This is a genomic window from Paraburkholderia sediminicola (assembly GCF_046030555.1).
In the GTDB taxonomy this organism is placed as follows: domain Bacteria; phylum Pseudomonadota; class Gammaproteobacteria; order Burkholderiales; family Burkholderiaceae; genus Paraburkholderia; species Paraburkholderia sediminicola_E.
Genome location: NZ_JAQQCH010000002.1, coordinates 229,537 through 344,879, shown reverse-complemented (window position 1 = coordinate 344,879; position 115,343 = coordinate 229,537). Strand labels below are relative to the sequence as shown.

At 61.5% G+C, this 115,343-nt stretch carries 100 protein-coding genes and 3 pseudogenes (2 of these 103 only partly in view); 38 read left to right on the top strand and 65 right to left on the bottom strand.

Annotated elements, in window-relative coordinates:
• The 4 genes from PQQ52_RS04760 to PQQ52_RS04745 form a co-directional block, all read right to left on the bottom strand.
• A protein-coding gene (locus tag PQQ52_RS04760; RefSeq protein ID WP_408207333.1) for a flavin reductase family protein crosses the window boundary here: on the bottom strand, positions 1–189 show its start. Its footprint begins 330 nt before the window's first position; the window shows 189 of its 519 coding nt (coding positions 1–189); its start codon is at positions 187–189; its stop codon lies off the left edge, out of view.
• Positions 186–1,961 carry an FAD-dependent oxidoreductase gene (locus PQQ52_RS04755; RefSeq protein WP_408207331.1) on the bottom strand — a complete coding sequence of 592 codons (1,776 nt, stop codon included), beginning with the start codon at positions 1,959–1,961 and terminating at the stop codon, positions 186–188. Before PQQ52_RS04755 ends, PQQ52_RS04760 begins: the two co-directional genes overlap by 4 nt.
• An 11-nt stretch (positions 1,962–1,972) precedes the next feature.
• Positions 1,973–3,166 (bottom strand): flavin-dependent monooxygenase, encoded by a 1,194-nt coding sequence (locus tag PQQ52_RS04750; protein WP_408207329.1) that lies wholly within the window; start codon positions 3,164–3,166, stop codon positions 1,973–1,975.
• Between the two features lie 133 nt (positions 3,167–3,299).
• Positions 3,300–4,454, bottom strand: coding sequence for an LLM class flavin-dependent oxidoreductase (locus PQQ52_RS04745; RefSeq protein ID WP_408207327.1), 1,155 nt, complete (start codon positions 4,452–4,454; stop codon positions 3,300–3,302).
• 318 nt (positions 4,455–4,772) lie between these two features.
• Here PQQ52_RS04745 and PQQ52_RS04740 point away from each other — a divergent pair, with 318 nt between their 5' ends.
• Positions 4,773–5,123 (top strand): VOC family protein, encoded by a 351-nt coding sequence (locus PQQ52_RS04740; protein WP_408207325.1) that lies wholly within the window; start codon positions 4,773–4,775, stop codon positions 5,121–5,123.
• An 81-nt stretch (positions 5,124–5,204) separates the two neighbouring features.
• Here the strand turns inward: PQQ52_RS04740 and PQQ52_RS04735 are convergent, their stop codons facing one another.
• Entirely contained in the window at positions 5,205–6,386 is a 1,182-nt protein-coding gene (locus PQQ52_RS04735) for a helix-turn-helix transcriptional regulator (protein WP_408207323.1), read from the bottom strand.
• Between the two features lie 287 nt (positions 6,387–6,673).
• Between PQQ52_RS04735 and PQQ52_RS04730 the strand changes: the two genes are divergently transcribed.
• The 4 genes and pseudogenes from PQQ52_RS04730 to PQQ52_RS04715 all read left to right on the top strand — a co-directional run bounded on the left by PQQ52_RS04730 (position 6,674) and on the right by PQQ52_RS04715 (position 10,610).
• Positions 6,674–7,624 carry an alpha/beta hydrolase gene (locus tag PQQ52_RS04730; RefSeq protein ID WP_408207321.1) on the top strand — a complete coding sequence of 317 codons (951 nt, stop codon included), beginning with the start codon at positions 6,674–6,676 and terminating at the stop codon, positions 7,622–7,624.
• Between the two features lie 20 nt (positions 7,625–7,644).
• Positions 7,645–8,448, top strand: coding sequence for an enoyl-CoA hydratase/isomerase family protein (locus PQQ52_RS04725; RefSeq protein ID WP_408207319.1), 804 nt, complete (start codon positions 7,645–7,647; stop codon positions 8,446–8,448).
• A gap of 55 nt (positions 8,449–8,503) precedes the next feature.
• A pseudogene (gene ribBA / locus PQQ52_RS04720) lies at positions 8,504–9,595 on the top strand (bifunctional 3,4-dihydroxy-2-butanone-4-phosphate synthase/GTP cyclohydrolase II); the annotation flags it as partial.
• A gap of 139 nt (positions 9,596–9,734) precedes the next feature.
• Positions 9,735–10,610, top strand: a complete 876-nt coding sequence (locus PQQ52_RS04715; protein ID WP_408207317.1) for an SDR family NAD(P)-dependent oxidoreductase — start codon at positions 9,735–9,737, stop codon at positions 10,608–10,610.
• A 39-nt stretch (positions 10,611–10,649) separates the two neighbouring features.
• Here the strand turns inward: PQQ52_RS04715 and PQQ52_RS04710 are convergent, their stop codons facing one another.
• The 4 genes from PQQ52_RS04710 to PQQ52_RS04695 all read right to left on the bottom strand — a co-directional run bounded on the left by PQQ52_RS04710 (position 10,650) and on the right by PQQ52_RS04695 (position 15,870).
• Positions 10,650–10,940 (bottom strand): hypothetical protein, encoded by a 291-nt coding sequence (locus PQQ52_RS04710; protein ID WP_408207315.1) that lies wholly within the window; start codon positions 10,938–10,940, stop codon positions 10,650–10,652.
• A gap of 328 nt (positions 10,941–11,268) precedes the next feature.
• Positions 11,269–12,684, bottom strand: a complete 1,416-nt coding sequence (locus PQQ52_RS04705) for an amidase (RefSeq protein WP_408207313.1) — start codon at positions 12,682–12,684, stop codon at positions 11,269–11,271.
• Positions 12,685–12,793: 109 nt separating this feature from the next.
• Positions 12,794–14,449: a GMC family oxidoreductase gene (locus tag PQQ52_RS04700; RefSeq protein WP_408207311.1), complete on the bottom strand. Its 1,656-nt coding sequence runs from the start codon at positions 14,447–14,449 to the stop codon at positions 12,794–12,796.
• Between the two features lie 32 nt (positions 14,450–14,481).
• Positions 14,482–15,870, bottom strand: a complete 1,389-nt coding sequence (locus PQQ52_RS04695) for a purine-cytosine permease family protein (protein WP_408207309.1) — start codon at positions 15,868–15,870, stop codon at positions 14,482–14,484.
• A gap of 271 nt (positions 15,871–16,141) precedes the next feature.
• Here PQQ52_RS04695 and PQQ52_RS04690 point away from each other — a divergent pair, with 271 nt between their 5' ends.
• On the top strand, positions 16,142–17,191 hold the full coding sequence (locus tag PQQ52_RS04690) for a histone deacetylase family protein (protein ID WP_408207307.1): 1,050 nt from the start codon (positions 16,142–16,144) through the stop codon (positions 17,189–17,191).
• Positions 17,192–17,336: 145 nt separating this feature from the next.
• Here the strand turns inward: PQQ52_RS04690 and PQQ52_RS04685 are convergent, their stop codons facing one another.
• The 10 genes from PQQ52_RS04685 to PQQ52_RS04640 form a co-directional block, all read right to left on the bottom strand.
• Entirely contained in the window at positions 17,337–18,098 is a 762-nt protein-coding gene (locus PQQ52_RS04685; RefSeq protein ID WP_408207305.1) for an ABC transporter permease, read from the bottom strand.
• On the bottom strand, positions 18,095–19,021 hold the full coding sequence (locus PQQ52_RS04680; RefSeq protein ID WP_408207736.1) for an ABC transporter ATP-binding protein: 927 nt from the start codon (positions 19,019–19,021) through the stop codon (positions 18,095–18,097). The genes PQQ52_RS04685 and PQQ52_RS04680 overlap by 4 nt, the downstream gene beginning before the upstream one ends.
• 288 nt (positions 19,022–19,309) lie before the next feature.
• On the bottom strand, positions 19,310–21,226 hold the full coding sequence (locus PQQ52_RS04675; RefSeq protein ID WP_408207303.1) for a hybrid sensor histidine kinase/response regulator: 1,917 nt from the start codon (positions 21,224–21,226) through the stop codon (positions 19,310–19,312).
• A complete protein-coding gene (locus tag PQQ52_RS04670) occupies positions 21,223–22,599 on the bottom strand; it encodes a sensor histidine kinase (protein ID WP_408207301.1) in 1,377 nt (458 codons plus the stop codon). Before PQQ52_RS04670 ends, PQQ52_RS04675 begins: the two co-directional genes overlap by 4 nt.
• Positions 22,599–23,672, bottom strand: coding sequence for an ATP-binding protein (locus PQQ52_RS04665; RefSeq protein WP_408207299.1), 1,074 nt, complete (start codon positions 23,670–23,672; stop codon positions 22,599–22,601). The genes PQQ52_RS04670 and PQQ52_RS04665 overlap by 1 nt, the downstream gene beginning before the upstream one ends.
• Entirely contained in the window at positions 23,657–24,115 is a 459-nt protein-coding gene (locus tag PQQ52_RS04660; protein ID WP_408207734.1) for an anti-sigma regulatory factor, read from the bottom strand. Before PQQ52_RS04660 ends, PQQ52_RS04665 begins: the two co-directional genes overlap by 16 nt.
• Before the next feature lie 41 nt (positions 24,116–24,156).
• The gene (locus tag PQQ52_RS04655; RefSeq protein WP_408207298.1) at positions 24,157–24,516 is read right to left on the bottom strand and encodes an STAS domain-containing protein; all 360 of its coding nucleotides are present in this window, start codon (positions 24,514–24,516) and stop codon (positions 24,157–24,159) included.
• A gap of 34 nt (positions 24,517–24,550) precedes the next feature.
• A complete protein-coding gene (locus tag PQQ52_RS04650; RefSeq protein ID WP_408207296.1) occupies positions 24,551–25,477 on the bottom strand; it encodes an STAS domain-containing protein in 927 nt (308 codons plus the stop codon).
• 445 nt (positions 25,478–25,922) lie between these two features.
• Positions 25,923–27,515, bottom strand: coding sequence for a tannase/feruloyl esterase family alpha/beta hydrolase (locus tag PQQ52_RS04645; RefSeq protein ID WP_408207295.1), 1,593 nt, complete (start codon positions 27,513–27,515; stop codon positions 25,923–25,925).
• 86 nt (positions 27,516–27,601) lie between these two features.
• Positions 27,602–28,708 (bottom strand): OpgC domain-containing protein, encoded by a 1,107-nt coding sequence (locus tag PQQ52_RS04640; RefSeq protein WP_408207294.1) that lies wholly within the window; start codon positions 28,706–28,708, stop codon positions 27,602–27,604.
• Positions 28,709–29,294: 586 nt separating this feature from the next.
• Here PQQ52_RS04640 and PQQ52_RS04635 point away from each other — a divergent pair.
• Positions 29,295–30,479 (top strand): acyltransferase family protein, encoded by a 1,185-nt coding sequence (locus tag PQQ52_RS04635; RefSeq protein WP_408207732.1) that lies wholly within the window; start codon positions 29,295–29,297, stop codon positions 30,477–30,479.
• Positions 30,480–30,669: 190 nt separating this feature from the next.
• On the top strand, positions 30,670–31,464 hold the full coding sequence (locus PQQ52_RS04630; protein WP_408207292.1) for a sulfite exporter TauE/SafE family protein: 795 nt from the start codon (positions 30,670–30,672) through the stop codon (positions 31,462–31,464).
• 83 nt (positions 31,465–31,547) lie between these two features.
• On the opposite strand, the gene PQQ52_RS04625 is transcribed toward PQQ52_RS04630, so the two are convergent.
• A complete protein-coding gene (locus PQQ52_RS04625) occupies positions 31,548–33,452 on the bottom strand; it encodes an AAA family ATPase (RefSeq protein WP_408207290.1) in 1,905 nt (634 codons plus the stop codon).
• 716 nt (positions 33,453–34,168) lie between these two features.
• On the bottom strand, positions 34,169–34,450 hold the full coding sequence (locus tag PQQ52_RS04620) for a hypothetical protein (protein WP_408207288.1): 282 nt from the start codon (positions 34,448–34,450) through the stop codon (positions 34,169–34,171).
• Between the two features lie 293 nt (positions 34,451–34,743).
• Here PQQ52_RS04620 and PQQ52_RS04615 point away from each other — a divergent pair, with 293 nt between their 5' ends.
• The gene (locus PQQ52_RS04615; protein WP_408207286.1) at positions 34,744–35,859 is read left to right on the top strand and encodes an AraC family transcriptional regulator; all 1,116 of its coding nucleotides are present in this window, start codon (positions 34,744–34,746) and stop codon (positions 35,857–35,859) included.
• Here the strand turns inward: PQQ52_RS04615 and PQQ52_RS04610 are convergent.
• Positions 35,783–37,093 (bottom strand): MFS transporter, encoded by a 1,311-nt coding sequence (locus PQQ52_RS04610; protein ID WP_408207284.1) that lies wholly within the window; start codon positions 37,091–37,093, stop codon positions 35,783–35,785. The two genes, PQQ52_RS04615 and PQQ52_RS04610, sit on opposite strands and share 77 nt — an antisense overlap.
• Positions 37,094–37,387: 294 nt before the next feature.
• Between PQQ52_RS04610 and PQQ52_RS04605 the strand changes: the two genes are divergently transcribed.
• The gene (locus PQQ52_RS04605; RefSeq protein WP_408207282.1) at positions 37,388–38,011 is read left to right on the top strand and encodes an ABC transporter ATP-binding protein; all 624 of its coding nucleotides are present in this window, start codon (positions 37,388–37,390) and stop codon (positions 38,009–38,011) included.
• 44 nt (positions 38,012–38,055) lie between these two features.
• Here PQQ52_RS04605 and PQQ52_RS04600 read toward each other — a convergent pair whose 3' ends face one another.
• The 4 genes from PQQ52_RS04600 to PQQ52_RS04585 all read right to left on the bottom strand — a co-directional run bounded on the left by PQQ52_RS04600 (position 38,056) and on the right by PQQ52_RS04585 (position 43,134).
• The gene (locus tag PQQ52_RS04600; RefSeq protein ID WP_408207280.1) at positions 38,056–39,096 is read right to left on the bottom strand and encodes a fimbrial protein; all 1,041 of its coding nucleotides are present in this window, start codon (positions 39,094–39,096) and stop codon (positions 38,056–38,058) included.
• Entirely contained in the window at positions 39,093–41,648 is a 2,556-nt protein-coding gene (locus tag PQQ52_RS04595) for a fimbria/pilus outer membrane usher protein (protein WP_408207278.1), read from the bottom strand. The genes PQQ52_RS04600 and PQQ52_RS04595 overlap by 4 nt, the downstream gene beginning before the upstream one ends.
• Positions 41,649–41,722: 74 nt before the next feature.
• The gene (locus tag PQQ52_RS04590; RefSeq protein ID WP_408207276.1) at positions 41,723–42,457 is read right to left on the bottom strand and encodes a fimbrial biogenesis chaperone; all 735 of its coding nucleotides are present in this window, start codon (positions 42,455–42,457) and stop codon (positions 41,723–41,725) included.
• Positions 42,458–42,588: 131 nt separating this feature from the next.
• The gene (locus tag PQQ52_RS04585) at positions 42,589–43,134 is read right to left on the bottom strand and encodes a fimbrial protein (protein ID WP_408207274.1); all 546 of its coding nucleotides are present in this window, start codon (positions 43,132–43,134) and stop codon (positions 42,589–42,591) included.
• Between the two features lie 467 nt (positions 43,135–43,601).
• Between PQQ52_RS04585 and PQQ52_RS04580 the strand changes: the two genes are divergently transcribed.
• Both PQQ52_RS04580 and PQQ52_RS04575 read left to right on the top strand, forming a co-directional pair.
• Positions 43,602–45,977, top strand: a complete 2,376-nt coding sequence (locus PQQ52_RS04580) for a hypothetical protein (RefSeq protein ID WP_408207272.1) — start codon at positions 43,602–43,604, stop codon at positions 45,975–45,977.
• A gap of 359 nt (positions 45,978–46,336) precedes the next feature.
• Positions 46,337–48,310, top strand: a complete 1,974-nt coding sequence (locus PQQ52_RS04575) for an APC family permease (protein WP_408207270.1) — start codon at positions 46,337–46,339, stop codon at positions 48,308–48,310.
• 7 nt (positions 48,311–48,317) lie between these two features.
• Here PQQ52_RS04575 and PQQ52_RS04570 read toward each other — a convergent pair whose 3' ends face one another.
• The 13 genes from PQQ52_RS04570 to PQQ52_RS04510 all read right to left on the bottom strand — a co-directional run bounded on the left by PQQ52_RS04570 (position 48,318) and on the right by PQQ52_RS04510 (position 59,460).
• Positions 48,318–48,734 carry a universal stress protein gene (locus tag PQQ52_RS04570; RefSeq protein WP_408207268.1) on the bottom strand — a complete coding sequence of 139 codons (417 nt, stop codon included), beginning with the start codon at positions 48,732–48,734 and terminating at the stop codon, positions 48,318–48,320.
• Between the two features lie 126 nt (positions 48,735–48,860).
• Positions 48,861–49,208 carry a hypothetical protein gene (locus tag PQQ52_RS04565; protein WP_408207266.1) on the bottom strand — a complete coding sequence of 116 codons (348 nt, stop codon included), beginning with the start codon at positions 49,206–49,208 and terminating at the stop codon, positions 48,861–48,863.
• A 6-nt stretch (positions 49,209–49,214) separates the two neighbouring features.
• A complete protein-coding gene (locus PQQ52_RS04560) occupies positions 49,215–49,430 on the bottom strand; it encodes a hypothetical protein (RefSeq protein WP_408207264.1) in 216 nt (71 codons plus the stop codon).
• Positions 49,431–49,548: 118 nt separating this feature from the next.
• On the bottom strand, positions 49,549–50,247 hold the full coding sequence (locus PQQ52_RS04555) for a response regulator (protein WP_408207262.1): 699 nt from the start codon (positions 50,245–50,247) through the stop codon (positions 49,549–49,551).
• 125 nt (positions 50,248–50,372) lie between these two features.
• Positions 50,373–50,954 (bottom strand): potassium-transporting ATPase subunit KdpC, encoded by a 582-nt coding sequence (gene kdpC / locus PQQ52_RS04550; RefSeq protein ID WP_408207260.1) that lies wholly within the window; start codon positions 50,952–50,954, stop codon positions 50,373–50,375.
• An 18-nt stretch (positions 50,955–50,972) separates the two neighbouring features.
• Positions 50,973–53,036, bottom strand: a complete 2,064-nt coding sequence (gene kdpB / locus PQQ52_RS04545; RefSeq protein WP_408207730.1) for a potassium-transporting ATPase subunit KdpB — start codon at positions 53,034–53,036, stop codon at positions 50,973–50,975.
• An 85-nt stretch (positions 53,037–53,121) separates the two neighbouring features.
• Complete coding sequence (gene kdpA, locus PQQ52_RS04540; RefSeq protein ID WP_408207258.1) at positions 53,122–54,930, bottom strand: potassium-transporting ATPase subunit KdpA; 1,809 nt, start codon at positions 54,928–54,930, stop codon at positions 53,122–53,124.
• Positions 54,927–55,022 carry a K(+)-transporting ATPase subunit F gene (kdpF, locus tag PQQ52_RS04535; protein WP_028193906.1) on the bottom strand — a complete coding sequence of 32 codons (96 nt, stop codon included), beginning with the start codon at positions 55,020–55,022 and terminating at the stop codon, positions 54,927–54,929. The genes kdpA and kdpF overlap by 4 nt, the downstream gene beginning before the upstream one ends.
• On the bottom strand, positions 55,019–55,138 hold the full coding sequence (locus tag PQQ52_RS04530) for a potassium ABC transporter ATPase (RefSeq protein ID WP_201073569.1): 120 nt from the start codon (positions 55,136–55,138) through the stop codon (positions 55,019–55,021). Before PQQ52_RS04530 ends, kdpF begins: the two co-directional genes overlap by 4 nt.
• Positions 55,139–55,323: 185 nt before the next feature.
• Positions 55,324–56,292: an O-fucosyltransferase family protein gene (locus tag PQQ52_RS04525; RefSeq protein WP_408207256.1), complete on the bottom strand. Its 969-nt coding sequence runs from the start codon at positions 56,290–56,292 to the stop codon at positions 55,324–55,326.
• A gap of 180 nt (positions 56,293–56,472) precedes the next feature.
• Entirely contained in the window at positions 56,473–57,765 is a 1,293-nt protein-coding gene (locus tag PQQ52_RS04520) for a multicopper oxidase domain-containing protein (RefSeq protein WP_408207254.1), read from the bottom strand.
• A gap of 1 nt (position 57,766) precedes the next feature.
• A complete protein-coding gene (locus PQQ52_RS04515; protein ID WP_408207252.1) occupies positions 57,767–59,209 on the bottom strand; it encodes a TolC family protein in 1,443 nt (480 codons plus the stop codon).
• On the bottom strand, positions 59,206–59,460 hold the full coding sequence (locus PQQ52_RS04510) for a hypothetical protein (protein WP_408207250.1): 255 nt from the start codon (positions 59,458–59,460) through the stop codon (positions 59,206–59,208). The genes PQQ52_RS04515 and PQQ52_RS04510 overlap by 4 nt, the downstream gene beginning before the upstream one ends.
• Positions 59,461–60,184: 724 nt before the next feature.
• On the opposite strand from PQQ52_RS04510, the gene PQQ52_RS04505 reads away from it, so the two are divergent.
• The 4 genes from PQQ52_RS04505 (at position 60,185) to PQQ52_RS04490 (ending at position 62,838) form a co-directional block, all read left to right on the top strand.
• Positions 60,185–60,382, top strand: coding sequence for a heavy-metal-associated domain-containing protein (locus PQQ52_RS04505; protein ID WP_408207249.1), 198 nt, complete (start codon positions 60,185–60,187; stop codon positions 60,380–60,382).
• A gap of 100 nt (positions 60,383–60,482) precedes the next feature.
• Entirely contained in the window at positions 60,483–60,881 is a 399-nt protein-coding gene (gene copM, locus PQQ52_RS04500; RefSeq protein ID WP_408207247.1) for a CopM family metallochaperone, read from the top strand.
• A 118-nt stretch (positions 60,882–60,999) separates the two neighbouring features.
• The gene (locus PQQ52_RS04495) at positions 61,000–62,019 is read left to right on the top strand and encodes a MerR family transcriptional regulator (protein WP_408207245.1); all 1,020 of its coding nucleotides are present in this window, start codon (positions 61,000–61,002) and stop codon (positions 62,017–62,019) included.
• 126 nt (positions 62,020–62,145) lie between these two features.
• The gene (locus PQQ52_RS04490; protein WP_408207243.1) at positions 62,146–62,838 is read left to right on the top strand and encodes a cytochrome b/b6 domain-containing protein; all 693 of its coding nucleotides are present in this window, start codon (positions 62,146–62,148) and stop codon (positions 62,836–62,838) included.
• A gap of 44 nt (positions 62,839–62,882) precedes the next feature.
• Here PQQ52_RS04490 and PQQ52_RS04485 read toward each other — a convergent pair whose 3' ends face one another.
• From PQQ52_RS04485 to PQQ52_RS04475, 3 genes are all read right to left on the bottom strand, one after another.
• The gene (locus PQQ52_RS04485) at positions 62,883–63,344 is read right to left on the bottom strand and encodes a CHRD domain-containing protein (RefSeq protein WP_408207241.1); all 462 of its coding nucleotides are present in this window, start codon (positions 63,342–63,344) and stop codon (positions 62,883–62,885) included.
• Between the two features lie 188 nt (positions 63,345–63,532).
• On the bottom strand, positions 63,533–63,877 hold the full coding sequence (locus PQQ52_RS04480; RefSeq protein WP_408207239.1) for a GFA family protein: 345 nt from the start codon (positions 63,875–63,877) through the stop codon (positions 63,533–63,535).
• Positions 63,878–63,956: 79 nt separating this feature from the next.
• The gene (locus PQQ52_RS04475; protein WP_408207237.1) at positions 63,957–65,750 is read right to left on the bottom strand and encodes an ABC transporter transmembrane domain-containing protein; all 1,794 of its coding nucleotides are present in this window, start codon (positions 65,748–65,750) and stop codon (positions 63,957–63,959) included.
• 239 nt (positions 65,751–65,989) lie between these two features.
• Between PQQ52_RS04475 and PQQ52_RS04470 the strand changes: the two genes are divergently transcribed.
• Positions 65,990–66,181, top strand: a complete 192-nt coding sequence (locus PQQ52_RS04470; RefSeq protein ID WP_149667994.1) for a hypothetical protein — start codon at positions 65,990–65,992, stop codon at positions 66,179–66,181.
• A 57-nt stretch (positions 66,182–66,238) separates the two neighbouring features.
• Here PQQ52_RS04470 and PQQ52_RS04465 read toward each other — a convergent pair whose 3' ends face one another.
• The 9 genes from PQQ52_RS04465 to PQQ52_RS04425 form a co-directional block, all read right to left on the bottom strand.
• Positions 66,239–66,958: an ABC transporter substrate-binding protein gene (locus PQQ52_RS04465; RefSeq protein WP_408207235.1), complete on the bottom strand. Its 720-nt coding sequence runs from the start codon at positions 66,956–66,958 to the stop codon at positions 66,239–66,241.
• A gap of 200 nt (positions 66,959–67,158) precedes the next feature.
• Positions 67,159–68,523 (bottom strand): MFS transporter, encoded by a 1,365-nt coding sequence (locus PQQ52_RS04460; RefSeq protein WP_408207233.1) that lies wholly within the window; start codon positions 68,521–68,523, stop codon positions 67,159–67,161.
• Between the two features lie 51 nt (positions 68,524–68,574).
• On the bottom strand, positions 68,575–69,825 hold the full coding sequence (locus PQQ52_RS04455) for a metal-dependent hydrolase family protein (RefSeq protein ID WP_408207231.1): 1,251 nt from the start codon (positions 69,823–69,825) through the stop codon (positions 68,575–68,577).
• 201 nt (positions 69,826–70,026) lie between these two features.
• On the bottom strand, positions 70,027–71,376 hold the full coding sequence (locus PQQ52_RS04450; RefSeq protein ID WP_408207229.1) for a BatD family protein: 1,350 nt from the start codon (positions 71,374–71,376) through the stop codon (positions 70,027–70,029).
• A complete protein-coding gene (locus PQQ52_RS04445; RefSeq protein ID WP_408207227.1) occupies positions 71,373–72,965 on the bottom strand; it encodes a vWA domain-containing protein in 1,593 nt (530 codons plus the stop codon). The genes PQQ52_RS04450 and PQQ52_RS04445 overlap by 4 nt, the downstream gene beginning before the upstream one ends.
• Positions 72,955–73,992 (bottom strand): vWA domain-containing protein, encoded by a 1,038-nt coding sequence (locus PQQ52_RS04440; RefSeq protein ID WP_408207225.1) that lies wholly within the window; start codon positions 73,990–73,992, stop codon positions 72,955–72,957. Before PQQ52_RS04440 ends, PQQ52_RS04445 begins: the two co-directional genes overlap by 11 nt.
• Positions 73,979–74,509, bottom strand: a complete 531-nt coding sequence (locus PQQ52_RS04435; protein WP_408207223.1) for a DUF4381 domain-containing protein — start codon at positions 74,507–74,509, stop codon at positions 73,979–73,981. Before PQQ52_RS04435 ends, PQQ52_RS04440 begins: the two co-directional genes overlap by 14 nt.
• Positions 74,506–75,468 carry a DUF58 domain-containing protein gene (locus PQQ52_RS04430; RefSeq protein ID WP_408207728.1) on the bottom strand — a complete coding sequence of 321 codons (963 nt, stop codon included), beginning with the start codon at positions 75,466–75,468 and terminating at the stop codon, positions 74,506–74,508. The genes PQQ52_RS04435 and PQQ52_RS04430 overlap by 4 nt, the downstream gene beginning before the upstream one ends.
• 53 nt (positions 75,469–75,521) lie before the next feature.
• Complete coding sequence (locus PQQ52_RS04425; protein ID WP_408207221.1) at positions 75,522–76,481, bottom strand: AAA family ATPase; 960 nt, start codon at positions 76,479–76,481, stop codon at positions 75,522–75,524.
• A 285-nt stretch (positions 76,482–76,766) separates the two neighbouring features.
• Between PQQ52_RS04425 and PQQ52_RS04420 the strand changes: the two genes are divergently transcribed.
• The 6 genes from PQQ52_RS04420 (at position 76,767) to PQQ52_RS04395 (ending at position 85,542) form a co-directional block, all read left to right on the top strand.
• Positions 76,767–78,008 (top strand): formylglycine-generating enzyme family protein, encoded by a 1,242-nt coding sequence (locus PQQ52_RS04420; protein ID WP_408207219.1) that lies wholly within the window; start codon positions 76,767–76,769, stop codon positions 78,006–78,008.
• Positions 78,009–78,095: 87 nt separating this feature from the next.
• On the top strand, positions 78,096–79,187 hold the full coding sequence (locus PQQ52_RS04415) for an HAD family hydrolase (protein WP_408207217.1): 1,092 nt from the start codon (positions 78,096–78,098) through the stop codon (positions 79,185–79,187).
• A gap of 111 nt (positions 79,188–79,298) precedes the next feature.
• Positions 79,299–80,987: an arylsulfatase gene (locus PQQ52_RS04410; protein WP_408207215.1), complete on the top strand. Its 1,689-nt coding sequence runs from the start codon at positions 79,299–79,301 to the stop codon at positions 80,985–80,987.
• 116 nt (positions 80,988–81,103) lie between these two features.
• Positions 81,104–83,710: a fused MFS/spermidine synthase gene (locus PQQ52_RS04405; RefSeq protein WP_408207213.1), complete on the top strand. Its 2,607-nt coding sequence runs from the start codon at positions 81,104–81,106 to the stop codon at positions 83,708–83,710.
• Between the two features lie 151 nt (positions 83,711–83,861).
• Positions 83,862–84,491 (top strand): TetR/AcrR family transcriptional regulator, encoded by a 630-nt coding sequence (locus tag PQQ52_RS04400; RefSeq protein WP_408207211.1) that lies wholly within the window; start codon positions 83,862–83,864, stop codon positions 84,489–84,491.
• Between the two features lie 31 nt (positions 84,492–84,522).
• The gene (locus tag PQQ52_RS04395) at positions 84,523–85,542 is read left to right on the top strand and encodes a DMT family transporter (protein ID WP_408207209.1); all 1,020 of its coding nucleotides are present in this window, start codon (positions 84,523–84,525) and stop codon (positions 85,540–85,542) included.
• Between the two features lie 93 nt (positions 85,543–85,635).
• Here the strand turns inward: PQQ52_RS04395 and yfcF are convergent, their stop codons facing one another.
• A complete protein-coding gene (gene yfcF / locus PQQ52_RS04390) occupies positions 85,636–86,268 on the bottom strand; it encodes a glutathione transferase (protein WP_408207726.1) in 633 nt (210 codons plus the stop codon).
• Positions 86,269–86,563: 295 nt separating this feature from the next.
• Here yfcF and PQQ52_RS04385 point away from each other — a divergent pair, with 295 nt between their 5' ends.
• From PQQ52_RS04385 to PQQ52_RS04365, 5 genes are all read left to right on the top strand, one after another.
• Entirely contained in the window at positions 86,564–86,833 is a 270-nt protein-coding gene (locus tag PQQ52_RS04385; protein WP_408207724.1) for a YtcA family lipoprotein, read from the top strand.
• Entirely contained in the window at positions 86,830–87,879 is a 1,050-nt protein-coding gene (mdtN, locus tag PQQ52_RS04380) for a multidrug transporter subunit MdtN (RefSeq protein ID WP_408207207.1), read from the top strand. Before PQQ52_RS04385 ends, mdtN begins: the two co-directional genes overlap by 4 nt.
• Positions 87,860–90,073, top strand: coding sequence for an FUSC family protein (locus PQQ52_RS04375; protein WP_408207205.1), 2,214 nt, complete (start codon positions 87,860–87,862; stop codon positions 90,071–90,073). Before mdtN ends, PQQ52_RS04375 begins: the two co-directional genes overlap by 20 nt.
• A complete protein-coding gene (locus PQQ52_RS04370) occupies positions 90,060–91,646 on the top strand; it encodes a TolC family protein (RefSeq protein ID WP_408207203.1) in 1,587 nt (528 codons plus the stop codon). The genes PQQ52_RS04375 and PQQ52_RS04370 overlap by 14 nt, the downstream gene beginning before the upstream one ends.
• A 161-nt stretch (positions 91,647–91,807) precedes the next feature.
• Positions 91,808–92,956 carry an acyltransferase family protein gene (locus PQQ52_RS04365; RefSeq protein ID WP_408207201.1) on the top strand — a complete coding sequence of 383 codons (1,149 nt, stop codon included), beginning with the start codon at positions 91,808–91,810 and terminating at the stop codon, positions 92,954–92,956.
• Between the two features lie 59 nt (positions 92,957–93,015).
• Here PQQ52_RS04365 and PQQ52_RS04360 read toward each other — a convergent pair.
• Positions 93,016–93,402 (bottom strand): annotated as a pseudogene (locus PQQ52_RS04360) (LysR substrate-binding domain-containing protein); the annotation flags it as partial.
• Here PQQ52_RS04360 and PQQ52_RS04355 point away from each other — a divergent pair.
• Together PQQ52_RS04355 and PQQ52_RS04350 are read left to right on the top strand one after the other, a co-directional pair.
• Positions 93,398–94,189, top strand: a complete 792-nt coding sequence (locus tag PQQ52_RS04355; RefSeq protein WP_408207722.1) for a phosphopyruvate hydratase family protein — start codon at positions 93,398–93,400, stop codon at positions 94,187–94,189. The pseudogene PQQ52_RS04360 and the gene PQQ52_RS04355 overlap by 5 nt on opposite strands.
• 288 nt (positions 94,190–94,477) lie before the next feature.
• Positions 94,478–94,999, top strand: a complete 522-nt coding sequence (locus PQQ52_RS04350) for a PH domain-containing protein (RefSeq protein ID WP_408207199.1) — start codon at positions 94,478–94,480, stop codon at positions 94,997–94,999.
• A gap of 65 nt (positions 95,000–95,064) precedes the next feature.
• Here the strand turns inward: PQQ52_RS04350 and PQQ52_RS04345 are convergent, their stop codons facing one another.
• Positions 95,065–95,679: a TetR/AcrR family transcriptional regulator gene (locus PQQ52_RS04345; protein ID WP_408207197.1), complete on the bottom strand. Its 615-nt coding sequence runs from the start codon at positions 95,677–95,679 to the stop codon at positions 95,065–95,067.
• An 83-nt stretch (positions 95,680–95,762) separates the two neighbouring features.
• Between PQQ52_RS04345 and PQQ52_RS04340 the strand changes: the two genes are divergently transcribed.
• Entirely contained in the window at positions 95,763–96,899 is a 1,137-nt protein-coding gene (locus PQQ52_RS04340) for an MBL fold metallo-hydrolase (protein ID WP_408207195.1), read from the top strand.
• A 163-nt stretch (positions 96,900–97,062) separates the two neighbouring features.
• Here PQQ52_RS04340 and PQQ52_RS04335 read toward each other — a convergent pair.
• From PQQ52_RS04335 to PQQ52_RS04325, 3 genes and pseudogenes are all read right to left on the bottom strand, one after another.
• Positions 97,063–97,605 (bottom strand): annotated as a pseudogene (locus PQQ52_RS04335) (GNAT family N-acetyltransferase); the annotation flags it as partial.
• Between the two features lie 114 nt (positions 97,606–97,719).
• Positions 97,720–98,721 carry an ROK family protein gene (locus PQQ52_RS04330; protein WP_408207193.1) on the bottom strand — a complete coding sequence of 334 codons (1,002 nt, stop codon included), beginning with the start codon at positions 98,719–98,721 and terminating at the stop codon, positions 97,720–97,722.
• Positions 98,711–100,183: an APC family permease gene (locus tag PQQ52_RS04325; protein WP_408207191.1), complete on the bottom strand. Its 1,473-nt coding sequence runs from the start codon at positions 100,181–100,183 to the stop codon at positions 98,711–98,713. The genes PQQ52_RS04330 and PQQ52_RS04325 overlap by 11 nt, the downstream gene beginning before the upstream one ends.
• A 193-nt stretch (positions 100,184–100,376) precedes the next feature.
• Between PQQ52_RS04325 and PQQ52_RS04320 the strand changes: the two genes are divergently transcribed.
• A complete protein-coding gene (locus PQQ52_RS04320) occupies positions 100,377–101,588 on the top strand; it encodes an ROK family transcriptional regulator (RefSeq protein ID WP_408207189.1) in 1,212 nt (403 codons plus the stop codon).
• Here the strand turns inward: PQQ52_RS04320 and PQQ52_RS04315 are convergent.
• A complete protein-coding gene (locus tag PQQ52_RS04315) occupies positions 101,551–102,093 on the bottom strand; it encodes a DUF8737 domain-containing protein (RefSeq protein WP_408207187.1) in 543 nt (180 codons plus the stop codon). The genes PQQ52_RS04320 and PQQ52_RS04315 overlap by 38 nt on opposite strands.
• Positions 102,094–102,205: 112 nt before the next feature.
• On the opposite strand from PQQ52_RS04315, the gene PQQ52_RS04310 reads away from it, so the two are divergent.
• On the top strand, positions 102,206–103,144 hold the full coding sequence (locus PQQ52_RS04310; protein WP_408207185.1) for a LysR family transcriptional regulator: 939 nt from the start codon (positions 102,206–102,208) through the stop codon (positions 103,142–103,144).
• Between the two features lie 33 nt (positions 103,145–103,177).
• On the opposite strand, the gene PQQ52_RS04305 is transcribed toward PQQ52_RS04310, so the two are convergent.
• Complete coding sequence (locus tag PQQ52_RS04305) at positions 103,178–104,491, bottom strand: MFS transporter (RefSeq protein ID WP_408207183.1); 1,314 nt, start codon at positions 104,489–104,491, stop codon at positions 103,178–103,180.
• Positions 104,492–104,640: 149 nt separating this feature from the next.
• On the opposite strand from PQQ52_RS04305, the gene PQQ52_RS04300 reads away from it, so the two are divergent.
• A complete protein-coding gene (locus tag PQQ52_RS04300) occupies positions 104,641–105,549 on the top strand; it encodes a LysR family transcriptional regulator (RefSeq protein WP_408207181.1) in 909 nt (302 codons plus the stop codon).
• On the opposite strand, the gene PQQ52_RS04295 is transcribed toward PQQ52_RS04300, so the two are convergent.
• From PQQ52_RS04295 to PQQ52_RS04280, 4 genes are all read right to left on the bottom strand, one after another.
• Complete coding sequence (locus PQQ52_RS04295; protein ID WP_408207179.1) at positions 105,546–107,297, bottom strand: IlvD/Edd family dehydratase; 1,752 nt, start codon at positions 107,295–107,297, stop codon at positions 105,546–105,548. The genes PQQ52_RS04300 and PQQ52_RS04295 overlap by 4 nt on opposite strands.
• 302 nt (positions 107,298–107,599) lie before the next feature.
• The gene (locus tag PQQ52_RS04290; protein WP_408207177.1) at positions 107,600–108,070 is read right to left on the bottom strand and encodes a GNAT family N-acetyltransferase; all 471 of its coding nucleotides are present in this window, start codon (positions 108,068–108,070) and stop codon (positions 107,600–107,602) included.
• Between the two features lie 118 nt (positions 108,071–108,188).
• Entirely contained in the window at positions 108,189–109,130 is a 942-nt protein-coding gene (locus PQQ52_RS04285) for an MHYT domain-containing protein (protein WP_408207175.1), read from the bottom strand.
• Positions 109,081–109,515, bottom strand: a complete 435-nt coding sequence (locus PQQ52_RS04280) for a hypothetical protein (protein ID WP_408207173.1) — start codon at positions 109,513–109,515, stop codon at positions 109,081–109,083. Before PQQ52_RS04280 ends, PQQ52_RS04285 begins: the two co-directional genes overlap by 50 nt.
• A gap of 403 nt (positions 109,516–109,918) precedes the next feature.
• Here PQQ52_RS04280 and PQQ52_RS04275 point away from each other — a divergent pair, with 403 nt between their 5' ends.
• Positions 109,919–110,326 carry a PPC domain-containing DNA-binding protein gene (locus PQQ52_RS04275; RefSeq protein WP_408207171.1) on the top strand — a complete coding sequence of 136 codons (408 nt, stop codon included), beginning with the start codon at positions 109,919–109,921 and terminating at the stop codon, positions 110,324–110,326.
• Between the two features lie 137 nt (positions 110,327–110,463).
• On the top strand, positions 110,464–111,654 hold the full coding sequence (locus PQQ52_RS04270; protein WP_408207169.1) for an SGNH/GDSL hydrolase family protein: 1,191 nt from the start codon (positions 110,464–110,466) through the stop codon (positions 111,652–111,654).
• A gap of 165 nt (positions 111,655–111,819) precedes the next feature.
• On the opposite strand, the gene PQQ52_RS04265 is transcribed toward PQQ52_RS04270, so the two are convergent.
• Positions 111,820–112,704, bottom strand: coding sequence for a LysR family transcriptional regulator (locus PQQ52_RS04265; protein WP_408207167.1), 885 nt, complete (start codon positions 112,702–112,704; stop codon positions 111,820–111,822).
• Between the two features lie 128 nt (positions 112,705–112,832).
• On the opposite strand from PQQ52_RS04265, the gene argC reads away from it, so the two are divergent.
• Both argC and PQQ52_RS04255 read left to right on the top strand, forming a co-directional pair.
• Positions 112,833–113,762: an N-acetyl-gamma-glutamyl-phosphate reductase gene (gene argC / locus PQQ52_RS04260; protein WP_408207720.1), complete on the top strand. Its 930-nt coding sequence runs from the start codon at positions 112,833–112,835 to the stop codon at positions 113,760–113,762.
• Positions 113,763–114,166: 404 nt separating this feature from the next.
• The gene (locus PQQ52_RS04255) at positions 114,167–114,868 is read left to right on the top strand and encodes a phosphatase PAP2 family protein (RefSeq protein WP_408207166.1); all 702 of its coding nucleotides are present in this window, start codon (positions 114,167–114,169) and stop codon (positions 114,866–114,868) included.
• Between the two features lie 296 nt (positions 114,869–115,164).
• Here PQQ52_RS04255 and PQQ52_RS04250 read toward each other — a convergent pair whose 3' ends face one another.
• Positions 115,165–115,343, bottom strand: the final stretch of a protein-coding gene (locus tag PQQ52_RS04250) for a VOC family protein (protein ID WP_408207164.1). 220 nt of this gene lie beyond the right edge of the window; 179 of the gene's 399 nt are visible here — the last part of the coding sequence; its start codon lies beyond the right edge, outside the window; it ends in the stop codon at positions 115,165–115,167.

Genomic DNA, 115,343 nt, shown 5'->3' with positions numbered 1-115,343 from the left:
AATCGACGACGTGCGGTTGATGCAGATCAGCAGCGATGGCGGTTCGGTCGAGAGCGAATCGACCGCGGTGGCCGACATCGAATAGCGCCGTTCGCCGTCGCTGCAACTGATAACGGCAACCGAGCGTGCAAGGCGGCGCATTGCCAGCAGCATATCGGCGCGCAACGGATGTGAAGTGAGTTCGGTCATGACGTGACTCCGCGAAGTTCGCTGCTTGCAGCGCGTGCTGTTCCTGAAGTGCTGACCTCGCCGTTGAGATCGTCGTCGGCGTCGGCGAGATGATTCGCGGCGATGTAACCGAAGGTCATGGCAGGGCCGAGCGTCGAACCCGCGCCGGGATAGCTCGCCCCCATCATCGACGCGCTGGTGTTGCCGATCGCGTAGAGACCGGCAATCGGTGTACCGTCCGTGCGCAAAACCCGGGCGCGGGCATCGGTGAGGAGACCGCCTTTGGTGCCGATGTCGCCGGCGTCGATACGCACGGCGTAGAACGGCCCGGTCCCGATCGGCGCGAGGCACGGATTCGGCTTGACGCCGGGGTCGCCGTAGTAGGTATCGAAGGCATTGCCGCCTTTGGCGAATTCTTCGTCGATGCCGGTCGCGGCGTAGCGATTCATCTTCACCACAGTGTCGCGCAAGCCTTGTGCATCGATGCCAATTTGCGCGGCCAGCGCGTCGAGCGAATCGGCCTTGTAGAGCAACGAACGAAACGCCGCGGGGATACGGGTGTCCGGCATCATCGCGCCGGGCATGATCGGCCCACACGGATATTTGTGGCGGAACTGCGCGTCGAACACCATCCATGCCGGCACGCAGGCACCGGTATTCGCATGGTCGCGATACATCGCCGGCACGAACTCGGAATATGGCGCCGCCTCGTTGACGAAACGCTTGCCAAGTCCGTTGACCACCACGCAACCTGGCAGATTGCGTTCGACGAACAGCGCACGCTGCTTTTCCTCATGATCGACGTGCACGGTCGGCGCACCCCACACGTGTTCCATCAACGCGGTCTGTGCGCCCAGTTCCAGACCGACGGCAATCGCATCACCTGTATTGTTCGGTGGCGTTGCGCTCCACTGCGCTTGCGTTGGACGCGGCAGATAGCGCTCGCGCATCGCCTGATTGCGTTCGAAGCCGCCGGCCGCGAGAATCACGCCGCGTTTTGCGAGCACCCGCACGTTTTCTCCACCGCGCTCCACCACGACGCCCGTTACGCGTGCGTCTGCTTCGAGCAACTCGGTCATCGGCGCGTTGAGCCACAGTGGAATGTCGCGATCGAGCAACGCACGACGCAGGCCACCTGCCAACGCGTTGCCGAGCGTCAGGCGGCGATCGCGCCGCGAGCGGCTGCGCGCGCGTATATCGAACCAGTAGCGGCCGAATTGCTTCAACGCGAGTCCGATATAACCGGGCGCTTTCGACAGCAGCATGTGCGCCTCTTTCGACGTCACCGCCACTCGGCCACCAATCAGCGTTCCTGGTGAAGGCAGGCGCAACCGCGCGAATTCTTCACCGAGCGAGGCGCCGTCCACCGGCAAGGGATCGAGCGCGCGGTAACCCGGCATCGATCCCGGCAGGTTCTGAAAATAGTCCGCGTACTTCGGCAATGCTTCATAACGCACGGGCGTATTCGCTTCGACATAGCGCAACATCTCGGGTGCGATGTCGAGATACGCGTCGATCCGGTCGCTAGCGGTGGCGCCTTTCGTGCAGGCATCAATGTAGGTTCGTGCGGCCTCAGGTGTATCCGTGGCGCCCATTTCGGCGATATGGTGGTTGCACGGAATCCAGATACCACCACCCGACACCGCCGAGGTCCCGCCGTACACGTCGCTCTTTTCGAGCACGATGACGGACAGGCCGCGGTCGGCCGCGCGACAGGCGGCCAGCATGCCGCCCGCGCCGGAGCCGACCACCACCACGTCGAACACATGCGTCTGCGTTTGCTGTTCGCTCATGGCTGCATCCATCAAACGAAGAAATCGGTGTTCGGACGCCCGAGCATCACGGCGCCGAGATTCTGGCCGAAGCGATCCAGATTATTTGCGTAGTGCGCACGCGCTGCATGCAGATCGAGAAAGCGCCGTACCAGCGGATTGCGGTTATAAATGCCGTTGCCGCCCGCGTAACGCAGCAGCGCATTGGCGGCCTGCGCGCAGCGTTCAGCCACCTGCGCGGATTGATAGCGGAAATGCACGCGCCGCTCGATCGAGACAGCCGGGCCACCGTTAGCGGCCGCAAGCAGTTCGGCGAAATTGCGCTTGAGCAGCAGCTTCATTTCGTCGAGTGCAACCGCCGCGTTGGCGCAGGCGGTTTGTGCGCCGGTGTCGTCGGTGGTTTTCGCGCCGCTGTTGGCGCTCACGCGCGTGGCGGCATACGACGTGAAGTCGTCCAGCGCGCCTTGCAACGCGCCGATACATGCGGTGCACACCGCACGCACGAAGATCTGCGCAAACGGCAAGTGGAATAGCGGTGCGTCGTTGACGGCGAGACCAGGGCTCGTGCCCATCATGCCGTCGATGGCCTTGTGCGTACGATAGTCCGGCACGAACGCATCGTTCACCACGATGTCGTGACTGCCGGTCGCGCGTAAGCCGAGTACGTCCCAATCCTGTTCGATCGTGTAATCGCTTTTCGGCAGCAGGAAGGTGCGGTATTCCGGCGGTTCGCCTTCTTTCGCCGGCGGCACCAGCGCGCCGAGAAAGATCCATTCGCACAGTTCGCTGCCGCTGGAAAACTTCCAGTGCCCGGACAGCCGGAAGCCGCCTTCAACCGGCGTCACCCGGCCTACCGGCATATAGGTCGATGCAATCAGCGTGCCAGGATCCTTGCCCCACACGTCCTGCTGCGCGCGTTCGTCGAACAGCGCCAACTGCCAGTTGTGCACGCCGACCACGCCGTACACCCATGCGGTCGACATGCAGCCGCGCGCCATGGCCATCTGAATCTCGAAGAAGGTCTGCGGATCGAGTTCGTAGCCGCCATAACGCTTCGGCTGAAGGACCTTGAAAAAACCGGCGGCCTGGAAATCGGCCAGTGTCTCAGCGGGAATCCGGCCATTCGCCTCGGCCTGAGCGGCACGCCCGGCGAGTACCGGTGCGAGCGCTTCAGCGCGGGCGATGAGTTCAGTTGCAAGGGCGTTCGAATCGTTGTCGCGATGCACGGCTGTCTCCATGATGGCGCGCGAGATGGGTGTCGCGCTTATTCTGTTGGGTTCATCTTCGAGCTCCGGCTGCGGCGTCGCATCGTCTGAAGAGACTAGCGACGCCCGCCTCACCCGCTGTTATGCAGCGACCTTATGCGGCAACCTGCGCCTTCTCCTTGTCGGCCTTCAGGCGACTGAAATACGGAATCACGTGCTCGCCGATGTTGCGGATCGTTTCGAGCTGCGCTTCCTGGGACACCGTGCCCATCTGGCAGAGGAACAGCACTTCGTCCACACCTGCTTCCATCAGCCGGCCCACATAGCCGATGCAATCGTCAACGGTGCCGTACGCGTGATTCGGGTTCATCATCGAAAGCGCAGGATCGCTGAAATCGACCACCACTTCTTCCGACGCGAAGCGCGAACGGATCACCATTTCGCCGGTATTGCCCTTCACGAGGTCATCGCCCCAGTTATCCGGGTTCGGGCGTTCGCCGCCGGTGTACCAGTAAGCCAGTGACTCCATGAAATAGCGCTGTCCGCGAATGCCGATCTTGCGGGCCTGCTGGCCATCGGTCAGTACCACGGTCGGGCACAGGGCGGCCAGATGCTGCGTCGGACGGAAACCGACCTGGTCTTCCGCTTTGCGGGTCGCCCATGCTTCGCGATACAGCGCGTTTTTCTTGGCGACTTCGTCGGGACCGCCGAAACCGAGCACCAGTGCGCCCAAACCACGCTGACCAGCCCGCAGCAGGCCGTCGTTGTTGGTACACGCCATGTACATTGGCGGATGCGGGTCCTGGAACGGCTTCGGGTGAATCGGCCGTTTAGGAATCTTGATGTATTTGCCGTCGTGCTCGATCTCGTCCTGCACGAACATCTTCGGCACGAGGTACATCGATTCGTCGATCATCGGTTGCAGCTCGGCGAGGTCGTAGCCGAACGCGCCTGCTTCCTGCTGGCTGCCGCCTTTGCCGACGCCGAAATGCACACGGCCGCCGGACAGAATGTCGAGCATGGCCACGCGTTCGGCCACCTTGATCGGATGATTCATCGCGGGCGGCAGGCAGATCACGCCATGGCCGAGGCCAATGCGGGTCGTGCGGCCGGCCAGATACGCGAGGAAGGTTTCCGGGGCGCTCATATGCGCGTAGTTCGTTAGCGACGTGTGTTCGACGCACCAGACGGTATCGAAACCCATCTGTTCGGCGAGCAACGCCTGCTCGACGGTCTCCTTGAATACCCGGTGATCGCCTTCCCGCGAAGCGTCCGTGGTCTGGGCTTCGTAAATCAGAGAAAACTTCATTGCGTGCGTCTCCATGAATTTTGGACTGTGCTGAAACGGGCGGTCCGCTCCCGACCCACCGATTCCTACGATGATCGTGACGGTCCACGGAATGAAGTTTCAGTTCGCGCGTGCGGGCCGGCATCGTCTATTTGGATTAACGGTGTGCGATCTGGCGTAGAAGCTTTGATCGAAGGTGTTTTCTTCGTTTTCGTTCGCCTGGCGTTTCGCCGTGCTTTTCACGCTTGGCTAGTCCGATTGGACCTCGTGCGGCGCTCGCCCGTGGCGCTACGATCGAGTCGCTACATAACGCGACTCTATTGATGGGAGTGAAATGCAATGAAGGCTTCGATGATGCTGTACCCGGTCGACACGATCGATGCGGCGCTGCCGTTCTTTGTCGACGGGCTGGGTTTGACGGTGAAATTCCGCGACGGTGAACGCTATTGCGCGCTCGACGGCGGCGCGCTGGGCATCGCACTGGTGGCCGCCGAAGAACGGATCGTCGAGCGCGCGGCGCTGGTGTTTCGGGTGGACGAAAACGACGACCTGTACGCAGCAATGGCGCGTGTGGTGGCAGCGGGTGCGTCAGTGCGGGTGCCGGTTCAGCAAGGGCCGCACGAATTGCGCGCGGTGCTGGAGGACAAGAATGGCGCGTTGCTGGTGTTGTCGCAAAAGCGAGCGATTTAAACCGTTGGATGGCGTGCCGCACTTGATATAAGCACGGCACACGTAGTCGCTTCGTTCAAATCAGGTGACTTTCGCCCTGGTTCAGCCGAGCGGCACCACACTAGCCAGCAGAATGCGCACGAGCGTGGCCTGACGCGTTACGCCGGTCTTCGAGAAGATCGCCCTCAGGTGGGCCCGCGCGGTGTTCTTGCTGATGCCCAATTCGTCGGCCGCTTCTTCCAGCGTCAGGCCATTAGTCAACAGCAACGCGAGCGAGGTTTCCGCAGGCGTGAGGTCGAATAGCTTGCGTACGATCTCCTGCGCTCCCTGCGATTTGCGATCCGGATCGCGCAGAAACAGCACGGTGGCCGGGCGGCGCTTGTTGTCCTCGGACCAGTCCGATAGCGGAATCGTGCGCACCAGCACGCCGAGTTTCGGCTTGTCGCAACCGCGCGTGATCGGCATGGCTTCGACAATCGGCGCGGCGGTGCCAAAGTGTCCCATCAGTGCATGACGCACCAGACGTTGCAGATTGCGGTTCTCCTGCGCATCGGTGGCCTCAACGTTGCCGTGCACGATACGCAGACCGTTGCCCTGCGCGAGAATTTCGTCGGCCACGCTGTTAGTGCGCATGATCGCGCCGCTCTCGTCGAGCGTCACGGTGCCCACCAGCATGCGGTCAATCGCGCTCGCATACAGCGTGCGCTCCGACTCGACGATATCGAGCCGCGAATGCAGTTCGACTGCCCGCCGCAAATGCGGCAGCAACAGCGCGCAAAACGCCTTGTCGCGTGCGGAAAAATGCTTCGAAGCGTGACTGCGGCACACGCGAAACCGGCATTCGACGCCGGACTCCGTGCGCAGATCGGCGCCCATAATGTAGCGGATATCCGCCGGCTTCAGGAATTGCTTGTAAAGCTCGCTCGTGAGCCAACCCGTGTCGCCGAATACTTCGTCGACTGTGACCACACGATCCGCCGGCAAACCGACGAACGGATCGAGCGAATAGTAGTAGTTGTTGTACGACGCTTCGCCCGGCACGCCCGACCCCATTTCGGAAGCGTGCACCATCAGGCCGCGCCGGTCGCTCGAAGGCGAGCGCAGAATCAGGGTTGCGTAGCTCGCGCCGAGCGAGGTGCGGATCAGTTCGAGCGCGCTAGCCCACGGCGTACTTTCCAGCGCCCCCTGATAAATCCGCGCGGCCAGTTCGCTGAACTGCGCAACGCTCATCTCGGCCAGTTCACTCATGGCCTGGCCCTCTTCAGGGGCCCATTTTGTCTCCATCAACACTCTCCGTCCTCCATGCGACTTTGCATCGCGCCGCCAAGCTTAAGGGCCGATCTGTTTGCTGGCATCGGGGGAAGTACTTAGCTGAGGGAAGTTTCGCTGAGCGTGCGAACGAACTCTCGTCCAATCGGACGATGCTCCCTTAAAGCCGCCGCGCTTCAATGCATTCAGTGTTGCGGCCTGCGCGCTGAATGGCCTGATTTACGGCTCGACTCGCATCATGTGCGGCCGCATCGCTTATACCCCGTATAGCCGCTTTCATGACAGTTTTCTCAGGAGACCCGATGGCGCTCGATCCCCAGGCGCAGGCCGTGCTCGCTGCTTTCGCCGGCATGCCTCCACTCGATTTCGCGCAACTCACCGCGCCCGCTTACCGCGCGATGCTCGCCGCGGGCGGTGCTTTTGCGCCTGGCGACACCATTGCGGCGGAAGAGGATCTGATGATTCCGACCGCAAGCGGCCCGATTGCTGCGCGCCTTTACCGGCCCGTGATTGAAGGCGGCGCTGACAACGGCCTGCTGCCCCTTACCGTCTTTTTTCATGGCGGAGGCTTCGTTTCCTGCGGGCTCGATACGCACGCCAACCTGTGCCGCTGTCTGGCGCAACGCGCGCGAACGGTCGTGCTATCGGTCGATTACCGGCTCGCGCCGGAAGCGCGTTTTCCGGCCGCCGCGCTCGATGCATGCGACGCCGTGCGTTGGGCCGCCGCCAACTCAGCCGATTTACGCGTGCGGCCTGGCGCGCTAGCCGTTGCCGGTGACAGCGCAGGCGGCAATCTGGCCGCGGTGGCCGCGCAGCAGTTGCGTCATAGCGGCGTGAATATCGCGCATCAGTTGCTGTTCTATCCGGTGGTGGATTGCGCGACCGAGCATCCTTCATACGAATCGACGGGTAGCGGCTATTTCCTGACGGCGGAGATGATGCGCTGGTTCAAAGATCGGTATTTCGCGGAGGGCGCCGATCGTGCCGATCCGCTCGCCAGTCCGCTCGCCGCTACCGATCTCACGGGTGTGGCCAGCGCCACCATCATCAGCGCCGAATACGACCCATTGCGCGACGAGGCCGAACGCTATGCGGCACGTCTCGCGCAAGCGGGCGTGCTCACGACCCATCTGCGCTGGCCGGGGCAAATGCACGGCTTCGCCAGTCTGCTCGGCGCGCTCGATGCGGCCGACCATGCACTCACAACGGCAGCGCGAACCTTACGCCATGCGCTGCACGTCCAGAACACCTGACTTAGCTGACCAGACACGACATGACTGCATTGATCCGCCTCGCGGCCGAAGACGGCATCGCGACGCTCACGTTCGACCGCCCCGAGGCACTGAACGCCCTCAACGAAGCGATGGCAAACGAACTGAACGCGAAGCTCGCACGCCTCGCTAATCACGACGAGATCCGCGCGATCGTGCTGACCGGTGCGGGAAACGCTTTCATGGCGGGCGGCGATTTGCAGACCATGCGCGCCGCGCTCGACGCCAAACCCGTGGTGCGGGACCGCGCGATCGGCAAGCTCGTGCGACTTGCGCAAACCGTGGTCGAGACCGTCACGGGTTCGCGCAAACCGGTGATCGCCAGCGTCAACGGCGCAGTGGCAGGCTTCGGCTTGAGCCTCGTCGCGGCCTGCGATCTGGCTATCGCAGCAAAGAGCGCGACATTCACATCGGCGTATGGCCGAATCGGCACATCCCCCGACGGCGGCGCAACCTACACGTTACCGCGCGCGCTCGGCACCAAGCAGGCCGCGCAATGGATGTATCTCGACGAGCGGCATACGGCCGACGAGGCCCTGCGAGCGGGTATCGTCAACTGGGTCGTACCGGACGACGAACTCGCCGCGCAAACGCGCTCGTTGTTAAAGCGGATGGGCGCCCTCTCGCCGGACGCATTCGCGCAAACCAAGAATCTGATGCTGCACGCACCCGAGCGCAGCTTCGCCGAGCATTTATATGCGGAACAGCGCAGCTTTCTGCACTGTGCGGCGGGCGACGATTTCCGCGAAGGCATCGACGCATTCTTCGACAAACGCGCGCCCGTGTTCGGTTCTAGCGCACGTTAAGCGCTTTTCTTATTTGCGGCGACAGCAACAACAGCAGTAGCACACGGATGAACCCATGAAACTCGCCACTACCGACGAAATCGTCGCCGAGCTGAAAGCCGGCCGCATGATCATTCTGGTCGACGAGGAAGATCGTGAAAACGAAGGCGATCTGTTGATCGCCGCTGAGCACGTCACCCCCGAAGCGATCAACTTCATGGCGCGCTTTGGCCGCGGCCTCGTCTGCCTGACGTTGAGCGCCGAGCACTGTGCACACCTCAAGCTGCCGCCGATGGCGGAACAGAACGGCACGCCGTACGGCACCGCGTTCACGGTCAGCATCGAGGCAGCGCAAGGCGTCACCACCGGCATCTCCGCGGCCGACCGGGCGCATACGATCCGCACTGCGATTCACGCGGATGTGCGCGCCGAGCATCTGGTGCAACCGGGCCACGTGTTCCCTATCGCAGCACGGAAAGGCGGCGTACTGGTGCGTGCCGGACACACCGAGGCCGGCTGCGATCTCACCGCCCTTGCAGGGCTGACGCCCGCCGCGGTGATCTGCGAAATCATGAACGACGACGGCACCATGTCGCGCCTGCCGCAACTGATCGAATTCGCCGAGCGCCATGGCTTGAAGATCGGCACGATTGCCGATCTGATCCACTATCGGAGCACTCACGAGTCGCTCGTCGAACGTGTCGGCGAGAGACCGCTGCACACGCCGTGGGGACCATTTCGCGCGATTCAGTATCGCGACACGGTGCGCCAATCCGCCCATCTGGCGCTGGTGCGCGGCAATCCAACGCCCGACGTACCGGTGCTCACGCGCGTGCACGAATGCTTTTCGCTGCTCGATCTGCTCGATGCCGAACCGTCCGCGCATTCGTGGCCGTTGCACGCAGCGTTGCAAAAAATCGATGCGGCCGGATGCGGCGTAGCGGTCCTGCTCGATTGCGACATGCGTGCCGATGCGATGAACAGCAGCAACGGCGTGCCGGCACGCAAGGACGGCAGACTCTCCGGTATTGGCTCGCAGATTCTGCGCGAACTCGGCCTGCGTAGACTGAATGTATTGTCGAGCCCATTCAGGCTGCCGGCGCTGTCCGGGCACGAACTGGAGATCATGGCGTTCATTCCGCTTGGCGAAGCGGATCTGGACAATCCGTATGCCTTCGAACGCGCGCCCGCTGCGCAGAGGGTTGGCGCGCCACGAATGTCCACGCCTCTTCGGTCCACCGCAGCAGTGCATGTCAACGCTCAGTCCGCGTCATACGAACTCGAAGCCTCCTCATGGTGAATCCTGGATGACCAAGCACAACAAGCCCAATCAACCTTACGTAGCCCTCGTCACGGGCGCTTCACGCGGTGCCGGCAAAGGTATCGCACTCGCCCTCGCCGCGACGGGCGCAACGGTCTACGTGACTGGACGCACACAACGCGAAGGCGACGCGCCACTGCCAGGCACCGTGCACGCGACGGCGATCGAAATCGATAAGCTCGGCGGCAAAGGCATCGCCCTCACATGCGATCACGCCGACGACCGGCAGGTAGCAGAAGTATTCGACTCCATCCGGCGCAACAGCGGGCGGCTCGACATCCTCGTCAATAACGCCACCGCGTTGCACGATGAACTGATTCGCCCGGCACCGTTCTGGGAAAAGCCGCTGGATCTCGTGGATATTCTCAATGTCGGTCTGCGCTCCGCATATGTTGCGAGCTGGCATGCCGCGCCACTGATGGCCGCGCAAGGCGATGGACTGATCGCGTTCACCTCCTCGTTCGGTGCGAGCTGTTATATGCATGGCGCAGCGTATGGCGCGCAGAAAGTGGGCGTCGACAAGTTCGCCAAGGACATGGCCGTCGATTTGAAACCGTACGGCGTCGCGACGGCTTCTATCTGGATGGGCATGCTGCAAACCGAACGCACCGCGCGCGTGATCGCCGAGCATCCCGAACAGTATGCGGGCTTCAGCGAGCTCGCTGAGACGCCGCAATTCACGGGACGCCTGATCGATGCAATGTATCGCGACCCGCAACGTCAGCAGAAATCCGGTTTGGTGCTGGTCGGTGCCGAGCTCGCGCGCGAGTACGGTATCACCGAGCTCGACGGTCGTCAGCCGCCGTCACATCGCGAGGCGTTGGGCGGCCCGGTGCAGGCGCATCCTGCAATCGTCGCCTGAGACGCGGCTCGGCGGCTCGGCGGCTCGGCGGCTCGGCGGCTAGAAGCCTGTCACCACCATCGCAAACACCAACGCCGCACCGCCCACCGCGCCGAGGAACGTGAAGCACTGTTCGTCCGCGCCGGAGCGGCGTGCCCAGATTCGTCCCGCCAACGCAGCCAACCCGGTGATGCCCAGAAACAAGGACAGCGACGAACCGGCCGTACACACCATGCCGGGAAACTCATCGCTCCAGGCGCACGCATAGAGCTGCCGCACGGATACACCCACCACGCCGATCGCCACCAGTACGCCGGCAATCAGTCCGTCCCGCTGAACGCTGGATTTCATTTGCAGCCCTCCCCCATCACGCCCGTCCTCATCACGCTCGCCCCCATTCCCATGCGCTGCCCCAACGCCTGCCGCGCGGCTTTTCGCCTCGATACGGTGGACGGAAGGCCATGTCGCACGGTTCTCGGTTCATACCGCCATTGACGGCGATTCGACGCGTGCGGGCATCGTCCGGATGGACTAAGGGGATTGCCTGACGGGTTGTCGGGGGGATTGCGGGGGAAATTGCAGGTGGATTGCGAAGGAAACCACCATCGAAGAAAACAGTGGACGTGACGGCACTCGCCGTCACGTCGAAGCAATCAAGTGGTCACCGCGTCAGCGCGCGTCAAGCCGTTTGCGGCTTACCGACAAACCACGTCCCGATGACCTCTTCGATCGCGCGCGCAGCGGACAACAACGCAGCTTCGCCACGCGGCTTACCGACGATCTGAATACCGACCGGCAAGCCGCTCGCGCTCATCCCGCACGGAATTGCGATGACCGGCATGCCGGTGAGCGTCAAAGCGTAGGTAATGGCGAGCCAATCGATATACGTATCGAAGTGCCGGCCGACAGCATCGCGGATATCGCGGGCTTCCACCGGGAACGGCAGCACGATAGAAGCCGGACAGATCAGCACGTCATAGCGCTGCAACAGCGCGTTCATCTTGTGGAACAACAAGCCGCGCGTACGGTGTGCAGCGAGCATTGCGCGGTTATCCACCTGCAGGCCAAACTCGATGTTCCAGATCACGTTCGGGTTCAGCACATCACGATGGTGAGCCAGTACCTCTTCATAGTTCGCCGCGTACGAGATACCTCGCAACGCATGGAACGCCTGGGTTGCCCCGCTCAGATCGAGATCGCTTTCATCCACGCCGATGCCTGAACCTGCCAGGCGGTCCATCGTTTTACGGCAGATTGCGAGGATCTCCGGCTCGACCGTCGCAATACCCAGCCCTTCGCTGAATGCGACACGCGCCGGACGCTGCGGCCTGCGTGCATGCTCCAGAAACGACGTTGCCGGTTCGCTCAGCGACATCGGCGCGCATTCGACTTCGCCGCACATTGCGTCTAGCAGCAGCGCAGCATCGGTTACGTTGCGCGCCATCGGTCCATGAATGCCCAGCGTGTCGTACGGATTGGCGGCCGGGCCATACGACACCCGCCCCGCCGTGGGACGCATGCCCACCACGCCGCAAAACGCCGAAGGCGTGCGCAACGACCCCGCCAGATCGGAGCCCTGCGCGACCCATGCCGTGCCCGATGCCAACGCGGCAGCCGCGCCGCCCGAGGAACCGCCCGCCGAGCGCGACAGGTCCCACGGATTGCGCGTGATGCCGAACACGCTGTTATACGTATGACCGCCGGAACCGAACTCCGGCGTGTTGGATTTCGCATAGACCACGCCACCGCGCGCTTCGAGCAGTGTCACGCCGGCATCGGATGTCTCAGGAATGCGATCGCGGTAGACGAGCGAACCACGTGTGGTGCGCACGCCGGCTACATCGGTCAAATCCTTGATCGGCACCGGCAACCCGCACAACAGGCCGCGCTCACCGGCCGGCTTCTTCAGCAGCGCATCGGCATGAGCATGCGCGCGCTCGAAACACAACGTGGGCAACGCGTTGACCCGCGGTTCGACGCGCTCCACCTGAGCAGCAAGCGTGTCGAGCAGATCATGCGGACTGACTGACTCCTCGCGCAACAAATCGACAATTTCGCACGCGCTTCGCTCAATGAGACTCAAATCGACGGACATAGTGGCTATCGGCTTCGTGGTAGGGATGCCCGTCAGTTTCGCATGTAGCGTGCATTTGCGTCGTCAAACGGGTACTTTTTTAGCGATCGAGGTTCTTTCATCCGAGCGCTTATGCGGCGGACATTGCGGACTCGTATGTAGCTTTGCCGCGGCGAGCGTCGGTCAGCATCATATCGGCCGCCTTCTCGCCGATCATGATGGAGGGCGCATTGGTGTTGCCGCTCACCAGTGTCGGCATGATCGACGCATCGGCCACTCGCAGGCCTTCGAGGCCAATCACTTTCAATTGCGGATCGACCACGCTGTCGGCATCAATGCCCATCTTGCAGGTCCCCGCTGGATGGAACACCGTGGCCGCGTGCGCACGAATGTAATCGAGCAGCGCAACATCCGACTGCACATAAGCGCCCGGCAGCATCTCTTTGCCGCGGATTGGATCGAAGACCGGCGAGGCGAGGATCGAACGCGCGAGCTTGATGCCTTCGATCAGCACACGTGCGTCTTCTTCGCGAGCGAGAAAGTTGTAGTCGATCAGCGGCGCGCGCTTGTCCTCGCGCGACAGCGTAAGCATGCCGATGCTTTTCGGCCGCAGCACGCAGGTATGAATAGCGAATCCGTGACCGTATTCAAAAAGACGCCCGCGATGGCTGCGATAGCCGGGCACAAAATGGAACTGCACATCGGGGTCGCCTCCAGCGGCGTAACGGGTTCTCGCGAAGCCGCCGGCTTCGACGTAATTGGTGGTGAGCCAACCCTTCTTACGCAGCAGATACTTGAAGGGCGATGCAGCCACCTTCGGCAGCGAACGCAGCGAAAAGCCGAGCGTTTTCGCGCTCGACGAACGCACGGTCACCAGGCCGTCGAGATGATCCTGCAGATTGCGCCCCACACCCGCGAGATGATGCTTGACGTCGATACCACTCTCCCGCAAATGCGCAGCATCGCCGATACCGGACATCAGCATCAGATGCGGCGAACCGATCGCGCCCGCGGCGAGAACGACTTCCCCCTTCGCATTCAGCAGCAGGGTGGCGCCGTCCTTCTCGACGTACACGCCATGCACACGGTTGCCTTCGAGACGCAAGGACAACGCACGGCAATCGCTCAGCAGCGTAAGATTCCTGCGCTGCAGAACCGGATGTACGAACGCCCTGTAACTCGACAAACGACGCGCCGCTTTCTGCGTCACGTCGTACAAGCCGACGCCGAATGGGTCGTCCGCATTGAAATCGCAGTTGTGCGGCAAGCCGATACCGCGTGCGGCGTCGATGAACATCTGCGAGAGCGGATTCGGATCGCGCGGACGGTCGACTGACAACTCGCCGCCCGTCCCGTGATAAGTCTCGTCCTGTCCGAGCCGGTTGCCTTCCGAGCGCTTGAAGAACGGCAGCAGATCGTCGTAGGCCCAGCCTTTGCAACCCGCCGCGGACCAGCCGTCATAGTCCGAGCGCATGCCGCGAATGTAGATCATGCTGTTCATCGAACTCGATCCGCCGAGCACCTTGCCACGTGGGCAATGCAAGCTACGTCCGTTCAAACGCGTTTGCGGCGCGGATTCGAAGTTGTAGCTGTACTGCGGGCTCTTGTAGAGCGTGATGGTACCGGCTGGCACCTGCACGCGCGGTGTGCTGTCAGAACCGCCCGCTTCGACGAGACACACCGTATAGCGGCCATCCGCGCTCAACCGGTTCGCCAGCACACAGCCGGCCGAACCAGCCCCGATGATCACGAAGTCGAAGTCCATTGTTTGTGCTGTTTGACTCATTTTGTGCGGGCTCCAGCGGCGGGGAGGAATGATCAGGCAGGCGCGCGAGCAACTGTGCGGGAAAACCGTTTGCAGCCCACGTAGTAAACCAGCGAGGTCAACACCAGACCGACGACCCATGAAATATCCGCACCGTCGAGCTTCTTCGCGATCGGCCCGGTGTACAGGTCGGTTGCGACGAATGGCAGTTGCACGACAATGCCGAACAGGTACGAGAAGATCGCAATGCCGTTAAAACGCCCATAAATACCGCCGTCCTGCCGGAAAAACGAGTCGACATCGTATTGGCCGTGGCGCACGAGGTAGTAGTCGATCAGGTTGACCGCCGTCCAGGGCACCAGCACGTACAACAGCAACAGAATGAAGTTCGTGTAGGCCGCGAGGAAGTTGTTTTGACCAAACAACGCAATCGTCAGAGAAATGGCAAACAGCGCCAGAGCGGTGACAGCACGCGCTCGTGCCTTGCCGGACCATGAGGGAAACAACGTTTGCAGAATCGTGATGGTCGAAAGCGCTCCGCAATACAGATTCATTGCGTTAGTCGCCGCAATGCCGATAGACAGTACGATCACGACCAGCGTGCTGATGCCGTGCGTAAGCGTCGTGAGGCCGTTGACCACGTCTCCGTCCGCCACCATGAGGCCGATTACGGCGCCCAGCACCATGGGAAAGATCGAACCAAGCGAGCAGCCCCAATAGCTTGCCCAGAATGCGACACGCGAGCCGGTCTCAGCCGGCATGTAGCGCGAATAGTCGGACACGTAGGGCGCATAGGCGATCTGCCAGAGTGCCGCGACTGAAATCGTGCCGAGAAAGCCCGTCAGATTCGCGCTGTTCTTCGCGAAGAAATCAGCCGGCAGTCCATGCACGAAAATGATCCACACGAAGGCGAGCACCAGCACCGCACCGGAGCACCACGTCATCAACCGCGTATAGGCATGGATCAGGTTGTAGCCGAAGATCGTCGCCACGAGGCTCAGTATGCCCACGACGATCACGCCGTCGTTCACGCTGACGGCAGGGGTCAGGCTGCGCAGCGCCTGGCCGCCGAGGACGAGGTTCGACGCAAAGAACCCGAGGTACATGATCACTACGAGCCCCACCACCAGCAGCGAGCCGATCGAGCCGAACTGGCCACGCGTTTGCACCATTTGCGGGACACCCAACTGCGGCCCTTGCGCCGAGTGCAGGGCCATGAAAACCGCACCCACCAGCGTGCCGATCACGATTCCCAGCACGCCCCACCAGAACGGTTGCTTGAACACCGTGACGGCCAGCGCGCCGGTGACGATGGTCAGCAACATGATGTTCGAGCCGAACCAGATCGTGAACAGATCGCTCGCCTTGCCGTGCCGTTCGGCGGCAGGAATGGGCTGGATCGTGCTTTGTTCCAGACGGCCAATCGTATCTTCCTGATTCATCGGCTTGTTCCTTGAGGTTCGTCAAATTGGATTCACAGCCCGACTGTTCAACAACAAAAAAACCACCGAAAGAACTAATTAGCTTTCCATTGAATTGGTTTTCCCTATGTTTTTCTCGACACGCATAGGGCGTGCCGAAGCAACCGTTGCATAGACGGTGCCTCTTCATTGGATCGGTTTAATCTTCTTGGAAAGAAAATACGACTGCGGCGATAGTCGATATGCGGCGGATCGTGCTTACGCCGAGCAGCATTTCTTTTCGGAGACACGTTTGATCACTATCTACGGCGAGCGCCATCGCCTTCATCATGGCCGCAGCGAACTGATCGACGGCGAATTGAAGCCGTGCTTCGAGATGCCACGGCGCGTCGAGATCGTCCACGATCGCTTGCGCCAGGTCGGGCTCGGCGAGGTAATCGCTCCGACTCGCTTCGGCATCGACGCGTTGAGCCGCGTGCACAGTGATGCCTACCTGGATTTTCTGCAAACCGCGTGGCGGGACTGGAGCGCGCTCGGCCGCACGCACGATGCGCTGCCGACCATCTGGCCGGCGCGTGGCCTGCGGCGCGACCGCGCGCCGCTTAGCATCGACGGCAAGCTGGGTTTCTATGCAATGGATGCAGGTGCGCCGATTACCTCGGGCACCTGGTACGCGATCGAAGAATCCGCGCATGTTGCCCTGACTGGCGCGCAGTGCGTGAGCAACGGCGAGCGCGCGGCCTTCGCGTTGTGCCGGCCGCCTGGGCATCACGCGGGACGCGACGTGATGGGCGGCTACTGCTACCTGAATAACGCCGCCATCGCGGCCGAACACTGGCTCGCGCACGGTGCCAGGCGTGTAGCCATACTCGATGTCGACTATCACCACGGTAACGGCACGCAATCGATCTTCTACGAACGCGACGACGTGCTGTTCGCGTCGCTGCATGCGGACCCGTCGATCGATTACCCGTATCTGCTGGGCTATGCGGAAGAAACCGGCCGCGACGCCGGCGAAGGCTTCAATTTTAACTATCCGCTGCCGTGGGGCACGAATTGGTCCGGGTACTCAGCAGCGCTCGCTCATGCCGGCACGCAAATCAACTGGTTCGCGGCTGATGCACTGGTGGTCTCGCTTGGGGTCGATACGTTCGAAGGCGATCCGATTTCGCAGTTCCGGCTCACAAGCGACGACTATCCGCGAATCGGTGCGGCAATCGCACAACTCGGCTTACCGACGCTGTTCGTGATGGAAGGTGGTTACGCGGTGGAAGAGATCGGCGTCAACGCGGTGGGCGTACTGACCGGTTTTGAAGAACACCTGAGGGTTGCGTTGCGGTGATATCCCATACGAGCGCCGTGCCGGACATGGGACTCTTTTCGCATCGCATCGTTGCGCATCGTTGCCAGGCATGAGGCGCTCCCTGAGGTCCGGGAATGGCCGATGAATGCGCGAACCGGCAGGAAACCGGTTCGCACATCCTGTATCAGCTCTTGAGCCGATACCCGGTCTTGAAGATCCACGCGACGATCACGAGAAACACCGCCAGAAACAGCGCGGTCATACCGAGGCTGACACCGACATCCACATCGGCGAGGCCATAAAAACTCCAGCGAAATCCGCTGACCAGATAAACAATCGGATTGAACAGCGTCACGATTTTCCAGAAGGGCGGCAGCATATTGACCGCATAGAAACTGCCGCCGAGGAACGTAAGCGGCGTGATGATCAGGAGCGGTACGAGTTGCAGCTTCTCGAAGCTATCTGCCCAGATGCCGATAATGAAACCGAGCAGACTGAACGTGACAGCGGTCAGCACCAGGAACAGAATCATCCAGAACGGGTGCAGCACCTGCAGCGGCACGAACAGCCCAGCGGTAGCCAGAATGATCAAGCCGAGCAGAATCGATTTGGTGGCCGCCGCGCCCACATAGCTCACGACGATCTCCAGATACGACACCGGCGCGGACAACAACTCGTAGATCGTGCCGGTAAAGCGCGGAAAGTAAATCCCGAACGAGGCATTCGAAATGCTTTGCGACAGCAGCGACAACATGATCAAACCCGGCACAATGAACGCGCCGTAACTGATGCCATCCACTTCCTTGATACGCGAACCGATTGCCGCACCGAATACGACGAAGTAAAGCGAAGTCGAAATCACCGGTGCGATGATGCTCTGCATCAGCGTGCGCCAGGTGCGCGCCATCTCGAACTTATAGATCGCGCGGATTGCGTAGATATTCATTGGTTACCTCGGAGCAGACTGACGAAGATGTCTTCGAGCGAACTTTGCGTCGTATGCAGATCCTTGAAGCGGATGCCGGCGTCGTCGAGCGCTTTGAGCAGCGCGATGATGTCGGTACGTCCGCCCTCGCCCTCATACGTGTAGATCAACTCGTTGCCACCCTTGGCGACATCCAGCCCATAACCGGTCAGCGCCGGCGGCACCTCCGCGAGCGGACTCTCCAGTTGCAGCGTCAGCTGCTTCTTGCCGAGTTTGCGCATCAACTCCGTCTTCTCTTCCACCAACATGATCTCGCCCGCATTGATCACGCCGATGCGGTCAGCCATTTCCTCGGCTTCGTCGATATAGTGAGTGGTGAGAATGATCGTCACACCGCTCGCGGCGAGCGAGCGCACCAGTTTCCACATGTCGCGGCGCAATTCCACGTCGACACCGGCGGTGGGTTCGTCGAGGAACAGCACGCGCGGTTCGTGCGAGAGCGCCTTCGCGATCAGCACGCGGCGCTTCATACCGCCCGACAGCGTAATGATCTTGCTATCGCGCTTTTCCCACAACGACAGATCGCGCAACACCTTTTCGACGTAAGCGGGGTTTTTCGGCTTGCCGAACAGTCCGCGGCTGAACGAGACGGTTGCCCAGACGGTTTCGAACGAGTCGGTGGTGAGCTCCTGCGGCACGAGGCCGATCAGCGAACGCGCGCCACGATAGTCCACGGCGATGTCGCGGCCGTCCACCATGACGCTGCCAACGCTTGCCTTGACGATGCCGCAGATGATGCTGATGAGGGTGGTTTTGCCCGCCCCGTTGGGCCCAAGCAAGGCGAAGATTTCCCCGCGGTTGATCGCCAGATTGATGTTTTTGAGTGCATGAAAACCTGTGGCATAGGTTTTCGACAGATTCGTGACCGAGACGATTGGCTGCATGAGTTCGACGATGGCAGACACCGGTATTTGATTGGAGGAAGGCAGTGCGAATACGCGACCGCATCCGCAATGTAATGGAAAGTGCGAAAACGTGCAGCGTACCGTCGATTTGCGACGGACGCAGGGGCCTGCCAGGGTCTCAGATGAATCTCGCGGGCATGGGATAGAGAAGCGGAAAGCCGACTGTTTCGCTGCAGTGCAAAATAATTCGGCTTCCGTACCGATCCGGTGAAAGTCGCGGCCAGCGCGGCCATGCCGCATAGCGAAGGATGGAAAATTGCCGCCTGACTATGCCCGGCCGGGAAAGCGGCTGGCAATCACACGCTGAATTTCTTCGGACGACACCGGTTTCACCAGATGATGATCGAAGCCCGCTTCATGTGAACGCTGACGGTCGGCCGCCTGCCCATAGCCGGTCACTGCTATCAGCAACACATTCGCCGTAGCCGCGCGCTGGCGCATCTCCTGCGCGAGTTGAAAGCCGTCCATGCCAGGCAAACCGAGATCGAGCAAAACGATCTCCGGTCCGAATTGTGCGGCGATCTCGAGCGCATGCGCGGCTTCGTGCGCGATGCGCACGTCATAGCCATCCGACTCAAGCAGGAGCGCCATCGCGGTGGCCCCATCGACGCTGTCGTCCACCAGCAGCAGGCGCAGCGCCGGCCCCGCGCCTTGCGGCACGGGAATAGGCGCGGTGACGACCGGCTGCTCAGTTTGCGACAGGCGAGTCAGCGGCAAGCTCACGATGAATTCACTGCCCTGCCCCGTGCCTGCCGAAAATGCCTCGATCCGGCCGCCATGCAGTTCGACCAGCGTACGCGCCAGCGGCAAGCCGATGCCGAGCCCGCCCTCGGAGCGTTCGAGCGAACTCTCGGACTGCACGAACAGATCGAAGATATGAGGAAGTGTCTCTGCAGCAATGCCGACGCCGTTATCGCGCACGCTAATCTGCACGTTGTCGTGCAACTCGCGAACGTCGATGACAATCTCGCCGCCTTGCGGCGTGTACTTCGCCGCGTTCGAGAGGATATTGCCGAGCACCTGCGCGATCCGCACGCCATCGCCGACGATGAAAAGCGGCTCATCAGGCATCTGCGTTCTGAGCGTGTGCCCCTTTCTGGTGAGCGTGGGTGCAGCCGTTTCGATCGCCGCGTCGATGGCGGCGGCGAGGCCAACGATTTCCTGGCGCAGCGTGATCTTGCCCTGTGTGATCCGCGCCACGTCAAGCAGATCGTCGACAAGGCGGCTCAAATGCTTGACCTGGCGACCGATCACCGCGCGCATCGCATCGAAGTTCTGCGGCGAAGGCGAGCGGCTCGGATCGAGCAACTCGATGGCATTGCGGATCGGCGCCAAGGGGTTGCGCAACTCGTGTGCGAGCATCGCAAGGAATTCGTCCTTTCGGCGATCAGCGTCGCGCAGCGCCATTTCGTTGGCCTTGCGCTCCGAGATATCGTTGACGATACCGGCCAGCCGGTAGATGCGGTCGCGCGCATCGCGCACCGGAAAGCCGCGTTCGGCAACCCAGCGGGTTTCACCATCGGGCCGCGCGATACGGTATTCGATCTCATACGGTACGCCGGTTGCCAGCGCGCGATATGCGGTCTCGACCGCAGCTTCGTCTTGCGGATGAATACGTCCCGCCCAGTGACCCGCAGTTGGATGCGGTGCAAACGCTTCGTCGCCCCATAGCCGACGATACGCGGGGCTCACATACAGCAACCGATCGGTTGAAGGGTCAAGCATCCAGAATACGTCGTCGATATTTTCGGCCATCTGGCGAAAGCGTTCTTCGCTTTCAAGTAATGCGCCTTCCGCGCGCCGCACCCGCAACAGGGCGCGCACATGCGCGATCAACTCCGCGGGTTCGATCGGTTCGGTCAGATAGCTATCGGCACCGCCGTTGAGACCGCGAATCTTGTCTGTGCTCTGCACGGCCGCCGCGGAGATCTGCAGCACAAGAATGCCGGCGGTTTCCGGCGCTGACTTGATCTGACGACACACTTCGAAGCCGTTGATGTCCGGCAGCTTGATGTCGAGCAGCACGAGGTCGGGCAACGAGAGGCGGGCGCGTTCGATCGCCTCGGTGCCGTTGGCGGCTTCGATCACCACGAAGCCCGCGCGCGACAGAATACGACTCTTGGCGTACCGTGCGCCGTCGTTGTCGTCGACGTTCAATATCAGAGTGTTGGTCGCGTCGCTCATGGAAGATTGTTTTTCGCCGGGGTATACGCCTGAATGGTCGCGGTAAAGGTCGAGCCTTTGCCCAGTTCGCTTTCGAGCCCGACCGTGCCGCCCAGCAGTTTGCACAGCTTGCTGCACAGCGGCAGACCCAGGCCGGTGCCCTTCGCATAGGTCTGCAGGCGGTTTTCCACCTGCTCGAATTCTTCGAATACGCTCTGCTGATGTTCGGGCGCAATGCCGATGCCGGTATCGCTCACCGAGAAGGTCAGGATCTGTTGAGCAGCGTCATATTGCGCGCGCACCCGCACTTCGCCCTGTTCGGTGAACTTTAGTGCATTGGATATGAAATTGCGGAGAATCTGCGAGACCTTGCCTTCGTCGGCGTAAACCGGCGGGATATCGTCGCAAGGATCGAACAGCAAATCGACGCCGCTCGCCGGCAATAGCGGACGCAACATGCCGCGCAACGCTGAAAACAGATTGGCGACTTCGAATTCGGCGGGCCGCAGTTCGATCTTGCCTGCCTCGATCTTCGCGATGTCGAGCAGGTCGTCGACAGTTTCGGACAGATCCTCGGCCGCCTTGCGAATGAAGCGCACCTGTTTGACCTGTTCGTCGGTCAACTCGCCGTCCACGCGATCCATCAGCAGCTTGGACAGCGCGCGGATCGAATACAGCGGCGAGCGGAATTCGTGACTCATGTTCGACAGGAAGCGCGACTTCGCTTCGTCGGCGCGGCGCAGGTGGTCAGCGCGCTCGTCCAGTTCGGCGTAGAGCGCGACGACCCCGCGATTGGTGTCTTCGAGTTCGCGCGTAAGCCGGACCAGCTCTTCCTGGCGCTCCCGCAAATCGCCTAGCACGTTGACCAGCTCGCGGCTTTGCCGCTGTACTTCATCGAACGAATCTCGCGTGCGCGAGGCGGCCGCGCCTTCGGCATGCGCGGCGGCGGCTACGGCGGCGGCGGAAGCCCGCGCCACCTGCTCGGGCAAGCGCTTGGTCAAGGTGACGACGGCGTCACCCGCCGCGTCTTCGAACAGGCACGCATCCATCAGACGCTGCGCGGCGAGCACGCCCAAGGCGCCGGCAGGTTCTTCGGCACCGGTGGCACGCGCGGCACCGGCAGCCTGCCCGGAAAGATGGTCGAGCGTGGTTGCGGGCGCAACGAAACGAATCAGCAAGCCCGGCGGACGGCTCGCTTCGTCGAGTAGAAATTCGGCGCGCCCGTGCGGCGTTGCGCTCAGCACCGTACGCGCGACTTCGAGCACTGAGGTGGCAATGCGCGTTTGATCCTGCGCGGTAAAGGCAAGCGCTTCGCCAAGTTCGCGCGCGAGCCGGCGCGCGGCAACCACGGCGAACTCACTGTCGATCGGCATCGCATGAAGCGTTTCGGCCATCAGAGATGCTCCGCGTGATGGGTACGCGCGACGAACACCGTGACATCGTCGCGACCACGTGTGAAGTCGCGATACAGCGTGGCGGCGACCAGGGTCGGGTGGTGCAGCGTGAGACCCGGATAGCGATTCAGATCCCAGCGCGTGGCAAGACCGTCGGAGTGCAGGATCAACAAACCGTCCTGCGGCCAGTCGACCTGAAATTCCTGGGCCTTGCGCAACTGATGGCCTACGATGCCGGCGTGCGACACCAGATGGCGATGACCGTAGGGTGTCCAGACACTCGCGGCGATGTTGCCGACGCCGCAAAAGCGCGCGACGCCGGGCGTGCCGTCCGCGGCGGCCTGCGCCGGGATCCGCGCGACGCCGAGCGCGGCACCACGGGTGGGCCGCAGCGCTTCGTGCGAGGCCGCGACGATGTCCTCGACGCTCGAGGGCCCAAGCCGGGCAAACGTATCGGTCGCGGCAATGGCTGCGCTATTCGCCAACGCGCCGTGGCCGAGTCCGTCGGCGACCATCACCGTGAATTCGCCCGCCGTGTAACCGCACGTCCATGCGTCGCCACATAGCATCTCGCCCTGCAGCGGCAGATTGATCGCGCCATACTCAATTGGCCCGCGAAGATCCGCGACTGCCGAGCCGGAGTCGGCCCAGACCACGATGCGCAGCACCGTGCCGAGACCCGCAGCGCTCCAGATGTCGAGATCGTCGGCGAGGCGTTGAATCGCGCCCATGCCATTGCCGGGACTGCCAGCGGTCGTATAGCCGTCGACGAAACAGGCGTGCAGATCGTGAATACCCGGACCGCTGTCGATCGCGAGCAGCTCAATGCCGTAACGCGACGGCAACGCCGTCTCGCTGATCGGCCGCACAAGCAATTCTCCGCGCTGTGCATGTTTCAGCTGATTGGTCGCGCACTCGGTCACGATGATCGCCAGCTTGCCAATCACCGTTTCGCCGCAGCCGATGCTATGCGCCAACTCACCGATACCGCGCCGCGCGTACGAAACCTGGCTTGGATCGCCGATTTCGAAGCGCTGTTGGTGCGCACTCGTCCCGTTCAGAACGGCTTCCATTTCGTCACAGAAATATGAGTACCTGCGCCCGGTGCCGAGCGGATTTCGAACTCGTCGCACAGCCGTTTCGCGCCGCCGAGCCCCAGACCCAGGCCATTGCCGCTGGTATAGCCGTCGGTGAGCGCTTTTTGAATGTCGGCGATGCCCGGTCCGTTGTCGACGAACTCGAGGCGCAAACCGGCACGGCCGTTACGCTGAACGCGATAAAAGTGTACGTCACCGCCGCCGCCGTAGGTGAGCGTATTGCGGGCGAGTTCACTCGCCGCGGTAACCAGTTTCGTCTGATCGATTAACGACATGCCTAGCGCCACGGCTTTCTCGCGCACGAAGCGACGTAACCGCACAATCTGCTCGTCCGAGCGGATCGGCATGGTCTCCTCGGGCGGCAGGCCGTCAGGACCCGTCGGACCATTCGGGGCGGCCGCATTGTCGTTGCTCGTCATGGAGGATAGAGGCACGCTGCCGTGCTGCCCGAGAATGGCGCTCAAAGCAGTTCCGTACCCGTGAGCAACGCCATGCCCTTCTCGACGTTCAAAGCGGTGCGCACACCGGGCAGCGCCAGACCGAGTTCGACCAGCGTAATCGCAACGGAGGGCTGCATGCCGACCACCACGGTTTCCGCGTCAAGGACGCGCGCCATCGCGGCCGTGTCGCCGATCATTCGGCCGATGAACGAATCCACCACGTCGAGCGATGAAATATCGATCAGCACGCCTTTGGCGCGGTCTTTGACGATACGGCTAGTCAGATCGTCCTGCAATGTCATCGCCAGACGGTCGTGCATGTCTACCTGGATGGTGACAAGCAGCAGCTTGCCCATCCGCAAAATCGGAATGCGTTCCATCGCCGGATCCGGTTGGTGGTCGCGTGAGCCGGCGTCAGTCGCCGACGAACTGGTTGCCGCGCAATGCGAGAGGCGTGTGGGGCATACCTGGGCCTTCGGCATGACGACCGGCGTTCGGGACGGACTTGCCCGTGCGTTGCAGCGCAATGGTGAACGCATCAGCGAGCGTGGCCTTGGTGATCACGTTCGACAGATTCACACCCAGATGAACGATGGTCTGCGCGATTTGCGGGCGGATTCCGCTGATGATGCAATCGGCGCCCATCAGCCGCGCGGCCGCCACAGTCTTGAGCAGATGTTGTGCCACGAGGGTATCGACTGTCGGCACGCCGGTGATGTCGATGATAGCGATCGCGGCGCCGGTATCGACGATCTTCTGCAGCAGGCTTTCCATCACGACCTGGGTGCGAGCCGAGTCGAGCGTGCCGATCAACGGCAACGCGAGAATACCGTCCCAAAGTTGCACGACCGGCGTGGACAGTTCCAGCAACTCCTGCTGTTGACGCACGATGACCTGCTCACGGCTCGTCTGGAAAACTTCTGTGGTGTAAAGGCCGAGCGCGTCGAACAGCGCGCTGATGGTCCAGGTCAATTCCGCCAGTTTGGCGGGATCGCCCGCCAGTTCGCCACGCAGGCGTGCAAAGAGCGGCTCCTTCAACGAAAACACGAACATTGCAGTTTCGACGGGCGTAAAACCCTGCCGCGCGCGTTGCGTCGACACTTCAGCGAGCAGGCTCCGCACGTCGTCCCACACCGGCGTCCTGAAGTCGACACGGTCCGATGCTGCAAGCGCAGTGCAGGTTAACGCGACGAATTGCACGAACTGGTTGCGCAGTTGCGCTTCGGTGACACCACCGCGGCGCGCCGCGATTGCGTATTGCTGGGCGACCCACTCGCCCAGTAACTCGCTCTGCCGTTCGTTGAATAGTTGGGCGAGACGCGTTCCGCCGAGTGTTTCCATGCAAGTTTCCCCAGTCGTTTATCAGCGGGCGGCGCGGGCGCCGGGCCGTGTACTTTACTCGTGTTCAAGCATGCTGCCGATAGGGCGCATTGGACTCTAGCATGGGCTAGAACGCCTTAACAATGCTACGGCCCCGATTCGTATGCAAGCACTATCGGTCGTATCCTGGAAGCACTTGCGGAGGGTTTTAATCGGCTGCTTTTACACGGACCGGCGATAGCTCGGCGCACAGTCAGGTAACAATTTCCTGCAATGAAACACCATCACACCCGTCCCCTTGACACCCGCCATGACGCGCGGCCGCAGTTGCTGCACTGCAGCCAAACGTTTGCGCAATCTGATGGGTGTCCCTATCCATACCGTCCGATCGGTTCGCATCACTTCGGATACCTACGGTTGCACCTGATCTATCGGCAATCGTTTTTGCAAATTCCGCAGGGACCTGTCACGGTTCGGCGCACGCGAAGCTGCTGGCGAGATTCACATTGCCCTTTCCGCTGTAGCGGGGAAACAGCGGGTAACGGCACAATGGACGCGAACGTCCGTTGGTCGCCGCCGCGATATCGGTAGCGGTCAAGGTTTCGGGCGATGCACCATGCGTCACCCAATTGTCGAGCGCACCCAGCAGATCCACGGATGGAATGAATACGCCGCTGCCGTGTTGAAAACCCGGCACCATGTAGAGCCGCATGAACGCATTGACCTGGTCGATGCCGAAGCGATCGACCAGCGCTTCGTAGTAAGCGATCGTCTGGTTCGGGCTGATGACTTCGTCGGCGAGGCCTTGCAGCGTAATGAGTTTGCCGCCGTGTGCGATGTAGCGTGCAAGGTCGGGGTTCATCGCGCCGATCGTCTGTGAAAGCGCGATCAGTTGCCCACGATATTTGCCGGGATGCTGCGGCTCGAACCTGAGCGAGTCGAACTCCGCGTCCCGCGTCACGAAATAACGGATATAGCCGTCGCCCTGCGCGAACAGGTAGCCGTTGGCGAAGAAGGTCGGCACCGGCAAGCGCTCGGGTTGATGCGCGAGCCCGAGCAGGCCGCTCAGATGCGTGCCCTGAAAGATGTTGTAGCCGCGATAGCCGGTGACGTCCCACGCCAGTTTGTAGGGCAACGAGAGGCCGTCGCGCATCGTCAGCAACGTGGAGAGTTGCGCATCGGTGAGGCACTCGTCGTGCGACGGCGCACGTCCGGCGCAACGCAACGAGGCGATGATTTCCGCTTCGTGCTTCCGGCATCCGGCAACGTCGCTGATGATGCCGTCCACCGCGCCGTCGAGCCCGTCGCAGACCGTGAGCGTTCGTTGATACACGTGCTCGAGCACCAGTGGCGGGATGAAACCGCCGGGCGTCGCGTATTCCGCCTGGCCGATTTTCACGCCCATCAAACGCACGCCGGAAAAATTGAGCGCGGGTGAATTGGCGATCACACCGTCGTAGTCGTCGGGATAGCGCTGCATCACCGTGTAGCCTTCGCGGCCACCCGTCGAGCCACCGGCGAAATACATCCGTTGCGGCGGCCGGCCATAGGCGCGCGCAATGAGCGCGAGGGCGGCGTCGTGCGTTTTCTTCAGATGCGCGTAGCCGAAATTCGTCACGGCTTCATCAACAAGGCCAAAGACCGCGAGCGATGAATTGCCCACATGCCCCGAGTCGTCGCCGAAGGTCGCATAACCTTGCGCGAGCGGTGCGCGATCCGGAGAGAACGGCATCACGCCCGTACCGCTCACCACTACGCCGTTATAGCCTCCGCCACCGATCTGCAGCGCACGGCCGTTCCAGCGGCGTGGCAAATTCAGGTCGAAGCGAATGTCGGGCGTGCTGGCCTTGAGCGCCTTGATTCGGCCGGTGACGCGGCAATATTCGCCGCCCTGCTGATTGCCGGGCGCGGTGGCCGCCACCATCACCGCGCTTTCGATCTGCACGCCGGCAGTGGGCAACGCAATCAGTTCAGGCGGTAACACCGCGCCGGCGAATTCCGTGCAACGCATGGCGAGCAGTGCTTCCCTGGGCGCGGCGAATGCCTCTGAGCCACTCATCAACCATAGCACTGCACCGACGGCTGTAACGGCCGTGCATGAACCGAGCGTGGAACGCACATGGCGCACATGGCGCACACGCGCCTTCATCCGTAACCCGCGCCATTGGCGGCCGGGCGCGACTGCTGCCCTTTCCAGTCGTTCCAGCCGCGCGCGATCATCAGCACCGCGCCAATGGCGACCAGATCGCCGCCGAGTCCGATCAGCGTGCCGCGAAAACCGTGGAACGTATGCGGCGTCGCCGTATCGACAATCAATGACACCAGCGTGCCGCCGACGAAACACACAAGTCCGGTACGGCCGACCGTCACCACGGCCGGCAACCGCTGTGCGAGCCACGCGATGCTGCCCACGCGCACGAACTGCGCGGCGAGCCAGGCGATGACGATAAAGTTGATCACGCGTTCCACGGAGAGGTTCTGCTTATGCACGCCGGGCAGCGGCTGCGTCAGCACAAAGAGTTTGACGATGGCGAACGCCAGCACCGCGACCACCGCGGCCCGCGTGAGCCAGCGCGCCATGGGGGTTGCGTGGAAGCGCCCGCTGATGGGTTGCACCCGGCACAGAATGCCGAGCACGAACATCAGTTGCCATGCAAATGGATTAAAAGCCCAGTCGGCCACGTCGTCAATGCTGAACAATGCGGCCAGTGGCCGGGCGAGTGCCCAGATTGTCACGCTCAGGCCCAGCGCCGTGAGTGACGAGCGGCGCGCCAATGGCACCACGAACGGCACGAATAGCGCGAAGATAACGTACATGGGCAGTACGCTCGAGAGATACGGCTGGCGCCGCAGCAGAGCAATGTCGAACGCCTCACGCAGCGGTTGAACGGCAAACGGCTGCCAGCCGGTAAGGTCGACCATCGGCTGGTTCAGATGCAATAGCGCGAGGACGGCGCCGGATAACAGCGTCAATACGGCCGTCAACAGGTAGGCGCGATAGATCTCCCAGCAGCGCCTGACGAAGCGCAGCTTCGCCGCGCTCTCGCCGCGGCCCGCGAGCACCGCCGTATACGCTGCCGCCGACGCATAGCCGCCGAGGAACACGAACACTTCAGCTGAATCGCATAAAGCATAGGCGTGCAACATAAGATGCGACAACGTGCTGCCGGGAATATGGTCCAACACGATGACAATCAACACGACGCCGCGGAAGAAATCCACTTCGATCGAGCGTCCGCGGCGGGTGTCCATTCAGGTTCTCGTAAGATGGCGTGCGTATGCAATACGCCGTGAAAAGCGGCCGTATAACCTTGTTTCCGGTAGGAACTCCATAACAATAAAACGTTCCCACCGTTGCCGTACATCATGTCGACGCGCGCTGACAACCGCCCTCTAAATGCATGCGGAGTGGCAGCAATCCGAAATCCAGATGTCGGCGTACGGTAAAACTGGATCGTCGCGCATTCAGTTAGCGGAAAGTCTTGCGGCAAGTTTTGCGGCTTTAACGCGTCGAGTGCGAGCGCAATCGGTAAGGGTCGCGAAAAAAAATCACTGATTGTGACGCGCGATTTTTTTCGCTTTTTTTCATCGTAGGATGAATTCATGCATGCCCGTCGGGCATCCCGCGTTTCGCGCGATGCCACCCTTCGACGGCGGCCACTCATGTGGACCGGACACGCTGCCGGGCTGATCTTCGATCTCCTGGCTTGCTGTGCGTTGGTGCGACGCCTTCTATTTGCCGTGGCTGACTTTGCCGCCACCCATGCGCTCCGGTCCTTCCACTATCGCCCTGAACGGCAGCGCCGTGCGCGCCGCCTTCGCACTGGAAGACGTCCACATGAACAACAGGATTGCCGGCTTCGACGGATTGCGTGCGATTGCAGTCCTGATGGTATTTTTTCAACACCGACTATTCGGCGAGATCGGCGAGATCGGTCACCTCGGCGTGTGGATCTTCTTCGCACTGAGCGGCTTTCTGATCATCGGCATTCTGTCCGCGCAACGCACGCGCATCGAGAGAAACGGCAGTCGGTTCGGCGCTGAACTCAAGCGTTTTCTGTTTCGCCGCACGCTGCGCATATTTCCGATTTACTACCTGATGCTGGTTGTGATGTGCGTGCTGATGGCGCTCGGCATGGCGAGTCCGGAACTGGCTGGCGGCATGCCGTTTCATTTCGCTTATCTGTCGAATTTCTGGATCGGCTCCGTGCTGCATTACTGGCCGGGCCGATACTCGCATCTCTGGAGTCTCGCGATCGAAGAACAGTTTTATCTCGTGTTTGCGCCGCTATTGCTGCTGGTTGCGGCGCGGCGACATCGTGCAGTATGCCTTGCGATCGTCGCGGTTGGACTCGTTTCGCTGCTGGCGATGCGCGCGGCACAGTGGCCGGAAATCACCATCTATACGCATCCCCTGAGCAACTTCTGGTTGCTGGCCCTGGGCGGGATTGGCGGCTTGATAATCGCTGGAAAAGCGAGCCGCTTGCGAGTCCTGCTAGGGCACGGCATGACGCTGTTCGTTTTGAGTGTTTGCCTTGTGGGGTTTTGCGCGACTGAGCCAAGGTGGAGCCAGTTGGGCAGCGCTCTTGCCTTCACGATGATCAGCGCATTGTATGGCCTCTGCATCGCGGCGCTTGTGTGTTCGATTGCATGCTGCCGTAACGCGGCGGTGATCGGCCTGCTTGAAACCGGCTGGCTGGTGAACTTCGGGCGCATCAGCTACGGCTTTTATCTCTATCACAATCTGATTCCGGACCTGACCCGCAATCGCCACGCCATGGCGCTCTTCGGCGGCACTGTGCCGCTATGGGCGCACGTCGCCGGAATTATCGCCTCGTTCCTGATTTCGCTGACGATGGCCATGCTGTCCTGGCGGCTGATCGAAGCGCCCATTCTTCGCCTGAAAACGCGGCGCGCGCCCGTAGACGCCGCAACTTCGACGCTCCCGCAAACGCCGGCCACGTTTACCGCTCGCAATGGGCGTGCAATGAGAAACGAAGACGCCGCTTCAGATGCCGCTTGAAGAACCGATTCTTACGCTCCGCTTTCATACGACTTGCGTAAGGGCGCGGTATCATGCGGCCTCACTTAGCCGGCTGCTTTGAACCTTGCGCGACACGCGGGCACTGAACAGGCCGAACGATAAAAATAAGCCACTGCACGCGCGAACTCCGGTTCATCCGATCCGCGCGGCTGGCTCGCGGACTTCGACGATGGTTCATTTCGGTTTCGCCAATGGCGTGCTGGGCGCGAGCCTGCAGACGCTCAGCCTTTACGCGCTGCTTGGCATCATTGCAGCGCTGTTGCTGGGCGGGATGGTCAAGGGCGTGGTGAGTATCGGCGTGCCGCTGGTTGCGATGCCAATTCTCAGCCAGTTTATGCCGATCAAGGAGGCCGTTCTATTGCTGTCCATGCCGATCATTCTCGGCAATATTCCACAGGCACTGGAAGGTGGCGACATGCTGCCGACGATCCGACGCATTGCCGCGCCATTGATCGGTACAGTGATCGGCAACATCGTCGGCGTGAGCGTTTTGATCTCGCTGGCGCCACATCGCGCGCAGGCTGCCGCGGGCATACTGCTGATCGTCGCGGCACTGCTCCTCCTGCTTTCGCCGCGGCTCACGTTGACGCCGGCATGGGCGAAGCCCGCGGGCTTCGTGCTGGGATTCGGCGCGGCACTAATGGAGAGCATCGCTTCGGTGCCGGGGCCTTTGCTGGCGATGTATCTGATCGCCACAGGCGCCACGGGGAAAGTCTTTACGAAGCAGATCGCGATTATTCTGGTGGTTTCGATTATCACGCTGGTCGCCACGTTTAGTGGCGGTGCGCATGCCAGCTGGAGCGATCTGGCCATTTCGACCTGTGCGAGTGTGCCGGTAATCGTGGGGATGCTATTGGTACGGCCACTGAGAGACAGATTGCCGCCGGGAGCGTTTCGAGTTCTGGTTCTAGTGTTCGTTCTGGCAGCCGCCGCGCAGATGGTCTGGAAATCCGGGGTTTTATAAGCGTTCGGGTTACGCTCGCCCGTCAATCCAAACCGTGAAACACGTTTTTTCGCGCTCCCTCGGCGCAAAGCGGCTCAAGCGGCTCAGGCGGCAGCCGGCTCGTGGACGATCTTCAGCGCGCTCTTGTGCTCCTTGATCAACCGGTAGACGGTTTCGCCAGGAACGGTCTCCCGCTCGAGCAGTTCGTCGGCAATAGCGCGCAGCACGGGCTCATAGGCGTGCAGCAGCCCATAGCACAACCCATTCAATTCCTTGAGCAGCACGTTAGCGTGCTCGATAGCGCTCTTCATTTGCAGGCCTGCGTACTGGGACGGCAGCGCCGCGAGGCTGAACAGATCGCCGTCGCGGTTGAAGCCGAACTTTGACACCATGTCGAGACTGATGCGCGACGCTTCCTGCAGATCTGACGCAGCACCACTCGACGCTTCGGAGAACGTGAGAATTTCGGCGTTACGTCCGCCGAGCAAGACCTGAATTTCGTTGCGAATTTCAGTTTCGCGGTACAGGTGCTTGTCCTGCGCCTTCGTGATGAGCGCGACGCCCAACGCGCCGCCACGCGGCAAGATCGTGACCTCTTCGAGCACGCCGGTGCCGAGCAGCGCGGCAACCAGACCGTGCCCCGCTTCGTGCACCGCGATACGCGTACGTTCGTCCTCGCTCAATGCCCGTTCGGCACCGCTCACGTCACCGATACGCGCAATCTTGATCGCTTCCATGAAATGCTTCGCGGCGATCTCTGTCTCGCCTGCTTTGCGCGCGACCAGTCCCGCCTGATTCACGACCATCGCGACCGTTGCCGGAGAAAGGCCCGTGGTCAGCCGAGCGAGCTGGTCGTAGTCGATGTCGGCGGCTTTCGACTTCAGCTTCTGCGCATAGAAGCGGAAAATCCTGGCGCGGTCTTCGCGGTCGGGCAAACGGACCTGCACGGTGCGATCGAACCGGCCGGGTCGGCGTAAGGCCTCGTCCAGACTGTCAGGATGGTTGGTCGCCGCGACGATGATGACGCCTTCGTTCGAAGCAAAGCCATCCATCTCCGCCAGCAACTGATTGATGATGCGATTGCTTTCGGCTTCGACGGGACCGCCGCCCGTATCCGTGCGCTTGGCGAGGCCGTCGGCTTCGTCGATAAAGATGACCGTGGGCGCATTCTTGCGTGCGAGTTCGAACAGGTGTTTGACCTTCTGGATGCCGACGCCGTAGTACTTCGCGCTGAAATAGCTGCCCGTGATCGAAATGAAGTTCGCCCCGCATTCGCCGGCGAGCGCCTGTGCAAGCCGCGTCTTACCGACGCCTGGGCCACCGACCATCAGAATGCCGCACGGTGGGCGCACGCCCATCGACGTGAACTGTTTCGGATCGGACAGATAGCCGCGGATGTCCGCAAGTGCCGCCTTCGCCTCACCCGCGCCGATCACGTCGTCGAACCGCAGCGTGGGCGCCTTGCTGAGAAGCGACGCGCCACCTCCCATCTCGCGGCGCATGAACCACACCATGCCGCCGATCAGCAACAGCGGCAACAGCAAGCTGATCGCGTCACGCACCTGGCCGAATACCGGAGCCCAGCGCGCCGCGCCCGAGCGGATGTCCGCATCAGGCAGCCACACGAGTTGATAGGGCGCAGTCTGGTCGGCTTTGGGTTCGCCGAGCAGCAGTGCATGCGAGAACATCGCGTTATGGTCAGTGACGAAGTATTTCGTGCCGTCGCGCTTCGACACCAGAATCGCGTTGGGACTCACGCCGATCGCGGCCACGTTGGCGTCGTGAATGTCACGCAACATCTGCGACGCGTCTTTCTCTTCACGCGTCCACGCCGAAGTGTCGTGACGCATCTGGTTCGCGATGCCGGTAAGCGCCGGGGCAGGCTGCGCGTCGCGTTGCTGGTAATGCCAGACGCTCAATGCGACTAATACCGCGATGAGTGCAGCGCCGAGCCCCATGGCGATCTTGCGTACGCGTCTTTTCCCAAGCGAGTTCTTTCCCGGCTTCATGAGTCACTTCCAAAAACGGGCCAATGCGGCCCTAATACTGGTCAAAATCAGGTGGTAGAGGTTGGCGAGGAGGAATCGGTTGACGCGACACCGCGCATGCGCGGAAAGAAGGACACCAAAACATGCGTCCCGTTTAGCAGCTCGCACACCGGCCAGTATGCCGGGTGATCGCCTTTCCAATTTGCGGAAAAGGACCCTTTCTACCGTGTATCCGGCGATTCATGTCGTCGAATTCGGGGAGCGATCGTCGCCTCAAAAAACGACGGCCCGCCGCTCCGGGCACAGTTTATCAGCCCTATATTCACCGCGTATTCTGAATATCTGCAATTAACCGCGCCCTATTAAAAAGCGGTCAAAATTGCTGTAAATCGCGGAATATTGGAAACGCCCATCCAGGCAGGCCGGCGGCTATTAGTTGGCGTAGGCGTGATACTGGGGGATAAGCCGAGCGAGCGCCCGGCGAGGGCAACACTTTTGTGCCGCCCTCGACCGGTCGCTCGGCCAAGTCTGGAGGCGCATACAGCGACACCCCCGAACGTCCGGTGGGCAAGACGCCCACCTTTTTTGCAACTGAGCGGCGAGCCTCTAATGGGCCCGACCGCATCCCGCCGCACTCTCAGGTCCTTCTTTTTTATTGCCAGTGCCTTAAGACACCGGTCTGCTCTCCCGCAACTACCCCCGATCCTTGCAACCCTTCCCCTTCAACAGATTCAGGCTCAGGCGGCTGTACGCCGCCTCTGCTTCATCTGCGCTTCACTCCCGAGCTGGTCGAGAAGCTTGATAATCCGTTTGCGTTGGCTGGCAATCAACTCGTGCGTTTCTTCCAGTACGCGAACCCGTTTTTCCCAATACTCATGGTCGAGCGTGACTAGCACGCTAACCGCGTCCCCACGCGTCACGTGCTGAACCATGCTCTCAAGATGCGCCAACTGGCTGTCTACCAGATTGGCCGGACGCCGCCCGCGCTGAGCGGGCGGAGGCTTATTCGTGCCGTTCATCTTTTGATACCCCGTAAATTGGCCGCCGGGCAAAGCCTGGGCCTCGCACCCATTGCGCCGCGAATGCCGATCGGCGCTCTTTTTCGTGCAGTAGCGATTCCAGAAACGGGGCTTGTTTTAAACAGATTTATTGCGCCGTCGACGAAACCGAGCTGCATCTAATCATCCGACAATACCGCAGGTTTTTTGTTAGGCTTTACCATACGTCTCAATTCCGGACGGCAGCGTGTTAAATATTTGGTTACCATCGCTACCTGACCAGAACCGTATCCCCAGTCCGTAGCAACAGATCCATGAACCAGCGCACATTGCCGTCACACCTGGCCGCTGCCGCGGCAGCTGACTCGCGCTCCGCCATTTCCACGAGCCGCTTCAGCACGCACACGCTCCCTGCCGAGGAGCAATTTCTCGCATGGCGCCAGCGCGTGGGGCATGTGGTCGACGTGCCACCGTCGAAAGAGCAGATCGGCAGGGGATTTCACGGTGAGATCGACCTATATGCAGTCGGCGGCATGGTATTTACAGACTGCAGCACGGACCCGATGCTGCTGGAACGGTCGGTTGCGCGTGTTTCCACAGATTCCCGGCGCGATTACGTCTTTCAACTGTTCGTGGAAGGTGAAATCGGCCATGTGTCGGGCATGCGCAGGAAACGCAGCGCGCCGGCCTCGGTGCAGGGCATCGTCGCGTTCGACCTGAACCAGCCGTTTCGGGCCGAACGGCCCGAATGCCGGCTTCTGAGCCTGTTTGTCCCATCCGCGATCGTGGACGAGGAACTGCGCGACGGCGCGGCAATTCACGGCCGGATTGTCCAGCAGGGTTCGCCATTGACCGGACTCGCGCTGGATCACCTGGCGGCGGTCGCCCAGGAAATCCCCACGCTCGACCCGGTCGCCGCGGTGGATGCATTACATGCCGGCGCCCAATTGCTGCTCGCCGCCTTCCGCAAGGAGGCACGTCTGACAGGCGCGGGCCGGTCGGCGATGCAGGCTGCCCTGATGGGACAGGTGCGGCGCTACGTCGACGCCAACCTGCACCAGGACGATCTCACACCAACCAGTGTGGTTCAGGCGCTACAGCTGAAACGCGCCACGATCTATCGCTGGTTCGAACATGAAGGCGGCCTCGGCGCTTACATCCGCAATCGCCGGTTGAGGGAAGCGGCGGACGAACTCGTCCGTTTCCCGCACCTGCAGATAACGGAAATCGCTTACGGACTCGGTTTCCAGAGCGCATCCGATTTCACCCGCGCATTTCGCCGCGCTTTCGACATGAGCCCCCATGATATGCGGATGCGCGCGTTGGACCTGCAACACCGCAGCGCGTGGGAGCTTACGCCGACGGCTGCGAAGCACTGGCAACGCACGCATCCGGCGCCTTTGCCTCGGGAAATGCTCGCAGCGCGGTAAGCGTGAGCAGGGTTGCGGCCATCAGATACCAGGCCGGAACCATCGGATCGCCCGTCCGGTTGATCAGCCACGTCACGAGGAACGGCGAAAATCCACCGAACAGGACGACGCCGAAGCTGTAAATCACCGAAAGTCCAGCCGCGCGTCGATGCGCCGGAAAAGCTTCCATCATCAGCACGGAACTCGGGCCTGCATTGTTGACCGCAAGCGCCACATACGCCGTGATGATGACGAGCGCGACGACGTCGCCCACGCCGTGGGTCAGCGCCCAGAATGCCGGCCATGTGAGCGCCAGCGAGGCCACGAGTGCGGCGTACTGCAGCGTCTTGCGGCTCGCGCAGCGGTCGGCCGCGCGCGCCACGAGCGGCGTCACCACGAGAATCACGAGCCCTGACAGGCAAGCCGTCAGGAGGCTGATTGCCGGCGGCCGATGCAGCATACGAACCAGATAGGCCGGCATATAGAAAACGGTGAGGTAGATACCGACCGAAGGCGCCGCCATCATCAGGAGGCCGCAGATGAGGGCGCGCGGGTACTCCGCGAACATCCGCCTCGGGCTGAGCCGCGCACGCTGCGACGGCGCGGCCACCGGCATCCGGCGCCGCAGATACCAGCCGACCGGTCCGATCAGCCCACCCAGCACGAACGGTACACGCCATCCCCAGTCATGCATGGCGGCGGGCGACAACAGCGCCGTGGTGCTCGCCCCGACCAGCGCGGCGGCGAAGGCGGCCGCGCCCTGGCTCGCGCCGCGCCAGCTCACCATGAGACAACGGTGACGATAGGCGACTGACTCCATCAGCGAAGCCGACGCCGGTCCGATCTCCCCCCCTGCCGCGAGCCCCTGCATCAGGCGCGCGAGCACCATCAACACCGCCGCGGCGGGACCGATCGACGCATAGCCCGGCAGGCAGGCAATCAGCCATGTGCCCAGGGTCATCAGCGTAAGTGAGACCGTGAGGCCGGCTTTGCGGCCGCGGCTGTCGGCGATATGGCCGATCATGATCGCGCCGAGCGGACGCATCACGAAACCCGCGCCGAAGGTGGCAAGCGAGAGCAGCAGCGACGACGCCGGATTGTTCGATGGAAAAAACAGATTACCAATAATGACAGCGGAAAAGCTGTAGACGGTGAAGTCGTACGCGACGAATCCGTTACCGATAACAATTGCGATGACGATGCGCCTCAGTTCGGCGCGGGACGGTTGGGCCGCTTCGCGGGCAGCAGTTTGCATGGATTGCGGTCGACGGGGGAGCGTCGAGGTATTCAGGAGATTGACAGAATGGGGTACCGCTCTTTTCTTTAACGGCGCAAAACCACGCAACTTTACACTGAGTATGCGGATCTGCGCTTCGCGCACGTGACAGACGGGTGGCGTAACTATCAGACGCGATGAAAGCATCTGACCGCGCTGCTACACTTGCGGACCGCCCACTTCCCGAAGAAACTTCGCCGTCCTGCATCGCGCTGAACGTAATCTGTATGGCCGGCGCGCGGCACATTCTTCGGCTGAGACCCTCCACACCCCATGCTTCGATTCGAGAACCTCAGCAAGCGCTATAGCGAACGCATCGTCTTTGAGGAACTGCGTTACGGCACCACGTCAGGATGCGTAGCGCTCAACGATGACTCCGGCAGCGGCAAGTCGACGTTGCTCGGCATTCTTGCCGGCATGGTCGAGCCCGACACTGGCGAGGTGTGGCTCGGTGGCCATTCGCTGCGCACTACGCCGCACGAGGCGCAATCCGTGCTCACGTATGTGCCCGAAGACTGCATGACGTATCCCGACCAGACCGGTCGTGAGTATCTGGCGCGCGTGGCGTCGGAGAGAAAGACAAAGGTCGGTAGCCACGCGCTCGATCTTGCCAATCGCTTTGGACTCGAACCGCATCTCGACAAGCGCTTCGAGCAGATGTCGTTCGGAACACGCAAAAAAATCTTCCTGACGGGTGCCGTACTCGGCGAGACGAAAGTCGTGATCGCGGATGAACCGGTCGGCGGACTCGACGCCTCGGCGCGCGGCGTTCTGGTCGATCTTTTCAAAACACTGGCCGAAACCCGCACAGTCTTTTTCTCAAGCTACGACACGGCCTTTACGGACGCTTGCGCGGCGAGAACCATCAGCTTTGCGGATCTGGGCATGCATGGCTAGGAGGTCGCTGCGCCGGTGCGTCAATGCGCCGTGCCCCTCGAATCTCACTGATAGCTCATCGTGAAAGTGGCGAGCCCCTTCACCGCACCCGGCCCTACCGTGCCGGTGGAGATGTACTGCGCGGTCAATGGGATGCGGGTCGTGCTTGCCGATGCGCCGACAAGCCACTGATTCCGATTGCCCGCTACCGCTGAATCCGGCCCGTAGCTGACCACCGTGCCACTGCTGTTGAGCAGGCGTAGCGCGACACCCGTCGCCGTTGACCCGCTCGCAAGCGTCAGATTGGTGGTGGTGTTACCGGGAGCGGTCGCGTCAGTCAGCGTCACGTAGACATTCGCGCCGGCCTGACACGATAGCCCGATGCTCAGATTCGTGTTGCCGACTGTCGTGCCGACAGGGCTCAATGCACTGGCATTGACGGTTGGCAGCGCGACGCTGACCGACGGCGTCGTCACCGTGCAGGTGGTCGCCACGATCGACGTGTTGTTGACCGAAATCGTCACTAGGGCCGGCGACGTAATATTCGCGGGAATATTGTGACTGACCAGCGTGAGCAATTGCGGGATGTTCACCGCGCCACCCGTTGTCACTTGTGCGGCCGTTTTGACCAGTTGATAGCTGAACGTGAAGCTGCCCTGGAATGCTGCCGTCGTCGTGATTGGTGCGCCGAAATCGCCCCACTTGCCGAGCGCCAGTGTAGATAACGTCGTGTTGCCGTAGGTGACGTCCACAACCTTGATGCCGATCCCCGCGATACCGGTATTCCACACGCCCGCTACCGCGCTGCTCGTCAGCTGTGGATAGTACTGGATATACCAACCGTTGTTGTACGGCGGCACCGTACCGGGATTCGACGGGCAGTTAACAGAAACGGTCGACGACTGCACCGGCCCGATTGCCGCGCCGACCGGTGTATCGCGCGGCACGGTGAGCGCGCCGAAGCTGATTGCGGCCGAGCCAGTAATCGTGCATTGCAGCGCCGCGTGAGCGGGCACACTGGCGATCAGTCCGGCAAAACCTGCAACGTATAGCATCAGGATACCGAAGCACTTTCGCACGGTACCGTATGAGAAAAACATCTTCATTGCACATTTCCTCCAGCGGACGAACCCGCCGCTGCTTCGTTCGCCACGCCGGCCACCGCGCCGCACACCGCGTCGATATGGGCATAGGCGCCGTGGTCTTCGCCCTTCGGCGGCAAGTGATAACCGAAACCACACTGTTCATCCGCTGCATCGCCCCACTTCACCGTAAGCGCCCCTTCATCGGCCACGCCGCGCACGAAGATCCGGCTGTTCTGACCAATCGCGCCGACGCCCTGCCCCTTCGCGTCGTACACGGTCGCGCCGAATGGCAACGGTGCGCCGTTCGGCAAGCGAGCCGCGATTACCGCCGCCCTGCCGGTCACCGTGCCGAAGTGGATCATCACCACCGAGTTGGCACGCGGCGCCACCTGCTGGCTGGTCGACTTGAATTCGACGTCGAGCGGGGTCCCCTTCGGATCGATTTCGACTGTGTTCAGGCTATACGGCGTCAGATACGGAATCACGGCATAGCCAAAGTTGTCGATGCGCACGCCGGACGAATTGGTGATTCGAGCACCCTTCGCGTCTTTCGCCTCGACCACACCGATGGTGTCGCCCAGATCGTTGGCGAAGGTCACGCCGCCCGGATGCGCAACGATCGCACCGGTCACGCCCGCCGACACTTGCGAGTAGCCGGAGCCACCGCTCGCGCTCGCCGCAAGCGTCGCGTACGGGCTACGGTATTGGCCGTTCACGCCACCGGTGCTCGAGCCCGGCGCACGATTCGCCGTCACGCCATAAGTGAATTCGTTGTCCACGCCGGCCGAGCCGTTCAGCATTGCCTGCTCGGACGAACCACTCTGACTGTTATGTGTGAAGCTGGTCGACAGGGTCGGCGCATGCTGGCTGGTGCCGAGCGGAATCGAAACGCTCGCGAAGATCTGGTTGTTCATCTGCCCGGTCAAGCCGTCGCGCTGCCGCGCCAGCGACACGTTGTAGCTGAAGTTGGTCCCGAGCGCCCGCAACACGTTGTTGTAACCGATCTGGAATTGCGTGGTTGTGCCGCCGCGGTTCCAGTAATCGAGTGTCGAGCCGACCACATAGGCATTGCCCCAGCCGTTGCCGAAGCTCTGGTTCATTGTCAGCTGGATCTGATTGCGCTGACGGTCGACCGAACCCGGGTCCTGTCCCGCGGCAACCGCGCTGCGCGCCAGCATGGCGTCGCGCAACGCCCAGAAACCACTCGACGAATAGCGATAGGCGGCGACGGTGAAGTTCGTGTTAGTGGCCGGCAGCAGCTTGCTGTAGCTGATTCGTACGCTCTGACCGGTGGTGTTGGCCACGCCGCGAATGTTGGCGCGCGCCTCGGTCACGTCTACCGCGACCGCGCCCACCGGCGTGTTGACCGCAGCGCCGAGCAGCCCGGCGAGATAACCCTCTGCAACGATCGTCCCCGCGTAACCGGTGATGACGTTGTTGAAACCGTGCTGCACCGTCCCCTGAAGGAGATTGTCGTGCTGATTGACTTGCGCATCGCGAAGCTGGCCCGCGGCGACATTGAAGCGCGTAATGCGAGGACGCAGCAACTGCGCGACCGACGCATAGGGCACTGAGAAACTATGCTGACTGCCGTCGGCTTCCGTGACCGTGACGAGCAGATTGCCACCGTAGCCCGTGGCGTACAGATCGTTGATCTCGAATGCACCTGGCGCGACCGTCGTCTCGCACAGCTTGTTGCCGTTCTGCGTGACGCTCACGCGCGCATTGGTCATCGCCACGCCGCGAATCAGCGGCGCATAGCCGCGTAGCGAATCGGGCAACATGCGGTCGTCGCTCGCCAGTTCGACACCGCGAATGCCAATGCTGTCGAAAACGGCGCCATCGGTAAATGCATCGCCGAGCGTCAACTGACTGCGAATCGACGGCAGATCGTGCTGCACGTAGGTCGCGATATTCTGATACGTGCGTGGTCCGTTCGATTGCCAAGTCAGCGCGGAATTCTGCCGGAAGTGCCAACTGCCGACATTGATGCCGCTATTCAACCCGAGATAGGTTTGCGTATTCGCTGCGCCTGAGCCAGTCACGCGAAACGAGTTCAGGTTGTAGCCCAAGGTGGCCGAGGTCACGCCTTCGTCCCAGAACTCGGGGCTCACGTAGCCTTGCGGATTGCGCAGCAGCGCCACCTGTGGAATGCTCAGATCGAGCCGCAGATCAGACAGGTCGAAGGATTGCGACGCACCGTCGACGAGATCGGCGAAGCTCGCGCACTCACCCGCCTGAGCTTTTGCAAGTTCGCCACGGCCTTTGTCCGACAGTGTCGAAAAGTCCAGACCAAGGCGCTCGATCAGCGTCTTGCTGAAACACGGCACAGCGTTGCCCGCGCCTTCCCGTGCCACGAAACGCAACGCGTCGTGGCCAACCCAGTTTCCGTTCACGTAGAGATCGACCGTGTACTCGCCGGGCTGTACCGGATTGCCACGCTCGAAACGCGACACGTCCACGCTTTGGCCTTTCGGCTTCATCAGAAACTCGCTGTTGAACTGCACGTCGGCAAGCATCGTCGAGCCGGCGAACGCCGGAGCCGTGCCCCACGCGGCCAGCGCGCCAAGCATCAAAGCATGGCTGCGCCTGAGCGCGAACCAGTTTCCGGCTCGCGGCCGTGAAGAGTGTTCCCGGGTGCGCATGGTTACTTGCGGGTCCCGTCGCGCAGCGTTTTACCGTTGACACCGGCGCCGTAGTCGTTGATGAACGTGTAGTCGACCTGTGCGGGCACGACGGCGAGCGGCGCAACGTTGCCGACGTCGAAGTCGGCGCTCATGCCCGGGCCGACCATGCCGCCCTTGTCGCTGATCCAGTTCGTTGTGTTCTCGCTCACGACGATCTTGCTGAAAGTCACGTGATAAGGCGTCGGATTGGTCGCCTCGAGCGCGTAGCCGCCGTTGTCCTTGCGCACGAATTTCCAACTGACTTTCGCGGCCGCATCGTCCGCATTACCAGGCAGCCCCGCCGGACGAAAGAACAGCTTGATGCGCGAACGGAACGCCAGTTGCAGCGAATTCGGATCGCCAGCAGTAGCGCTGGCGTCCGCGCGCGGTGGCACCTCAAGCACGTTGAGCCAGAACAGCGACTCCTTGTCTTGCGGCAACGGTTCCTGCGTGTAGATCAGGCGCAGGCTTTGCCCTTTCTTCGGATCGAGGCGAAACAGTGGCGGCGACAGGGTGAACGGCACCTTCGATTCGTCCGGCATCGCGTTCGGATTGCCTGTGTCGAGCCACACTTGCACCAGTGCCGGCGCGTCGCCTTCGTTATTGAGCTTGACGGTCACTTCACGCTCATTGGCCTGATAGATCACGCGCGTCCCGCTGATCACAACCCCCGCATGCGCGCTGCTCACCAACCACGACAATGCGAAAACCGTCATCGCCTTTGATAAAATCTTTCGCATTATCATTTTGTTATCCTGATTACATGGCGAACTCCGGGTTCGCTCTGATCTCCTCGACAGCCGGCGCCTCTCACGGGCACCGGCTACCGCCCCGTAACGTCTGGCTTTTACTGGTAGACGATCGAGTACATGACGGTCGTGTTGACCGTACCCGCCGTCGACGCGCCGTTCGTCGCAACGTATTGCGCGAAGTACTTGAGTGTGGCCGCACCGCTCGCCAGCGCGACGGCCTTCGAGTTCTGCGAGGCCTGGGCGGCACCCAGCGTGATAACGCTGCTGTCGCCGTTGAGCAGACCGATTTCTACGTTGGTCGCCGTACCCGAAGCATTGACCAGTTGACCCGTGGTCGTGTCGACGGTAGCGCCCGGCTCGAAATAGGTCGACACATTGCCCGAGTTCGGCGTGCAGTTCGACAGTGCGATGTTGAACGGTGTGCGGCCGGCAGTCGTACCGGCAGTAGCGAGCGCCGATGTCGAGACGGTCGGCAGCGTGACGGTAAAGTTCTTGCCAGCGCCGTTGCCGCTGATCGTGCAGGTCTGGCTCGTAATCTGACCGGTGAACGTAATGGTGCCGTCTGCAGCCTGCGAAATAGCCGGCATGGCGGCTGCGGCAGCAATAGCCGCAGCGAGTACGCCTGAGCGCGTGAGTTTCATGATTATCCCCATTGATAAATAGTGCGTCGTATTAAAGGACCGTGTGTGTGGCGGGTTAAGCAATGGTGTTGCGCTCAAACCAACCGCGCCGGGGCCAATTATCGGGACGACGTCAAAAAGGGACAGTCAAGCACTGTCAGGGATAACCACGGAAATTTGAAACACTGTCAAAACGGACAATTTTTGAAGTAAAAGCGACTTAAGCGCGCGTGGCGTTTCTGAAAATCGCGCCCACCCTACCGGTTTTTGTTCATATGAATAGCGTGGACTGAGCAAAATCTACGTTATTGAATGGGGACAAGTCGATTTTGCCGGAAAGAGCTTTTTGTTGTCCGTTGCTGAACTGTTAAATCGACTTAACTAAAGCTCGTTGCCTCGCTCCCCAGCAGTGATCACGCCTCGGACTACCTCGACGCATTCAATTTCCGCGCAGGTATCTCTGACGACATCTATTCGCGGAGTCCGAAATGAAACGTGCGCTTCTGATGCTTGCGCCCGTCGGCGGTATGCTGGTTGGCACCGCCTATGCGCAAAGCTCGTTGACGATTAGCGGAACGACGTACACGTACTGTGCCGCCGAGGGTCAATTCTGTTCGTTCACGGGCACGGCGAATGTCGTCTACGGCACGACTTCCCCCACTCTTCAATACGACATCAATGGCCCGTTCACAGGCGGGGTGCAGTGCTCGACGGGAGCGGTGTCGAGTACGGATCCCGCGTTCGGGTACGGGAAGAGTTGCTGGTACAAAAACAGTTCTACGCCCACACCCACGCCGACGCCCACCCCTGCGCCAACGCCGGCTCCTGCCTGGACACAATGCGCAGTCGAAAACGCGCACTGTTCGTTCACCGGCAAGATGACCGTGCTTTATGGCGCGAGCACGACTGCAAATAACGTGAGCAAAGTTTTCACCAACGGCACGACGTGCAGCAACACGGCTTTCGGCACCGACCCGGCGTACGGAATTTCGAAGTACTGCTGGATTCCGAAGGCACCGGCGTCGACACCAACACCGACACCGACACCGACACCGACACCGACACCAACGCCCACGCCCACGCCGACACCAACGTCTGCCATCGCCTGTACAGCACCGACGACAACGGCCGGAGGCACCGCCAACGGCCTGATCGCCGCCGACACGCCGAGCAGCGACGCCACACGCCTCTTCAATCGGGCCAGCAACTTTCAGGTGTCGTTCGTCACCACGGCGAAATCGGCGGACACAGTCGTCTGGTCGATGCAGGACCAACTGGGCAACATCAAGGGCGGCGGCTCGTTCGCCGTGCCAAGTGGGACGCAGTCCAGCACGCTATCGTGCCAGAGCACCGCGGCAGGTTACTTCGCGATCACGGCGACGCTGTCGCACGCGGGTGGCACGTTGCCGCAATCGGGCACGCGCCCAACCGGCATCGCCACGTTCGGTATCTTGCCGAACCTGTCCGGCGCGATACCGGCGGTCAGCTACGCGCATCAGGAACAGCACCGCTTCGGCATGCAAGGCTTCAACGACAATGGCCCCATGCTCACAGCGCTTGGCATCGCCCAAACGATCGACGACCGTGAGCTGTCCGCCATGGAGCCCAATGCTGCCAATACGTGGACACCGGCCTTATCGGATCTCGATCCGTTCTACACGAACGGCAAGATCATGCGGCTCATCAGGCTGGACGGCATTCCCGCGTGGGCCAGTCCGACGGGTGCCTTTCAGGACGATACGAACGCGCCGACGAACGAAACCTACTATCAGAACTACATGGCGCGCGTGGGCACCGATAGCGCCGCGATCCGTCAGCAGTATTTTCCCAATCAGCAAAACGACTACTACCAGGTAACGTGGGAGCCTCAATGGGTCGATTCGACCGCCAACTTCATCGCCATGTACGCGGCCGTCTATGCGGGCCTGCATTCGACTGATCCGAACGCCGTTGTGATGGGCACGTCCAATGTCTTTCCTGCAAACTGCTCGACGCAATGTACGCAGGGATATCTCGCCACCTATGCACCGCTCGGCCTCGGCAAATACATTGACGGTGTGACGACACACGGTTACTACAACGCCGGCACCTTCGCGGCACATCCTCCCGAACAATACGACACCGATCCGAATCCCTCGAATGTCGCGAACGCCCTCGATCAGCAGATGAGGTCATTGCGCTCGCAAATGCAGACGGTCAAGCCAAACATGCGCCTGTGGGTGACCGAACTCGGCATCACCTACGACTCCGGCGCGGCTTACGGAGCGAACTATCCACCGGCGAACCAGCTGTACGGGCAGGCCGCCGTCGCATTGCGCGCGCATTTGATCATGCTCGGCGAGGGTGCCCAGGTCACCTACTTCTTCTACGGCGCGGACTATCCGGCGGACGTGGGGATCGGTACGTTCTTCGATCTCACCGATCCACAGGGGCAATACGGCGCAACGAATCTGAGCCCCAAACCAGAAGCGCTGGCGTTCGCCGCGCTGACACGCGTTCTGGACGGAACGCAAACGCTCGGGGTCCTGAGCGGACTTCCTTCGATGGTCTATGGCTACGCCTTCCAGCAACTGAATTCGGGGGCGGTGATCGCGGCGCTGTGGACACACAACAATTCGAACTGGCCGACATCGTCCGGTACATACAGTTCGACCTATAGCACGGGCTATGCATTGACCGTGAACTCGACCGGCACGAATGGCAACGTGAGCGTCATCGACATGATGGGCAATGTGACCTCAGTGGCCTATACGAACGGCGTCGTGAATCTCACGCTGACCGAGTCGCCAATTTACGTTGTGCTGGCGAACTCGAATGCGATACAAGGCAAGTACACGGCACCTGTGGGTTACACGGGGCAATAGCCATGCTTTTGTGAAGTCACGCCGCTATATTCAGCATGCCGGCCCGTCCAAGGCGAGCGGGATGCTGAACAGCGGTTTAACGCCCTCAATGCAGCCCACGCGCCGTCCCCACTGCGCGAATTGTCCAGTAGCCTGCCAATCTTCCTTTCGATATCCTGACTAGACCTATCCCCGGGTACGGTCCACTGGCACACTGCGCAAAACTGCCCTACATTTTCGTTGTCGGTTGCCGATGATCGCGGCAGCGGCCGTTGATTGTCATTCGCCGTGCGCCCGGACCATCGACAGCCTGACAGTCCGCTCGCCGAACCACGAAATCAGGCGTCACGCCGGCACGCGTGATCAGGCTTGGAGGGGACATGGCCGTCTTCGCGAACTTATGGCGTCTGGTTGTCGGCAAGCCGCTGGATCCGCTCGATCCCCGGACTCGTCACGCGATCGCTGTCACGCCGCTGCTGGCCTGGGTAGGCCTCGGTGCCGACGGACTGTCATCATCATGCTACGGGCCCGAAGAAGCCTTCCTGGCGCTCGGCCAGCACACCTCGCTTGCCTTGTTTCTCGCACTGGCCACCGCGGCGACGGTCTTCATCATTGCGCTCGGGTATAACCAGGTCATCCAGCTGTTTCCCACGGGTGGTGGCGGCTATCGCGTTGCGACGGCGTTACTGGGCCCGCACCCTGGGCTGGTTTCAGGCGCGGCATTACTCGTCGATTACGTGCTGACGATTGCCACGTCGCTCGCGAGCGGCGTCGATGCATTCTTCAGCTTGCTGCCGGTCAGCGCGCAAGCATTCAAGCTCGCCACCGAACTCACGCTCATCGTCTTGATGACAGGTCTCAACTTTCGCGGCATGCGCGAGTCGATCATGGTGCTGTTGCCGATTTTTCTCGGCTTCGTGGTGCTGCATCTCGGTCTCATCGTGTACGGCGTAGCGGTGCACGGCGATCATCTGGCCGCCGTCGTGCCTGGCGCCATTGGAGAGGCGCACAGCATGTCGCACGCTGTCGGCCCCCTGGTGGTGGCAGCGTTGCTCATGCGGGCGTTCTCGCTGGGTGGGGGCACGTACACAGGCCTCGAGGCCGTGTCGAACAACGTCAACATGCTCGCTGAGCCGCGCGTGCCGAACGGCAGGACAACGATGTTCTATATGTCCACGTCGCTCGCGTTCACAGCCGGCGGCATCATCCTGCTGTACATGTTATGGCATGCACAGGCGGTAGAAGGTCAGACGCTCAATGCGGTGGTATTCGGCAGCGTCATCGATCATCTCGGGCTCGGCTCGGCGTTCGCGCGGCATGCGCTGCTCGCGGCGGTGCTGGCCTTCGAGGCCGGTCTGCTATTGGTGGGCGCACAGACCGGCTTTCTGGATGGACCGGCCGTGCTGTCGAACATGGCGTCGGATTCGTGGGTGCCGCGCCATTTCCGCGATCTGTCCGCGCGACTGGTCAGACAGAACGGTATCGTCGTGATGGGACTCGCGAGCCTCGCCATCCTTGTCTGGACGCACGGTGACGTCTCGATCCTGGTGGTGCTGTACAGCATCAACGTCTTCCTGACCTTTAGCCTCTCCCTGCTGGGCTTGTGCATTTACTGGTGGCGCCATCGTCACGAGGGCGAAAACTGGCTGACGCACTTCGCGCTATCCGCACTTGGACTGTCGGTCACCAGCACCGTGCTGGTGATTACGTTGATCGAGAAATTTACGGCGGGAGGCTGGCTAACCGTACTGGTGACCGGCGCGGTGGTCGCGCTGTGCTTCGTCATCAAACGGCATTACAGCGAAACTCGCACACTGATTGCGAAAGAGGACGCACTCTTTGCCGGTGCGCCGCCCGCGGTCGACGACACGGAGACACCTCTCAAACCGGACCCGTCCCAGCCCACCGCTATTCTGCTTGTCGGCAAACATCGCGGGGCCAGCATGCATGCGCTGCTATGGGTGAACCGATTGTTTCCGGACCATTTCAGGAATGTGATATTTCTCGCGGTCGGTGAAGTGGACGCGCAAAGCTACGAGGGCACGGAGCACCTTGAGCGCTTGCGGCAAACGATTTCGGCGTCGCTCGAGTATTACGTGGCGCATTGCCGCCGGCACGGAATGGCCGCGGAATACCGGATCGCGTTCGGCACCGACCCTGTCGAAGAGTTCATCAGGCTGGCCGAGGCCACGATGGTGGAATTCCCGAACAGCGTCTGCTTCGCCAGCAAACTGATTTTCAAACGCGTGAACATCCTGACCCGGTGGCTGCACAATCACACGCCGCTGGAAATCCAGACGCGCCTGCACCTGCAGGGAAAACAGATGGTACTGCTGCCGATGAACGTAGGGTGATTCAGTGTCAGTGAACCATCGTCACCGGGGTCACCGTGCGTCTGGACAATGACGCGAGCATAGCCAGTCTGCGGAAGAAGCCCATATGACTGGCATCGATCACCATCATGTCGGGCTGGGTGGTCGCCACGTAGTCGGCGATTGCTTTCGTGCGGTGGCCGAATACGCGTTTCCAGTGATATGGCACGCCGGCTTCTTCGAGAATCGTGCGGACGTCGATCAACGCCTTCAGCATGGCCTGCTTTTCCTGACGCACCAGCGAGCTCCGACTGTGGAAGGCCGCCGCGCGCCCCTGATCGACGGGCTCGAGTACTTCCAGCAATTCGACTTCGGTTACGCCGCGCTCCAGAAACATGAACGCCGCGTAGCGCGCGGCTTCTATCGCGCCGCCGTGGTCGAGAACAGGGATCAGCATTCGTATCATTGAAAACTCCGGGACCGCTATCTGGTACTCTGAGCTTAGCCAAGGCCGCGTTAAAGTCGCGTAAAAATCTCAGCTATGCCTTGCAGCGTGCAGGCGAGGCAAATTCCACGGCGGCTCAAAACCGCCTCACGATGCCTGTATCGCAGCGGGATTCAGTTCGATATGCAAAATCACGAGCCACCGTTTCGGACAATCCTCAGCAATCTGCAGATCCTGCTTCCTGTCTCCGCCCGCCTTTACGAAACCCTTTGCACGTGCGAAGCCGAACGCACGCCGTGCATCGGATTGCAGCCACAGTGTTAGCAGCCCGCATGTCACGCAACTGAAAAGCCAGATCGTTTCATGAGGCAGCGCGGCATCGAGTTGCTGCGCGACATACGTAAAGATAGTCGTGAGAACCTGATTGGTGACGAAGGCGATGGCGACAACCTTGCACATCCCTCTGAACATCATGGCGGGCCTTGAGGGGGTCATGGAATCTCAAACTCCCAGCATCCGGCGCGCTTCCACCTCGGCCAGGGCCAGTGCTTCGCCTGAATCTCGCATCGGCCGGCCGCAGCCACGTCCGGTAACCTGCTGAATCTGTTTGTCTTGCCGGGTTGTCGTCACACGCAGTGCGCCTTTGAACATGTTGCCCGGTGCGGGAAACACACACGCCTCGACAGTCACGTTGCCCTTTGTTTGTTTGAATGCCATACAACCTCCAGCCAATTGCAGATTTTTCTTGCGGCGGAACGCCAGACTCAAACTCTACTGGCAACGCCGTAAAGGCCGAGAAACGATTACCGCCGGCGCTATAAAAATTCTGTGAAATTCAGCGCGCGCCGACCAACCGGTAGCCCACGCCGGCCTCAGTGACAATGTGTTCAGGATGCGCCGGATCGCATTCGAGCTTGTGGCGCAGATGCCCCATGTAGATGCGCAGATAGTGGTGGTTGTCGGTTTGCAAGGGGCCCCACACCTCGCCGAGCAGTTGCTCATGCGTCAACACTCGCCCAGCATGGCGCACCAGCGCGGAGAGAAGGCGATATTCGGTGGGGCTGAGATGGACGATCCGGCTGCCACGCACGACCGTCCGCTCGCCGAGATCGACCGTGACCAGCCCGAACTGAACCTGGGGCACGCCAACCCTGCCACCGTTGGCCTGCCTGCGCAAATGCGCGCGGATCCGGGCACTCAGCTCGGGTAAGCCGAAGGGTTTAGTGAGGTAATCGTCGGCGCCGGCGTCGAGCGCGGCGACCTTGTCTTCCTCGCGGCTGCGCGCCGACAGGACGATCACCGGCATCGCGGACCAGCCGCGCAACTCACGGATCACCTCGATGCCGTCCATGTCCGGCAAACTCAGATCGATAATGACGAGATCCGCCAGCCTTGTCGCAGCATGCGCCAGGCCTTGTGCGCCGGTCTGCGCCTCGAAGACACTCATGCCGGCCGCTTCGAGGTACGTGCGAACGAAACGGCGAATGGCTTTGTCAGCGTCGATCACAACGACTGTAACGGTGGGGTCGCTCATGAATGTGCCACGTCGACAGCACCCCGTTAAGGTCGCGGCCAACGTCCGGGCGGGGTCTCCAAAGATTATTGAACAGGCGCGCTTCAGGCGTGCGCCGGCAAAGCAACAACAGCCAGGCAGCGGGCTCAATGCATCGGCTTGAGATCGTCCAAAGCCAGGTTGAGCTTCAGCACATTCACGCGTGCCTCGCCGAAGATGCCGAACTGCCGCCCTGACGTATTACGCGCGACAAGATTCCCCACCTGATCCACCGGCAGACCGCGGGCCTTCGCCACACGCGCCGCCTGATAGGCGGCAGCCGCCGGACTGATCTCCGGGTCGAGGCCGCTGCCCGACGATGTCACGAGATCCACCGGCACCGGTTGCGACATGTCGTTACCGGCGGCCTTTAACGCATCGAGACGGCCTTTGATTTCGTCGGCAAGCGCGGGATTGGTCGGGCCGAGGTTCGACCCACCCGAGTTCTGCGCGTTGTAGGGCTGGGGCGTGGTGGCCGACAGGCGTCCCCAGAAATAGTACGGCGCATCGAACTGCTGGCCGATCAGCGCGGAGCCGACGGCCTTGCCGTTCTTCTCGATCAGACTGCCGTTCGCTTGCGCCGCGAATGCCACGTGACTGATTGCGGTCACGACGATCGGATAGACCACCCCGGTGATCACAGTCATCAGGATAAACAGGACGAGTAGTGGACGAAGCAGCGTTTTCATGATGTTCACCCTCTTGGGTCAGACCCAGCCGAACACGTTCAGCACCATATCGATCAGCTTGATGAACGGGAACGGCAGCAGTATCCCGCCCAGCCCGTAGACGAGCAGATTGCGGCGCAACAGCGAAGCCGCGCCGAGCGGCCGGTACTTCACGCCCTTGAGCGCGAGCGGAATCAGCGCCACGATAATCAGCGCATTGAAAATCACCGCCGACAGAATCGCCGACGACGGTGAGCTCAGATGCATCACATCGAGCACACGCAGTTGCGGATAGGTCGTCGCGAATGCCGCCGGGATGATCGCGAAGTATTTGGCGACGTCATTCGCAATCGAGAACGTGGTGAGCGAGCCACGCGTCATCAGCATCTGCTTGCCGATCTCGACAATCTCGATCAGCTTGGTCGGATTCGAATCGAGGTCGACCATATTGCCGGCTTCCTTCGCGGCCTGTGTGCCGGTGTTCATCGCCACCGCCACGTCCGCTTGCGCCAGCGCCGGGGCATCGTTGGTGCCGTCGCCGGTCATTGCCACGAGCCGCCCTTCGACCTGGTGCATGCGGATCGTCGTCAGCTTGGCCTCCGGCGTCACCTCGGCGAGAAAATCGTCCACGCCGGCTTCGGCGGCGATCGCTGCAGCCGTCAGACGGTTGTCGCCCGTCACCATGATGGTCTTGATACCCATCTTGCGAAGTTCAGCGAAGCGCTCCTTGATGCCACCCTTGACGATGTCCTTCAGCTCGATCACGCCCATGCAGTGTGCGGCGCTCTCGCCGCGGACTTGCTGCGCGACGACCAGCGGGGTACTGCCGCGCCGCGCGATTTCCGTCACCGCAGCCGTCAACTCCGCGGGGAAACGCCCGCCGTGTGCCTCGACATAGTGCTTGATCGCATCGGATGCACCCTTGCGAATCTCGCGGTCGGGCAGATCGACGCCGCTCATGCGCGACTGTGCGCTAAAGGCAAGGAAGGTTGCCTGCAACGCATGCATATCGCGCTCGCGGATATTGAAGCGCTGCTTCGCGAGTACGACGATGCTGCGCCCTTCCGGTGTTTCGTCGGCGAGTGACGACAACTGCGCGGCGTCGGCGAGCAGTTCCTCCGTGACGCCCGGTGCGGGCGTGAACGCTGAAGCCTGGCGATTGCCAAGCGTGATCGTGCCGGTCTTGTCGAGTAACAATACGTCGACGTCGCCGGCCGCTTCCACGGCGCGGCCCGATGTGGCGATCACGTTTGCCTGCATCATCCGGCTCATGCCGGCCACACCGATCGCCGACAATAACCCACCGATCGTGGTCGGAATCAGGCACACCAGCAGCGCGACCAATGCGGTAATCGTCACCACATGACCGGCTTTCGCGGCTTCGACCGAGAACATCGAGAACGGCAGCAGTGTCGCCGTGGCGAACAGCAACACGAGCGTCAGCGCGACCAGCAGGATCGTCAGTGCGATTTCATTCGGCGTCTTCTGACGCTTCGCGCCTTCGACCATCGCAATCATCCGGTCGAGGAAGGCCTCGCCCGGATTCACGCTGACGCGCACGACGATCCAGTCCGACAGTACGCGTGTGCCGCCCGTCACCGAAGAAAAATCGCCGCCCGATTCGCGAATCACCGGCGCAGATTCCCCGGTGATCGCCGATTCGTCGACCGAGGCGACACCTTCGATGACCTCGCCGTCAGCCGGGATCACATCGCCGGTTTCGACCAGTACGACATCGCCTTTACGCAGATCGGTCGCTGTGGTGATGCGGATCGGCGACTTGGGATGCGCTTCCTGCAGCTTCTTCGCCATCACGTCGCGTTTCGCGCTGCGCAGCGAAGCGGCCTGCGCTTTCGAGCGGCCTTCGGCGAGCGCCTCCGCGAAGTTCGCGAACAGCACCGTGAACCACAGCCAGAGCGCGATCGCCAGGATAAACCCAGCAGGCGCCTCGGCCTGGCCGCCGAGCGCGGCGATCCACAGAATGGTCGTCAGAATGCTGCCGACGTACACGCAGAACATCACCGGGTTACGCAACTGATGACGGGGTGCGAGCTTCCTGAACGAATCGACGAGGGCCGGCCGGGCAATCGACGGGTCGAACATCGAGCGCGCGGCGTTGCGTGCCTGACCGATGTTGCCAGGCTGATGAACCGGCGGTTGGAGTCCGTTAGTCATACTATCCTCTCAGTCAATGTCCCGCGACCATGATCAGATGTTCGACGACGGGACCGAGCGCCAGCGCCGGCACGTACGTCAGTGCACCGACCAGCACCACGGTGCCGAGCAGCAGCACAACGAACAGTGGACCGTGCGTCGGCAGCGTGCCGGCGGTAGCGGAGATGCGTTTCTTGGCGGCAAGCGATCCCGCGATCGCCAGCACCGGCACAATCGAACCGAAGCGGCCGAACCACATGGCGACGGCCAGCGTTCCGTTGTAGAACGGCGTATTGACCGAGAGGCCCGCAAAAGCGCTGCCGTTGTTATTGGCGGCCGAGCTGTAGGCGTAGAGAATCTCGGAAAATCCGTGCGGCCCGGGATTGGCGACACCCGCCACGCCGGCCGCCGTCAGCACGCCGATCGATGCACCGACCAGAACGAGCAGCGGCGTGAGCAGCACGGCAATCGACACCATCTTCATTTCGTACGACTCGATTTTCTTGCCAATGTATTCCGGCGTTCGCCCAATCATCAGGCCGGCCACGAACACCGCGAGCAATGCAAACACGAGCATGCCGTACAGACCCGAACCGACCCCGCCAAAGATCACCTCGCCGAGTTCGATCAGCAGGAGCGGCACGAAGCCGCCCATCGGCGTCAGCGAATCGTGCGTGTTGAGAACAGCGCCACACGATGCGGAGGTGGTCGCCACGGTGAAGATACCGGACTGCGCGATGCCGAAGCGGGTTTCCTTGCCTTCCATGTTGCCGCCCGGTTGCTGCGCCGAGGCGGTTTGATCGACATGCAGCGACGTAAATAGCGGATTACCGTTCTGCTCAGACGATATCTCGCCCCAACAGGCGACCGCGAAAGCGATCGTCATCGCGGCGAGCACGGCATAGCCCTGGCGCTGGTCACCCACCATCCGGCCGAACACCACGCACAACGCCGCCGGAATCACGAGCATCGCTATCATCTGAACGAAGTTGGCGAACGGCGTCGGGTTCTCGTACGGATGCGCGGAATTGGCGTTGAAAAAACCACCGCCGTTGGTTCCGAGCATCTTGATCGCTTCCTGTGACGCAACCGGCCCCATGGCGATGGTCTGCTTGTCGGCCTTGTTGTCCACCATCACCGGGTTGCCCTTGGCGTCCTTGACGGGATTGCCCTGGACATCGGTTTTCGGGGTTTGATACGTCGTCACCTGCAGCGTCGGCACGTCTTCATACGACCTGAAGTTTTGAATCACGCCTTGACTGATGAATACAAGCGCGACAACCGTCGCGAGTGGCATGAGGATATACAGCGTGATACGCGTCAGATCGACCCAGAAATTGCCGATCGTCGCCGTCGTATGGCGTGCGAAGCCGCGAATCAGCGCGACCACGACAGCAATGCCGGTGGCCGCCGACAAGAAGTTTTGCACCGTCAGCGCGGCCATCTGCGTCAGATAGCTGACGGTCGCTTCCGGCGTGTAGTCCTGCCAGTTCGTGTTGGTCACGAAGCTGATGGCCGTGTTGAAGGCGGCGTCGGGCGTCATCGGGCCGAAGCCCTGTGGATTCGCGGGCAGCCACTGCTGCAAACGCAGAAATCCATACACCGCGAGCACACCGAGCGTGTTGAACGCCAGCACGGCCAGCGCATAGTGCTTCCATGACATTTCGGCGCTGGGGTCGATCCCGGCGAGCTTGTAGAGCGCGGTTTCGATCGGTCGCCCAATGCGGCGAACGACGACCGACGAACCGTCCACCACACGGGTCATATAACGGCCGAGCGGTATGGCGAGCGTGATCAGCACGACGATGTACAGGCCGGGCTGAAACAGGTTGTTGAAGTTCATTCGAGAGCCTCCGCGCGTAACAGGGCGTACACGAGGTAAGCGAACAGAATCAGCGTCGAGGCCGCTGCGAGCCAGGTCATCCAGGTAGTCATGGACGGCCTCCGGGCGCGCGGCGAAGCTTGTCGCAGCCAATCACGAAGGCCGCGACGAGGCCGCTGAACGCAATGATTGCGATGAGGTAAAGCAGATCCATGGTCTGGTCTCCCACGAGGGACTCCTGCACCGTGAAATTTAGGAAAATCCGCGTAAACGCTGCGTTAATACTTGGGGGAATTTCGTAAAAACGATGGGCGTGATGCAAGAGATCTGCGGGCTAGCGCAGCTGCACGGGCTTGCTGGGAGACTTTCAGGCGTCCGTACTGCCGCGTGGAACGGCCGGCGCCAGACGGTGGTTTATGCCGCTCGAGCCGCTTTATCGTGTGCGGCCTGTTCGAGCCAGAGCTGGCTATCGGGAAACCAGAACGCGTCCGGGCGCGGCGGCGATACGAGCTTGACCGGGAGAGAAGGATTGAATATTTTCGACCACGCGGACAGATACGACGGCGTCTTGACAAGGAACCCGCAGTTGGCCAGAAGCAAGCTGGAAACCAGCGCCTCGCGGCCGATTTCGAGTCCAGGATAGCCGCTGAAGTGAACGGGCGTGCTACCACGTGCAAGGTGTTTTGCCGGGGCTACCCTGACCGGCTTGCTGAATGGCCAGACGATAAAAAAATCGATAAACGCCTGTTCGTCGCTCGAAACGAAAATATTGGTGAGCTGCGGGTTTTCCGCGAGCGTCGATTCCACCTGCCGACAAAAGCTTCCCCATGAAACCGGGATGGCTTCCAGCGTTTTATCGGTACCTCTGAAATGCGCGCCAAGGGTCGACGTGCCGATCCCGAGCTTCTGGCAGATCGCGTCGACTTCTTCGTAGATATGCGTGGCCGGCCGATAGTGCGCGAAGAAGAGTTCGCTTGCGCTTCTGAGTTGAAGCCGGGCCTCATAACGCTGACGAAAGCCCAACTGGACCAGGTCGCGAACTGTCGACGTTCTCACCTTATGGGTGAGCACGGCGCCCGAGGCGGGGTGCACAGACTCGAAGAAAACCGACAACCAGTCCAGTTTTCCTTCGGCGTCACCATACAGCCCACCGCGTGCGCTAATACACGGGGTGAGGCATTTCTCGTCGCAATACATCAGAATAAACAGGACCATCTGCAACACGGAGAAAAACCCGGAGTTCTCCTGTATCTCGATGGAGAAAATGCCCCTGTTCAGGCGCTGTGTCGCATGAAGCGAAATCCGGCGCGGCGTGGCCACGGAATGCTTGAACCCCTCGCTGCGTCGGAATTGTTTCGCCCGGTCGACCACCTTTCTCAACATACCTGGCTCCTAATTAATTAGGTATTCTTTGAAATGGCACGCACCTGTTTGCTGCGAAGGTATGCAGTTCCCAGCATAGCATTTCAAAAAGTCGAGCCAAGTAAGTCTGGCCCGGCTTAGTGAGCTAACGTACAAACAACCGGTAAGGTTTTCCCTGGATAGGCGAGCCACGCTGGCGGCTTAATCCGGCATCTCGCCGGTGTGCTCATAGGCCACCGTTCCCCTGGGATGCCTGAACCACCCCGGATCCCGGTAGTCGTTGCGCCCCAACCCCTCTCGCACTTTTACGACGCTGAACATGCCACCCATTTCCAGCGCGCCGAACGGCCCCGTGCCGGTCATCATCGGCAGCGTGTTGTCGGGTAGCGGCATTTCCATCCCGCCCATTGAGCCGCCTGTGCTGCCCATCGCCATGTAGTCCGGCACCAGCCTGTTGATCCGTTTCACCAGGTCCTTCTGCGGCACACCGATCAGGTTCGGTACCTGATGACCCATTGCGTTCATGGTGTGGTGGGACTTGTGGCAATGAAACGCCCAGTCGCCGGGACGGTTCGCCGTGAATTCGATGGCGCGCATCTGGCCGACGGCGACATCCGCGGTCACCTCGGGCCAGCGGGCGGAAGGCGGGATCCATCCGCCGTCCGTGCCGACCACTTCGAAGTGATAGCCGTGCAGATGGATCGGATGATTGGTCATCGTCAGATTGCCGACGCGGATGCGCACGCGATCGCCGGCGCGTACGGGCAAAGAATCGATGCCCGGAAAGACGCGCGCATTCCACGTCCACATGTTGAAGTCGGTCATCTCGTTCACGCGCGGTGTGAAACTGCCCGGGTCGATGTCATACGCGGACATGATGAACACGAAGTCACGATCCACCCGCATGACGTCCGGGTCTTTCGGATGAACAATGAATGTGCCCATCATGCCCATTGCCATCTGCACCATTTCGTCGGCATGCGGGTGATACATGAAGGTGCCGTGTTTCTCCAACTGAAACTCGCAGACGAAGGTCTTGCCCGGCGGAATGTGCGGCTGCGTGAGACCGCCGACGCCATCCATACCGCACGGCAGCAGCATGCCGTGCCAGTGAACCGTGGTGTGCTCGGGCAGCTTGTTGGTCACGAAGATGCGCACCTTGTCGCCTTCGACCGCCTCGATGGTCGGTCCCGGCGTCTGGCCGTTATAGCCCCACAGGTTCGCGCTCATGCCCGGCGCCAGTTCGCGCACCACCGGCTCAGCAATCAAATGAAACTCCTTCCATCCATTCTTCATACGCCACGGCAGCGACCAGCCGTTCAACGTGGCGACGGGCGTATATGGACGGCCATTCGGCGGTGCGAGCGGCGCCTGCATCGCGGCTGTGGCCATCGCGGGCGCCTCGGGCAGTGACGCAGCGCCGGCCTTGCTGACGAGCGCCGCACCCACCAACGCGGCCCCGGAGCCGCTGAGAAAATGTCGACGAGACACCATGTTATTGACCTTCGGAATCGGTGGACGACGCCGGCGGCGTCATGGATGTGATTGGCGCCGCGACCATCGCAAGAGACGGCGGACGACCGCCGAGCACCTGTTGCAGGTCGGTTTCCGCGAGCCAATAGTCTTTGAGCGCGTCGATAGAACTGTTCACCGCACCGATCTGGTCGCGCGAATCGGCGAGCAGTTCAAACACGCTCGCGAGCATGCCGTTATAGCGAAGCAGCAGTTCGTCCGAAATGGTTTTGCGGATCGGCACGACTTCGTCGCGATAGTGCTTCGCAACGTCGTAGTCGGTCACGTAGGCCGAATACGATTCCCGAACCTCTGAGCGTGCGTTGATCGCGGTCTCGGCGACGCGGTTCGCCGACTGCATGTAGATCGCTTCGGCGCGCGCAATTTTCGAGGCGCCCCAGTCGAAGATCGGAATCTCGACGCTGATCTCGTAGCCCTGCTCGCGGCCATCGGAGGTCGTGAAATTATTCTGATAGCCGACATCCAATGCATTGATGAAACGCGTTGCCCGGACTAGGCCGAGTGAGCTTGCAACACTCTGGGTCTGTCGTTTCGCCGCCTGAATGTCCAGCCGGTTGTGCATCGCGAAGCGCTCGAGGTCCTGCAACTCGGGGCGGGTTGCAGGCAGGTCGGGCAGACGCTCAGGAAGCTCGTACTGCGCTTGCGGTCCCCATAGGCCCATCGTGCGTGTGAGGTTCTCCCGCGCGGATATGGACTGCTGCCGCACTTTCGCCAGTTGCGCCACGGCTTCCGCGTAGAAAGCCTGCTCCCGGGCATAGTCGAGCTTGCTGAAGTTGCCGGCTTGCTGCATGCGCAACGCGAGTTCGGCGCCGGCGTCCGCCGAGTCCTTCACCTGCTCGGCGTAGGCAGCGGACTGCTTCGCTGCGACCGCGCTGATATAGGCGCGTCGTGTATCGGCGGCGACCTTGAGCATGGCGTCCGTCGCAAGCAGCCGGGCTTGTTCGAAACGGCGGCCCTCGATGCGAGTCGCCAACGGCAGCGTCAAGACGTTCAACAAGCCGAGCGTGAATGTACGGCTGATGCTCAGATCGTTGCCGCCGTGCGTGCGGCTGAATGTGAAGCCGGGATTCGGTAGCCGTCCCGCCTGCACCAGGTCCGCTTCGGCGATGCCGAGCTCGCTGTACGAGGCTTGCAATCCACGGTTGTTCAACAACGCGATCTGAACTGCGTCGTCCATACCGAGCGGCTGCGATAGCAATTCCTGCGTGCGTTTGGCGACAGCGCTCCGGTCTTCGTCGGTCCTGACCAGCACGGCGTCTTTCTGAAGCCATTGCGAAGCTGTGGTGGAAACGGTGTCGAAGCCACCGTCCTTCGAAAACGTCGTGCAGCCAGCGAGGAATGTCACTGCGGCGGCCGCAGCGATGACAGCGATGACGCGGCCGTAGCGAGAATTATGCTGCCTCATTTCGCAGGCTCCCGCATTTGACCGTGCTCCATTCCGGGCTCGCCCGATGAATTCGCCACCGCACGGTTGAGCGCTTGCCAGGTGGGCGCTTTCTGCTCCCGGTATGGCCGATAGTCCGAGAAGGCTGACGGCACACTGACCGCCGGAACCGATGCCGCGGCATCCGCCGGGTCAGGGCCTGTGGGCATGGCGTGCACGAGCGCCGGCAATACTGCCGTCGCGCCGAGCAGCGCCGCAATAAACGTTCGCATTGATTGTCTCGTCGTATGTCACCCGGACGGCCGACGTGTGACGTGCGGCCATCAAGGCGAAATTGAACATCGCAGCATCACGCTGCGAGGGAACTAGACGAGAGCGATTCGGGGAGGTCGTTCGATGCCGTCAGTCAGAAATGACGCGACACGGACAAAGGGAGGAAGAGGCAAAACGGAATGGACCGCATCGACGGATATCGCCGCTAGCGGAGCGGCCGGCAACCCGCCGCCGAAACAGCAGGATGCGCACGCCGAGCAAGCATGCGCATGTTGCGCGCCGCCCGAATGACCGTTGTGTTGCGTGTGGATCTGCACACCGTTATCGGCACTACCGGCACTACCGGCGCTATTGGCGCTATTGGCCATCATCGCAGCAGGGTCGTGATGATGAGCCGCGTCGCCCGCGCTCGCATGAAGCGCGGACGCCCCTTCCCCACCGAAATGCGAGAACTCGCATTGCATGGAAACGGCCGCGAACAGCTGAGCCGGAAGGCTCAGCACAAGCAGCACGACGAGGAAGAGTTTGCGCCAGTAAGACATGGGTACGGAGTCTAGCACGCTGTTTAAGAAGACTGTAAGGCTGGGATCGGATCAGTCTGCGGCGGGTTTTTGCTTCGATACGGCCAAGGTCGGCGACAACATGAACATAGGCATATATGCTTGACCTTCCCACCATGGGAAGGCCCAGGCTTGGGTTCTGATTTCTCACTGGAGGCAGGAAATGGAACTCGAAATCCCGGATATGACATGCGGCGGCTGCGCTAATGCCATCACTCGTGCAGTGACCGGGCTTGACCCCGCGGCGAAGCTCGAGGTCGATGTCCCCGTTAAAATCGTGACGGTCACGTCGACGTTGCCGTCGGCACGCATCATCGAGGCAATCGAGGCGGCGGGCTTTCATCCTTCGCTCAAACGCTAGACCGATCGCATCAGGCCAAGGTCTGTGGATTCGGCCTTGCGACCTGTTTGCGGCATCATGGTCGCCGGAAATAACTTTTTTTCCCAACGGAAAACCCAATATGAAAAATCTTCACGCATTCCGTGCCTTGTGCCTTTTCAGCGGCATTGCGTTCGCTGTCGCCGCGGCGCCCGTCCACGCCCAGCAAGCTGCATCGATGCCCGGCATGGACATGTCCGGTTCGGCGGACACCGGGTCCGGCGCATCGACACAGGCATTCAAGGACGCCGACGAGAAAATGATGCAAGCCATGGACGCACCCGCCTATACCGGCGACGCTGACAAGGACTTCGTGGCCCACATGATTCCGCATCATCAAGGCGCGGTCGAAATGGCGCAGGTGGAATTGAAATACGGTAAGGATCCCGAGTTGAAACGCCTGGCCCGAAACATCATCAAGGCACAACACGAAGAGATCGCGTTCATGCAACGCTGGCAGGCGAAGCACGGTGTGAAGTGACAACGGGCAACCTCGCCGCTTGAATGCCTTGACGCTTTGACACTTTGACGCCGCGCTTGACCCTCACGCAACGTCAGATTCTAGTCTCCATGCAGGCATGAAGAAAGGGGCGATTTCGATGCTGCTGAAAGTGGGTGAACTAGCCAGGCGATCCGGCATTACGGTGCGCACGCTTCATCACTACGACGCGATCGGATTGCTCACGCCTTCTGCCCGCTCCGATGCGGGCTACCGGCTCTACAACCGCGACGACATCGCCAGGCTGCATCAGATCCAGGCGATGCGGCGGCTGGATCTGCCGTTAGCCGACATCGGGGCCTTGCTGGCAAGACCGGACGCCTCCCTCTCGTCGGTTGTCGAGCAGCAGATTGCAGCGCTCACTCGACAGATCGATCGTGCAACAGACTTGCGCGACAGGCTTCATCGTTTGCGTGGTCAGTTGATGACGGGAGAAGAACCCGATCTTGCCGACTGGCTAACCACGTTGGAGTTGATGACCATGCAAGATAAATATCTAACGCAGGATGAACAGAACCAGCTTCGTTCGAACAAGCTCGCCGGGGCGGCCAACTGGCCGGCATTGATTCAGGCGGTACACGCACTGATGGATCGCGGCATCCCTGTCGAAAGCAAGGAAGCCCAGACGTTGGCGAGCCGCTGGATGTCGATGGTGGCCGAGTACACCGGCGGCGATCCGAGTCTGCTTTCGAAGCTCGACTCCATGCATCGCAACGAACCGGGTTTGCAGGTGAAGAGCGGCATCACGACGGAGATGCTGGCCTACATGACACGCGCCGTCACACACGCGAAGCTCGCGCTCTATGCGAAATATCTGTCGCCGCAGGAACTGCAGCGCATGCGTGACGGGGACGAGCGTTACGTGTCCGAATGGCCCGGGCTCGTCGCAGAAGTCCGGCGTGCCATGGACAGCCGCAAAACCGTTGACGACCCGTCGGTTCAAAAACTCGCGCAACGCTGGACGGATCTGTTCAACGCCTATATCGGTACGGAGCCGGAGACTCACCGGAAACTCCAGGCCGCCTACGAGAACGAGCCCGCGATACTGGCCGGCACGGGAATCGACCGGGACATGCTCGCCTACATCCGCGACGCACTCGAGATCGCGCAGCCGCAATAGCGTGATTGCGGGGCCTCGCGTACGGGATATCATGGGCAAGGGCGTCACCACGACGCTATTCATCTGCGTGGTGTTCATTCCGGAGCCTGAATCTCTTGCCGCCGCTTGCGGACCGAGGCGCGACACATGGATGCTCACGAACCTGTCACGCGGCCGACACAGCCTGTGCGCCGCCCGGTGCTGGTCTGGGACGCGCCGGTGCGACTGTTTCACTGGCTGGTGGTCGTGCTGGTCACGGCCGCCTATGTCACCTTGAAGCTGAACTGGATCGACTGGCACGTCCGGGTCGGCGAGACGCTGCTCGCCTTGGTTATTTCCCGGCTGCTATGGGGCTGGTTTGGCAGTGAGACCGCGCGCTTTCGCAGTTTCGTGGCGTCGCCCGCAACTGCGCTTCGTCATTTGCGTCACCTGTTTCGCCGCGAGCCGGATGAGCAGGTGGGCCACAATGCGGCCGGCGGCTGGATGGTCTTGCTGCTGCTTGCGTTGCTGCTGGTCGAGACGCTGAGCGGGCTTTACGTCAACAACGACATCGCCGACGAAGGCCCGTTGAGCGAACTGGTGCCCGCGTGGCTCGCCAACGCGATCTCGACGCTGCACGGGCTTGTCTGGGACGTGCTGCTCGCCGCAGTGGCGCTGCACGTACTCGTGATCGCGCTCTACGCAGTAGCAAAGCGACACAACCTGCTGCGTCCAATGCTAACCGGCTACAAACAGTTGCCCCCGTCCATCGACGCGCCGCGGCAGACGCCAGCGCTGCTGGCGCTGCTGCCGCTCGGCGTCGGCGCTGCCGTGGTGATGCTGCTCGCGGCTTACCTCTGAGCGCGCCGTGAATCGGATCTCAGGGTGCCGCTTCAGCGGTTGCGTCAGTTGCTCTTCGGCGGCACCACCTGGCCGCGGATCTCGCCACCCGGATTGTTCTTGGTGTGAACGTTGATGTACATGTCACCGGCTTCGAACATCTTGGCGTCGTCCGGGGATAGCGTGGCCTGGCCGCTGAGCGGACTCGTCATCTCCATGGTGCCTTTCTGGGAGAGCCAGACCTTCACACCGGCGTTTTTACCGGCCGGCGCGGGCCCGTGGAAATGCGCCATCGTGGCCTGACTCGACAAGCCGCTGAAGCTGACGTTCCAGGTGACGACCCGTGTGCTGGCGTCATATGTAAGGTCGGCGCTGCCGTTGCCTGGCGTCTGCACCGCCGGAACCTGCTGGGCGCCCGTCAACGGCACTTGAAACGAGACCGGCGCCGCTTGCGCCAAAGTCAGCGTACCCGCTAAAGCCAGACCACCGAACACCATGAGAGCGCGCTGCGAGATAGATCGTGACATTTGGTTTTCTCCTTTTGGGTTTGCCCTTGCTGGGCGGTAGCCACTATCGAAGAGTGCGAAAGGCCCCGTCGGCGCCGCTTGCAGCCAAAGAGGTGAGACAAGGATAGACGCAAGCCGCCAGGAACTCCAGGTGAGGGCCGGAAGTCTTTGGCCTGTGCAACGAGAAGATGCAGCAGGTTTCAACGGGCTTAACGGCTTCTTCCGTCCACATGCCGCAGCGGAATCGCCGACACGTCAAGACCGTCGATACAGAATGCGTTCACGCTGTACATGGCAGAATCGATGCGCCGCTGATGAAAAGTGTAAATGCCACAAGTCGAGCAAAAGTGATGACGGGCTTGCCCGGTATTCCATCGATACGAACCCAACGTATCGTGTCCTTCCACAATCTGCAGACTATCGCGCGGCACACTCACCATCACCGCGCGCCGCTTCGTGCATAACGAGCAATTGCAGATCACGAGTTCGTCGATATGCGCGTCAAAGGCGAACTTGACTGCGCCGCAATGGCACGAAGCGGTGTAGCGGGGCATTCTTCCTCCGTTTGAATATGTCGGCAGCGCGGCGCCATCTTCACGGCATCAGCAATCATCAGGCGCTCACAGCACCCCGCTACGCCGTCTGTCCCAACTGCTCGCCGAACTGCAGGGCAGCAAGCTGGGCATAGAGTGGCGAGCTTAGAAGAAGCTCGGCATGACGACCCTGCGCGACGATGCGGCCTTGTTCCAGCACGACAATGCGGTCGGCCTGTTGCACGGTCGCGAGGCGGTGCGCGATGACCAGTGTGGTGCGGTTCTGCGCGGCATTGTCCAGCGCCGTTTGCACCAGCCGTTCGCTGGCGGCGTCGAGCGCGCTCGTGGCTTCGTCCAGCAGCAGGATCGGCGGATCCTTCAGGATCGCGCGGGCGATCGCAATGCGCTGGCGCTGTCCGCCAGACAGCCGCACACCGCGCTCGCCGAGAAACGTGTCGTAGCCTTGCGGCAATTCTTCGATAAAGCCGGCCGCGGCGGCCATGCCGGCAGCCCGTTGTACTTGCACTAGCGTGGCGTCCGGCGCGCCGTAGCGGATGTTGTCCAGCACGCTCCCGGAAAAGATCACCGACTCCTGCAGCACCACGCCGATTTCCTTGCGCAATTCGACGAGTGGCACGTCGCGCGTCGGCACACCGTTGATCAGAATGCTGCCGGACTGCGGGTCGTAAAAGCGCAGCAGCAGTTGGAACAGCGTGGTCTTGCCCGCACCGGACGGTCCGACCAGGGCAACATGTTCGCCCGGACGGACATCGAGCGAGAGTCCGGAAAGCGCGGCAATACCAGGGCGCGAAGGATATGAGAAGCTGACGTTGTCGAAGCGAATGCCTTCGCCTCGCGTGGGCAGCGCGACCGTGGTCTCGGCCTGTACCACCGGCGAGCGCGCCGCCAGCAATTGCAGCAAGCGTTCGGTCGCGCCGGCAGCGCGTTGCAGGTCGCCCCATACCTCGGCAACTGCGCCCACGGCGCCGGCCGTGAACACCGCATAGAGAATGAACTGGGACAGTTGGCCCGCCGTCATCCGCCCGGCCAGCACCGCCTGCGCCCCGAGCCATAGCACGAACACGATGGCGGTGAACACCAGCACGATCACCACGGCGGTCAACCAGGCGCGCGCGCGAATGCGCGTGAGCGCCGTCTCAAAGGCCGCCTCCACCGCGCCGGCAAACCGCCGCGTCTCAAAGGGCTCCTGCGTGTACGACTGGACGGTCGGCATGGCGTTGAGCACCTCGCCCGCCAACGCGCTCGTGTTCGCGATCTTGTCCTGGCTCGCGCGCGAGAGCCGCCGCACGCGCCGGCCGAAGATCACAATGGGTGCGACCACCACGATCAGCGTCGCGATGATGTAGCCGGACAGCACCGGGCTCGTCACCGCCAGCATCGCAACGCCACCGGTCAGCAGGAAGAAATTGCGCAGCCCCAGCGACAGACTGGTGCCGACTACCGCCTGAATCAACGTGGTGTCGGCGGTGAGCCGTGACAGCACCTCGCCGGTCTGTGTGGTCTCGAAGAACTGTGGACTCATCCCGAGCACGTGGTCGTAGACCGCGCGCCGCAAGTCGGCCGTGACCCGCTCGCCCAGCCATGACACGAGGTAAAAGCGCAGCGCCGTGGCGCCGGCCAGTACCAGCGAAACGACAAAGAGCGCGAGAAAATAACGATCGATGTGCGCCCGGTCGCCCCCCGCGAAGCCACGATCGATCAGGTATTTGAACGCCACCGGCAACACCAGTGTGGCGCCCGCCGACGTCACCAGCGCAAGAAACGCGAGCGCCCAGCGCCCGGCATAGGGGCGCAGGAAGGGAAGCAGGGCAAACAGGGGGCCAATACGGGCCGAAGGCGGTGAAGGTGGCGAAAGCGGGACAGCGTCTGGCATGAGGATTCCAAAGCGACTCGAAGGTCACCCGATTGTGCCAGTCCTGCTGATTCGACGTCGGTTCATGTAAAAGCCTGGCGCTGATCCATCAGTGCCTGCGTGTCCGCCACGCACGGTCCTGAAGGATTGATGGCCCGTCTGTCTGGCCAGGTGCCGCCCGGCAGACTGCTTGCGCGTGCTTGCCGCGAGTGCGCATCTGTATCAAGATCAAGCCGACTCATCCGGAACAGGCCATTCCCATGACAGACGACTCCGATCCCGACAAACTGAAAGGCCCCGGCGGCTTGACGTTGCGCCAGATCCATGAACAGGTGCAGAAGAGTGTCGAACGTGACCGCGAAGAGCAGGCGTCGCGCAATGCGATCGCTCCGCAACGCAGCAGGTGGCAACGTTGGGTGCGTTATGTGTGGGGCCGCAGCGGGCGTCGTTAGGCGGCCGACGTATCCCCTTTGCGGAACCTTGCACTGCGGGCACGTACCCACAGGCTCCTAATCATTGTCTTTTGCTACGGCCGCGCCCGCGATGCCATGACGCGCCAGCGACGCCGCGACGAAGCCCGACGCTTTCATGTCCTCGACGAACGTCGCGAGATACGCGGCCGCTTCATCGCCTCTTGCTTTCGGCACACCCATTGCCTGACGGATCACCATGAAGCGTTGATCGAGCAACCGCAACCCGCTTGCTTTGGCCGCGTCTTTTTCCAGTTGCTGTTTGACGCCTGCAGCCACGTCCAGATGCTGATCCAGGAAGCCCTGCACCACAGCCGGCGAAGTCGGAATCCGGACGATCGTCGCACGATGCAGTTCTCGCGTCAGGAACAGATCGTAGGCACTGCCTTTGCCGACCGCAACCGTCACGCCGGGTTGATCGACCTGCTCGTTAGCGGTAATCGGCGACGCGTCGCGAACGAGATAAAAACCTTCGATCAACACATACGGTTTGGTGAAACTGATTTCCTCTCCGCGCTTTGGATCGACAGCGAAGAAGCCAATATCGGCCTTGTCCTGATTCACGTTTTCAACCGAGGCGCCCACCGATTTGACCGCGACCAGTTGCAGCGGCACGCCAAGTCGTTTGGCGAATTCGGTGGCGAGATCGACGGACACGCCGACCGGTTTTCCCGTTGCAGGATCGAGACTTGCGAGGACTGGATTGCCGAGATTGATCGACGCGCGCAACGTGCCGCCCGGCGCGAATATTTTTGTCATTGATGTGCCTTTCTGATTCGCCGGTTGTGAACCCGTCGTTTGTAAAGCGCTCACGCCTTGCGTTTGTGCGAAAGCGGACATCGAAATGGACAAGGGCAAGATGACAGCCGATACAAGCACGGCTGCCAGCCGCCTGGAATCAATGCTGCAGCATTTCGTGATTGAAAGCTTCGTCATCCTGGATGGTCTTGAGATCGTGATCAGATTTGCCCGGCCGCAATGTCCTCGAGCGACCTTCCGCGCGTCGGCACGCCCATGAGTACCACAGCCATCGCACCGATCAGCAGAACAAGCGTCGTCGCACCGAACACTCCGGCAAAGCCCAGCAGCGGATAAACGTACCCAACCAGAATAGGCGCAGCAATCGCCCCCAGCCGGCCAATTGACGAAGCGAGCCCGGTGCCCGTTGCGCGCACGTCGGTGGGAAAAACCTCCGGGGTATAAGCATAGACGCCGGCATAGGTGCCGTTCATGAAGAACGACAGCAGGATTCCCGACACCATGATGCCGGCATCCGTACGCGTCAATGCGAGCCCCAGTGCCGACACGCCGCCCAATATCATGTATGACGCGATCGTCGCCTGCCGGCCGATCTTCTCGTTGAGCCACGCGCCTGAAAAGTATCCCGGGATCTGTGCACAGTAAATCACGAGCGAGTACGAAAAGCTCCGCGTGATCGTCATCCCGTTCTGAACCAGCAAGCCGGGAATCCACGTGAAAAACGCGTAGTAGCTGAACGTGATGGACAGCCACATCAGCCACGTCATCGCCGTGATACGCGCGAGCTTTGCCGACCACAACGCCTTGACATTCGCAACGATGGAAGCCCGTCCGGCTGCGAGCGGAACGGCTCCGTCGCGCACGGGTGGCAGCGGCTCCAACTGCACGCCGGCTTGCGTTATCTCCGCCTCCATCCGCGATAGGATCGCATCGGCTTCCGCGTGCCGGTCGCGCGCCTCGAGCCAGCGCGGCGATTCGGGCAGCGCGCGACGCCACCAGAGCAACATCAGAATGGGCAGCGCAGTGATGACCATGACTGCGCGCCATGCATTCGGTGCGAGCGGGATCACCAGATAGCCGAGCAGTGCGGCCGCCACAAAGCCAAAGGAGAAAAACCCCGCGAGGCTGCCGGTAAAACTGCCGCGATACCGCCGCGCCACGAACTCGGAGAGAAACGGCGCGACGATGGCGCTTTCCGCGCCCGTCCCCAATCCGGCGACAATACGCGTCGCAAGAAAAAATCCCCAATCATTCGCGAGCGCGCTGGCAAGCGACGCTATGCAGTAAATCACGAGCGCATACATCATGACCTTGCGGCGGCCGATGATATCGCCCAGCATGCCCGCGAGCATCGCGCCAGCGAAATAGCCGATAAACGTGCCGCTTCCCAGCACGCCCGTCTGTACACTCGTCAGCCCCCATTGCATGCGCAATACCGGCAGCAGGAAAGCGAGCACGGCGGCGTCCATCGCGTCGAAGGTATAACCGAGACCGCCCATCAACAACAGACGGCGGTGAAAACCTGAAAACGGCAGACGCTCGATGCGGGCGGCGATCATTGACATGAACAGGCTCCGATAGGAACGGTGGGGCGCTACGGACGCGAGGCGATACAGTCAACCGCTCTCGAGCTCGTTGACGAAGATTCGGCCGTCTTTCATCACGAGCGGAATATGCTCGCCCTGACCTAACAGGCAATCGACGGATTTCAAAGGATTGCCATCGACCACCAGCACATCGGCGTAAGCACCCGGCATGATTCGGCCGAGCTTGTCCTGCATACCGAGCACTTCCGCGCCCACGAGCGTCGCGCTTGCAATCACCTCGGCTGGCGACAGGACTTCCGCCAGAATCCGGAACTCATCGCTTTGCAGGCGCTGCGCCTCGCCGAGCAAGTCCGTGCCGAAACCCATCTTGACCCCGGCGCGCTTCATGATGTCAATCGAGTGCAGGCCGGCGCCATGCACGTCCGCGATCTTGGCAATGCTGGCCGGCGGCAGCCCGTATTTCTCGCCTTCGCTTGCAAGGGCGTCGTAAGTGACAAGGGTCGGCACGACATACGCGCCGTACTCCGCGACGAGGCGAGCGGTTTCCTCGTCAATCAGATTGCCGTGTTCGATCGTGCGCACGCCACAGCGCACCGCACGCGCGATCGCCGCTGGCGTATAGGCATGCGCCAGCACATAGGTGCCACGCCCCTGCGCTTCAGCCACGATGGCGCGGATTTCATCTTCGGAGTAACCGAATGCGCCGACCGGATCAGTCGGTGAAGCAACACCGCCCGAAGCCATGATCTTGATCTGGTCGGCGCCCATCTGCAGTTCCTCGCGCACGGCCCGGCGCACTTCATCGACGCCGTCCGCCACGCGGCCAAGCGCGCCTACACGCACGCAGCATCCGCAGGGCGAATCGGGCGGCATGTAGTCGGAGCGGGCGCGGACGTCGGCATGACCGCCCGTCTGGCTTAACGCGCGGCCGGATACGAAAAGACGCGGACCTTCGACGAGCCCTGACTCGACCGCCTGCTTGAACGGAAACCCGGCGCCACCCGCGTCACGCACCGTGGTGAAGCCGCGGCGCAGCATCGCGCGCATGATCGGCACGGCGCGCAGCGTAACAAGTACATTGGGTAACGTCGCGACGCGCGGCAGGTTGAACTCGATCGCGACGACATGCACATGCAGATCGATCAACCCTGGCATGATCGTCTTGCCTTTGGCGTTAATGACGTGCGCGTTGCTGCTCTTTATCGGCTTGTCGGAAACTTCGCGGACGAAGCCGTCCTCGATGAGAACTTCAAAACCCTCTAGCAGATCAGGGTGGGTAGGGTCGAGCAGCGCGCCGTTACGTAGGAGGAAAGTGGTCAACTGTTGTCCCCTTCAGGTTCGATCATGGTGCCCGGCATCCGGGCATCCGGGCATCCGGGCATCCGGGCATCCGGGCATCCGGGCATCCGCTCGAGTATGCAGGCTGGCGCGTGTAAGCGCTGCCAGGATTTTCATCAGGATTGGTCTGATACGTATCGAGTATGTCGGCTGACAATTGCCTGACGCACGGCGGCACCCGAATCACATCTCATTGAGCGGCGGAAGTGGCGCCCTTTCGTGCTGCTGCAGTCTTCTCTTTTTCGAGGCGCGTCGCAGTGCAGTTTCCGCATCCGCCCAGCGAAAGTCGCGCGCAACACCTTCGGCAAAATGCACGGTCACGGCGTCGGCCAGTTCCGCTACTTTCGGGTCGTCCGCGCAAGGGAAATTTTCCAGTCGCGCCGGGTGTCCGAAGTCTCCGCTCCGGTCCATCCAGCGATACAACGCCGGAATGGTCCGCGGCCATTCGCCCTTACGCGCAACCGTACATAGCCTGCGCCACGCTACCGCTTCGCTTTCGAGCCATCGCTGTCGCGCATCGCCTATCCGATGTTTTGTCCGCCGCAGGAACACTGCGATGCGTCCACGTGCCCACACCACCACGAGCAGACCCAGCACGATCACGCAGCCGGCGATCAACTGCCCACTGTGAATCACAATGATTCTGTGCGGAAGGCCCTGGCTCATCATATCGGCAGGGATATCAAAGAGCGGCTTCTCGCGCGCGGTAGATGCGGAAAACGTCACACCCGGTAGCTCGATCGTCTCTTTCGTTTGCGTCTTCGTGTTCCACCATTCGATCGTCACGGGCGGCAGTTTGAACCGGCCGTTGTGATCGGCAATGTAGGTCACGCTGTCGGTTCGCTCGCCCGCGACCAGTCCTACCCGGTCCTGCACGATGTTGCGGGTCGTGGACGGTTTGGCGTAGCGCTTCAATCCGTCGACCTCGCCCAGGCTCACCGGCGGAATCATCATCGATTCGGTGCCGGCCGCGCTCTGTGTGATGGTCCGCGTGATCGAATCGCCGACTCGAAGCTGCTGTTTCGACGGTTCGATTGTTTGCGTGGCCGTGAGCTTTGTAGTCGGAAAGAATACTGACATGTCCTGCGCGCCCGGCGGCAACGTCGTCACGAGTTTAAGCGCGGGGGTCATGACCTGCACCGGCGTGTTCATACCACCTGGACAGACGGTGATCGCAAACGGCGGAATGTCGTAGGTCTTGCCTGCCTGAGGCGCAATGCGATAGGCCCGGCTCACGCCGAACCAGCGCACGCCGTCGATGTCCTCAGAAAGGTTGTTGGCCTGTTCGTCCGGCAGACTCACAATCGCATCGGCGACGGTGAAGAGCGGCCAGTTCGGCGCCTCGGTAAACCATGTGGTCGTCAGCAGATCGACGACGAGCTTCACCTCGCTGCCCGCTACAACCGGCCCGGCAGGTTCGAGATGCGCGCGAACCATGGTCCGCGGCGCGGGATCCGCCAACGCCGGCGCCGGAACGCAAACCGCGCCAAGCCACACGATGACGAGCAGAACCCGCAGGAAAACCGCTGTCATGGCGCGCCCGCTCCCTTTGCATCGGATTCCTGCTCAAAGCGCTGCTGCAGAAACACGGCCGGCGACGTATTCAGATTGCGCATCCAGAGTTCTTCGCTCGGACGCGGTGCGCCCTCGATCACGGTCGATGTGCCCCGGCCTTTCTTTTTGTCCGTCTCCACCTGATCGGGCGGATCTTCCTCCGGGTCCATCTCATCCTGCTTGTCTTTTGCCAGCAGTCGCTGCAGGAAGTCCCGATTGGCGGCGGCCTCGGGCAACGCCGGCTGAAGTTTGAGCGCGTTGTCGTATGCCTTGATGGCAGCGGCATAGTCGTCGAGATGCGCGAGCGTATTGCCCATGTAGAAATACGCTTGCGCCGTCTTCAGACGCGAAAAACTTTCCAGCGCGCCGGCATAGTCACCCGCGAGATATTGCGCGCGGCCCTTCCACATCGGATCGTCGAAGCGTTGTGCGGCCGCCTTGTAATCGCCGTGCTCGAAATTCCAGCGGCCCTGCTGATCGTGTGTAGCGAAGAGGTCGATCCAGTGCCACTCGGCGGCCTGCGCGTGACGGGGAATCGCGCTGAAAGCCAGCGAAATCAGCACCACAGGCAGCCACTTCACGGTCCAGCCGCGACGGAAACTCCACAGCGCGAGCAACAACAACGGGACAACGAGCCAGTAACCCGTTTCTTTCCAGCGCGGCACGATCTTCGACGCCTCCTCTTGCGCGAGGTAAGCCTGCGCACGGTGCTGGACCCACACCACATCGTCATCGTCCACCCGCATGCTGGCGAGCGGAATGCCGGCTTCATTCGCGACCTTACGGATCGCATCGGCATCGAAAGTGCCCATCAGCGGGTGACCTTCGGCATCCATCGCGATCATGCCGTCAGGGCCGCGTATCGGGGCGCCGTTTTCCGTGCCGACCGCCAGCCACAACAGTTGATGCCGAAGCGATTTCGCTTTTTGCACGAAGGCATCGGTCTGATTCGTATCGAAGCCGTCGCTCATGAAGACGATCGTGCCCGCCGTGGGATCGTTCGCCAGAAGCCGTTCGGCCGCATCGAGTCCGGCAGTGGCGTTCTTCCCGTCACGCGGCATCAGCGAGGGCGAGAGCGCCGGCACGTAGAGTTCGAGCATGGCCGGGTCCTCAGTGGGCGGCACAACGAGGTGACCCGTCGAGGCGAACACCACTAGCCCGGTGCGCGCACCTTTACGCGCCCTCGCCAGGTCGAGCACCTTCTGTTTGGCCCGTTCCAGCCGCGTGGGCGCGACATCGGTTGCGTCCATCGAATGAGCGAGTTCAAGTACGACGACGAGCGGCGCCTTGTCCTGATTGAACGGCGGACGCTCCTGCTGCCAGCTCGGCCCCGCGGCGGCGAGCGCGCCGATGCCGAGCAGCAGAGCCAGCGTGTGAACCGGCTGAATCACGCGACGCTTCGTGTCGCCGACGATCAGATGTTCCAGCAGCATCGGATCGATGACGTTGCGCCAACGCGCACGCACACTGTTGCGGCGAAACCAGACGAGCGGCAACAGGACCGCGGGAATCAGCAGCAGCAACCATCCCGGCCGCAGAAAATGGAAGGCCGTCAGATCAATTTCCACGACGGACCTCCGCAATAGCAGCACGTTCCGGTGGCCGTTCGCGTCGCGGCGCGCGCAGCACCGCAATCAGCAGCGCCAGCACGTGGTAGAGCGCGAAAATCGCCACCGCCAACCCGGCCGGCACCCAGTAAAAATCACGCTGTGGCCGGTAGATCTCGCGCTTTACTTTCTCGGGCGTGAGTTTGTCGAGCGTGGCGTAAACGTCGGCCAGGTCCTGCTGCCGCCCAAGTGCGCGAAACGCACGGCCTCCGGTAATGCTTGAAATGCGTGCGAGCGCGTCGAGATCCACCTTGTCCTCGCCCGTCGTATCCGGGTCGCCTATTCCAATGGTATGGATCACCAATTTGTGGTCCCGGGCGATTTCAGCGGCACGCTCAGGCGGAATGGCGCTGCTGGTGTCGTTGCCGTCGGTCAGCAAGATCAGCACCTTCTCCGGCGCCGGCGAGTTCGCCATCAGCTTGACCGTCAGGCCGATCGCATCGCCAATGGCGGTACGCGGCCCCGCCATGCCGATCTGCATCTGGTCGAGCAGAACCTGCACCGCGTCATGATCGAGCGTGAGCGGTGCCTGCGGATAGGCGGCGTCGCCGAACACGACCAGGCCGAGGCGATCGCCCTTGCGCTTTGCGATGAAATCGGCCACCACCCGTTTGACCGCAGTCAACCGGTCCATCCGCACACCGGCGGCATCGACAAAATCGCGCGTCGCCATCGAGCCGGACAAATCGATGGCGAGCATCAGATCGCGCGCGGGTTCTTCACGCACGATCGGCGCTTCGACATAGACCGGTTTGGCCGCGGCGATCACCAGCAACACCCACAGCAACGGCAGCAGCAGACGTTGCAGCCAGTTGCGGCGCAACCGCACGCCGCCGGGTGCCGGCTTTTCGCCGGCAGCCTGCGCCATCTCATGAAAGAACGGCATACGCACCGCGGAAGCCCTGGTGCGATAAGCCGGTACCAGCCACCACACGAAAAGAGGCAGAGGTAGCAGCGCGAACAGCCACGGGAAATCAAACTTCCACATGATGACGTTCGATCCAGTCGCGCGTGTGGCCGATGAGCGCTGCCGCGTCGCCGTCGGAAATCCCGGCAACCACGTCGGGCGGCGCATAGCTCGCGAGTGCGAGGAGCGCCCCGCTTCTGGCGTCAAAGCGGCCGCGCGTCCGTTGCAAAAACGCGAGCCACTCGCCGCCGGTCAGCGCCGCGACCTGCTCGCGCGGCGCGATCACGAGCGCGGTGCGCTTGATCAGGCGCGGTATGGCGGCGAGCGCGTTCGCGCGTTGCTCACGGTCCGTACGGGTGGTGGCGAGACTGGCTTCGATGCTCGCCAGCTCCGTGAGCGCGGCCCGCCGGTAGTGCTGCTTCTCGCGGCGGCGCCGGCCAAACCAGATCGCCATGCCAAGCGCCGCAAGCAGTACGACGGCAACGAATGCCCAGCCGATCTTATGCGGTGCATACGACACCGCGTCAGGCAAGGGCAACTCCTGCAACGGTTTGAGTTGTCCTGACGAATCAGGTGGAACGGGCAACGCACGGCTCATAGACCGCTCCCCGTCACCGGCCGCGCGCGCTGGCCGAAGAGCCGCCGTACCTGTTCAACGGTCGGCTCTGCCGTCGAGAGCGCCATCAGCGGTACACCGCTTGAGCGCAGCAACTCCGCCACCTCGGCGGTGCGCCCGCTGAACAGACTCGACAGCGGCGCACGGACCCGCTCCTGCTCGATACGCAGTTCCACCTGCAGATGCCCTTCGCTGACCACCAGCGCGCGGTGTTCGGGCATGTCCTGCCACAAGGGATCGAAGACCATTGCCGCGACGACGTCGTTGTGCGCCGACAACTGCCGCAACAAGCGCTGCGTGCGTTCGTTCGCGCCAGCAAAATCGCTGATGACGCAGATAAGGTAGTCGTGACCGGCTAACTGAAGCACCCCTTCCAGCGCCGCGTTCAGTTGGGCATAGTCGGTACGTGCTTCGCTATCTGCATGCAGCGCGCGATTCATCTCAGCGAGCGCACCGAACAGGACTTTGATCCGGCTGCGGCTGCGCAGCGGCCTCACCCGCACGATCCGGTTATCGTTGAACAATACGCCACCCACCCGGTCGCCGGCAGTGAAACCCATCCACACGGCAAGCGCAGCGACTTCGGCGGCCGCCACCGACTTGAACACGCGGCGCGACCCAAAAAACATGCTCATGCGCTGATCGACGACCACCAGCAGCGGCCGGTCACGCTCTTCGGTGTAGGAGCGAATCTGCGGCTTGCCGAGACGCAGCGAGACCTTCCAGTCGATGTGACGGACATCGTCACCGGGCAGGTAGGCGCGAATCTCTTCGAAATTGAGCCCGCGCCCGCGCAACCGCGACGCGTGACTGCCTGAGAGCACGCTCGATACCGGCGCGGGTGCGATAAAGCTTAGCCCGCGGGCATGAAACTCGAGCTTCGCCAGATGCGCCGCGTCGACATACACGCGGCCGATTGCAGCGTTTGCAGATTCGGACATCATGACCACGGCGATCCCCCGCGTCGATGCGACGATGCTTGTTGCGCTATGAGTCAGGCCGGCACGGCAACTTTTTCGATTAGCCGGTCGACCACGGCGTCGGCACTGATGTTCTCGGCATTGGCATCATAAGAAAGTATCAGCCGATGCCGCAGTACCGGATGAACCACGGCGCGCACATCGTCGGGCGTGACGAATTTTCGATCCTGCAGCCAGGCCTGCACGCGGCTTGCCCGGTCGAGGCCGATCGAACCGCGCGGGCTCGCGCCGATTTCGATCCATTTGCCGAGGTCCGCGTCGAGGTCCTTGCCATGCCGGGAAGCATTGACGAGCGACACAATATAGTCGTCTACCGCCGGCGCGACGGTGATGTGCCTGATTTCTTCACGCACGGCGAAAACGACATCTTGTGAGAGAACACTGGGCGCGCTGCCAATCTCGCTGCTTTCACGCCGCAGCAAGCGCAACATGTCAATTTCGCTTTGCGGTGACGGATAAGTAATTAGCACTTTAAGAAGAAAGCGGTCCATTTGCGCTTCAGGCAAAGGATAAGTACCTTCCTGCTCGATCGGATTCTGCGTTGCCATGACAAGAAAAAGATCCGGCATCTTATGCGTTTTACCTGCTACGGAAATCTGCCGCTCCTCCATCGCCTCTAATAACGCCGATTGAACCTTGGCAGGCGCGCGGTTAATTTCATCCGCGAGAATCAGATTGCCGAAGATCGGACCGGGCTGAAAACTGAGCGTGCGTTCCGTGCCGCTTTGCAGCAGTGTTTCGGCGCCGGTGATGTCGGACGGCAACAGGTCGGGAGTGAACTGAATGCGGCTCATGGTGGCCGCGAGACGCGTGGCAATGGCTTTGACCGTACGGGTTTTGGCGAGTCCGGGCAGGCTTTCGAGCAGTACGTGACCATCTGCCAGTAGCGCGATCAGTACCTGCCGGACAACGGCTTGCTGGCCCACTATCGCTTCATTGACACTCGATTCGAAGCGCAGGATCGTTTCGCGCATAGCTCTCGATTTCCCCAATCATTGAATGGCGGACTCACCTGGATGCCAATGCTCGCCGCCAGACACGTTAATGCACGCGCGCTATTCCGTCAAAGTTTCGCTTATGAGTAGAAAAAGGGTGAAATGTATTTGAAAAATTGTTAGCCTCCTCCTGACGTTTGCCAAACCGCATTCCACGTATCTGCTACCCGCACAAATCGTTATTCCGTATCGCCAAGCTTCTTCTGTGCGAATGAGAACTGCCCGCGCGCGCTATAGGGCCAGCAGCTTCACCTGAGAGAAGAGATGATGAGTTCAGGAAAACGTGGCCCGGTAACGGCTGCCCGCTCTAAAGGCGCGCCCTCCGCACCCCCTGCGCCGGCCATGCGTTATCGCAAGCTGCTCCTGTGGGGCGCGCTTCTCGTCATGCTTCCTGCATGCGTCGGCGCGGCGGTCAGTTGGGCCGTCACCTCGCATAGTCAACCTCATCCTCAAGTCGTCTACGGCGACGGAACCCATGGCCCGCTCGGCATGGCCTGGGTTCCAGGCGGACAGTTTCTGATGGGCAGCGACTCCAAGCAGGCGCAGCCTAACGAGCGTCCCGCCCACAAGGTCCGCGTGCATGGTTTCTGGATGGACCGTCATCACGTGACCAATGCCGAGTTCCGCAAATTCGTCGAAGCAACCGGCTATGTCACGACCGCCGAGAAGAAACCCGATTGGGACACCCTGAAGGTGCAGTTGCCACCTGACACGCCGCGTCCGCCCGACACCGCGATGGTGGCGGGCGCGATGGTATTCGTCGGCACGAACCACCCGGTACCGCTGGAAGACTATTCGCAGTGGTGGCGCTATGTGCCCGGCGCGAACTGGCGTCACCCCACGGGGCCGGACAGCAACATCCTCGGCAAAGACGATCACCCGGTTGTTCAAGTTTCCTACGAAGATGCGCAGGCCTATGCGAAATGGGCCGGCAAACGCCTGCCCACTGAAGCCGAATGGGAATTCGCCGCCCGTGGCGGGCTCGAGCAGGCCACTTATGCGTGGGGCAATCAGTTCGCGCCGAACGGCAAGCAGATGGCCAATGTCTGGCAAGGTCAGCAGGTGCAGTCGTTCCCGGTGGTCAGCCCGAAGGCGGGCGGCGCACTCGGCACGAGCCCAGTTGGCACCTTTCCGGCGAACGGTTACGGACTCTCCGACATGACCGGCAACGCCTGGCAGTGGGTGGCCGACTGGTATCGCGCCGACCAGTTCCGGCGTGAAGCGGTGAGCACGAGCACGATCGACAACCCGATCGGTCCACGAGATTCGTGGGACCCGGCCGACCAGGGCGTACCGGTAGATGCCCCCAAGCGCGTGACGCGCGGCGGCTCGTTCCTCTGTAACGAAACCTATTGCCTGAGCTACCGCCCCAGCGCGCGGCGCGGCACCGACCCCTACAACAGCATGTCGCATCTCGGCTTCCGGCTGGTGATGGACGAAGACACCTGGAAGGAACCACTAGCACGTCAGGCGTCGGCCCGCGCGGCAAGCGCCGACGGCGGCTAGGAAGCTCCGCCCGTTCGAGCTGTACGCGTTTCTCCCGCGCGCTGTCGCCCGCGGGTCGTGGAATTGTGCAATCGGAATGGAGGTCGGATGCGGTCGAATTGTCAATCGAGGTGGCCGGAACGCGCCGCGGGTTCGATCCGCCCTGCACTCAGGTCGGCGTTTGGCGTCGCCGTGGTCGTGCTTGGTGCCGCGCTGTGCGCCGCCGGGTGCACGACGCCTGCTGGCACGAACGTCCCACCGTCGGCTGCAGTCAGTTCGACCGCCGCGCTGCCATCCTGGCGTGACGGACCGGCAAAGCAGGCGATCGGGAAGTTTGTCGCCGATGTCACCCGCGAAGGCTCGCCGAACTACGTGCCGCCAGCCGAGCGTATCGCCGTGTTCGACAACGACGGCACGCTATGGAGCGAGCAGCCGCTGTACTTCCAGTTCGCCTTCATGCTCGACCAGGTGAAAGCGGCGGCACCGAAGCATCCCGAGTGGAAGAAGAATCCGGCCTTCAAGGCGTTGGTGGCGAAAGACTACGGCGCGTTGGCGAGCCAGCAGAAACAGGTGCTGCAACTGGTCGCCGCCGCCAATAGCGGCATGACCGTGGACGAATACGACAAGACCATCCGCGACTGGCTCGCCAACGCCCGGCATCCGAAATTCAATCGGCCCTACACCGAACTCGTCTATCAACCGCAACTGGAACTGCTCGCCTATCTGCGCGCCAACGGCTTCAAGACCTTCATCGTGTCGGGCGGCACCATCGAATTCATGCGGCCGTGGGCCGAGAAGGCGTACGGCATTCCACCCGAGCAGGTGATCGGCTCGAGCCAGCTCGTGCAGTACCAGATGCATGACGGCCAAGCCACGCTGGTGCGCCTGCCGAAAATCGATTTCGTCGACGACGGTCCCGGCAAACCTGTCGGCATCTATCGGAACATCGGCCGCAAGCCGATTCTCGCTTTCGGCAATTCGGACGGCGATTTGCAGATGCTGCAGTACACCGCGTCCGGCAGCGGCCCGCACCTCGCCTTGCTGGTGCATCACGACGACGCCGTACGTGAATTCGCCTACGACCGCACGTCGAAGATCGGCAAGCTCGACAAGGCCTGGGACGAAGCGATCACCGACGGCTGGACCGTGGTCAGCATGAAAGACGACTGGCAAACCATTTATCCCGCACCGAAGCAGTAGGCGGATGCAGGAGAGCGCGAGCCGCGTGCAGGTTGCGGCCGCTACGAGGCAACCCGGCGCGCAAGGAACGCGCAACGGGTGAACCGAAGTCAACTCCATTGGAGCGACACGATGAGAATGTTCCTGCGAAAGGGGCGCTACGCAGCCGGGGCGACAGTCATCGCCCTCGCCACGTTCGCTGCCTTGATTCTTCCCTCCATCAACGCGCCCGCGCAGACTCAGGCGCCGGCCACCAAAGCGCCACCGCCGCAGCCACAGCCACAGCCGGCCGCCAAAGCCTCGTCGAAACCCAACATTCTCGTGATTTTCGGCGACGACATCGGGCAGGCGAATATCAGTGCGTACACGCGTGGCGTGGTGGGCTACAAGACGCCGAACATCGATCGCGTTGCAAACGAAGGGATGATCTTTACGGACTACTACGCCGAGAACAGCTGTACAGCAGGGCGTTCGTCCTTCATCACCGGGCAGACACCGTTGCGTACCGGGCTCTCCAAGGTCGGCGCGCCGGGCGCACCGGTCGGTCTGCAAAAGACCGACATGACGATCGCCCAGGCGCTCAAACCACTCGGTTACGCCACCGGTCAATTCGGCAAAAACCACCTGGGCGACAAGAACGAGTACCTGCCGACCAATCACGGTTTCGACGAGTTCTACGGCAACCTGTACCACCTGAATGCCGAGGAAGAACCCGAGCGTCCGTACTGGCCGAAGGACAAGAACGACCCGTACGTGAAGAACTTCTCACCACGCGGGGTAATTCATAGCACCTCGGACGGCAAGGTTCAGGACACCGGGCCGCTCACGGCCAAACGCATGGAGACCATCGACGACGAAACCGGCGCCCACGCGGAAGAATTCATCCGCAAGCAGGTCAAGAACGGCACGCCGTTCTTCGTCTGGATGAACTACACGCGCATGCACGTCTTCACGCACGTGCGGCCTGAATTCAGAGGCAAGAGCGGCATGCCCGGCAATGAATACGCCGATGGCATGTGGGAGCACGACCAGGACGTCGGCAAACTGCTCAAGCTGCTGGACGATCTGAATATCTCCAAGAACACGATCGTCGTCTACACGACCGATAACGGGCCGAATGCGTTCACGTGGCCCGATGCGGCAACCACGCCGTTCCGCAGCGAAAAGGACTCCAACTGGGAAGGTGCGTTCCGTGTGCCGGCGATGGTGCGATGGCCTGGCCATATCAAGCCGGGCACAACGTCCAACGAGATGTTCTCGGGGCTCGACTGGTTCCCCACGCTGCTTGCGGCCGCCGGTGACACTGGCATCAAGGACCGGCTCCTGAAGGGATGGGCGCCTAAGGCGGGCGCCGCGAGCTTCAAGAATCACCTCGATGGATACAACCAGCTACCGTTCCTGACAGGACAAACGACCAAGGATCCTCGCACCGAGTTCTACTATTTCGATGACGACGGCGATCTGGTGGCCATGCGCTGGGATCAGGACGGCAACGCCTGGAAGGCCGTATTCTGCGAGCAGCGCGCGAAGGGCAATCTGAATATCTGGCAGGACCCACTTGTCTGCCTGCGTCTGCCGAAGCTGTTCAACCTGCGCATGGATCCTTATGAACGGGCGGACATCACGTCGGATCAGTACAACGACTGGGTCACGAAGAATGTTTACCTGAACGGCATCGCCACAATGAAGGCGTCGACGTTCCTGGAGACCTTCGTCAACTATCCGCCGAGCCAGCGGCCCGCGAGCTTCAGCGTGGATGGCGTGCGCAAGCAGGTCGACAAGAAGATCGACGAGTCCTTCAGGAAGCGCGGCCTCGAGTAATACGTGGTGCGGTTGCGCCTGCCGGTTTTGACCGGTGGGCGCAACTTTCAGATACGGTTCTATATCTCGTCAAACCGACTCAGGTCTACTGACACCCTCCCCACGCCATTCATTCCATGACCCAAACGCTGGCCAACCGTGCCAAAAGCTCACGCCGTGAGCGCCGCGCACATGAACGCGCACAGCGTCACGACGATGCACTCCTGGATGAACCCCAGAAAGAAGCCGCCAGCCCAGGCTTGCCGATCGCCTGGCCGCTGCTGCTTCTGTTCGCCTCGGGCGCCGCGTCGCTGATTAACCAGGTGCTGTGGATCAAGCAGCTCGCGCTGGTGGTCGGCGTCGAAGTGCAAGCTGTCACCACCGGTGTCAGTGCTTTTTTCGCGGGCCTCGCAATAGGCGGCTGGGTCTTCGGCAGACTCGCCGACCGGCTTGCGTGGCCCTTGCGCCTGTATGCGCTGCTTGAAGCCGGCGTGCTGGTGCTGGCCCTCGCCAGCACGTGGATGCTGCCGTATGCCGCGGCGCCGTTCGCCTCGCTGCAAGACCGGATCGGACCGTTGGCCTGGGCGTTACCCTTCGTCCTGGTCGGCCTGCCTGCTGTACTAATGGGCGGCACGTTGCCGGTGCTGATGCGTGCGCTGTGGCCCGCCGCCACCCATATGGGCCGCTCCGGCGCCCGTCTCTATGCCGCCAATACAGCCGGCGCGATTGCCGGCACGCTGGCCGCGAGTTTTGTCCTGATTCCATGGCTCGGCGTGCTGGGCAGCGCCTGCGCCGCCGCCGCGCTGAATGCCGGCGCGGCGCTGGTCGCCGTATTGCTCGGACGCGCGCAGCAGGGCTTCGTGCCGGTAGTTGGGTCGGCCGCGCCGACTCGCACCGAGCGCAACACATCCGCCTCCAAGGCCCGCCTTGCACTCGTGCTCTACGCGATCGCCGGCGGCGTCGCGCTCGGTTACGAGGTGGTGTGGTCGCAGGTGATCGTGCAATTCATCAGCACCCGCAGTTTTGCCTTCGCTGTGGTGCTTGCCACCTATCTCCTGGGCCTCGCGCTCGGTAGCGCGCTGGCATCGCGCTACGCTGACCGGGCACGCGATCCGTGGGGCCTGTTTGCGGTGCTGATCGTGTCGGCCGCACTGGTCGCGCTGCTGGAGATTGCCGTTCTGGGCAACTGGCTGCTGCAATGGCAAAGCTTCGCTCGAGAAGCTGTGCTCGGCGCTACCGGCAGTCTGTTGACAGCCATGTGCGCAGGCTTCGCGGTGGCGGCCGTATGCGTCGTCTTCGTTCCCACCCTGCTGTTGGGGGCGGCGTTCCCCTTCGCGTTGCGTCTTAACGTGGACAACCGGCATACGGGGCGCGACGTCGGTGCCGTGGTAGCGCTCAATACCGCTGGTGGGATCGGCGGCACGCTGCTGACCGGCTTCGTACTCGTGCCGCAACTCGGCCTCATTCACACTCTCGCGGCGCTCGCCGTCTTCGCGGGCGCAGTGAGTCTGATCGCCGTGCTGCGCGGCGCGGACCTGCGACCATTCGCGCGCTGGAGTGTGCCGGTCCTTGCCGCGTTGACGCTCATCGCGGTGATCGTGACGCCGTCCGACCGGCTTGCCACTTTGCTCGCCGAATCGCGCGGCGGCAATCTGACCTTCTATGAAGAGAGCGCGGGCGGCACGGTGGCGGTCGTCGAACAGAACGCCGGCCAGCGACAGTTCCGGCGGCTCTATATCCAGGGTGTCTCCAACTCCGGCGACACGATGGCGTCGCTGCGATATATGCGCCTGCAAGCCCTGCTGCCATTGATCATCCACCGTGAGACGCCTCGCACGGCGCTGGTAATCGGACTCGGCACCGGCATTACGGGCGGCGCGTTGCTGACCTGGCCCGGGCTGGAACACCGCACGGTCGCGGAACTGCTGCCGGCGGTCGTGCGTGCCGCACCGCAGTTCAAGGGCAACTACACCATGAGCACCGATGCCCGCATGGACATCCGGATGCGTGACGGCCGGCGCGAACTGCTGCGCAATGCCGAACGCTACGACCTGATCACGCTCGAACCCCCGCCGCCGTCGGCCGCGGGGGTCGTCAATCTGTACTCGTCGGACTTCTACCGCCTGGCGGCGTCGCGCCTGCAGCAACGCGGCATCGTCGCACAATGGCTGCCGTTGCCGACGCAGAATGAAGAGGACACGCGCTCGCTGATCCAGAGCTTCATCCAGGTGTTTCCGCACGCCGCGTTGTGGACCACCGAATTGCACGAGATGATGCTGGTCGGCTCAATGCAACCGCTCGAACTGGACGTGCCGCGGATCGAGGCGCGCTTTGCGCAACCGCAGGTCGCCGCGGCACTGCGCGAAGTCGGCATTGCATCGCCGGCAGCGTTGCTGGCCACCTGGATCACCGACCGCGCCGGCCTCGCATACTACGCCGCGGACGCGCGGCCGGTCACGGACGATCAACCGCGCATCGAATACGCCACGTGGGTTCGTCACGACGCCTTCCCGGCAACGTTGGCGCACTTGCTGGCGCTTCACACAGCCCCCCCGTTGCAGGGCGCTGACAACGCGTTTCGCACCGCCATGGACAAGTCGCGCAGCGCACTGCAGAGCTTCTATTCAGCCGGCCTGGATGCCTATAAAGGCGATCGCGACGCGTGGGCAGAGGACATCGGCAATGCCTTACGCACAGACCCGGACAACGCTTACTACCGATGGCTCATTGGAGACGGCAACTAAATCGGGCGCCGTGCGCCGGGTTGGACACCGGCGCCTTAGCAAGGCGTCGCGCCATGGAAGACCCGTTTGCGTTCCAGCAGAGCGATAAACCGCTTTCTCTTTAGCGAAAGCGGTTGAATTTAAGAACGATCAGTCTTAATATTCGTTCACCATGAGCCGACGCCCTTCTTCTACCAGCCCTTCCGCCCCGCCGTCCGAGCGTGGGCGGCCGCGTGAATTCGATCTTGACGAAGTCACCGGGATTGCCGGCAAAGTCTTCTGGGAGCAGGGCTACCATGCAACGTCGATTGAATCGCTATGTCAATCGACGGGCCTTTTCCGCGCCAGCCTCTACAGCACGTTTGGCGATAAGCACGGGCTTCTCGTCGCCGCCTTCGATCGTTACGCAGAGGGTGCGATTGCTCGCCTGAAAGAACGGCTGGCCGTCGATCTGCCGCCGCGTGAAGCACTTCGGGAGGCTTTGCTTCATTACACCCAGGTCGCCAGCAAGCTATCGGGACGCCACGGGTGCCTCATCACGAACGCAGCCATCGAAATGTTGCCGGATGACGAGGCTTTGCGTCCCCTTATCGAAACCACATTGAGACGTATCGCCTCTCATCTCGTAGCCGCCGTGGTCCGCGGCCAGCAGGCGGGGGAATTCAACGCTGAGCTCGACGAGCAGTCTGTCGGCAACTTCCTGCTCTGCATGGTCCAGGGCTTGCGCGTGCTGGGAAAAGTAAATGTCAGCAAGAACGAACTGGTGTCGATCGTCGACATGACGATGCGCGCGCTAGTCTAAAAAATTTTGCGTATTTTTGGAACGATCATTCATGAATAAGCCCCTCGAATTTTCTGCCGTGCCGGCGTCCAGTCGTAACAGCCAGTCTGTCGGTCTGGTTGCGCAGTCGATCCGCGGTAGCTACTGGAAAGGTGTGGTGTTTTGCGTGCTGGCAACAATATTGATGGGCGTCATGTTTCCGGTGATGACGAGCGCCCTCGTGTATATCGACCCATTCACGTTTACGTCGCTTAGGTATCTGATCGCCGGCACAGCGTTTCTTGTCCTGCTGAAGATAAAAGAAGGAAAGGGAGCGCTGAAGGCAAATGGGGAATCGCTTGCATTGGCCTGGCTGCTCGGGTCGGTCGGCTTTTGCGGATTCGGATCTTTCGTCTTTCTGGGGCAGCAACTGGCCGGGCGCGAAGGCGCACTGACTGCATCGATCATGATGGCAACTCAGCCCATGATGGGCCTGCTCGTGAACGCGATCGCGCGCAAACGCCGCCCGCCGTTCTATTCGTTTCTGTTTATCCTGATGTCATTCGCCGGCGTCTCGCTTGTGGTGACAAAAGGGAATGTCGCTGCCGTTCTGCGCGAACCGCAGCACTATTCTGCAAACGCCCTGATTGTTCTCGGCGCATTGTGCTGGGTGATATACACCTTTGGCGCGTCTCACTTCAAGAGCTGGTCCGCACTCAAATACACGACGATGACCACGTGGCTCGGACTCACCACGATCATCAGCCTCAACGTATTGCTGTTCGCGCTTCACGCTGTACCCGTACCATCTGCAACCGCATTGCGCGCGATCGTCCCTCACCTTCTCTATATGGGTCCAATCGCCGGCTTCATCGCGATCCTGTTCTGGAACATGGGTAACAGGATTCTCACCCCGCTCAACGGCGTCCTGTTCATGGACGTGTTACCCGTCACGACTTTCGTCGTGTCTTCGTTGACCGGCGTAGTTCCGGGACATTGGCAAATCGCGGGCGCCTGCACGACTGGCGCCGCGCTGATTTTCAACAATATCTATTTGCGACGCCAGGCTCGGGGACCTGTTCTGCAGAAGTAATGCAGCGGACGGGCCCGGCATCGACACTTCATTCAGGTCAACACGTCAGCGCAAAGAGACATGTCAGACCGCTCGCCGCCAGTTCAAAGGCTTTCATAGCGGCGGCCGATTCAGGCCGACCCAAAGTTGAACAGACGGCCGTTGCCACTGGTGCCTCGCGTATTCGGCCAACCTCGGCGGCACAGAGTCACCGTTCAGAACGAGACGGTTGAGCATGAGCGCGAGGTCCACGTCTGCGATACACCACTCATCAAAGAGGTACAACGCGTTGCCGGCGAGGAGCGTCTCGCAGGCAGAGAACAGTTTCGCAGCCGCAGCACGTGCTGCATCAGAAAGGGGTGCCGCGCAAGCCCCGTAAAACACGACCTCGGTGGAACGCTCCTGTCTGATGGGCATCAGATCGCTACGCAACCAGGCCTGAACTTGACGTGCTCGCGCGCGATGGTGCGGATCTGCCGGATACAACAGCGTGCCAGGAAAAACTTCGTCGACATATTCAGTTATTGCGGACGACTCGGACAAAGCGAAGTCGTCGTGAACCAGCGTAGGCACACGCTGCGTGAGCGAACTGGCGGCATAGCCGGGTTCGCGGTTTGCATGCCTGCTCAAGTCAATCGCTGAAAGCTCAAACGACAAGCCCTTTTCGTGAAGTGCCACGAAGGCAGACATGGCATAGGGACTTGCGAATTGAGCATCGGCGTAGAGGCGCAGACTCGTTGATGGCAATGTATTCTCCTGTTTGCACACGGCATTCAATATTCGTCATGGACGGACTGATAGGGACCACGCATTACTGAGCGCTTTCGGCGCGCGTTCATTTCAACCATCAGTATCCGTTTTTATTATCAACGATCCTGATAGGAATGAACGGGTACGAGAACGGAAAACATCGAAACGAAACGGCCGCACTGGTAAAGTGCCCGTGATGTCGTTGCTCCCATAACGTATTCACCCACCTCGCGACGCCGCAATGCCGTTCAAGCCCAATCACCCTACCGCCCGCACCTCGATCGTGCACCGCATGCGGTACTTTCCGGCGGTCGCTGCCCTGAGCCTGTCCCTGCAGGGATGTACGCTGCATGGCGCGCCGTCGTATGAAATCTTCGGCGCATATTTTCCGCTCTGGTTGTTGAGCGCGGTAGTCGGACTCGTCGGCGCGCTGATTGCCCATCGGATATTCGTTTCCACGGGGTGGGCGCAGATCGTCCCGTTTCAACTCTCCGTCTGCGTGGCCATCGGTCTGACGGTCGCCGTGCTCTTCTGGCTTTCGGGAACAGGACAGCTCTTATGAAAAACGCCGGCTTGCGCAAAGCCCCCTTCAAAGGCCGTGTGATCGCGGGCGTGATCGTCGCGCTTGGCCTCGCGGCGGCCTGGTACGGCTATGACCGGACAACCCGCTTCCCGTCGACGGACGACGCAACGATCGATGCCGACGTCGTGCACGTCGCGTCGCCGGTCGGCGGCCGGATCATCAGGGTCACGGTGGAAGAGAACCAGCGGGTCGCGAAAGGCGACGTGCTCTTCGAGATCGATCCTGTGCCGTATCGGCTCGCGCTCGCGCAAGCCCAGGCCGACCTCGAACTGGCCCGCGCGACGCTCGAAACGCGGCGCAGGTCGATCGTCGGTGAGCGCGCCAATGCCGTCATCGCCGGCGACCAGACGGGCAAAGCGGCACACAACTACGCGCTGGCATCGCGCACGGTACAGCGGCTCACGCCGCTCGTGGCGAAGGGTTACGTACCGGTCCAGCAACTGGATCAGGCACAGGTCGCGCAGCACGATGCGGCGTTGTCACTGAAGCAGGCACAGGAGCAGAAGCAGGCGACCGCGCAGACGATCGGCGACGAAGCAGGTGCCGTCGCCACAGTGCATGCGCGCGAGGCGGCCCTCGCGCTCGCGCAGCGCGGCCTCGACGACACCATCGTGCGGGCGTCGCAGAATGGTTTTGTCACGGGCCTGTCGGTGCTGGCGGGCGAGACGGTCGCGCCGCATCAGTCGATCTTCACGCTCGTCCACGCGGACGAATGGTTCGCCGTCGCCAACTTCCGGGAGGGCGCGCTCGCGCGGATCCAGCCGGGTGATTGCGCGACCGTTTATTCCATGATCGACCGGAGCCAGGCGATTCACGGCAAAGTGATCGGCATCGGTGCCGGCGTTGCGGATTCCGACCGTATCAATCTGCCGCGCACGTTGCCGATCGTCCAGCAGTCCGTGAACTGGGTGCGGGTCGCCCAGCGCTTCCCCGTGCGCGTGCGGCTCGACGAGCCGGCGGCCCGGCTGGTCCGGATCGGTGCGAGTGCGATAGTCGAGGTCCGGCATGGCGCAGCCTGCCGGTGATCTTGCCCGACCGGGCGCCGCCGACATCCTGAAGCTGCTTGCCCCCTATCCGGGGCGAGCCGCGATGGCGACGCGCATCGCGCTGATCTGCGCGCTGACGGCGTTCGTGACGAGCGCGTACGGCACGCCGGAAGCCGCGATTTCCGCCTACGTCGTGTTCTTTCTGAACCGGCCCGACCGGGTGCTGAGCGTGGTGCTCGGTGCAGGATTGCTGGTGCTGGTCACGGTGATCATCGCATTGGTCATGGTGGTGGCCATGTTCGCGCTCGACGATCCGCTCTGGCGGGTTGCGTGTATCGCGGGGCTATCGCTGGGGCTGCTGTTCGTGACCTCGGCAAGCAAGCTGCGGCCGGTCGGCGCGATCATCGCGATGATCGTCGGCTTTGCGCTCGACGAACTCGGCAACGTCCCGTTCGGCGAAGTGGCGACGCGCGCCCTGCTCTACGCCTGGCTGATGGTCGCGATTCCGATCGGCATCTCGATCGGCGTCAACCTGTTAATGGCCCCGTCGCCGCGGAAGCTTGCCGGCAGCGAGTTGGCGAAGCGCTTGCGGATCGCGGCCCGCAGTCTGACCGAACCCGCGGCAACGGACGACGCGCTCGGCGCATGCCTGCGCGAGGGGGACGAGCAAATCGGAACGTGGCTCAAGCTCTCCGTCGTGGACGGATCGTCGGTGCGTGCCGACGTTCCCCCGCTACGGCAGGCCGTGTCGTCGACGCTGGCGATCCTGGTCGCGGCCGGGCTGGCCGCGCGCGAACCATCGGCGCGGCTGCCGGCATCGTTCGCCGGGCCTATTGCCGACACACTGGAGAACATGGCGCAGATGCTCGAGGCCGGTGGCTATCCGGTCGACATCGAACTCAGCCTGCCTGACGTGGCAGAACTGAAGCCACTCGCACGGATCGTCGTCGAGGATCTGCACGATGCGATCATTCGCTTTGCTGTTGTCGAAGTCGAGGGCGAAAGCAAAGGCGGAGACAAAGTCGAAACCACGGCCGAAGGTAAAGTCGAAGCCAAGGTCGAAACCGAAGCACAAGCCAAAGCGAACACCAAGGCCACGCCCCCATCCGCTGGCAAACACGGCGGCTTCTTCCTCCCCGACGCATTCAGCAATCCCGACCACATCCGCTACGCGCTGAAGACCACCGCGGCGGCGATGTTCTGCTATCTGCTTTATTCGCAGATCAACTGGCCGGGTATCCACACCTGCTTCATCACGGTCTACATGGTGTCGCTCGGCACCACCGCCGAAACCGTCGAGAAAATGACGCTGCGGATTGCCGGGTGTCTGGTGGGTGCGCTGCTCGGCACTGCGGCAATCATCTTCGTGACGCCGGTGCTGACGTCCGTCGTCGGATTGATGTCGCTCGTGCTGGTCGGTGCATGGCTGTCGGCGTGGATCGCTTTCGGCTCGCCGCGCATTGCTTATGCCGGCTTCCAGATCGCCCTGGCGTTTTTCATGTGCGTGCTGCAGGGCGCGGCGCCTGGCTACGATTTGACACTCGCGCGCGATCGCACGATCGGGATTCTGATCGGCAACGTGGTCGTCTATCTGGTTTTCACCCGCGTGTGGCCGGTCAGCGTGGCCGCGCGCATCGACACTGGGATCGCCGCGCTGCGGCAGCAGTGGGAACGGCTGACGGCGCTGCCCCAGGCGGGCACGCGCCGGGCGCAGGCGGCGAGCGTCATGGCTCAGTGCGGCGCGCTGGAGCAGGACCTCGCGCTGATGCATTACGAGCCGTCGTGGGTTCGCCCCGAACCGCAGTGGATCGCCGAACGCCGCAGCGCGCTGGCCAAGCTCGATGCACTCGAAGGGCCGATGTTCCTGCTCGCCGAACGACGCCCGGGCGATGCCGCGATCGACGGCTGGTTTAAACGGATCATGGACGGGGTGCAGTTACCGTCGGCCGAAATGGATGTTGGGGCCGACGAGGCCGCGGCTTTGCCCGTCACGCAGGGTCCGCCCTTGGCGGTGGCGCCGGATCCAGCTTTGCCAATCGCGCAAGCGCCACCGTTGCCAATTGTGCCGATCTCCGCTTTGGCCGCCGCGCCAAACGCGACTTTGCCGGACGCGACATCCGACGACGACGCACGCACCGCTTTACTGGACCTCGGCAACGCACGCCTCTCTCAACTCGAACACGCGGCGTCGAGCGACGCGGCGAAGGAACTCACGACTCATGCGCCGGCTTAACCCCTCATTCGCACTGGCGATCCTGGCCGCGGCGGGTTTGGCCGGATGCGCCGCGTCGTCCATCGACATGGCGCCGGACAGCCCCGACCGTCCGTGGCAACCGCAGACGGATGCGGCCGGTGCCATCGTGCCTGGGCCTGCGGCCGCGTCGCCGGTGTCAGCTTCAGCTTCGGCTAACTCAGCGGCCGCGACAGCATCCCCACGCGGCTACCAGCTACCCGCGAATCCCGCGCTTGCCGCCGTGCCGCCTCCACCGGCCCTCGAGCAGGCGCATGCATACGCGCTACCCGAACTGATCGATCTGGCGGAGTCGGCGAATCCGCTGACCCGCATCGCCTGGAACGACGCGCGCAATGTGGCGCTCGCGGCCGGCATCGCGAAGAGCGCCTATCTACCGCAACTGTCAGTCGCGGCGATGGGGCAGTACGCTGGCCTTCATGATTCGAGCTCATCCGTGCTCGGCGATTCGTCGGCAAGCGCTACAGGGCACGGCATGACCTCGGTGCTATCGCTGCAATGGCTGCTGTTCGATTTCGGTGGACGTGCCGCGCGCGTCGAGGCCGCCTCGCAGGCATCGGTGATGGCGAACATCGGCTTCACCGCGGTCCACCAACAGGTGATTTTCGACGTCAGCATCGCCTTCTACGCGTACCAGGCCGCGCACGCCCGCATCGCCACAACGCAACAAGGCCTCGACAACGCCGACGCGATCCTGGCCGCGGCACAGTCGCGCTACAAGCATGGCATCGGCACCGTCATCGAAGTGGCGCAGGCCAACCAGAATCGCGCGCAGGCGAAGCTCGCGCTCGTCCAGGCCCAGGGCGCCGAAAGCAACAGCTATCTCGCGCTAATCTCCGCGATGGGGATCTCGCCGTTGTCGAAACCCAGGATCGCGGAGATGCCGGCGCGTACGCTGCCGGCGCCGACGAACGACTCGATCGAGCGGATCGTGTCGACCGCCATCGCCCGCCGCCCGGACGTGTTGAGCGCCTATGCGGCCGAGCGGGTCAATCTGGCGAAAGTGAAAGCGGCCGAATCGGACTTCATGCCGAAGGTGTTCGTCTCGGCGACGGGCGCATACAACACCGGCAGTTCGTCGATTTCGGCGGTTCCGGCCATCGGTCAGCAACTGCCGACCGTGAACCTGAGCGGCGGCCGCTACGGCGGCAGCGTGATCGTTGGCGTAACGATTCCTCTGTACGACGGCGGCTTGCGATCGGCCGTGCTCGCGCAGGCACGCAACGATGCCGACAGTGCGTCGACGCGTCTTACCCGAAGCCGCGAAGAAGCGGTTCGGCAAATCGTTACTGCGCAGAATACGCTGCAGACCAGTCTTGCCGCGCAGGCTGCCGCCAAAGAGCTGCTTGCTGCAGCGCAAACAACGTATGACGCCGCATTCGATGCGTACCGGCACGGTGTCGGCTCGGTCACCGACGCGCTGCTTGCGCAGAATCAATTGCTGGCGGCGGAGAACGCGGACGCCGATAGTTACAGCAGTGCGCTGTCCGCCGCTGCTGCGCTCGCGCTGGCAACCGGATCGGTCGAGTCGATTCCGATGCGCGACAACTGGTGAGCAAACGGTTGAGGGCATGGGTCGACTCCGCCCTCCTCCAGCGCGAAATCACGCGGCCTAGCGGGCATTAATTTCCCTAATTTTTTTCGATTTTTGTTGGTATTTTTGTTGTTTAACGCGGAGGTAAGATCGTCGCAGCCTGAATAGAAGAAGGGGCAAAAATGGCGATCACCTTGAATCTGTCAGCGTCCGCAAATCTGAACAAGTCCCTGAAGATAGACGCCATTCGATTCCTCGCGGCTGTCTGGGTCTTGATGTATCACTTTCGTCCGCCCTTGTTTAAAGAACTTCTGCCGCATCGGCTCGCCTTCCTCGGCAGCGCATTGTGGTCAGGATCGACGGCGCTGTTTGCGGGTCCCGCCGCCGTCATCGTGTTCTTCGTCATTTCCGGCTATTGCATCCACAACGCATATCAACGGGATGTCACGCTCAAGCCGATCAACTATTACGCGTCCAGATTCATCCGCATCGGCTTGCCGCTGCTCATCCTGCTGTGCCTCGTTCAACCTTTGCCGACGGGACAAAATTATCTGGAGTCCGTGCTTTGGTCGCTCTACTGCGAGATGGTGTATTACGCCGCTTATCCGATCTTGCGCCCGCGGTTTCGCTACATCGGCGAAATGATCGTTGGCTGCACGCTTGCGGCAGGCGTGATGGTGGCCGCGGTTCGTCTGATAGGACACCCGGTTTGCCACAGTTGCGTGATTGAGACGTATGGCGTTCCGGGTACGGCACTCCTGTATGCGGCGGGATGGATTTCTGGCTGCCTGATCGCGGAAATCCAGCGCAACGCGGAGCAGTTCAACGTCCGTGGTGCGTATTCGCCACTCACCATGATGATCAAACGCGGCCTTGATCGGAGTACTCATTACCTGGCAAACCATCTGGTTGCATTGAGAGTCACGGTTGTCGCGGCCGGGGCGGCAGTGATGATTTTGCTATCCGAATCGAATCTCAAACCCGCAGTTGTGCCGGTGATTACGCCCGATATCACGCTCCCGCTATTTCAGTTCCTTGCGGCAATCTGGATCGCAGCGGAGACAGCCACCCCCTCCAGAAGCAGCGTTTGGTCCAGGCTGGCGACTTTTGGAGCATGGTCTTATAGCCTCTATCTCTGCCACAAGATGGCGCTTGCACTGCTGGAAATGACCCGATTCGATGACACATCGCGATTCGCATGGTTCGTACAGGTGGCGTTGGCGTTCGCCATCAGCTACGCGTTTTACCGGATGATCGAAAAGCCATCGCATCTGATTTCCCAGCGACTGCGGAAATACACGCCGAATGCACCAGCCGCGCCGGCTGCCTAAGCCGCCGGGCCTTTGCATTCATGCGCCCTTCAGATTGACACGGGGCACAATCTGGTGTCCGTCTGCGCCTCCCAATGCGTCCATGCGCTTGACGTGAAGTCGTGCGCGATACGTGTCCCCGTTGTTGCCGATCTCCTGTAGCCAGGTGTGCATACAGGCCCGAATGCGACAGGTGCCAGCGGGATCGCGCGGGAACGGTCCGCCTCCGGATATGAAGTGAGATCCCATGCAATGACAAGGTCAGCGCCTTCTGTCCTGATCTCTCGCGCCGACGTCATGGACAGGCGGATACGAATGTCCGGACGCGTGCGATAGAAATCGGCAAGGTTCGCCGCCAACCAACGCATGGCAAATGTCGCACTGCATGCGACGTGCAGGCCCGAACCCTGCACTTGGGCCTGCAATCTGGCATAGCCGTGCTCGAGTTGCTCGAACACTGAACTGACGAGCAACGAAGTCCTGGACAGCCGGGGAAATCCCACGGTTGAAGTGGAAATTATCCTGGACGATGGCTCGAAAGGCCGGACAACGGTACCGTCTGGCGCTTCAACCGGGGAGCACGAGGCCGTCGAGATGCGGGACAACGATCCTGCGCGGTATCTGGGTAAGGGCGTCATGGCGGCAGTCAATGCGGTCAACACCGAACTGCGGGATGCACTGATCGGCATGAACGCCATGGACCAACGAGACGTCGATAAAACCATGATCGAGCTCGATGGCACCGACAACAAGCAGCGCCTCGGCGCGAATGCGATTCTCGGTTGCTCAATGGCCGCAGCGAATGCCGCGGCCGCGTTCAACCGGACCTCGCTGTTTCGTTATCTTGGCGGATTGCAGGCGTCTGTCCTGCCGGTTCCAATGATCAACATCATCAATGGCGGCGCACATGCCGACAATCCGCTCGATTTCCAGGAGTTCATGATTGGCAACTCGATCCTCGTCAAGATGAACCAGATCGGTACGCTCAGCGAAACGCTGGCAACCGTGCGAACGGCCCAGGGCGCCGCTTACAGCACGGTAATCTCACATCGCTCGGGAGAAACCGGAGACGTCAGCATTGCGGATATCGCCGTCGCGACAAACGCCGGTCAGATCAAGACGGGGTCGCTTTCTCGCACGGACCGAACCGCAAAGTACAACCAGTTGATCCGTATCGAGCGCGAGTTGGGCTCGCAGGCAAGGTTTGCTGGCGCGGCACCGTTCGCCTCGCGTCGCGGACGACCTGCGTCGTAAAGGCTATACTGGATAGACCGTCGGCACCCAGTCGTGCCACGGCGACTTCAAGATAGTGGCGTGCGACTTGACTACGCTTGTTTCCGTGACCGATGCGTCGAAGACGCCTCGTACCGCCACCAAACGTTTGAAGCGTGTCCCACCCAGCCAGCACGCAGGTGTGTCCGGCGAAAGGGACATGATATTGTTGCCGGCCAGCAGTCAGTTCGCCGCGCGCAACCGAATCAGGCAACGCTGCCTTTTTGGACGGACGAATAGAGCCGTGGATCAGAAAAAAGGATAGGTGCGATGGCCAATCAAGTGATTTTCAGCGGCGCGCCGTCGCAGGCCTGCAACCTTCCGGCGCTCCTGAAGGGAGGCGCCGTCATGGCAATGATCGGCGCGATACATGTCTGCGCGTCGAACGCTTTCCCGTTTCAGTGGCATGTGCTGCTTGCCCAAGCCGGGGCGGTCCTGATCGGTGTCAGTTTGCCGTTCGTCAAAACCGCGTTCACCCGAATCGTGATTGATACCGCACGGATTAGCTGGACGCAGGGCATTGTGCATCGACGTACGTCGATTCTCGAGCTTTCCCGGATTCAGCACATCACGTCGATCCAGCCCTGGTGGCAGCGTCTATTCGGTACTGCCACGCTTATCCTGATGACCGACGATCTGGCTCATCCGGTGAGGCGTTTGCCGGCTATCAGAGGCGCGGATCATCTCCGCAAGTTGCTGGACGAGGCAATCGCTGCGCGTCGCGAACGGCTTACTGCCGCCAACACGTATGATCCAGACGCGCCGGGTTACTCTCAGGCGCACAGTGTTTGAACCGGTCATTTGAGCGGCTGGGTCAAGGCGCAACGATAACCACCCCGCTTGCTGTTCAGCCAGAGTCACGCATAACGCGCAAGAAACATATCGGCAGCAGATTCCGCGACATGTCTTTGTTCATCCACGCTGAGGGTGGGCTGGCCCATCGTCACCTGCGGCCAGAAAGCGAACGCTTTCACCAGGCCCTGCAATTGCTGCGAAGCGAACGTGGGATCCGATGTCTTGAGGCGGCCATCGGCAGCGGCTGCGCGAATCCACACCGTCAAATCCTCTTCACGCTCGCCCATGCGAGCCACCATGTCGCGCGCGCGCTCCGGCGAATGAATGCCCGCCGCGATCGCAACGCGCGCCAAGGACAGAAACGCCTCGTCATTCAAAAGGCCCAGCTTTTTTAACAGAAGCTGGAGCAACTGCGCACGCAACGGATGCATGGAGGAATAAGCAGGCGCCTCCTCCGTGTCACTCGACTCCCACAACTGCCGCAGGATCGCTGCGAACAGTGCTTCCTTGCTTGGAAAATGGTTATAGACCGTCCGCTTCGAAACGCTCGCGCGCGCTGCGATGCGGTCCATGCTGGTCGCGTCGAAGCCGGCCGCGAGAAACTCTTCGATAGCGGCCCCAATTACGGCAGCGCGCTTGCGATCGGTCAGGCGGAGGGGGGTATCGCTGGTATTCATCGTTAAATTTTACACCGGGCAGTTTACTTTTCTCTAAAATAAACTACACTCAACAGTCTACTTTCTGTTTCGAGGCGGTTTGCATGACATCGTTCACCGGTTCTATTCGCCGCGCCTTGGGCCTGACGGCGGCGCGACGCGGGCGTGAATCGTTCGACACGTCGGCTCAGCACGACGGCGAGCGCTTTCGTAACGTCAAACCGCGTCCTGTCGAAGGAATCCGCAAAACCTTGAGCATCGTGTGGAATGTGCTGCTCAACAAACCGGACGGCACGGTGCCGGCGGCCCCCCTGCCTGTCGACGCACTGTCGCGTGAACAACTCCAGGCCGCGCCTGACCGGAGCCTGTATCGCCTCGGGCATTCGACCATGCTGCTCAAGCTGCGTGGTCAGTTCTGGTTGACGGACCCGGTCTTCGCTGAACGTGCATCGCCGTTCCGGCGCTTCGGTCCAAAGCGCTTTCATGCACCGCCCATTGCGCTCGAAGACTTGCCGCCGCTCGCCGGCGTGATTCTGTCGCACGACCACTACGACCACCTGGACCGCGAGACCGTGCTGGCGCTCGCTGCCAAGACGGCCGTGTTTCTGACGCCGCTGGGTGTTGGCGACCGTCTGATCGAGTGGGGTATCGACGCGTCGAAGGTCCGCCAGTTCGACTGGTGGCAGAGCGCTGAGATCGACGGTCTGGCGTTCACGGCAACACCGGCGCAGCATTTCTCCGGCCGCAGTCTCTTTGACGGCAACAGCACGTTGTGGGCCTCGTGGGTCATCGTCGATGACGCTTTGCGCATGTTCTTCAGCGGCGACACGGGCTACTTTGATGGATTCAAGACGATCGGCGAGCGGCTGGGTCCGTTCGACGTGACGCTGCTCGAAACCGGCGCCTACGATGCCCAATGGCCGTACGTGCACATGCAGCCCGACGAGACGGTACAGGCGCACGTCGATCTGCGCGGCCGCTGGCTGGTGCCGGTTCACAACGGCACGTTCGATCTGGCGATGCATCGCTGGCAAGAACCGTACGAACGCGTGGTCGGGCTCACCGCCGCGCGCGGCATTCCGCTTGCGACGCCCCGCATGGGAGAGCGGCTGGATCTGAGCGCACCGCACCGCGGCGGGAAGTGGTGGCGCGAGGTTGCGGAGCGTGTTCAGGAGCCCGCGACACCGCGGCGGCGCTTTGGCCGGCTGTCCTTTTGCACCGGCAAGAAGGAGCACGCTTAGGCACCGAAGGGCACTGACTGCCGCGGGTCTAGTCCTGATACCCGGGATCGATCCGGTCGAGAACATTGAAATCGGCAGCGGGCCCTTCCTGATCGCGTCGATCACCATGCCCGCGCGGCGCAAATTTGTCCTCCTGATTCTGGTCGCCGGGCCCATACGCCCGGCGATCCCCCGCAAGCAGCCCATATAGCGCGCTGTCCGACACTTCGTCGCCCACTATCCAGCGCTCGCGCAACAGTCCTTCGCGCGCAAATCCGAGTCGTTCGAGAAGCCTGGCCGAAGCGAGATTGCGAGGGTCGATATCCGCCTCGATGCGCCGCAAGTTCAGCACGCCGAACGCGTGCTCGATCAGCGCGGAAGCCGCCTCGATCATGTATCCGCTGCCCCAGTGCTTGCGTTGCAGACTGAAACCTATTTCCGCTCGCCGGCATTGCTCGTTCATATGGAAAAGATCGCAAGTGCCGAGTACTTCTTCAGTGGTTCGATGTTCGACTATGCAAATGAAGTCCTTGCCGTCAGCGGACGCCTTCAATGACCGCGCGATACGTTCCTCTGCCTGGTCCAGGCAGGTCATCGCCGGAAATGAAAAGTAGCGCATCGCCTCTGCGTCCGACCAGATCGCGAAGAGTGCCTGCAGGTCCTCATGGCGAGGTGGCCGCAGGATGAGACGTGGGGTAGTCAGCGTAACGGGCTGGAAAGAAAGCATGATGTAATGGATCGCCGCGAGCAGAGCGTGCCATTAAAGCATGAGGGGCACGACCCAACAACTTCGTGTGTTGAGACCATAACGAAAGTGGCCACCGCGCCGGCGCATTGACGGCTACAACGCGGACGCGACCTCCCGCAACGGCGAGTGGCCAGGCGGCGACCGGCGCGAAGCCCATGCGTCGCTCGCTGCCACAATCGCACCCTGCAACGCGGCGCCGTGACCGAAAGCGGCAATCGCCACGTCTGGCGGATAGGGCACAGCGCGCGCCAGCAGTGAACGAATACTGTCAGGAATGCCTGGGATACGTGCCATCCCGCCACCAATCACGATCCGCGACGGATCGAGCATGAGCGTCAGATTAGCGATGTGCCTGCCAAGCGCCTCGAACGCATCCTTGATCAGCGCCGCCACCTGAGGCACTGAACCCCGCAACGCAAAAGCTTCATGGGTGGTGACGTTTCGTCCTAGCAGTACGCTCACGCGGTCGGCAATCGCGCGACCGGAAACGAAGTCTTCCAGCGAGGCGCCGCCGTCGGCGAACAGAGCTTCATCGGGCACACCGCGCAATTGATAGCCGATCTCGCCGGCGGCGCCGTGCGCGCCGCGCAGCACCCGCCCATCGATCACCGCGGCCGCCGCCAGACCGGTCCCCAGGTTCAGGTAAAGGCCGCAATCGACGCCGGCAAGCGCGCCACAGCGCGCTTCTGCCAGCGCAGCGGCCTTGACGTCGGTTTCGACGGCGACGCACTGGGCGGCGAAGCCTGCGCGCAGGACATCGTAGAGTGCGAGCTGGTCCCAACCGGGATTGTTCGGCGCGAGCCGGATACCGTCGGGTTCGATGATGCCGGGGGTGACCGCGGCCACCGCCAGAAAGCGCCGCTCCACGCCGGCAAGCGTCTTCGAAATCAGCGCCGTCGCCGCTTCGAACATGCGCCGCATGACGATCTCCGCACCCTGCTCCGCCAAGGTCGGAATTTCTGCTTCATGAAGGCGCTCTCCCGCCGGTGTCGTGGTCGCCATGGCGATCTTGGTGCCGCCGATGTCGATAGCGAGCAGGAATCCACTCGTGCCTGCGCCGGCGTGCCGGGTTTCATCTATGTCTTTAACGTGCATGTGCTTCGGTATTCACGGTTGCGGGGGTGCCTGTCTGGCGTTCAAGAAATACTTCGCGGACAGGCTTCGGGCCGAACGGCCATTGACGGGCGACACGCGCCCAGATCAGGAACGCGATCAGCCCCAGGACGAGCCAGGCCGTCGACATCAACTGAGACTGACGATCGGTTGCATAGAAAACATAGAACCAGCCAACCAGCGCAACAAGGCTCGGCACCGGATAGAGCCACTGGCGATACGGGCGATGCAATTCCGGCTGACGACGACGCAGCACAGTCAATGCCGCGATCTGTGCCACCGACTGCAGCAACACCGCGACGGCGACCAGCATATTGATCACGGCGGTCAGATCGAAAAACGTGCCGGCGGCTGTGACCACGCCCATGACAAGCAGCGCGACGTGCGGGAAATTATGCTTCGGATGCAACTTGCCAAATGCCGCAAGAAACACACCGTCGCGCGCCGCATGGAAAGGCACGCGTGAGCCACCGAGCAGTCCGGCAAAGACTGACGCAAACGCCGCAATCAGGATCAGGACGGTGACGAACGCCGCCGCTGCATGCCCCCAATTGCGCGACACGACGAGCGACGCGACCGACGTCGACTTCGCCACCTCCTGCCACGGCACCGTACCGATCACGCCGACGTTCAACGCGAGGTAAAGAAACATCATGGCAATGATCGACACGATGATCGAGCGGGGCATGACGCGTCCGGGATTCTTCAGTTCGTCACCCATGTACGCCGTCGTGTTGTAGCCGGCGTAGTCGTAGATGGCGATGATGAGACCCGCGCCGAGGCCCGTGAAGAACTTGCTGATATCGCCCGCTCCAGGCGGCAGTGTCGTGGCGAGGCTCAGATGGAAGTTCGAGTACGCCGCGGCAATCGTCAGGCCGACCGCGAGCATCATGATGATCCACAGCACCGTGCTCAATGCACGAATCGATTCGATCCGCCGATAAAGCGCGAGGACGACCAGTGCGGTCACGCCGACGCCGATCGCGTGCGACTGCCACCCCGACAGATTCGGCAGGAAGAACCCCAGGTACTGAACAAAGCCGATGACGCCCGTGCTCATGATGAGCGGAATGGACAACATCGCGGTCCAGACGAAGAGAAAGGGCATCAGCTTGCCGGTACGGTACTGGAAGGCTTCGCGGACGTAGAGATACGTGCCGCCGGCGCCGGGCATCGCTGCGCCGAGTTCAGCCCAGACCAGGCCGTCCGCCATGGCCAGCACCGCGCCGAGAATCCAGCCGATGACGGCAAGCGGGCCATTCATCACGGCCACGATCGCCGGGATGGTCAGGAATGGGCCAATCCCGCAGATCTGAATCATGTTCACCGCAATCGCCGGGAACAGGCCGACGGAACGGTGGAAATGCGGCGCCTCGGCCACCGGCCGCCCGGCCGCGTCCGCCAGTGCGTTCGAGGAGGGCTCCTGCCATGCGGAATCGCTCATATGTGTCTCCTTGCGGCGCTCGCCGCGTTGATAGCCCGATGCTCCGGTGTTCGCTCATTTTTTTGCGAATGATAGGAAACTTTCTTTACTAATGCAATCGAACCAAAAATATTTCCGGTCCGAATCGACGGGAGGCCGCTTGCCCCGCCGTACAGTCGTTGATAGGATCGGCCATCCCGAAACCAGACGCCCCATGCACGCGCATAGAAAGAACAGCCGGCCGACAGTCACCGTCACCCGTGGCCCCGCGTTCGTACGCCAGGGCAATGAATGGGCCATCTACCAGCATCTGTTGTCGCTGGCGCCCGCCTCCAGCCCGCAGCTCGCGGAGAGCACGGGGCTGTCTAAAGTCACGGTCTCGGCCGCGCTCGGCAATCTCGAGCGGCTTGGAATCGTCGAGCAGACGGGCGTGCGTGGCGGTAGCGCGGGACGCTCGCCCCGTCTTTACGCTCCCCGGGCGCGAGCGGGTTTTGTGGTCGCGATCGACGTCGGCGCCGAGTGGATACGGGGCGCGGTCGCCGATCTGACCGGGACGGTAGTGGCACGGCTCGAAAAGCGCACCCCTGCCCGCGTGGAACGGCTGGTCGCCCGAATCGTCGAGCTTGTCGGCGCGATGCTTGAAGAGCAACACATCGCGCGCAACGAGGTATTGGCGACCGTGTTCGGCTCGCCTGGCGTACTGGATACGGAAAGCGACAGACTTCGTCTCGCGCCGAACCTGCCGGATCTGGAGCGTGCGGGGCTGATCCCTTCGCTACGGGAAGCGCTCGATGCTGATCTGCTGGTTGAGAACGACATCAACCTGGCCACGCTAGGCGAACAGCAGCATGGCCTTGGGCGCGGCGTCGACAATTTTGTCTTTATGTCGGTCGGCACGGGGGTGGGTCTCGGGATCATCGCCGACGGAAGGCTGCATCGCGGCGCGCATGGTTTTGCCGGCGAAATTGCCGTCCTGCCCGCGGCCCCGGTTGTGGGTTCGAAATCCGATGGAATCTATCGACCCAAGTTCGAAGTGTCCGCCGCCGCGAAGGGAATCGTGGCGCACGCACAGCGGCTTGGCCTTGACGTGGCCAATGCGGAAGCGGTGTTCGTGGCGGCCCACGCAGGCAATCAGCGCGCACTCGACTGCGTCGCGGAAGAAGCGCGGCAACTCTCGTGGGGACTGGCGTCGATCATCCCGATCCTCGATCCGAAACTGGTCGTGCTCGGCGGAGGTATTGGGCGAAGCGGCGCCCTGCTGCTACCAACGATCCGGGATCACCTTGCTAACTGGCTACCCATTCCTGTGCCTGAATTCGCGGTCTCGGCAACTGGGACGGATGCTGTGCTGCTTGGAGCGATTGTTCTAGGCGTGGAGCGGGGGCGGCTCAGGGCTTTTGAGCGGCTTGGGTATGCGACTTCGTAGCGTGGTGTAGCGCGCGCGCCTTGAGTTGAGGGCGCAGCAGCAGATAGAAGGCGGCAACATGCGTAATCATCAACACCGGCACGTAGATGATCGGAATCGCGTACGTAGCGCCCAGCTCTCCCGCACGCGCAGGAAGATCGGACTGGATAGCGTGGTAGTAGTCGAGGATGAGGTCGGTCGCGCCCACAAGATTGAAGGCTACGACGAACATCCAGAAGAGTGGGCGTGTTCGCGCTGTGAGTAGCGCCAGCATGGCTAGCACTCCCGTTGCGAAGTCACCGTATGCGGCGAACACAGCGAAGCTGGCAGGCAGATCGGGGCTGACGACGCCTGGCAGAATGAAGACCAGCCCGAAGAAACGGAAGCTGTGCAAGGTGGCGATGGCGCGTTGCGCTTCGAATGGATCCATCGAATTGAGCCTGGGCCAGACGTATACGCGCAAGCAAAGCAGCCAGGCGACATACCCCAGAATGAGTTGCAATAGAAAGAGAAGCTCCGGTGGCATATTGCCTCCTGTCAGGTGTTGTCTGGCGCATTGAAGTAGGAAGAGGAGATCTGCAGACGTAGGTGTACCATGGCCTCTCGCGAGCGACTATTCATCACAATGTTGACGGGCTATGAAGCAGAACTTCACAGTCAGACAGGGGGCGCTCGATGGCGTGGAGGTGTTCCTGAGCGTCGCCCAGCATCGCAGTTTTCGCCGGGCAGCCGCGGAACTCGGGGTGACACCGTCGGCCGTCAGCCAGACAGTCCGTGTACTTGAAGCGCGCATTGGCGCAGCGCTCTTCATACGCACCACGCGTAGTGTCGGCCTGACCGAAGCGGGCGAACGGTTTCTGTCGCGGGCAAAGCCTGCCTTTGAAGAGCTTGTCGCGGCTAGTGATGTTGCGCGCGGACTTGGCCAGCGGCCCGCCGGGTTGTTGCGTCTTTCGGTGCCGCGCGCGGTGGTGCCCATCCTGCTGGAACCCCTGATCGCATCTTTCTGCCGGGCTTATCCCGAGGTCGAAGTGGAGATCGCTGCGAGCAAGGAGTTGATCGATCTCGCAGCGGAAGGGTTCGATGCCGGCATCCGGTTGGGTCAGTTCGTCGACGCCGACATGGTCGCCGTACCGCTGACGCCACCGTTTCGTCTCATCGTCGTCGGCAGCCCTGCCTACTTCGCAGAGCATAGTCAGCCCAAGCACACGGACGATCTGCGCCAGCACGCATGCTTGCGATGGCGGCGATCCAGCGGTGCGCTCGCGCTATGGTCATTCAACGACAACGGCCAGGCGATCGAGATCGCCGTGTCCGGCCCTCTCATCGCCAACGATTTTTCCACCATGCTTGGCGCGGCAGTCGAAGGCATGGGCCTTGCCCAGCTACCTGAGCCGATGGCCGCCGAAGGGTTGAGAGCGGGAAAACTGATGCACGTGCTGGAGCCGTTCGCGCCGGTGATACCGGGCGTGTTTCTCTACTATCCAGGCCGCCGGCAGATCATGCCGAAGCTGCGCGCCTTCATCGATCATGTGAAGAGCCGCCCGGCAGGCCGTGGCGAAGTCCCCGGTACGAAATGACTATTGGCGTGCCGGGTTGCGGAAACTCCAGCCTCAACGGTTCACCACCCGCGCCGGAATAAAGGCCCAAACCAGAAACGCGGACAGCGTCAACGAACCGGCAACCAGATACAAGCCGGACGACAGCGTGCCAGTCTGGCCTTTCAGCCAGCCGATGACAGTCGGACTAACGAACCCCGCCAGATTCGCAGTCGAATTGATCAGCGCGATACCGGCGGCGGCCCCTACCCCGCCCAGAAACGACGTGGGCAAAGCCCAAAACATAGGTAGCGCGCTGATGATGCCTACCGCGACCATCGTCAGTCCCAGCATCGACAGCGTCGAACTGCCCGCGGCGTTGGCACACAACACGAAGCCGCTGGCTGCGAACAGGGTTGGCACGATCACATGCCAACGTCGTTCGCGACGCTTGTCCGCACTGCGTCCGATCAGCAGCATGCCGATCAGTGCGGCCGTGTAGGGGATCATCGTCATCACGCCGATCAGCGCCGGACTCCTGATACCGGTGCCCTTGATGATGGTCGGCTGCCAGAAGCTCAGCGCATACGAGCCCATGATGATGCCGAACAGGATCAGTGAGAGCAGCCAGACGCGGCCGGAGCGGAACACCTGGCTTACCGAACCATGTGTCCTGGTTTTGCCCTCCCTATCGAGGTCGAACTGAACCTGCGCACGTTCCTCGACGCTGAGCCATGTGGCGTGCGCCACCTTGTCGTCGAGGCGGTGGTAGACCATCACGCCAAGCAGAATGCCCGGCAAGGCTTCCAGGATGAACAACCACTGCCAGCCATGCATGCCGGCAAAGCCGGCCGTCGCGGTCATGATGTAGCCCGCCAGGGGACCTCCCACGATGCCCGACACGGGATTGCCCGCGGTCAGCAACGCCACCATCCGGCCGCGCCTGTGCGACGGGAACCAATAGGTCAGATAGAGCAGCATGCCCGGATAGAAACCGGCTTCCGCAATACCGAGGAAGAAGCGCACGATGTAGAAATGCAACGGAGTACTAACCCAGGCGGTGCACATCGAAAGGACCGCCCAGGTGATCATGATTCGCGCGATCCAGCGCCTCGCGCCGAGCTTGTGCAGCAACAGGTTGCTGGGCACTTCAAAGAAAAAATAGCCGATAAAAAACATGCCCGCGCCAAGACCGTAGACCGCCTCGCTGAACTGCAGATCGTTCAGCATTTGCAGCTTGGCAAAGCCAACGTTGACGCGGTCCAGATAGGCCACCACATAGCAGGCGAACAGCAGTGGCAGGAAGCGCCAGGCGATGCGCCTGTAGACCGCGTCGGCGGAGTCGGCAATGCTGGCGCCGGCCGCAACATTGTGGGGGTGGATATTCAAGAAGTGTCTCCGGTTTTTCGATTGCGATCGATACGGTATGGGTGACGCGCAGTGTCACTTTTTCGGAGCATTAGAAGAACCACCTTCCGGTGCGTTTAGACCATAAAATATTTTTTGTTTGAGGAATCTTCATCAGTTAAGCTAAAACGATGAATACCGACTACCTGGAAAGCTTTGTGGCCGCCGTCGATTGCGGCTCGCTAGCGGAAGCGGCGCGCCGCCTCGACGTGACGGCGGCCGCGCTGGCCGCGCGCGTGCATGCGCTGGAAGTGGACCTCGACATGCAGCTTCTCAAGCGTGCGGGTCGGGTGGTCAAGGCGACAGAAGCCGGCCTCAAGATTCTCGAACCGGCGCGCGCGCTGTTGCGCGACGAGCGTAATTTGCGTGTTATCGCGAGCGACGGCGCGCGTGTCGGCGAGTTGCGGCTCGGCGCCTTCGTTTCCGCCCTCACCAACGTCCTGCCGCCGGTGCTCAAGAACCTCTATGCGCGCTACCCGGAGTTGGCTTTATTCATTACCCCGGGCGCATCCGTCGAGCTATGCCGCAAGGTAGGCAGCGGCGAGCTTGACGCGGCGGTAGTAGTCGAGCCGCAGTTCGCCATTCGCAAGACCTGCGAATGGCGCCCCTTTCTGGATGAACCGCTGGTGGTCGTGGCGCCGGCCGCGATGGCCGGTCGCGACGCGCACGAGGTGCTGCGCAACGAGCCGTTCATTCGCTACGAACGCTCCGTGCTGGGCGGTCAGTTGGCCGATCGCTATCTGCGCGACCATCAGATCCATCCCCATCAGCGGCTTGAGATCGATGGCCTGCTGGCGATTGCCGCGCTGGTCGACCAGGGCATCGGCGTATCGCTGCTGCCGGACTGGGTATCGCTCTGGTCGAGTGGTATGTCGCTGGCGCGGCTGCCGTTGCCGGGCCGCGCGCCAGTGCGACGCAGCGGCTTGATCTGGGCCAGCAACGGGCCGCACGCAGCCCTCGCTCGCGATTTTTTCCAGGAGGCACAGGCGATTTTCGGAACCGCTCAGTCTGTGTCTCGCGGTACGGCGCGGGACCGTTAGCCCTTCGGCGTCGTGCCGTGAATGCTGGCGGCGCGCAAGAAATCGAAATCGACGCCCTTGTCGGCCTGCAGCACCGTGTCGAGGAACAGTTTCCGATAACCGCGCTCCGCTGTCGGCATGTTTACGGGCGTGGCGGCTGCGCGGCGTGCCAGTTCGGAGTCCGACACAAGCAGCGTGATTTCGCGGGCAGCGACGCTGAGCCGGATACGGTCGCCGTTTTGAACGTAGGCTAGCGGGCCGCCGACGGCCGCCTCAGGCGTCACGTGCAACACGATAGTGCCGAAGGCCGTGCCACTCATGCGCCCGTCGGAAATACGCACAATGTCTTTGACGCCGGCGCGCGCCAGTTTTTTCGGAATCGGAATATAACCGGCCTCAGGCATCCCTGGCGCGCCTTTCGGACCAATGTTTTTCAGTACCAGAATATCGTCGGCCGTGACGTCGAGGTCGTCCGAGTCGATGCGCTCGGCCATGTCCTGACCGTTCTCGAACACCACAGCGCGTCCCTCGTGCTGCATGAGTCTGGCATCGGCGGCGGATTGCTTGATGATCGCGCCACCGGGTGCGAGGTTGCCCTGCAAGACGGCAATGCCGCCTTGCGGATAGATCGGGTTGGCGATGGTGCGCACCACGTCCTGCTCGAAGCCGGGACCGGCCAGGTCGATTTCCTCGCCCAAGGTGCGCCCGGTGACCGTCATCGCGTCGAGCTTGAGCAGCGGCTTGAGTTCGCGCAGCAACGCCGCCATGCCGCCGGCGTGGTGGAAGTCTTCCATGTAATGCTGGCCGGACGGTTTCAGATCCAGCAACACCGGCGTTTCGCGACCCATGCGGTCCAGTGCCTTCAGATCGACATCCAGTCCCATGCGCCCCGCAATCGCGGTCAGGTGCACGATGCCGTTGGTCGAGCCGCCAATCGCAAGTAACACGCGGATGGCGTTCTCGAATGCGTCGGCGGTCAGGATCTTGTCGATGGTCAGGCCGCTGCGTGCCATCTGCACCGCCTGAGCGCCAGTCTCCTCGGCGATACGGATACGATCGGCCGTCACAGCCGGCGGCGACGCGCCGCCCGGCACTGTCATCCCCAGTGCTTCGGCCACGCACGCCATGGTGCTGGCGGTGCCCATTACCGAACAGGTGCCGACGCTCGCCACCAACTGGTTGTTCACGGCGGCAATTTCCGCGCTATCGATCTCGTCGGCGCGGAATTTGCCCCAATAGCGGCGGCAATCGGTGCATGCACCCACGCGCTCGCCGCGGTGCGAGCCGGTCAGCATGGAGCCTGTAATCAGCTGAATGGCGGGAATATTCGCCGATGCAGCGCCCATCAACTGCGCCGGCACGGTCTTGTCGCAGCCGCCGATCAGCACGACCGCGTCCATCGGTTGAGCGCGGATCATCTCCTCGGTATCCATCGACATCAGGTTGCGCAGGTACATGCTGGTCGGCTGCGAAAAACTCTCATGGATGGAAATGGTCGGGAAATCCATCGGCAAGCCACCCGCCAGCATCACGCCGCGCTTGACTGCCTCGATCAATTGCGGCGCGTTGCCGTGGCACGGGTTATAGGCGCTGCCGGTGTTGGAAATGCCGACTACCGGTCGATCCAATGCTTCGTCGGTATAGCCCGCTCCCTTGATGAAAGCTTTGCGCAAGAACAGGGAAAAGCCGCTATCACCATAGTTGGTGAGACCTTTACGGACCCCGGTGGCCGGTGCGGCGAGCGAATCTTCTGGTTTGATCTTGGACATGGAGAAACCCGGCATAAGATGAATGAAAAAGGGCCATGGCAAGTGCGGGAAGCGATGTTGCGCACGTGCTCTGCGGGACAGCGTTCACATTCATTATGGAAAATTCGGGACAACAAAAAAACCCGTTTTTGATATCTTCAAACAACAAAAAAATTTCTATCCGGCGAAGGCGGCGCAACGCCTTCTCGCCTATGCAGATCCATGAGGAACAGTAGGCGAACAAGAAGAAAAGGTGAGAACGCCGGTCGCACAAAAAGCGTTGTCACGCACGGCACGCGGCACAGCCGTGGGGCGAATCGCCCTCAGCTTTCTGAGTCGTTGGATAGGTAACGTGCCATGCGAGCATAGCGCTCGCCGGTTATGTCGGCGCGGTTATATAACTCGCCGATGAGATCGAAGCCGATACTTCGGTAAAAACCAAACGCGCTCTCACGAGCACTGCACCAAACCATACGTCCGGCGGCAAGCTTCGCATAGTCGATGCATGCCGCGGCGAGAGCGGAGCCAACGCCGTGACTGCGCCAGTTAGCGCTGACCGCCATCCCGCAAAGCCGCCATACGTCTTTGCTTTGATCGTTCGGCGGAGCTTCCCGTGCGATGGTGCTTATGCCGACGAGCTCGTCACCAAAGATGGCGCCGAGATGAAGCGTGTCCGCATTCCTGTCCGAGCGAAGCTCGCTGCCTCCTGCCGGTAAGCTTGCGCGAAGAAGTCGATCGCGAAGGGGCAGCACCTCCGCGATCGTGACAGGTTTGATTTCGATTCGGTCGCTCATTCCCCCCTCCCTCGCTCCGGTACACGATTAGCCGGCGTCGCGAATGCGGCTTGGCGGAAGGTTGAAATTGATCCATCGTCAGTCCGTTCCGTCGCCATTCTACGATTGGGCAAACCGGTCAAAGTATCGGACCTCGCACGCGGTCGATCTGATCATTGAGCCGGGCGACCGACCTGGCGAGGAATGCGACTCTGGCATCGAGGCGGGAAAGAAGCAGCGTCACGATGAGAATCGCGAACGCAAACGGAATGACCGCGGCAGCGAGCCATTGAGGCTTAATGCCGTTCGCTGCGCCACAAACCGATCCAGCGGGGAAATTCGCCGCGGCCATGCCGGTGTAATGCATACCTGCGATGGCAATGCCCATGACACAGGCCGCGCCAATGCGCTTGGGCATCACAAGATTCTGATCCGCTCCGCGGAGTGTGTTCGCGACCCACAGCGCTGCGGTGGAAGCCGCAATTGCAATAAGAATTGACCCGGCAAAGCGTGTTGGCTCGTAGCGAATTGCCGGGTTCATCAACATCGCCGCCATCCCCATGTAATGCATGCCGGCGATACCCAAACCCATCAGGACTCCACCCGCGAATAAATGGATCAGTTTGAGACGTCCCCGCGTGACGATATGCAACGCAAACCAGGAGACGAGTACGGCGATAACGAGCGAATAACAGGTTAGCGCGAGATCGTAGCCAATCGGGATGCTCAGCGAGAACGAGAGCATCCCGATGAAGTGCATTGACCAGATGCCGACGCCCATCGCCAATGCGCCGGCCGCCAGCCATAGGGGTCGGGCGCGCGCGTACGCCAGTATGGAAAGCCGGTCTGCGAGATCGATCGCCGTGAAGGACCCAAGCGTCGCAACGATAAAGGAAATGGCGACTAACCCCAGGTTGTAGTTGCTTTGCATAGGTCGAGCGTCACATGGATTTTCGGGGGGCTCTTGAGTTTTTGATGATCCAGAAAAACAATTCTCAAGAGAAGAATAAATAGTACGCGGACTCCCGTTTTTACAGGCAGGGCTCCCCCTGAAACCGCAGGAAAACTTGACCTTCCTCATTGTGCGTTGCGACTGCGTAAGCTTTAAATCGCTCTTCACTATTGAGCATCATCGCAAGTATCGCTTTTTGTTTGGCTATATTTGCTTCGCCAAAAACCTCAATGCCACATTGGACGGCGCGAACAACTCCGGCAGTTGCCGCCTTGGTGCCAGCTACCGTGCCTCCATTAATGAGTAGCTGCGCATATGCCCGCGCGAATTGAACCATCGCGGCGTGTTGCTGGGGATCTGGATATGTTTTATCGATGTACTCATCGATATCATCGCGAATAAGATTTTTGTTTGCATCCGGCCCAATCAGCTGAGCGGCGTTTTCGTCAAGCGAGGTGCTTACCTTGAAATATTCTGGATTGGCGGATGGAGATCTACCGGGAATCCGGCTCAACGCCTGAGTACTGGCACTTTCTGAGCGCCGCGAGTCCTCGTCTGCCGGAGGCGAGCCGGCGAAGCATGTGGTCGCTCCAATCGATGTAAGCCCAGTTCCACACACCAGCAGGATTATTTTTATGTGCATTGCACACCTCGGGCGCTTTTATTTTCGTTTAGTTTTAACTGCAAATTGTCGCGAAAATGTAGTTTATGGGAAAGTGGATTGTCAAGATAATTCCGTAGGCCGCCTTGCCTTGCGCTCAACCGGTCACAGATTTTTTGCGGTTAATACGAAACCTCAGCTATTGAGACCTCGTAAAAATACATATCAGCAGTTATGCGCAAAAGCTGACGCGTAATTGTCACCAAGCTCAATCCACCTTAACCTGTCACCAGGCCCCCCCACCAGGAACCACGCGATGCAAGCCCATCCCTTACGCCTCTTTCCCGGCGACGATCTGCGTGTCGCCCTCGAAGACGTACTGCGTCAAGTCAAGGTGCAGGCAGCCTTCGTGCTCCAGGGCATTGGAAGCCTCAGCGTTGCCCAATTGCGATTTGCCGGAGACGAAGATTCAACGGAGCTGCGCGACGATCTGGAAATCCTGACGCTCGCGGGGTCCATATCGTTTGATGGAGCGCATCTGCACATGTCGGTTGCTGATCCGCGCGGTCGCGTATTCGGTGGTCATGTGGGACGCGGTTGCACGGTCCGGACAACCGCGGAGATATTGCTGGCGCTTCTTCCCGAACATCGCTTCTCCCGGGAGCGCGACTTCAATTCAGGGTTCATGGAACTGGTGATACGAAATGAGCCATCCAGCGAGTAAGCTCAACGTATCGCGAACGCTATTGGCAACGTGGCAGGCGCACAGCGAACACGGTTTCCACCTCGTCGGACCATGCCTCGATCTCGCCTCCATGGGTGGGTAAAATTGCACGCTCTGAACTTGCTCTCAATCACATCATGAACGACCAGGACACCTTGGCTGCCACACCCATCGGTCAGGATATCTTGCGTGGCGCCGTCGAACTTGAGCAAACCGCGCGAGGAATCATGCCGCACCGCCTGCCGGCTCGAGCGCGCGCCCAATGCACGGATCCTCAGTTGGCGATGGCCGAGTCGCAGCCCTCTGGAGTACGCCTGGTGTTTCGCACTCAGGCGACAGACATCGAAATCGATATCCTGCCGACGCGTTACGTCTATACGGGTATCCCGCCTCGGCCGGCCGGTGTATATGACCTGCTAATCGACAGCCGCCTCGTCCGCCAGAGTAGCGCAGCCGGTGGAGATACCGTGACAATCGACATGGCCGCCGGCACGGCTTCGAAACAGTCAGGACCGCTTGGCACCGTACGATTCACCGATCTGCCCGGCCACGACAAGAAAGTCGAAATCTGGCTGCCGCACAACGAAATCACCGAGCTTGTCGCCCTGCGCTCCAACGCCCGTATCGAGCCCGTGGCCGGCGACGGTCGAAAAGTCTGGCTGCATCACGGCAGCTCCATCAGCCATGGCTCCAATGGAGACAGCCCTACCTCGATCTGGCCCGCTCTCGCCGCGTCCCTCGGCGGCGTGGAACTGATCAATCTTGGATTTGGCGGCAGCGCTCTACTCGACCCCTTCACCGCTCGAACGATGCGCGACACATCTGCCGACGTAATCAGCCTCAAAATCGGCATCAACCTCGTCAACACTGATCTGATGCGGCTGCGCGCTTTTACGCCAGCGGTACATGGCTTTCTCGACACCATCCGGGACGGTCATCCAACCGCACCGCTACTGGTCATCTCGCCGCTCTATTGCCCGATTCATGAAGATACGCCGGGTCCAGGGGCGTTCGATATGAGCGCGCTGGCCGCAGGAAAGATTTCGTTTCGGGCAACGGGTGATCCGGCCGAACGCAAAGCCGGGAAACTGACGCTGACCGTCATCCGGGATGAGCTGCGACGCATCGTGCAGGAGCGCGCGGCGAATGACCCACATTTGCGCTATCTCGATGGACTCGAACTCTACGGTGCACAGGATTTCGCCGATCTGCCGCTTCCTGACCAACTCCACCCGGATGGGCCTGCGCATCGTCGCATTGGAGAACGATTCGCTGGCCTCGCGTTCGGCAGTGAAGGTCTTCTTACCATTGATTGCCCAACACGCTGAGATTCGATCAATCGGCTTCGGGCACGAAGCCGCAACGAGATGTTCCCCGCCATTGTGTAGTCTCGCGGAGACCCAGGACGCGCCCCGTCCCGGACATTGTTTTGTCTCACCCGCGGTACCAACCCTTCTTCAACTTGCTCGACTACAAATCCGTCGCCGGTTCGCCTACGCCAATCGCAGACCCCACAACACATCGAGTACGTGTTGCGTGGAACGCTCAACATACCCCGCACGATGTGCAATGCCGAGCCGACGCCACAACGCCGGGCGCAGCGGACGCATGACAATGCGCGTGTCGGGTAAAGGCGTAGTGGCCTCATGGGGCAACAGCGCTGCGCCGTAACCTGCCGCAACCAGACTCTTGATCGCGTCGTTGTAGTTGAGCTGAATGCGCGGCACAGGATAGTGCCCCCCAGTCGCGAACCACTCCGCAGTCAGACGCGAGAGACGCGTGGTCGCGTCATTGAGAATGAGAGGTTGGGCGGCGAGCCATTCAGGCGTGATGCGGGCCGGACACCGCCAATGCGCCGGCACAAAGGCCATCACGGGGTCGCGGCGCCAAGGCTTTATCACGAGTCCGGCCACCGGCGGCTGAGGCAGTGCGACCAGCCCAACATCCAGCGTTCCATCCGCCAGTCGGGACAAGGTTTCATGTGAAGTGAGTACAGCAACCTGAATGTCGATAGCGGGATGATCCTGGCGCAACACCTCAAGCGCTTGCGGCAACAGGTGCGCGATCACGCCAGTCGACGCACCGAGCCGCGCGCGCCCTTCGAGCCCCTGCACCTGCCGTTGAATATCGTCTAACGCCTGCTCCGCATCGGCCAGCAGTCGGCGCGCGCGCTCCACCAGCACGTCTCCTATCGCCGACGGCCTGACATGCCCGCGCTTCCGTGACAGGAGTGGAGCTCCAATGCGGTCTTCGAGTTCAGCGATGTGGAGGCTGACCGTTGGTGGCGCCAGGTTCAATGCACGTGCCGCGTCAGCAAATGAGCCACGGTCGGCAATGGCGACCAGAGTGCGCAAACGGTCCAGGCTGATCTCTCGCATGTCGGCGTCCAGATTCAGAAAAACTGAATGTTAAGGTCATGAAATTCGACTTTCCCTATTCTAGCGGTACGCGGAAGATAGCAGGCTCGTTCTACTTGTTATTACCCAGTCACCGGAGCATTCCGCGCATGAGCTCTCCCCTTGTTTTCATCGACGGCGACCAAGGCACCACCGGGTTGCAAATTCACGAACGGCTTCGCGACCGGACCGATCTGAAACTGGTCGCACTTCCCGCGGCGGAACGCAAGGATGCAAAGCGTCGCGCAGAAGCCATCAACGCCTGCGACATCGCCATCCTCTGTTTGCCCGATGCCGCCGCGCGCGAGGCAGTAGACGCCATTGTTAATCCTGCCGTCAGAGTAATCGATGCAAGTTCCGCCCACCGCACGCAGCCGGACTGGACATACGGCTTTCCGGAAATGACGCTGGGACAGGCTGAGCGCATTGCGAACGCACGTCGGGTCACCAATCCCGGTTGCTATCCGACCGGTGCAATTGGCTTGCTGCGCCCCCTGTTGCAGGCTGGGCTCATACCAGGCAACTACCCTATCAGCATTCATGCGGTGTCCGGCTACTCCGGACGCGGGCGTGCCGGCGTGGAGGAGCATGAGGGGCAGGGTGCCGTCAACGCGCCTTCATACCAGGTATACGGTCTGGAACTCGCGCACAAGCACACCCCGGAGATCCAGCAGCATGCCGGGCTCGCGCAGCGTCCCATCTTCGTGCCTGCGTATGGTGCGTTCCGCCAGGGCATCGTGCTGACGGTGCCGTTGGAGTTGCGGCTGCTGGCACCCGACGTGGATGGCGCCACGTTGCACGCGTGCCTCGCACACCACTATGCCGAGGCGGCTCACGTACGTGTCTTGCCACTGCACGAATCGCGCGTCTTGAAGCACCTGGATCCGCAAGTGCTGAACGGTACGAACGACATGCGCTTAAGCGTATTTCCTAACGTGGAACACGGGCACGTCCTGCTGTCCGCGGTTTTCGATAATCTTGGCAAAGGCGCATCCGGCGCGGCGGTTCAGAACCTGAACCTGATGCTCACGCAACAATAGTGGCCGATGGCTCGAGCTAACGTTCGGCCGCATCCATACGCCGACCAAAAACTCGAAACTCACGCATTACAGAAACGTAAGCAGTGCGTTTCATATGCGTGCGCTACAACACACAAAATACGACACTCATAAGTCAATTTTTGGCGTGTGGCGTTACCATCAGCACTCAGATCCTCGGGACCACTAAGACAACGGCAGGAGGATCCTGACTGCCGCGAAAAAACGAAGGACCGGTACCCACTCGAAGCGCTGGCGCGAAAAATCAGGCGGTGTTGAGGTCGCGATGAGCGACGACCGACAGCGTGATTCAGGAGGATGATGGGCGCACGCGGGCAGCATGAAATTCGAGGCACCGGGCGTTTTTTCTCCACACCCTGCGAGCGACTACGTCGAGGAGATCCGCAATGAACGGATTCGATCTAACAATTCTAACTTTCCTGACCCACCACGCTTCTAGCGCTGGATTGGTGACCAAGACGATAAGGGCCATCGCCGGCTTCTACACGTTCAAGGGCCTGGTGTTTATCCCCATATTGTGTTGGATATGGTTTAAACCCCCGCAGCGCGGCGATTGGGATCGCGAGGTCGTCATCGCGACCGTTGCGAGCGGCCTTATGGCACTCGTGCTAGGGAGACTTCTTGCGCATTACCTGCCATTTCGCGTGCGCCCGATCTATAACCCGGATTTGCACCTTCACTTTCCCGTGCCCGAGGGGGAGCATGAGCTGCGATTCTGGAGTTCTTTTCCGAGCGACCACGCGATGATGTGGATGTCGGTCGCCACTGGAATTTTTCTCGTCTCATGCCGCGTAGGGATACCCGCGATTCTCTACACGGCGATCTTCATATGCGCGCCGCGGGTTTATCTCGGTTTGCACTATCCGACCGACGTCATCGCGGGAGCGCTGATCGGCGTTGTGGTCACCTATGTGATGACACGTGATTTCGTCAGAAGGCCTCTTGCTGCCCCCGTCCTGCGATGGATCAACAAAAGACCGGGGCTCGGTTACGCGATGGCATTCGTGCTGTGTTTCGAGTTGGTAACCCAACTGGATGAAGTCCGGATCCTCGCGCAATCTGTTTCAAAGGTCGTCGGGCATTCGTAGCGGCTATGAACATTGACGACGGGGTATAACTGAAAGGATCGATGCGGTTGGCGCTCGGCCTTTCCCCAAGGAAAGGCTCATGATTCCGACGGCAACGAGCGTGACGCCTATGGCCTGCGGAATTGTGGGATGTTGTTGGGCTATCAAGGCCCCGCCGAGCGTAACGAGCAGCGGGACACTGCCACGAATGATCGGATAGACCTGTCCTAACTCGCCGTATCGATAGGCCGCTAACGTTCCGAATGGCGGCATCTGCCTGCCCCATCTCAGCCATCAAGGGCCGATTGAATGAATCGTCAGGCCACAAGATTCAACTGCCAGGACACCCCAAACCGATCGCTGACCCAGCCGAATTGCTGGCTAAATCCGTAATTGTCCAATGGCATCAAAACCTGACCTCCCTCGGACAAGATGCCAAATACACGCTCCAGTTCTGTTTTCGTATCGAATTCCACGAAAGTAGAACTCGCTGGCG

Coding starts and splice junctions, on each gene's coding strand:
- PQQ52_RS04755 (WP_408207331.1), bottom strand. CDS start 1,961: ATGAGCGAACAGCAAACGCAGACGCATGTGTTCGACGTGGTGGTGGTC.
- PQQ52_RS04745 (WP_408207327.1), bottom strand. CDS start 4,454: ATGAAGTTTTCTCTGATTTACGAAGCCCAGACCACGGACGCTTCGCGG.
- PQQ52_RS04740 (WP_408207325.1), top strand. CDS start 4,773: ATGAAGGCTTCGATGATGCTGTACCCGGTCGACACGATCGATGCGGCG.
- PQQ52_RS04735 (WP_408207323.1), bottom strand. CDS start 6,386: ATGGAGACAAAATGGGCCCCTGAAGAGGGCCAGGCCATGAGTGAACTG.
- PQQ52_RS04730 (WP_408207321.1), top strand. CDS start 6,674: ATGGCGCTCGATCCCCAGGCGCAGGCCGTGCTCGCTGCTTTCGCCGGC.
- PQQ52_RS04725 (WP_408207319.1), top strand. CDS start 7,645: ATGACTGCATTGATCCGCCTCGCGGCCGAAGACGGCATCGCGACGCTC.
- PQQ52_RS04715 (WP_408207317.1), top strand. CDS start 9,735: ATGACCAAGCACAACAAGCCCAATCAACCTTACGTAGCCCTCGTCACG.
- PQQ52_RS04710 (WP_408207315.1), bottom strand. CDS start 10,940: ATGAAATCCAGCGTTCAGCGGGACGGACTGATTGCCGGCGTACTGGTG.
- PQQ52_RS04705 (WP_408207313.1), bottom strand. CDS start 12,684: ATGTCCGTCGATTTGAGTCTCATTGAGCGAAGCGCGTGCGAAATTGTC.
- PQQ52_RS04700 (WP_408207311.1), bottom strand. CDS start 14,449: ATGAGTCAAACAGCACAAACAATGGACTTCGACTTCGTGATCATCGGG.
- PQQ52_RS04695 (WP_408207309.1), bottom strand. CDS start 15,870: ATGAATCAGGAAGATACGATTGGCCGTCTGGAACAAAGCACGATCCAG.
- PQQ52_RS04685 (WP_408207305.1), bottom strand. CDS start 18,098: ATGAATATCTACGCAATCCGCGCGATCTATAAGTTCGAGATGGCGCGC.
- PQQ52_RS04680 (WP_408207736.1), bottom strand. CDS start 19,021: ATGCAGCCAATCGTCTCGGTCACGAATCTGTCGAAAACCTATGCCACA.
- PQQ52_RS04675 (WP_408207303.1), bottom strand. CDS start 21,226: ATGAGCGACGCGACCAACACTCTGATATTGAACGTCGACGACAACGAC.
- PQQ52_RS04670 (WP_408207301.1), bottom strand. CDS start 22,599: ATGGCCGAAACGCTTCATGCGATGCCGATCGACAGTGAGTTCGCCGTG.
- PQQ52_RS04665 (WP_408207299.1), bottom strand. CDS start 23,672: ATGGAAGCCGTTCTGAACGGGACGAGTGCGCACCAACAGCGCTTCGAA.
- PQQ52_RS04660 (WP_408207734.1), bottom strand. CDS start 24,115: ATGACGAGCAACGACAATGCGGCCGCCCCGAATGGTCCGACGGGTCCT.
- PQQ52_RS04655 (WP_408207298.1), bottom strand. CDS start 24,516: ATGGAACGCATTCCGATTTTGCGGATGGGCAAGCTGCTGCTTGTCACC.
- PQQ52_RS04650 (WP_408207296.1), bottom strand. CDS start 25,477: ATGGAAACACTCGGCGGAACGCGTCTCGCCCAACTATTCAACGAACGG.
- PQQ52_RS04645 (WP_408207295.1), bottom strand. CDS start 27,515: ATGAGTGGCTCAGAGGCATTCGCCGCGCCCAGGGAAGCACTGCTCGCC.
- PQQ52_RS04640 (WP_408207294.1), bottom strand. CDS start 28,708: ATGGACACCCGCCGCGGACGCTCGATCGAAGTGGATTTCTTCCGCGGC.
- PQQ52_RS04635 (WP_408207732.1), top strand. CDS start 29,295: ATGAACAACAGGATTGCCGGCTTCGACGGATTGCGTGCGATTGCAGTC.
- PQQ52_RS04630 (WP_408207292.1), top strand. CDS start 30,670: ATGGTTCATTTCGGTTTCGCCAATGGCGTGCTGGGCGCGAGCCTGCAG.
- PQQ52_RS04625 (WP_408207290.1), bottom strand. CDS start 33,452: ATGAAGCCGGGAAAGAACTCGCTTGGGAAAAGACGCGTACGCAAGATC.
- PQQ52_RS04620 (WP_408207288.1), bottom strand. CDS start 34,450: ATGAACGGCACGAATAAGCCTCCGCCCGCTCAGCGCGGGCGGCGTCCG.
- PQQ52_RS04615 (WP_408207286.1), top strand. CDS start 34,744: ATGAACCAGCGCACATTGCCGTCACACCTGGCCGCTGCCGCGGCAGCT.
- PQQ52_RS04610 (WP_408207284.1), bottom strand. CDS start 37,093: ATGCAAACTGCTGCCCGCGAAGCGGCCCAACCGTCCCGCGCCGAACTG.
- PQQ52_RS04605 (WP_408207282.1), top strand. CDS start 37,388: ATGCTTCGATTCGAGAACCTCAGCAAGCGCTATAGCGAACGCATCGTC.
- PQQ52_RS04600 (WP_408207280.1), bottom strand. CDS start 39,096: ATGAAGATGTTTTTCTCATACGGTACCGTGCGAAAGTGCTTCGGTATC.
- PQQ52_RS04595 (WP_408207278.1), bottom strand. CDS start 41,648: ATGCTTGGCGCGCTGGCCGCGTGGGGCACGGCTCCGGCGTTCGCCGGC.
- PQQ52_RS04590 (WP_408207276.1), bottom strand. CDS start 42,457: ATGACGGTTTTCGCATTGTCGTGGTTGGTGAGCAGCGCGCATGCGGGG.
- PQQ52_RS04585 (WP_408207274.1), bottom strand. CDS start 43,134: ATGAAACTCACGCGCTCAGGCGTACTCGCTGCGGCTATTGCTGCCGCA.
- PQQ52_RS04580 (WP_408207272.1), top strand. CDS start 43,602: ATGAAACGTGCGCTTCTGATGCTTGCGCCCGTCGGCGGTATGCTGGTT.
- PQQ52_RS04575 (WP_408207270.1), top strand. CDS start 46,337: ATGGCCGTCTTCGCGAACTTATGGCGTCTGGTTGTCGGCAAGCCGCTG.
- PQQ52_RS04570 (WP_408207268.1), bottom strand. CDS start 48,734: ATGATACGAATGCTGATCCCTGTTCTCGACCACGGCGGCGCGATAGAA.
- PQQ52_RS04565 (WP_408207266.1), bottom strand. CDS start 49,208: ATGACCCCCTCAAGGCCCGCCATGATGTTCAGAGGGATGTGCAAGGTT.
- PQQ52_RS04560 (WP_408207264.1), bottom strand. CDS start 49,430: ATGGCATTCAAACAAACAAAGGGCAACGTGACTGTCGAGGCGTGTGTG.
- PQQ52_RS04555 (WP_408207262.1), bottom strand. CDS start 50,247: ATGAGCGACCCCACCGTTACAGTCGTTGTGATCGACGCTGACAAAGCC.
- kdpC (WP_408207260.1), bottom strand. CDS start 50,954: ATGAAAACGCTGCTTCGTCCACTACTCGTCCTGTTTATCCTGATGACT.
- kdpB (WP_408207730.1), bottom strand. CDS start 53,036: ATGTTCGACCCGTCGATTGCCCGGCCGGCCCTCGTCGATTCGTTCAGG.
- kdpA (WP_408207258.1), bottom strand. CDS start 54,930: ATGAACTTCAACAACCTGTTTCAGCCCGGCCTGTACATCGTCGTGCTG.
- kdpF (WP_028193906.1), bottom strand. CDS start 55,022: ATGACTACCTGGATGACCTGGCTCGCAGCGGCCTCGACGCTGATTCTG.
- PQQ52_RS04525 (WP_408207256.1), bottom strand. CDS start 56,292: ATGTTGAGAAAGGTGGTCGACCGGGCGAAACAATTCCGACGCAGCGAG.
- PQQ52_RS04520 (WP_408207254.1), bottom strand. CDS start 57,765: ATGGTGTCTCGTCGACATTTTCTCAGCGGCTCCGGGGCCGCGTTGGTG.
- PQQ52_RS04515 (WP_408207252.1), bottom strand. CDS start 59,209: ATGAGGCAGCATAATTCTCGCTACGGCCGCGTCATCGCTGTCATCGCT.
- PQQ52_RS04510 (WP_408207250.1), bottom strand. CDS start 59,460: ATGCGAACGTTTATTGCGGCGCTGCTCGGCGCGACGGCAGTATTGCCG.
- PQQ52_RS04505 (WP_408207249.1), top strand. CDS start 60,185: ATGGAACTCGAAATCCCGGATATGACATGCGGCGGCTGCGCTAATGCC.
- copM (WP_408207247.1), top strand. CDS start 60,483: ATGAAAAATCTTCACGCATTCCGTGCCTTGTGCCTTTTCAGCGGCATT.
- PQQ52_RS04495 (WP_408207245.1), top strand. CDS start 61,000: ATGCTGCTGAAAGTGGGTGAACTAGCCAGGCGATCCGGCATTACGGTG.
- PQQ52_RS04490 (WP_408207243.1), top strand. CDS start 62,146: ATGGATGCTCACGAACCTGTCACGCGGCCGACACAGCCTGTGCGCCGC.
- PQQ52_RS04485 (WP_408207241.1), bottom strand. CDS start 63,344: ATGTCACGATCTATCTCGCAGCGCGCTCTCATGGTGTTCGGTGGTCTG.
- PQQ52_RS04480 (WP_408207239.1), bottom strand. CDS start 63,877: ATGCCCCGCTACACCGCTTCGTGCCATTGCGGCGCAGTCAAGTTCGCC.
- PQQ52_RS04475 (WP_408207237.1), bottom strand. CDS start 65,750: ATGCCAGACGCTGTCCCGCTTTCGCCACCTTCACCGCCTTCGGCCCGT.
- PQQ52_RS04470 (WP_149667994.1), top strand. CDS start 65,990: ATGACAGACGACTCCGATCCCGACAAACTGAAAGGCCCCGGCGGCTTG.
- PQQ52_RS04465 (WP_408207235.1), bottom strand. CDS start 66,958: ATGACAAAAATATTCGCGCCGGGCGGCACGTTGCGCGCGTCGATCAAT.
- PQQ52_RS04460 (WP_408207233.1), bottom strand. CDS start 68,523: ATGTCAATGATCGCCGCCCGCATCGAGCGTCTGCCGTTTTCAGGTTTT.
- PQQ52_RS04450 (WP_408207229.1), bottom strand. CDS start 71,376: ATGACAGCGGTTTTCCTGCGGGTTCTGCTCGTCATCGTGTGGCTTGGC.
- PQQ52_RS04440 (WP_408207225.1), bottom strand. CDS start 73,992: ATGTGGAAGTTTGATTTCCCGTGGCTGTTCGCGCTGCTACCTCTGCCT.
- PQQ52_RS04435 (WP_408207223.1), bottom strand. CDS start 74,509: ATGAGCCGTGCGTTGCCCGTTCCACCTGATTCGTCAGGACAACTCAAA.
- PQQ52_RS04430 (WP_408207728.1), bottom strand. CDS start 75,468: ATGTCCGAATCTGCAAACGCTGCAATCGGCCGCGTGTATGTCGACGCG.
- PQQ52_RS04425 (WP_408207221.1), bottom strand. CDS start 76,481: ATGCGCGAAACGATCCTGCGCTTCGAATCGAGTGTCAATGAAGCGATA.
- PQQ52_RS04420 (WP_408207219.1), top strand. CDS start 76,767: ATGATGAGTTCAGGAAAACGTGGCCCGGTAACGGCTGCCCGCTCTAAA.
- PQQ52_RS04415 (WP_408207217.1), top strand. CDS start 78,096: ATGCGGTCGAATTGTCAATCGAGGTGGCCGGAACGCGCCGCGGGTTCG.
- PQQ52_RS04410 (WP_408207215.1), top strand. CDS start 79,299: ATGAGAATGTTCCTGCGAAAGGGGCGCTACGCAGCCGGGGCGACAGTC.
- PQQ52_RS04405 (WP_408207213.1), top strand. CDS start 81,104: ATGACCCAAACGCTGGCCAACCGTGCCAAAAGCTCACGCCGTGAGCGC.
- PQQ52_RS04400 (WP_408207211.1), top strand. CDS start 83,862: ATGAGCCGACGCCCTTCTTCTACCAGCCCTTCCGCCCCGCCGTCCGAG.
- PQQ52_RS04395 (WP_408207209.1), top strand. CDS start 84,523: ATGAATAAGCCCCTCGAATTTTCTGCCGTGCCGGCGTCCAGTCGTAAC.
- PQQ52_RS04385 (WP_408207724.1), top strand. CDS start 86,564: ATGCGGTACTTTCCGGCGGTCGCTGCCCTGAGCCTGTCCCTGCAGGGA.
- mdtN (WP_408207207.1), top strand. CDS start 86,830: ATGAAAAACGCCGGCTTGCGCAAAGCCCCCTTCAAAGGCCGTGTGATC.
- PQQ52_RS04375 (WP_408207205.1), top strand. CDS start 87,860: ATGGCGCAGCCTGCCGGTGATCTTGCCCGACCGGGCGCCGCCGACATC.
- PQQ52_RS04370 (WP_408207203.1), top strand. CDS start 90,060: ATGCGCCGGCTTAACCCCTCATTCGCACTGGCGATCCTGGCCGCGGCG.
- PQQ52_RS04365 (WP_408207201.1), top strand. CDS start 91,808: ATGGCGATCACCTTGAATCTGTCAGCGTCCGCAAATCTGAACAAGTCC.
- PQQ52_RS04350 (WP_408207199.1), top strand. CDS start 94,478: ATGGCCAATCAAGTGATTTTCAGCGGCGCGCCGTCGCAGGCCTGCAAC.
- PQQ52_RS04345 (WP_408207197.1), bottom strand. CDS start 95,679: ATGAATACCAGCGATACCCCCCTCCGCCTGACCGATCGCAAGCGCGCT.
- PQQ52_RS04340 (WP_408207195.1), top strand. CDS start 95,763: ATGACATCGTTCACCGGTTCTATTCGCCGCGCCTTGGGCCTGACGGCG.
- PQQ52_RS04330 (WP_408207193.1), bottom strand. CDS start 98,721: ATGCACGTTAAAGACATAGATGAAACCCGGCACGCCGGCGCAGGCACG.
- PQQ52_RS04325 (WP_408207191.1), bottom strand. CDS start 100,183: ATGAGCGATTCCGCATGGCAGGAGCCCTCCTCGAACGCACTGGCGGAC.
- PQQ52_RS04320 (WP_408207189.1), top strand. CDS start 100,377: ATGCACGCGCATAGAAAGAACAGCCGGCCGACAGTCACCGTCACCCGT.
- PQQ52_RS04315 (WP_408207187.1), bottom strand. CDS start 102,093: ATGCCACCGGAGCTTCTCTTTCTATTGCAACTCATTCTGGGGTATGTC.
- PQQ52_RS04310 (WP_408207185.1), top strand. CDS start 102,206: ATGAAGCAGAACTTCACAGTCAGACAGGGGGCGCTCGATGGCGTGGAG.
- PQQ52_RS04300 (WP_408207181.1), top strand. CDS start 104,641: ATGAATACCGACTACCTGGAAAGCTTTGTGGCCGCCGTCGATTGCGGC.
- PQQ52_RS04295 (WP_408207179.1), bottom strand. CDS start 107,297: ATGTCCAAGATCAAACCAGAAGATTCGCTCGCCGCACCGGCCACCGGG.
- PQQ52_RS04290 (WP_408207177.1), bottom strand. CDS start 108,070: ATGAGCGACCGAATCGAAATCAAACCTGTCACGATCGCGGAGGTGCTG.
- PQQ52_RS04285 (WP_408207175.1), bottom strand. CDS start 109,130: ATGAGGAAGGTCAAGTTTTCCTGCGGTTTCAGGGGGAGCCCTGCCTGT.
- PQQ52_RS04275 (WP_408207171.1), top strand. CDS start 109,919: ATGCAAGCCCATCCCTTACGCCTCTTTCCCGGCGACGATCTGCGTGTC.
- PQQ52_RS04270 (WP_408207169.1), top strand. CDS start 110,464: ATGAACGACCAGGACACCTTGGCTGCCACACCCATCGGTCAGGATATC.
- PQQ52_RS04265 (WP_408207167.1), bottom strand. CDS start 112,704: ATGCGAGAGATCAGCCTGGACCGTTTGCGCACTCTGGTCGCCATTGCC.
- argC (WP_408207720.1), top strand. CDS start 112,833: ATGAGCTCTCCCCTTGTTTTCATCGACGGCGACCAAGGCACCACCGGG.
- PQQ52_RS04255 (WP_408207166.1), top strand. CDS start 114,167: ATGAACGGATTCGATCTAACAATTCTAACTTTCCTGACCCACCACGCT.